At 71.2% G+C, this 114594-nt stretch carries 98 protein-coding genes and 2 pseudogenes (1 of these 100 only partly in view); 57 read left to right on the top strand and 43 right to left on the bottom strand.

Annotated features, from left to right (window positions below; translation table 11 throughout):
- The 24 genes from lysA to AB0F29_RS28155 form a co-directional block, all read left to right on the top strand.
- Positions 1-296, top strand: partial view of a diaminopimelate decarboxylase gene (gene lysA, locus AB0F29_RS28270; protein ID WP_361877529.1) — the end only. 1096 nt of this gene lie to the left of the window's left edge; 296 of the gene's 1392 nt are visible here — the last part of the coding sequence; its start codon lies off the left edge, out of view; the stop codon is at positions 294-296.
- A 148-nt stretch (positions 297-444) separates the two neighbouring features.
- Positions 445-1746: a homoserine dehydrogenase gene (locus AB0F29_RS28265; RefSeq protein WP_361877526.1), complete on the top strand. Its 1302-nt coding sequence runs from the start codon at positions 445-447 to the stop codon at positions 1744-1746.
- 6 nt (positions 1747-1752) lie between these two features.
- Positions 1753-2823 carry a threonine synthase gene (gene thrC, locus AB0F29_RS28260; protein WP_361877523.1) on the top strand — a complete coding sequence of 357 codons (1071 nt, stop codon included), beginning with the start codon at positions 1753-1755 and terminating at the stop codon, positions 2821-2823.
- A 437-nt stretch (positions 2824-3260) separates the two neighbouring features.
- The gene (thrB, locus tag AB0F29_RS28255) at positions 3261-4178 is read left to right on the top strand and encodes a homoserine kinase (RefSeq protein ID WP_361877520.1); all 918 of its coding nucleotides are present in this window, start codon (positions 3261-3263) and stop codon (positions 4176-4178) included.
- Positions 4179-4569: 391 nt separating this feature from the next.
- Positions 4570-6612, top strand: coding sequence for a transcription termination factor Rho (gene rho, locus AB0F29_RS28250; protein ID WP_361877517.1), 2043 nt, complete (start codon positions 4570-4572; stop codon positions 6610-6612).
- Positions 6613-6857: 245 nt separating this feature from the next.
- Complete coding sequence (locus AB0F29_RS28245) at positions 6858-8588, top strand: trypsin-like serine protease (protein ID WP_361877514.1); 1731 nt, start codon at positions 6858-6860, stop codon at positions 8586-8588.
- A gap of 272 nt (positions 8589-8860) precedes the next feature.
- Positions 8861-9964 (top strand): LCP family protein, encoded by a 1104-nt coding sequence (locus AB0F29_RS28240; protein ID WP_361877511.1) that lies wholly within the window; start codon positions 8861-8863, stop codon positions 9962-9964.
- 177 nt (positions 9965-10141) lie between these two features.
- Entirely contained in the window at positions 10142-10366 is a 225-nt protein-coding gene (rpmE, locus tag AB0F29_RS28235; protein ID WP_018958997.1) for a 50S ribosomal protein L31, read from the top strand.
- Positions 10367-10521: 155 nt separating this feature from the next.
- Complete coding sequence (gene prfA, locus AB0F29_RS28230) at positions 10522-11598, top strand: peptide chain release factor 1 (RefSeq protein ID WP_361877507.1); 1077 nt, start codon at positions 10522-10524, stop codon at positions 11596-11598.
- A 45-nt stretch (positions 11599-11643) separates the two neighbouring features.
- Positions 11644-12489: a peptide chain release factor N(5)-glutamine methyltransferase gene (gene prmC / locus AB0F29_RS28225; protein WP_361877504.1), complete on the top strand. Its 846-nt coding sequence runs from the start codon at positions 11644-11646 to the stop codon at positions 12487-12489.
- A 52-nt stretch (positions 12490-12541) separates the two neighbouring features.
- Positions 12542-13189 carry an L-threonylcarbamoyladenylate synthase gene (locus AB0F29_RS28220; protein WP_007447713.1) on the top strand — a complete coding sequence of 216 codons (648 nt, stop codon included), beginning with the start codon at positions 12542-12544 and terminating at the stop codon, positions 13187-13189.
- Positions 13186-13827, top strand: coding sequence for a low molecular weight phosphatase family protein (locus AB0F29_RS28215; RefSeq protein WP_018958994.1), 642 nt, complete (start codon positions 13186-13188; stop codon positions 13825-13827). The genes AB0F29_RS28220 and AB0F29_RS28215 overlap by 4 nt, the downstream gene beginning before the upstream one ends.
- Before the next feature lie 150 nt (positions 13828-13977).
- Positions 13978-15258 carry a serine hydroxymethyltransferase gene (gene glyA / locus AB0F29_RS28210; protein ID WP_361877501.1) on the top strand — a complete coding sequence of 427 codons (1281 nt, stop codon included), beginning with the start codon at positions 13978-13980 and terminating at the stop codon, positions 15256-15258.
- 132 nt (positions 15259-15390) lie between these two features.
- Positions 15391-16779 (top strand): MraY family glycosyltransferase, encoded by a 1389-nt coding sequence (locus AB0F29_RS28205; RefSeq protein ID WP_361877498.1) that lies wholly within the window; start codon positions 15391-15393, stop codon positions 16777-16779.
- A 267-nt stretch (positions 16780-17046) separates the two neighbouring features.
- Entirely contained in the window at positions 17047-17487 is a 441-nt protein-coding gene (locus AB0F29_RS28200) for a hypothetical protein (protein ID WP_361877495.1), read from the top strand.
- Between the two features lie 200 nt (positions 17488-17687).
- The gene (gene atpB, locus AB0F29_RS28195; RefSeq protein ID WP_073866240.1) at positions 17688-18515 is read left to right on the top strand and encodes a F0F1 ATP synthase subunit A; all 828 of its coding nucleotides are present in this window, start codon (positions 17688-17690) and stop codon (positions 18513-18515) included.
- 95 nt (positions 18516-18610) lie between these two features.
- Positions 18611-18844 carry an ATP synthase F0 subunit C gene (gene atpE / locus AB0F29_RS28190; protein ID WP_030626263.1) on the top strand — a complete coding sequence of 78 codons (234 nt, stop codon included), beginning with the start codon at positions 18611-18613 and terminating at the stop codon, positions 18842-18844.
- A gap of 36 nt (positions 18845-18880) precedes the next feature.
- On the top strand, positions 18881-19417 hold the full coding sequence (locus tag AB0F29_RS28185) for a F0F1 ATP synthase subunit B (protein ID WP_361877491.1): 537 nt from the start codon (positions 18881-18883) through the stop codon (positions 19415-19417).
- A complete protein-coding gene (locus AB0F29_RS28180; protein WP_361877488.1) occupies positions 19414-20229 on the top strand; it encodes a F0F1 ATP synthase subunit delta in 816 nt (271 codons plus the stop codon). The genes AB0F29_RS28185 and AB0F29_RS28180 overlap by 4 nt, the downstream gene beginning before the upstream one ends.
- Before the next feature lie 135 nt (positions 20230-20364).
- Positions 20365-21936, top strand: a complete 1572-nt coding sequence (gene atpA / locus AB0F29_RS28175) for a F0F1 ATP synthase subunit alpha (protein WP_361877485.1) — start codon at positions 20365-20367, stop codon at positions 21934-21936.
- A 3-nt stretch (positions 21937-21939) separates the two neighbouring features.
- The gene (locus AB0F29_RS28170) at positions 21940-22857 is read left to right on the top strand and encodes a F0F1 ATP synthase subunit gamma (protein ID WP_361877482.1); all 918 of its coding nucleotides are present in this window, start codon (positions 21940-21942) and stop codon (positions 22855-22857) included.
- Positions 22857-24299 carry a F0F1 ATP synthase subunit beta gene (gene atpD, locus AB0F29_RS28165; RefSeq protein WP_361877479.1) on the top strand — a complete coding sequence of 481 codons (1443 nt, stop codon included), beginning with the start codon at positions 22857-22859 and terminating at the stop codon, positions 24297-24299. Before AB0F29_RS28170 ends, atpD begins: the two co-directional genes overlap by 1 nt.
- A gap of 109 nt (positions 24300-24408) precedes the next feature.
- A complete protein-coding gene (locus AB0F29_RS28160; RefSeq protein ID WP_003966248.1) occupies positions 24409-24783 on the top strand; it encodes a F0F1 ATP synthase subunit epsilon in 375 nt (124 codons plus the stop codon).
- Positions 24784-24916: 133 nt separating this feature from the next.
- Complete coding sequence (locus AB0F29_RS28155; protein ID WP_026290719.1) at positions 24917-25363, top strand: DUF2550 domain-containing protein; 447 nt, start codon at positions 24917-24919, stop codon at positions 25361-25363.
- 203 nt (positions 25364-25566) lie between these two features.
- Here the strand turns inward: AB0F29_RS28155 and AB0F29_RS28150 are convergent, their stop codons facing one another.
- The 3 genes from AB0F29_RS28150 to AB0F29_RS28140 form a co-directional block, all read right to left on the bottom strand.
- Positions 25567-27438, bottom strand: coding sequence for a glycoside hydrolase family 18 chitinase (locus AB0F29_RS28150; protein WP_361877476.1), 1872 nt, complete (start codon positions 27436-27438; stop codon positions 25567-25569).
- 153 nt (positions 27439-27591) lie between these two features.
- Positions 27592-28254 carry a response regulator transcription factor gene (locus AB0F29_RS28145; protein ID WP_361877473.1) on the bottom strand — a complete coding sequence of 221 codons (663 nt, stop codon included), beginning with the start codon at positions 28252-28254 and terminating at the stop codon, positions 27592-27594.
- Positions 28251-29459 (bottom strand): histidine kinase, encoded by a 1209-nt coding sequence (locus AB0F29_RS28140; protein ID WP_361877470.1) that lies wholly within the window; start codon positions 29457-29459, stop codon positions 28251-28253. Before AB0F29_RS28140 ends, AB0F29_RS28145 begins: the two co-directional genes overlap by 4 nt.
- 150 nt (positions 29460-29609) lie before the next feature.
- Between AB0F29_RS28140 and AB0F29_RS28135 the strand changes: the two genes are divergently transcribed.
- The gene (locus tag AB0F29_RS28135; RefSeq protein WP_361877467.1) at positions 29610-30182 is read left to right on the top strand and encodes a hypothetical protein; all 573 of its coding nucleotides are present in this window, start codon (positions 29610-29612) and stop codon (positions 30180-30182) included.
- Between the two features lie 2 nt (positions 30183-30184).
- On the opposite strand, the gene AB0F29_RS28130 is transcribed toward AB0F29_RS28135, so the two are convergent.
- The 3 genes from AB0F29_RS28130 to AB0F29_RS28120 are packed head-to-tail and all read right to left on the bottom strand — an operon-like array spanning position 30185 to position 32313.
- Complete coding sequence (locus AB0F29_RS28130; RefSeq protein WP_361877464.1) at positions 30185-30757, bottom strand: cob(I)yrinic acid a,c-diamide adenosyltransferase; 573 nt, start codon at positions 30755-30757, stop codon at positions 30185-30187.
- A 13-nt stretch (positions 30758-30770) separates the two neighbouring features.
- Positions 30771-31520 carry an ABC transporter permease gene (locus tag AB0F29_RS28125; RefSeq protein ID WP_361877461.1) on the bottom strand — a complete coding sequence of 250 codons (750 nt, stop codon included), beginning with the start codon at positions 31518-31520 and terminating at the stop codon, positions 30771-30773.
- 10 nt (positions 31521-31530) lie between these two features.
- Positions 31531-32313: an ABC transporter ATP-binding protein gene (locus AB0F29_RS28120; RefSeq protein ID WP_361877458.1), complete on the bottom strand. Its 783-nt coding sequence runs from the start codon at positions 32311-32313 to the stop codon at positions 31531-31533.
- Positions 32314-32403: 90 nt separating this feature from the next.
- On the opposite strand from AB0F29_RS28120, the gene AB0F29_RS28115 reads away from it, so the two are divergent.
- The 4 genes from AB0F29_RS28115 (at position 32404) to AB0F29_RS28100 (ending at position 37442) form a co-directional block, all read left to right on the top strand.
- A complete protein-coding gene (locus AB0F29_RS28115) occupies positions 32404-33045 on the top strand; it encodes a TetR/AcrR family transcriptional regulator (protein ID WP_361877455.1) in 642 nt (213 codons plus the stop codon).
- A gap of 149 nt (positions 33046-33194) precedes the next feature.
- The gene (locus tag AB0F29_RS28110) at positions 33195-34043 is read left to right on the top strand and encodes a 3-hydroxyacyl-CoA dehydrogenase family protein (RefSeq protein WP_361877452.1); all 849 of its coding nucleotides are present in this window, start codon (positions 33195-33197) and stop codon (positions 34041-34043) included.
- A 293-nt stretch (positions 34044-34336) separates the two neighbouring features.
- A complete protein-coding gene (locus AB0F29_RS28105; RefSeq protein WP_003966237.1) occupies positions 34337-34660 on the top strand; it encodes an STAS domain-containing protein in 324 nt (107 codons plus the stop codon).
- Positions 34661-34946: 286 nt separating this feature from the next.
- Positions 34947-37442, top strand: a complete 2496-nt coding sequence (locus tag AB0F29_RS28100; RefSeq protein ID WP_361877449.1) for an ATP-binding protein — start codon at positions 34947-34949, stop codon at positions 37440-37442.
- A gap of 81 nt (positions 37443-37523) precedes the next feature.
- Here AB0F29_RS28100 and nucS read toward each other — a convergent pair whose 3' ends face one another.
- Complete coding sequence (gene nucS, locus AB0F29_RS28095) at positions 37524-38195, bottom strand: endonuclease NucS (protein WP_097870781.1); 672 nt, start codon at positions 38193-38195, stop codon at positions 37524-37526.
- A gap of 275 nt (positions 38196-38470) precedes the next feature.
- Here nucS and AB0F29_RS28090 point away from each other — a divergent pair, with 275 nt between their 5' ends.
- Complete coding sequence (locus AB0F29_RS28090; RefSeq protein ID WP_003966234.1) at positions 38471-38863, top strand: SCO5389 family protein; 393 nt, start codon at positions 38471-38473, stop codon at positions 38861-38863.
- Between the two features lie 131 nt (positions 38864-38994).
- On the opposite strand, the gene AB0F29_RS28085 is transcribed toward AB0F29_RS28090, so the two are convergent.
- Positions 38995-40059 (bottom strand): LLM class flavin-dependent oxidoreductase, encoded by a 1065-nt coding sequence (locus tag AB0F29_RS28085; protein ID WP_361877444.1) that lies wholly within the window; start codon positions 40057-40059, stop codon positions 38995-38997.
- A 212-nt stretch (positions 40060-40271) separates the two neighbouring features.
- Between AB0F29_RS28085 and AB0F29_RS28080 the strand changes: the two genes are divergently transcribed.
- Entirely contained in the window at positions 40272-40601 is a 330-nt protein-coding gene (locus AB0F29_RS28080; RefSeq protein ID WP_361877441.1) for an ATP/GTP-binding protein, read from the top strand.
- A 71-nt stretch (positions 40602-40672) separates the two neighbouring features.
- Here AB0F29_RS28080 and AB0F29_RS28075 read toward each other — a convergent pair whose 3' ends face one another.
- The 7 genes from AB0F29_RS28075 to mce form a co-directional block, all read right to left on the bottom strand.
- Positions 40673-41524, bottom strand: a complete 852-nt coding sequence (locus AB0F29_RS28075) for an ABC transporter permease subunit (protein ID WP_361877438.1) — start codon at positions 41522-41524, stop codon at positions 40673-40675.
- Positions 41521-42657 (bottom strand): ABC transporter ATP-binding protein, encoded by a 1137-nt coding sequence (locus tag AB0F29_RS28070; RefSeq protein ID WP_361877436.1) that lies wholly within the window; start codon positions 42655-42657, stop codon positions 41521-41523. The genes AB0F29_RS28075 and AB0F29_RS28070 overlap by 4 nt, the downstream gene beginning before the upstream one ends.
- A 130-nt stretch (positions 42658-42787) precedes the next feature.
- On the bottom strand, positions 42788-43567 hold the full coding sequence (locus AB0F29_RS28065) for an ABC transporter permease subunit (protein WP_361877432.1): 780 nt from the start codon (positions 43565-43567) through the stop codon (positions 42788-42790).
- 5 nt (positions 43568-43572) lie between these two features.
- Positions 43573-44577 carry an ABC transporter ATP-binding protein gene (locus tag AB0F29_RS28060; protein ID WP_361877429.1) on the bottom strand — a complete coding sequence of 335 codons (1005 nt, stop codon included), beginning with the start codon at positions 44575-44577 and terminating at the stop codon, positions 43573-43575.
- 84 nt (positions 44578-44661) lie between these two features.
- Positions 44662-45600 carry a cellulose-binding protein gene (locus tag AB0F29_RS28055; RefSeq protein ID WP_018958966.1) on the bottom strand — a complete coding sequence of 313 codons (939 nt, stop codon included), beginning with the start codon at positions 45598-45600 and terminating at the stop codon, positions 44662-44664.
- 186 nt (positions 45601-45786) lie between these two features.
- Positions 45787-49680, bottom strand: a complete 3894-nt coding sequence (gene scy / locus AB0F29_RS28050; RefSeq protein WP_361877425.1) for a polarized growth protein Scy — start codon at positions 49678-49680, stop codon at positions 45787-45789.
- Between the two features lie 199 nt (positions 49681-49879).
- Entirely contained in the window at positions 49880-50308 is a 429-nt protein-coding gene (gene mce / locus AB0F29_RS28045) for a methylmalonyl-CoA epimerase (protein ID WP_361877422.1), read from the bottom strand.
- Positions 50309-50472: 164 nt separating this feature from the next.
- Between mce and AB0F29_RS28040 the strand changes: the two genes are divergently transcribed.
- Complete coding sequence (locus tag AB0F29_RS28040) at positions 50473-51648, top strand: acetyl-CoA C-acetyltransferase (RefSeq protein ID WP_361877646.1); 1176 nt, start codon at positions 50473-50475, stop codon at positions 51646-51648.
- A gap of 40 nt (positions 51649-51688) precedes the next feature.
- On the top strand, positions 51689-52657 hold the full coding sequence (gene meaB, locus AB0F29_RS28035; RefSeq protein WP_361877419.1) for a methylmalonyl Co-A mutase-associated GTPase MeaB: 969 nt from the start codon (positions 51689-51691) through the stop codon (positions 52655-52657).
- Between the two features lie 82 nt (positions 52658-52739).
- Here meaB and AB0F29_RS28030 read toward each other — a convergent pair whose 3' ends face one another.
- Positions 52740-53483, bottom strand: a complete 744-nt coding sequence (locus AB0F29_RS28030) for a PepSY domain-containing protein (RefSeq protein ID WP_361877416.1) — start codon at positions 53481-53483, stop codon at positions 52740-52742.
- Positions 53484-53600: 117 nt separating this feature from the next.
- Here AB0F29_RS28030 and AB0F29_RS28025 point away from each other — a divergent pair, with 117 nt between their 5' ends.
- Together AB0F29_RS28025 and AB0F29_RS28020 are read left to right on the top strand one after the other, a co-directional pair.
- Complete coding sequence (locus AB0F29_RS28025; protein WP_361877413.1) at positions 53601-54263, top strand: response regulator transcription factor; 663 nt, start codon at positions 53601-53603, stop codon at positions 54261-54263.
- A complete protein-coding gene (locus AB0F29_RS28020) occupies positions 54260-55729 on the top strand; it encodes an ATP-binding protein (RefSeq protein ID WP_361877410.1) in 1470 nt (489 codons plus the stop codon). Before AB0F29_RS28025 ends, AB0F29_RS28020 begins: the two co-directional genes overlap by 4 nt.
- A 12-nt stretch (positions 55730-55741) precedes the next feature.
- Here AB0F29_RS28020 and AB0F29_RS28015 read toward each other — a convergent pair whose 3' ends face one another.
- The 4 genes from AB0F29_RS28015 to AB0F29_RS28000 all read right to left on the bottom strand — a co-directional run bounded on the left by AB0F29_RS28015 (position 55742) and on the right by AB0F29_RS28000 (position 58411).
- Positions 55742-56218 (bottom strand): MarR family transcriptional regulator, encoded by a 477-nt coding sequence (locus AB0F29_RS28015; RefSeq protein ID WP_361877407.1) that lies wholly within the window; start codon positions 56216-56218, stop codon positions 55742-55744.
- Between the two features lie 149 nt (positions 56219-56367).
- Positions 56368-57132: an AIM24 family protein gene (locus AB0F29_RS28010; RefSeq protein ID WP_361877404.1), complete on the bottom strand. Its 765-nt coding sequence runs from the start codon at positions 57130-57132 to the stop codon at positions 56368-56370.
- Positions 57129-57779, bottom strand: coding sequence for an AIM24 family protein (locus AB0F29_RS28005; protein ID WP_361877401.1), 651 nt, complete (start codon positions 57777-57779; stop codon positions 57129-57131). The genes AB0F29_RS28010 and AB0F29_RS28005 overlap by 4 nt, the downstream gene beginning before the upstream one ends.
- The gene (locus AB0F29_RS28000) at positions 57779-58411 is read right to left on the bottom strand and encodes an AIM24 family protein (RefSeq protein ID WP_361877643.1); all 633 of its coding nucleotides are present in this window, start codon (positions 58409-58411) and stop codon (positions 57779-57781) included. The genes AB0F29_RS28005 and AB0F29_RS28000 overlap by 1 nt, the downstream gene beginning before the upstream one ends.
- A 222-nt stretch (positions 58412-58633) precedes the next feature.
- Here AB0F29_RS28000 and AB0F29_RS27995 point away from each other — a divergent pair, with 222 nt between their 5' ends.
- The 4 genes from AB0F29_RS27995 to AB0F29_RS27980 all read left to right on the top strand — a co-directional run bounded on the left by AB0F29_RS27995 (position 58634) and on the right by AB0F29_RS27980 (position 63229).
- A complete protein-coding gene (locus AB0F29_RS27995) occupies positions 58634-58984 on the top strand; it encodes a DUF3817 domain-containing protein (RefSeq protein WP_359761930.1) in 351 nt (116 codons plus the stop codon).
- Positions 58981-59274, top strand: coding sequence for an MTH1187 family thiamine-binding protein (locus AB0F29_RS27990; RefSeq protein ID WP_018958954.1), 294 nt, complete (start codon positions 58981-58983; stop codon positions 59272-59274). The genes AB0F29_RS27995 and AB0F29_RS27990 overlap by 4 nt, the downstream gene beginning before the upstream one ends.
- Positions 59275-59455: 181 nt before the next feature.
- Positions 59456-61270 carry a cellulose synthase catalytic subunit gene (locus tag AB0F29_RS27985; protein ID WP_361877397.1) on the top strand — a complete coding sequence of 605 codons (1815 nt, stop codon included), beginning with the start codon at positions 59456-59458 and terminating at the stop codon, positions 61268-61270.
- 3 nt (positions 61271-61273) lie between these two features.
- Positions 61274-63229: a galactose oxidase-like domain-containing protein gene (locus AB0F29_RS27980; protein WP_361877394.1), complete on the top strand. Its 1956-nt coding sequence runs from the start codon at positions 61274-61276 to the stop codon at positions 63227-63229.
- Positions 63230-63253: 24 nt separating this feature from the next.
- Here AB0F29_RS27980 and AB0F29_RS27975 read toward each other — a convergent pair whose 3' ends face one another.
- A complete protein-coding gene (locus tag AB0F29_RS27975; protein WP_361877391.1) occupies positions 63254-64303 on the bottom strand; it encodes a glycoside hydrolase family 6 protein in 1050 nt (349 codons plus the stop codon).
- Positions 64304-64510: 207 nt separating this feature from the next.
- Complete coding sequence (locus AB0F29_RS27970) at positions 64511-65494, bottom strand: DUF5937 family protein (RefSeq protein WP_361877388.1); 984 nt, start codon at positions 65492-65494, stop codon at positions 64511-64513.
- An 83-nt stretch (positions 65495-65577) separates the two neighbouring features.
- On the opposite strand from AB0F29_RS27970, the gene AB0F29_RS27965 reads away from it, so the two are divergent.
- The 4 genes from AB0F29_RS27965 to AB0F29_RS27950 all read left to right on the top strand — a co-directional run bounded on the left by AB0F29_RS27965 (position 65578) and on the right by AB0F29_RS27950 (position 69718).
- On the top strand, positions 65578-67011 hold the full coding sequence (locus tag AB0F29_RS27965; RefSeq protein ID WP_361877385.1) for an MFS transporter: 1434 nt from the start codon (positions 65578-65580) through the stop codon (positions 67009-67011).
- 10 nt (positions 67012-67021) lie between these two features.
- Positions 67022-67531 carry a MarR family transcriptional regulator gene (locus AB0F29_RS27960; RefSeq protein ID WP_361877382.1) on the top strand — a complete coding sequence of 170 codons (510 nt, stop codon included), beginning with the start codon at positions 67022-67024 and terminating at the stop codon, positions 67529-67531.
- Between the two features lie 67 nt (positions 67532-67598).
- Positions 67599-67925 (top strand): DUF3817 domain-containing protein, encoded by a 327-nt coding sequence (locus AB0F29_RS27955; protein ID WP_361877379.1) that lies wholly within the window; start codon positions 67599-67601, stop codon positions 67923-67925.
- Positions 67926-68017: 92 nt separating this feature from the next.
- Positions 68018-69718 (top strand): methylmalonyl-CoA mutase family protein, encoded by a 1701-nt coding sequence (locus AB0F29_RS27950; RefSeq protein ID WP_361877376.1) that lies wholly within the window; start codon positions 68018-68020, stop codon positions 69716-69718.
- An 80-nt stretch (positions 69719-69798) separates the two neighbouring features.
- Here AB0F29_RS27950 and AB0F29_RS27945 read toward each other — a convergent pair whose 3' ends face one another.
- Positions 69799-70425 (bottom strand): TetR/AcrR family transcriptional regulator, encoded by a 627-nt coding sequence (locus tag AB0F29_RS27945; RefSeq protein ID WP_361877374.1) that lies wholly within the window; start codon positions 70423-70425, stop codon positions 69799-69801.
- Positions 70426-70879: 454 nt separating this feature from the next.
- Here AB0F29_RS27945 and AB0F29_RS27940 point away from each other — a divergent pair, with 454 nt between their 5' ends.
- From AB0F29_RS27940 to AB0F29_RS27925, 4 genes are all read left to right on the top strand, one after another.
- Entirely contained in the window at positions 70880-71851 is a 972-nt protein-coding gene (locus tag AB0F29_RS27940) for a tetratricopeptide repeat protein (protein ID WP_361877372.1), read from the top strand.
- A 665-nt stretch (positions 71852-72516) separates the two neighbouring features.
- Positions 72517-73170: a DUF6230 family protein gene (locus AB0F29_RS27935; RefSeq protein WP_361877369.1), complete on the top strand. Its 654-nt coding sequence runs from the start codon at positions 72517-72519 to the stop codon at positions 73168-73170.
- Between the two features lie 96 nt (positions 73171-73266).
- On the top strand, positions 73267-73812 hold the full coding sequence (locus AB0F29_RS27930) for a DUF6114 domain-containing protein (protein ID WP_361877366.1): 546 nt from the start codon (positions 73267-73269) through the stop codon (positions 73810-73812).
- Positions 73802-75139 carry a hypothetical protein gene (locus AB0F29_RS27925; protein ID WP_361877363.1) on the top strand — a complete coding sequence of 446 codons (1338 nt, stop codon included), beginning with the start codon at positions 73802-73804 and terminating at the stop codon, positions 75137-75139. Before AB0F29_RS27930 ends, AB0F29_RS27925 begins: the two co-directional genes overlap by 11 nt.
- A gap of 100 nt (positions 75140-75239) precedes the next feature.
- Here the strand turns inward: AB0F29_RS27925 and pyk are convergent, their stop codons facing one another.
- The 3 genes from pyk to pta form a co-directional block, all read right to left on the bottom strand.
- Positions 75240-76667, bottom strand: a complete 1428-nt coding sequence (gene pyk, locus AB0F29_RS27920) for a pyruvate kinase (protein ID WP_361877361.1) — start codon at positions 76665-76667, stop codon at positions 75240-75242.
- Between the two features lie 104 nt (positions 76668-76771).
- On the bottom strand, positions 76772-77983 hold the full coding sequence (locus tag AB0F29_RS27915; RefSeq protein ID WP_361877641.1) for an acetate kinase: 1212 nt from the start codon (positions 77981-77983) through the stop codon (positions 76772-76774).
- Positions 77984-78048: 65 nt separating this feature from the next.
- On the bottom strand, positions 78049-80130 hold the full coding sequence (pta, locus tag AB0F29_RS27910; protein WP_361877358.1) for a phosphate acetyltransferase: 2082 nt from the start codon (positions 80128-80130) through the stop codon (positions 78049-78051).
- 334 nt (positions 80131-80464) lie between these two features.
- Between pta and AB0F29_RS27905 the strand changes: the two genes are divergently transcribed.
- Positions 80465-81490 (top strand): ATP-dependent 6-phosphofructokinase, encoded by a 1026-nt coding sequence (locus AB0F29_RS27905; protein ID WP_265599278.1) that lies wholly within the window; start codon positions 80465-80467, stop codon positions 81488-81490.
- A 79-nt stretch (positions 81491-81569) separates the two neighbouring features.
- On the opposite strand, the gene AB0F29_RS27900 is transcribed toward AB0F29_RS27905, so the two are convergent.
- The 3 genes from AB0F29_RS27900 to AB0F29_RS27890 all read right to left on the bottom strand — a co-directional run bounded on the left by AB0F29_RS27900 (position 81570) and on the right by AB0F29_RS27890 (position 84899).
- Positions 81570-82274, bottom strand: a complete 705-nt coding sequence (locus AB0F29_RS27900) for a helix-turn-helix transcriptional regulator (protein WP_361877354.1) — start codon at positions 82272-82274, stop codon at positions 81570-81572.
- Between the two features lie 181 nt (positions 82275-82455).
- The gene (locus AB0F29_RS27895; RefSeq protein ID WP_361877347.1) at positions 82456-83130 is read right to left on the bottom strand and encodes a response regulator; all 675 of its coding nucleotides are present in this window, start codon (positions 83128-83130) and stop codon (positions 82456-82458) included.
- A complete protein-coding gene (locus AB0F29_RS27890; protein WP_361877344.1) occupies positions 83127-84899 on the bottom strand; it encodes a sensor histidine kinase in 1773 nt (590 codons plus the stop codon). The genes AB0F29_RS27895 and AB0F29_RS27890 overlap by 4 nt, the downstream gene beginning before the upstream one ends.
- 157 nt (positions 84900-85056) lie before the next feature.
- Between AB0F29_RS27890 and AB0F29_RS27885 the strand changes: the two genes are divergently transcribed.
- The 5 genes from AB0F29_RS27885 to AB0F29_RS27865 all read left to right on the top strand — a co-directional run bounded on the left by AB0F29_RS27885 (position 85057) and on the right by AB0F29_RS27865 (position 89847).
- Positions 85057-86421: a cation:dicarboxylase symporter family transporter gene (locus tag AB0F29_RS27885; RefSeq protein ID WP_361877341.1), complete on the top strand. Its 1365-nt coding sequence runs from the start codon at positions 85057-85059 to the stop codon at positions 86419-86421.
- Between the two features lie 235 nt (positions 86422-86656).
- Positions 86657-87946, top strand: a complete 1290-nt coding sequence (locus AB0F29_RS27880; RefSeq protein ID WP_361877338.1) for an LAETG motif-containing sortase-dependent surface protein — start codon at positions 86657-86659, stop codon at positions 87944-87946.
- Positions 87947-88015: 69 nt separating this feature from the next.
- Positions 88016-88426 carry a MerR family transcriptional regulator gene (locus tag AB0F29_RS27875; protein ID WP_361877335.1) on the top strand — a complete coding sequence of 137 codons (411 nt, stop codon included), beginning with the start codon at positions 88016-88018 and terminating at the stop codon, positions 88424-88426.
- On the top strand, positions 88423-88788 hold the full coding sequence (trxA, locus tag AB0F29_RS27870; protein WP_361877332.1) for a thioredoxin: 366 nt from the start codon (positions 88423-88425) through the stop codon (positions 88786-88788). The genes AB0F29_RS27875 and trxA overlap by 4 nt, the downstream gene beginning before the upstream one ends.
- A 138-nt stretch (positions 88789-88926) precedes the next feature.
- Entirely contained in the window at positions 88927-89847 is a 921-nt protein-coding gene (locus tag AB0F29_RS27865) for an NAD(P)-binding domain-containing protein (RefSeq protein WP_361877330.1), read from the top strand.
- Positions 89848-89940: 93 nt separating this feature from the next.
- On the opposite strand, the gene glgB is transcribed toward AB0F29_RS27865, so the two are convergent.
- From glgB to AB0F29_RS27845, 4 genes are all read right to left on the bottom strand, one after another.
- Complete coding sequence (gene glgB / locus AB0F29_RS27860; protein ID WP_361877327.1) at positions 89941-92364, bottom strand: 1,4-alpha-glucan branching enzyme; 2424 nt, start codon at positions 92362-92364, stop codon at positions 89941-89943.
- 105 nt (positions 92365-92469) lie between these two features.
- A complete protein-coding gene (locus AB0F29_RS27855) occupies positions 92470-93891 on the bottom strand; it encodes a maltokinase (protein WP_361877325.1) in 1422 nt (473 codons plus the stop codon).
- Positions 93892-94123: 232 nt separating this feature from the next.
- Positions 94124-95830 carry a maltose alpha-D-glucosyltransferase gene (gene treS / locus AB0F29_RS27850; RefSeq protein WP_361877322.1) on the bottom strand — a complete coding sequence of 569 codons (1707 nt, stop codon included), beginning with the start codon at positions 95828-95830 and terminating at the stop codon, positions 94124-94126.
- On the bottom strand, positions 95827-97845 hold the full coding sequence (locus AB0F29_RS27845; RefSeq protein WP_361877319.1) for an alpha-1,4-glucan--maltose-1-phosphate maltosyltransferase: 2019 nt from the start codon (positions 97843-97845) through the stop codon (positions 95827-95829). The genes treS and AB0F29_RS27845 overlap by 4 nt, the downstream gene beginning before the upstream one ends.
- Before the next feature lie 709 nt (positions 97846-98554).
- On the opposite strand from AB0F29_RS27845, the gene glgP reads away from it, so the two are divergent.
- Positions 98555-101224, top strand: coding sequence for an alpha-glucan family phosphorylase (glgP, locus tag AB0F29_RS27840; protein WP_361877316.1), 2670 nt, complete (start codon positions 98555-98557; stop codon positions 101222-101224).
- Between the two features lie 218 nt (positions 101225-101442).
- Here the strand turns inward: glgP and AB0F29_RS27835 are convergent, their stop codons facing one another.
- Both AB0F29_RS27835 and AB0F29_RS27830 read right to left on the bottom strand, forming a co-directional pair.
- On the bottom strand, positions 101443-103488 hold the full coding sequence (locus AB0F29_RS27835) for a M4 family metallopeptidase (RefSeq protein WP_361877313.1): 2046 nt from the start codon (positions 103486-103488) through the stop codon (positions 101443-101445).
- A gap of 383 nt (positions 103489-103871) precedes the next feature.
- The gene (locus AB0F29_RS27830; protein WP_361877309.1) at positions 103872-104462 is read right to left on the bottom strand and encodes a TetR/AcrR family transcriptional regulator; all 591 of its coding nucleotides are present in this window, start codon (positions 104460-104462) and stop codon (positions 103872-103874) included.
- A 169-nt stretch (positions 104463-104631) separates the two neighbouring features.
- Between AB0F29_RS27830 and AB0F29_RS27825 the strand changes: the two genes are divergently transcribed.
- Both AB0F29_RS27825 and AB0F29_RS27820 read left to right on the top strand, forming a co-directional pair.
- Positions 104632-105834: an NAD(P)/FAD-dependent oxidoreductase gene (locus tag AB0F29_RS27825; protein ID WP_361877306.1), complete on the top strand. Its 1203-nt coding sequence runs from the start codon at positions 104632-104634 to the stop codon at positions 105832-105834.
- Between the two features lie 384 nt (positions 105835-106218).
- On the top strand, positions 106219-107085 hold the full coding sequence (locus AB0F29_RS27820) for a TIGR03620 family F420-dependent LLM class oxidoreductase (RefSeq protein WP_361877303.1): 867 nt from the start codon (positions 106219-106221) through the stop codon (positions 107083-107085).
- Between the two features lie 474 nt (positions 107086-107559).
- Here AB0F29_RS27820 and AB0F29_RS27815 read toward each other — a convergent pair whose 3' ends face one another.
- From AB0F29_RS27815 to AB0F29_RS27785, 7 genes and pseudogenes are all read right to left on the bottom strand, one after another.
- The gene (locus tag AB0F29_RS27815) at positions 107560-108366 is read right to left on the bottom strand and encodes a hypothetical protein (protein WP_361877300.1); all 807 of its coding nucleotides are present in this window, start codon (positions 108364-108366) and stop codon (positions 107560-107562) included.
- Complete coding sequence (locus AB0F29_RS27810; RefSeq protein ID WP_361877297.1) at positions 108366-109448, bottom strand: TniB family NTP-binding protein; 1083 nt, start codon at positions 109446-109448, stop codon at positions 108366-108368. Before AB0F29_RS27810 ends, AB0F29_RS27815 begins: the two co-directional genes overlap by 1 nt.
- The gene (locus AB0F29_RS27805; protein ID WP_361877294.1) at positions 109445-111130 is read right to left on the bottom strand and encodes a Mu transposase C-terminal domain-containing protein; all 1686 of its coding nucleotides are present in this window, start codon (positions 111128-111130) and stop codon (positions 109445-109447) included. Before AB0F29_RS27805 ends, AB0F29_RS27810 begins: the two co-directional genes overlap by 4 nt.
- Before the next feature lie 48 nt (positions 111131-111178).
- Complete coding sequence (locus tag AB0F29_RS27800) at positions 111179-111484, bottom strand: hypothetical protein (protein ID WP_361877291.1); 306 nt, start codon at positions 111482-111484, stop codon at positions 111179-111181.
- Positions 111481-111852 (bottom strand): TnsA-like heteromeric transposase endonuclease subunit, encoded by a 372-nt coding sequence (locus tag AB0F29_RS27795; RefSeq protein WP_361877288.1) that lies wholly within the window; start codon positions 111850-111852, stop codon positions 111481-111483. Before AB0F29_RS27795 ends, AB0F29_RS27800 begins: the two co-directional genes overlap by 4 nt.
- A 388-nt stretch (positions 111853-112240) precedes the next feature.
- Positions 112241-112487: pseudogene (locus AB0F29_RS27790) on the bottom strand (IS256 family transposase); the annotation flags it as partial.
- Positions 112488-112506: 19 nt separating this feature from the next.
- A complete protein-coding gene (locus AB0F29_RS27785) occupies positions 112507-113397 on the bottom strand; it encodes an NAD(P)-binding domain-containing protein (RefSeq protein ID WP_361877285.1) in 891 nt (296 codons plus the stop codon).
- A gap of 48 nt (positions 113398-113445) precedes the next feature.
- Here AB0F29_RS27785 and AB0F29_RS27780 point away from each other — a divergent pair, with 48 nt between their 5' ends.
- On the top strand, positions 113446-113796 hold the full coding sequence (locus AB0F29_RS27780) for a helix-turn-helix domain-containing protein (RefSeq protein ID WP_331758666.1): 351 nt from the start codon (positions 113446-113448) through the stop codon (positions 113794-113796).
- A gap of 277 nt (positions 113797-114073) precedes the next feature.
- Here AB0F29_RS27780 and AB0F29_RS27775 read toward each other — a convergent pair.
- Positions 114074-114594, bottom strand: a pseudogene (locus AB0F29_RS27775) (hypothetical protein); the annotation flags it as partial.

The following is a 114594-nucleotide window of genomic DNA, read 5'->3' as shown; positions in this document are numbered from 1 at the left end:
CCGAGTACAGCGTCGCGCTCGTCTCCCGCACCTCGGACGCCGAACCGATGCTGGTCAGGGTCGTCGGCAAGCACTGCGAGAGCGGCGACATCGTGGTCAAGGACGCGTTCCTCCCCGCCGACCTGGCCCCCGGCGACCTGATCGCCGTCCCCGCCACCGGCGCGTACTGCCGTTCCATGGCGAGCAACTACAACCACGCGCTGCGCCCGCCGGTCGTCGCGGTCCGCGACGGAGAGGCACGCGTCATCGTCCGGCGCGAGACGGAGGAAGATCTCCTGCGCCTCGATGTCGGCTGATGAAATAGTCATCTCAGGATCCGGACGAGGGTCAGAAACTCCCGTCCGGTGAGTGAGACTGGTCCCCAATGAGCATGGCCCTCCGGCGGTCGGGGGTGCGACGCCGCCCCCCGTCTCCGGAGGGTCCAGGTATGAGAAACGAGGTCGGATGATGCGTACGCGTCCGCTGAAGGTGGCGCTGCTGGGCTGTGGTGTGGTCGGCTCAGAGGTGGCGCGCATCATGACGACGCACGCCGACGACCTCGCGGCGCGCATCGGCGCGCCCGTCGAGCTCGCCGGCGTGGCCGTCCGCCGGCCCTCGAAGGTGCGTGAGGGCATCGACCCCGCGCTGATCACCACCGACGCGACCGCGCTCGTGGGGCGCGGCGACATCGACGTCGTCATCGAGGTCATCGGGGGCATCGAGCCGGCCCGGGCGCTCATCACCGCCGCCTTCGAGAACGGCGCGAGCGTCGTCTCCGCCAACAAGGCGCTGCTCGCCGAGGACGGCGCGGCCCTGCACGCCGCCGCGGAGAAGTACGGCCGCGACCTGTACTACGAGGCCGCCGTCGCCGGGGCCATCCCGCTGGTGCGGCCGCTGCGCGAGTCGCTCGCCGGGGACAAGGTCAACCGGGTGCTCGGCATCGTGAACGGCACGACCAACTTCATCCTCGACAAGATGGACACCAGCGGGGCCGGCTACTCCGAGGCGCTCGACGAGGCCACCGCCCTCGGGTACGCCGAGGCCGACCCGACCGCCGACGTCGAGGGCTTCGACGCCGCGGCGAAGGCCGCGATCCTCGCCGGGATCGCCTTCCACACCCGCGTGCGGATCGGGGACGTGCACCGCGAGGGCATCACCGAGGTCACCGCCGCCGACATCGCCTCGGCCCGCCGGATGGGCTGCACGGTCAAACTGCTGGCCATCTGCGAGCGCGCCGCCGACGGGGCCTCCGTCACCGCCCGCGTCCACCCCGCGATGATCCCGCTCAGCCACCCGCTGGCCTCGGTCCGCGAGGCGTACAACGCGGTCTTCATCGAGGCCGACGCGGCCGGGCAGCTCATGTTCTACGGGCCCGGCGCCGGCGGCTCGCCGACCGCCTCCGCGGTCCTCGGCGACCTCGTCGCGGTCTGCCGCAACAAACTGGGCGAGGCCACCGGCCCCGGTGAGTCCGCCTACACGCGCCTGCCGGTCAGCCCCATGGGCGAGGTCGTGACGCGCTACCACATCAGCCTCGACGTGGCCGACAAGCCGGGCGTGCTCGCCCAGGTGGCAACGGTCTTCGCCGAGCAGGGCGTATCGATCGATACCGTCCGCCAGCAAGGACGTCCAGACGGAGGCGGCGAGGCGTCCCTCGTCGTCGTCACCCACCGCGCGCCCGACGCCGCCCTCTCCGGGACCGTCGAAGCGCTGCGCAAGCTCGACACCGTGCGCGGTGTCGCCAGCATCATGCGTGTTGAAGGGGAGTAAGGACCCATGACCAGCAAGGGCACCCACCAGTGGCGCGGCATCATCGAGGAGTACCGGGACCGGCTTCCGGTCACGGCGACGACTCCGGTCGTCACACTTCGTGAGGGCGGTACGCCGCTCGTTCCGGCGCAGGTCCTCTCCGAGCGCACGGGATGCGAGGTGCACCTCAAGGTCGAGGGCGCCAACCCCACGGGTTCGTTCAAGGACCGCGGCATGACCATGGCCATCACCCGGGCCAAGGAGGAGGGGGCGAAGGCCGTCATCTGCGCCTCCACCGGCAACACCTCGGCCTCCGCCGCGGCGTACGCCGTGCGCGCGGGGATGGTCTGCGCCGTCCTCGTACCGCAGGGCAAGATCGCGCTCGGCAAGATGGGCCAGGCGCTCGTGCACGGCGCCAAGATCCTCCAGGTCGACGGCAACTTCGACGACTGCCTGACCCTGGCCCGCTCGCTCTCGGACAACTACCCGGTGGCCCTGGTCAATTCGGTCAACCCGGTCCGTATCGAAGGCCAGAAGACCGCCGCGTTCGAGATCGTCGACGCGCTCGGGGACGCCCCCGACATCCACGTCCTGCCGGTCGGGAACGCGGGCAACATCACCGCGTACTGGAAGGGATACACCGAGTACGCCGGTGACGCCGTCTCGACCCGCTCCCCGCGCATGTGGGGCTTCCAGGCCTCCGGCTCCGCACCCATCGTGCGCGGCGAGGTCGTCAAGGACCCCCACACCATCGCCACCGCGATCCGCATCGGCAACCCGGCCTCCTGGGACTACGCACTGGCCGCACGCGACGAGTCGGGCGGCTTCATCGACGAGGTGACGGACCGGCAGATCCTGTCCGCGTACCGGCTGTTGGCCTCCCAGGAGGGTGTCTTCGTGGAGCCCGCGTCGGCCGCCTCCGTCGCCGGCCTGCTCAAGGCCGCGGAGGAGGGCAAGGTCGACCCCGGCCAGCGCATCGTCTGCACGGTCACCGGCAACGGCCTCAAGGACCCCGACTGGGCCGTCGCGGGCGCACCGCAGCCGGTCACCGTCCCGGTCGACGCGGCCACCGCCGCCGAGAAGCTCGGCCTCGTCTGATCCGGTCCCGGGCCGGGCGTCGGCACGCGCCGCGGCCGGTCCGGGAAACCGCGACAACCCGCTCAACCAGCCCCTTTCCGGGGCGAGAGCGCATGGGAGGCGGGCGACACGCATCGTGCGCCTCCTGTGCGCCCTATGTCGCCACAGAACCTTCCTTCGATAAGCTGTACCCCATCCGCCCGGCATCCGCCCGCAGGACCGCCACGCCTGCGGTCCTCGTCACGGCCGTCGGGCCGGTCGCCGGATTCCCGCATCGATTCGGAGCCCTCCGCACAGCCGCGACCCCCACCGCCATGACCCCCGCCGATCGCCCCCACCTCTGAACCGCCCCTGAACACCACCCCCTGAACACCACCCCTCAGCACCGCCCTCACGCCCCGCCGCCGCAGAGCCACCCGCACTGCATCCCCGCCGCCTTACAAGGAGTGGTCCGACCGATGGCCGGTCCCGCGTTCCGAGCCGCCGCCGTCAGGGTGCGCGTCCCCGCAACCAGCGCCAACCTGGGCCCGGGTTTCGACGCCCTGGGCCTCTCGCTGGGGCTGTACGACGACGTCGTCGTCCGGGTCGCCGACTCCGGGCTGCACATCGACATCGCAGGTGAGGGCAGTGACACGCTGCCCCGCGACGAGAGCCACCTGCTCGTGCGCTCCCTGCGCACCGCGTTCGACCTGCTCGGCGGCCAGCCCCGCGGGCTGGAGATCGTCTGTGCCAACCGCATCCCGCACGGCCGCGGTCTCGGCTCCTCCTCCGCCGCCATCTGTGCCGGAATCGTCGCGGCCCGCGCCGTGACGACGGGCGGCGACGCCCGCCTCGACGACGCGGCCCTGCTGGAGCTGGCGACCGAGATCGAGGGACACCCCGACAATGTCGCGGCCTGTCTGCTCGGCGGCTTCACGCTCGCCTGGATGGATGGCGGCGCGGCCCGGGCGATCCGGATGGACCCCGCCGGATCCGTCGTCCCGGTGGTCTTCGTACCCGGGCGCCCGGTGCTCACCGAGACGGCGCGCGGCCTGCTCCCGCGCACCGTCCCGCACGTCGACGCGGCCCTCAACGCCGGCCGGGCGGCCCTGCTCGTCGAGGCCCTCACCCGCCGCCCGGAGCTGCTGCTCGCCGCCACCGAGGACCGGATCCACCAGGAGTACCGGGGCCCCGCCATGCCGGAGAGCGTGGAACTGGTCAACCGCCTGCGCGCCGACGGCGTGCCCGCGGTCATCTCCGGCGCGGGACCCACGGTCCTCGCGCTGACGGAGGAAGGCTCGGCCGACAAGGTGGCCCGACTGGCGGGGGAGGGCTGGGCGGCGAACCGGCTGGCCCTCGACGCGACGGGCGCCAGTGTGCTGCCGCTGGCCGCGTAACCGCATGTGATTACCGGTGAGCGAGAGGGGGAATGTTTGTTGGAGCCGGTAGTGTTAACCTCAAGTCTGCAACCGACGTCTTTGAGGCGCGTTGCTTCGTGTCCCCCTCCGGGACCACCATTCTTCCGGGAGCCTCCCCAACTGCCTGAGCAGCCTGCCTGAGCAGTTTCGAGCACGCTCCGGAACCGGCACGACACCCCTCGCTCGTCCAGGAGTGGGCCGAGCAGGGGGATCTCGCGCCGGACCCCGCACGTTCATCTCTCCGCCGTACACCCGGCGGACCACCGCCCCGGCAAGGTCCGCGATCCAGCAAGATCAACAGACCGCAGTCGGACAGCACAACCGGTCGCCGAGCCAGAAGGCCGACGTCCGCTCCAGGGAAGGACCCTTCGTGAGCGACACCACCGATCTGATGGGCGTGACTGCCGACAAGAGCGTCGACAGCGCCGCGCCCGCCGAAGGTGCTGCCACTGGCACCACCGCACGGCGCCGCCGCTCCGGCACCGGCCTCGAGGGCATGGTCCTGGCCGAGCTGCAGCAGGTCGCGTCCGGCCTCGGCATCAGGGGCACCGCGCGGATGCGCAAGAGCCAGCTGATCGAGGTCATCAAGGAGGCGCAGGCGGGTGGCGGATCCGCCGCCCCCAAGGCCTCCTCCAAGGCCGCAGAGGCCCCCGCCGAGGCGGAGAGCAAGCCGAAGCGCCGCGCGACCTCGAAGGCGCGCACCGGGGACGAGGCCGCCGCTGCCGCCGCCGAGAAGGACACGGCCCAGCAGCAGATCGACATCCCCGGTCAGCCGGCCAGCGACGACCAGCCCGCGGGCGAGCGTCGTCGCCGTCGTGCGACCGCGCAGGCGGGCAGCCCCGACACCAAGACCGAGGCGAAGACCGAGGTCAAGGCCAAGGCGGAGCCCCAGGCCGAGCAGAAGACCGAGGAGCGGGGCGAGCCGAAGGGCGACGCCAAGGCCGAGGCCGCGGCCGACACGGCCGAGGGCCGTCGCGGCGACCGCCAGGGCCGCGGTGAGCGGGGTGAGCGCGGCGAGCGTCGTGAGCGTCAGCGCGACCGCCGCGGCAAGGGCGACGACCAGGGCCAGCAGGGCGGCGGCGGGCAGCGCCCGCAGCGCCAGGGTCAGGGGCAGAGCCAGGGCCAGGGCCAGCAGAACCGCGACAACGGTCCGCAGGACGACTTCGACGACGAGGCGGGCGGCCGTCGCGGGCGTCGCGGCCGCTACCGCGACCGCCGTGGCCGCCGCGGGCGCGACGACTTCGCCAGCGATGTGCAGGTGGCCGACGACGACGTCCTGATCCCCGTCGCGGGCATCCTGGACATCCTCGACAACTACGCGTTCATCCGGACCTCCGGCTACCTGCCGGGCCCGAACGACGTGTACGTCTCGCTCGCCCAGGTCCGCAAGAACGGCCTGCGCAAGGGCGACCACGTCACCGGCGCGGTGCGCCAGCCCAAGGACGGCGAGCGGCGCGAGAAGTTCAACGCGCTGGTCCGCCTCGACTCGGTCAACGGAATGGCCCCGGAGTCGGGCCGCGGCCGCCCCGAGTTCCAGAAGCTGACCCCGCTCTACCCGCAGGACCGGCTCCGTCTGGAGACCGACTCCAACATCCTGACGACGCGGATCATCGACCTGGTGGCCCCGATCGGCAAGGGGCAGCGCGGGCTCATCGTGGCCCCGCCGAAGACCGGCAAGACCATGATCCTTCAGGCCATCGCCAACGCGATCACGGTCAACAGCCCCGAGTGCCACCTGATGGTCGTCCTGGTCGACGAGCGTCCGGAAGAGGTCACCGACATGCAGCGGTCGGTGAAGGGCGAGGTCATCTCCTCGACCTTCGACCGCCCCGCCGAGGATCACACCACCGTCGCCGAGCTGGCCATCGAGCGCGCCAAGCGTCTCGTCGAGCTGGGTCACGACGTGGTCGTCCTGCTCGACTCGATCACCCGTCTGGGCCGCGCGTACAACCTCGCGGCGCCGGCCTCCGGCCGCATTCTGTCCGGTGGTGTCGACTCGACCGCGCTCTACCCCCCGAAGCGCTTCTTCGGTGCCGCGCGCAACATCGAGGACGGCGGCTCGCTGACCATCCTCGCCACCGCGCTCGTCGAGACCGGCTCGCGCATGGACGAGGTGATCTTCGAGGAGTTCAAGGGCACCGGCAACATGGAGCTCAAGCTCGACCGGAAGCTCTCGGACAAGCGCATCTTCCCGGCGGTGGACGTCGACGCGTCCTCCACCCGCAAGGAAGAGATCCTGCTCGGCACCGACGAGCTGGCGGTCGTCTGGAAGCTGCGCCGGGTGCTGCACGCGCTCGACCAGCAGCAGGCGATCGAGCTCCTCCTGGACCGGATGAAGAAGACCCAGTCCAACGCGGAGTTCCTGCTCCAGATCCAGAAGACGACGCCGGGCAGCGGAAACGGCAACGACTGACGTTCTTCCGCTGTTCCACTGTTCCGCTGTTCTGCGAAAGCGCCCCGTTACTCCGGTGACGAGGGCGTTTTCGCGTTATACGATCAGCGGCAGTAGGTGGGGGGGAACGTATTTTCTATACGCCCACTGTGATGTCTCCAGTGGGGAGAACTCTCTCCTTCGCACACACGTACACGGCGCCGTCACCGAGGTGCGCCGTGTTCATCGAGGGGAGTCCTGTGACATCTGGCAGACGGAGGGGTTTCATGACCCTCCCCGTGGCAACTGCCGTGCTCGCTCTGGGAGCGGGGGCACTTGCCGCCGTTCCCGCGCAGGCCGCGGACACGGTCCCGCTTCCGGGCAAGCAGAACAACACCCAGAAGCGGTCCGACGTACCGCAGGCCGAACTGCTCGACACCGTCAAGCGATCGGCCGCCAAGCTGGCGGAGGGCGAGTCGGGTGCGCCCTCGCCCGGCGGAGCCACGGAACCGGCGCCGGAGCGCACCGCCGATCCGAAGATCATCGGGGGGGCCGACGCCCTGATCTCCGAGGCGCCGTGGATGGTGCAGCTGCACTACTACGACGACAAGGGGACCTCCGGCACCGCGGACGACGAGAGCTACTTCTGCGGTGGCACCCTCGTCGCGCCCGCCAAGGTCCTGACCGCCGCGCACTGCGTGGACGGACTGGACTGGAACAAGAACGGTACCGTCGTGGGCGGCACCGCCAAGCTCCCGGTCGGCAGTGACCTGAACGGCGGCCAGGCCGTGGGCGTCTGGCGTCAGTGGGTCCACCCCGCTTACGACGACGTCGAGTTGAGCAGCGACGTCGCCGTGCTGACGCTGGGCGCGGCCCTCCCGTACAAGACGCTCCAGCCGGCCTCCGGCGCCGAGACAGCGCTGTACAAGCAGGGCACCCGCGCCACCGTCTACGGCTGGGGCCGCACCAGCTCCACCAGCGAGGCCATCTCGCCGACGCTGCGCAAGGCCACGGTGCCGATCAACGCCGACTCGACCTGCGCGTCCTTCTACGGCTCCGAGTTCATGGCCGGGAAGATGACGTGTGCCGGAGTGCCCGCGGCAGGCCAGGACGAGGGCACCGTATCGCCGTGCAACGGCGACTCCGGTGGTCCGCTCGTGGTCAACGGCCGTATCGCGGGCGTCGTTTCGTGGGGCGTCAAGGACTGCGTCGCCACCGGCGCGTACAGCGTCTACTCCAAGGTCAGCTCGTTCTTCGGGCAGATCAACCCCCGGATCGACGACGCCAACCTCAACTTCGACACCACGGCGGACCTGTTCGCCCGGCAGTCGAAGGGCGAGGCGTTCGAGTACTACTCGAACGGCAAGGCGTTCACCGCGCCGGCGGCCCTCGGCAACTGGGGCGCGGTCAACCTGGTGCGTCAGGTCGACTGGGACCGGGACTTCTACCAGGACTACATCTACCGCGTCGGCAACGACCTGTACTGGTTCTACTTCGACGGCACGGACTGGGCCGAGAAGAAGATCGGCACGGGCTGGTCCTCGTTCAAGAACATCCTCTTCCCCGGCGACATCACCGGTGACGGGAACCCCGACCTCCTCGGCATCGACAGCACGGGCACCCTCGTCACCTACCCGGGCCGCGGCGACGGCACCTTCGCGGCCAAGGTCAAGGCGGGCTCCGGATGGGGATCGCTGAAGCTGTTCGGCAAGGGCGACTACAGCGGTGACGGCATCGCGGACCTGCTGGCCCGTGACGGAAAGGGCCAGCTGTGGCTCTACGCCGGCCGGCACAACGTCGCCTCGCCGTTCGCCAACAAGGTCCTGGTCGGCACCGGCTGGAACTTCTCGGCCTACATCGCCACCGGGGACAACACCGGTGACGGCAAGGCGGACCTCACCGTCCGTGACAGCACGGGCGCGATGTGGTTCTACCCGACCAGTGGTTCGGCCACCAAGCCCTTCGGGCCGAAGCTGAAGGCCGGCACCGGCTGGAACGGATTCAACCTCTTCGGCTGATCCCGGCCGACGTCGGCCGGCCCGAGACCTTGGCCACACCGGCCCCGGTCCACTGACCGTCCGCCTTATCGCTGTACCGAGCACGAAACCCCAGGTGAACGCCGCCTCGCGGCCCGTTCGCCCGAACGTCCTGTGGCCCCCGTCCTCCGACGGGGGCCACAGGCGCGTATGCAACCCTTCTTGCTGCTTCGGCCGTCCCACCAGGAGAGGCCGACCGCGCGTGGCACACCACGGCAGGGGGCACACGGGCAACAGGAGTGACGAGGAGACGCGTGAGCGAGCAGAGCAGGAGCACCGGCCGCATACGCGGCACCGGCAGCCGACGGAGGAAGCCGTCCCGCCGGCACCGTGCCAAGGTCGTCGCGGCCTGGACGGCGGCGGGTGTCGTGGTCGTCGGCGGGGCCGGACTCGGATACGCCTACCTGGCGCTCGACGGCAACCTCTCCAGCATCGACATCGACGCCAAGCTCGGCACCGACCGTCCCGACGACGTGGACGACGGCTCGCAGGACATCCTGGTGCTGGGCTCCGACTCGCGCTCCGGCGACAACGGGAAGTACGGCGAGGACGAGGGCGCGGCCCGCTCCGACACGGCGATGGTCATGCACATCGACAAGGGCCACAAGTCCGCGAGCGTCGTCTCGATACCCCGCGACACCCTGATAGAGCGCCCCGCCTGCGAGAGCGACACCACCGGCGACGAGGTCCCCGCCGAGCACCGGACGATGTTCAACACCGCCTACGAGGTCGGCGGCCCCGCCTGCGCGGTGAAGACCGTCGAGTCGATGTCCGGCATCCGCATGGACCACTACCTGGAAGTCGACTTCACCGGCTTCAAGGAGCTCATCGACGAGCTCGGCGGCGTGGAGATCACCACGAAGACCGCGATCGACGACTCCAAGAGCCACCTGGACCTGGAGCCGGGCACCCACACGCTGAACGGCGAGGAGTCCCTCGGCCTCGTCCGTACGCGCAAGAGCGTCGGCGACGGCAGCGACCTCGGACGCATCCAGCTCCAGCAGGCGTTCATCAAGGCGCTCATGGAGCAGGCGAAGAGCGTCGGCGTATTCACCAGCCCCACCAAGCTCTACGGCCTCGCGGACGCCGCGACCAAGGCCGTCACCACCGACTCCGGGCTCGGCTCCGTCAAGAAGCTCACCGGCTTCGCGGGCGGCCTCAAGGGGCTGAACGCCGAGAACGTCCACATGGTGACCCTGCCCGTGGAGTACGACCCGGCCGACCCGAACCGGGTCCTGCCGCAGGAGAAGGCCGGCCGGCAGGTCTGGGCCGCCCTCAGACACGACCGGCCGATCCCCGCCTCCGCCACCGAGAAGTCGGCCGGCGACAAGGGCGACGCCGCCGAGGTCGTCGAGTAGCCACCCACCCGTCACGCTCCGCCGGGGAATACCGTCACGCTCCGTCGGGGAATACCTGCGCCCCGCCCCCGGTTTTGGGAGATACGGCCGGTCCTGGCAGACTGGTACGTCGGCCCCGGTTCACGGCCGCGCAATCCGCGCGGACGACCCGGCGCCCTCCCGAAACTAGGAGACACCTTGAAGCGCGACATCCACCCCGAGTACGTCGAGACGCAGGTCAGCTGCACCTGCGGTGCGTCGTTCACCACCCGGAGCACCATCGACAGCGGCAACATCCGCGCCGACGTCTGCTCCGAGTGCCACCCGTTCTACACGGGCAAGCAGAAGATCCTCGACACCGGCGGCCGCGTGGCCCGCTTCGAGGCCCGCTTCGGCAAGGCTGCCGGCTCCGCCAGCAAGTAGCGAGCCACTGCGCCGGTTCTCGGCGCCCTCTTCCCGGGGGCGTCGGAACCGGCGTTTTTCCGGTCGGGCGCCCGGGGGAACCCCCGCCGGACTCCCCACCGGGCAGTACGCCCTCCAGCAGGCCCGCAGACGCACAACCAACCAGGAGCCCCCGAATGTTCGAGGCGGTCGAGGAACTGATCGGTGAACACACCGGTCTTGAGAAGAAGCTCGCCGACCCGTCGGTCCACGCCGACCAGGCCAACGCGCGCAAGCTGAACAAGCGCTACGCGGAGCTGACCCCGATCGTCTCCACGTACCGGAGCTGGAAGCAGACCGGCGAGGACATCGAGACCGCGCGCGAGTACGCCGCGGACGACCCCGACTTCGCCGCCGAGGCCAAGGACCTGGAGAAGCAGCGCGAAGAGCTCACCGAGAAGCTCCGCCTCCTCCTCGTCCCGCGCGACCCCAGCGACGACAAGGACGTGCTCCTGGAGATCAAGGCGGGCGCCGGCGGCGACGAGTCCGCCCTGTTCGCGGGCGACCTGCTGCGCATGTACCTGCGCTACGCCGAGCGCGTCGGCTGGAAGACCGAGATCATCGACTCCACCGAGTCCGAGCTCGGCGGCTACAAGGACGTCCAGGTCGCCGTGAAGACCAAGGGCGGCAACGGCGCCACCGAGCCCGGCCAGGGCGTCTGGGCCCGGATGAAATACGAGGGCGGCGTGCACCGCGTGCAGCGCGTGCCCTCCACCGAGTCCCAGGGCCGCATCCACACCTCCGCCGCGGGCGTGCTCGTCACCCCCGAGGCCGAGGAGGTCGACGTCGAGATCCACGCCAACGACCTGCGCATCGACGTCTACCGCTCCTCGGGCCCCGGCGGCCAGTCCGTCAACACGACCGACTCCGCCGTCCGCATCACGCACCTGCCCACCGGCGTCGTCGCCTCCTGCCAGAACGAGAAGAGCCAGCTCCAGAACAAGGAGCAGGCCATGCGCATCCTGCGCTCCCGGCTGCTGGCCGCCGCCCAGGAGGCCGCCGAGCAGGAGGCCTCCGACGTACGCCGCAGCCAGGTCCGCACCGTCGACCGCTCCGAGAAGATCCGGACGTACAACTTCCCGGAAAACCGCATCTCGGACCACCGCGTCGGCTTCAAGGCGTACAACTTGGACCAGGTGCTCGACGGAGAGCTGGACGCCGTCATCCAGGCGTGCGTCGACGCCGACTCCGCCGCCAAGCTCGCCAACGCGTAAGCGCCCGCCCGCCCCGCACACCCGTAACCCGTACGGAGATCCGCGATGAACCTGCTGCTCGCCGAGGTGGCCCAGGCCACCCAGCGGCTGGCCGACGCCGGTGTCCCCTCACCGCGATTCGACGCCGAGGAACTCGCGGCCTTCGTCCACGGGGTGAAGCGGGGCGCGCTGCACACGGTGCCCGACACCGACTTCGACGCCCGGTACTGGGAGACGATCGCCCGCCGCGAGGCCCGCGAACCCCTCCAGCACATCACCGGCCGCGCCTTCTTCCGCTATCTGGAGCTCCAGGTCGGACCCGGTGTCTTCGTGCCCCGCCCGGAGACCGAGTCCGTCGTCGGCTGGGCCATAGACGCGGTGCGCGCGATGGACGTCGTCGAGCCCGTCGTCGTCGACCTCTGCACCGGATCGGGCGCCATCGCGCTCGCCATGGCCCAGGAGGTCCCCCGCTCCCGGGTGCACGCCGTGGAGCTGTCCGAGGACGCCCTCAGGTGGACGCGGAAGAACGCCGAGGGGTCCAGGGTCACCGTGCACAAGGGAGACGCCCTGAGCGCCCTTCCCGAGCTCGACGGCCAGGTCGACCTGGTCATCTCCAACCCGCCGTACATCCCGCTCACCGAGTGGGAGTACGTCGCCCCCGAGGCCCGCGACCACGACCCGGAGATGGCCCTGTTCTCCGGCGAGGACGGCCTCGACACCATCCGCGGCATCGAACGCACCGCCCACCGTCTGCTGCGCCCCGGCGGCCTCGTCGTCATCGAGCACGCCGACACCCAGGGCGGCCAGGTGCCGTGGATCTTCACCGAGGAGCGGGGCTGGGCGGATGCCGCCGACCACCCCGACCTGAACAGGCGGCCCCGGTTCGCCACCGCCCGCAAGGCCATGCCGTGACCGGCCCCCGGCACCACCACCCGTACCCGTACCCGCTCCAGGAGGCCGGCTGATGGCTCGGCGATACGACTGCAACGACGCCACCGACCGGACCACGGGCCTGCGCGAGGCCGCGTCGGCCGTCCGCCGGGGCGAACTGGTCGTGCTGCCCACCGACACCGTGTACGGGATCGGTGCGGACGCCTTCACCTCGGAGGCCGTCGCGGACCTGCTGGACGCCAAGGGCCGGGGCCGCAACATGCCCACCCCCGTTCTCATCGGCTCGCCGAACACGCTGCACGGCCTGGTCACCGACTTCTCCGAGGAGGCCTGGGAGCTCGTCGACGCCTTCTGGCCCGGCGCCCTCACCCTCGTCGCCAAGCACCAGCCCTCCCTCCAGTGGGACCTCGGCGACACCCGCGGCACCGTCGCCATCCGGATGCCCCTGCACCCGGTCGCCATCGAGCTGCTCACCGAGGTCGGCCCGATGGCCGTCTCCAGCGCCAACCTCACCGGACACCCCTCGCCCGAGGACTGCGACGCCGCCCAGGGGATGCTCGGGGACTCCGTCTCCGTCTACCTCGACGGCGGCCCGACGCCCGGCATCGTGCCGTCCTCGATCGTCGACGTCACCGGCGCCACCCCGGTCCTGCTGCGCGCCGGCGCCCTCTCCGCGGAGGAGCTGCGCAAGGTGGTCCCCGACCTCGAGGTGGCCAATTGACCGCCCCCGAGGGGCGTGGCATAGCGGGGCGGACCGACACCTTCCGCATCCTCCACGTCAGCACCGGCAACGTCTGCCGCTCACCGATCACCGAGCGGCTGACCCGCCATGCCCTGGTGGACCGCCTCGGCGACCCGCTCAGCGGCGGCCTCGTCGTGGAGAGCGCGGGCACCTGGGGCCACGAGGGCGCGCCCATGGAGGCCAACGCCGAGGTCGTCCTCGCCGACTTCGGCGCGGACGCCACCGGCTTCGTCGGCCGCGAACTGCTCGACGAGCACGTGATCCGCGCCGACCTGGTCCTCACCGCCACCCGCGACCACCGTGCCCAGGTCATCTCGATGGGCCACTCCGCGGGCCTGCGCACCTTCACGCTCAAGGAGTTCACCCGGCTGGTGCGGGCCATAGACCCGGCCACCCTGCCCGACCCGCGCGACGAGGGCGTCGTCGAGCGCGCCCGCGCCCTGGTGCGCGCCGCCGCCGCGCTGCGCGGCTGGCTGCTGGCCCCGACCGCCGAGGCGGACGAGGTCTACGACCCCTACGGCGCCCCCATCACCTTCTTCCGCTCCATCGGCGACGAGATCAACCAGGCGCTCGACCCCGTCGTCACCGCCCTCACCGGCGTACCCGCCCCGCACTGACGGGAAGCTGCCCGCGCCGCAGCGGGGCGGGTGCGCCGACCGGCGTACGGCACGCCGCGACACCGGGCACGGCGCCCGGTCCCGGCCTACATTGGAGCTGACACCGGCATCCCTCGCCGGCGTACCCACCTCCAGGCCCGGAGCCGTCCCATGCCGGTCACCTCTCCCGCCGCACCCGCGGCCGTGTCGCCCGCGCCCGACGCCCTGCCCCAGGACTTCGGCGCGCTGCTCCGCCAGGACCCGGAGCTCGCCGGGGTCCTGCTCGCCGAGAGCGGCCGGCAGGCCACCACCCTCCAGCTGATCGCCGCCGAGAACTTCGCCTCGCCCGCGGTCCTCGCCGCCCTCGGCTCCCCGCTGTCCAACAAATACGCCGAGGGGTACCCGGGCGCCCGCCACCACGGCGGCTGCGAGCACGCGGACGCCGCCGAACGCGTCGCGGTCCGCCGGGCCACCGCCCTCTTCGGCGCCGAACACGCCAACGTGCAGCCGCACTCCGGCTCCTCGGCCGTCCTCGCCGCCTACGCAGCGTTGCTGCGCCCGGGCGACACGGTGCTCGCGATGGGGCTCCCGTACGGGGGACACCTCACCCACGGGGCGCCGGGCAACTTCTCCGGCCGGTGGTTCGACTTCGTCGGCTACGGGGTCGACCCGGAGACCGGCCTGATCGACCACACCCGGCTCCGCGCCCTGGCCCGCGCCCGCCGCCCCAAGGCGATCGTCTGCGGCTCGACCACCTACCCCCGCCACCCCGACTACGAGCTGTTCCGGGAGATCGCCGACGAGGTGGGCGCGTACCTGATCGTGGACGCCGCCCACCCGATGGGGCTGATCGCCGGGGGAGCGGCGCCGAGCCCGGTCCCGTACGCCGACGTGGTCTGCGCCACCACGCACAAGGTGCTGCGCGGCCCGCGCGGCGGCATGATCCTGTGCGGCGCGGAGCTGGCCGAGCGGATCGACCGGGCGGTGTTCCCGTTCACCCAGGGTGGCGCGCAGATGCACACGGTGGCGGCGAAGGCCGTCGCGTTCGGGGAGGCGGCGACCCCCGCGTACACGCTCTACGCCCACCAGGTCGTCGCCCACGCCCGGGTGCTCGCCGCCGGCCTGGAGGCGGAGGGCTTCGAGGTCACCACGGGCGGCACGGACACCCACATCGTCGTCGCGGACCCGGCCCCGCTCGGCGTCGACGGCCGCACCGCCCGGGAGCGGCTGGCGGCGGCCGGTGTGGTCCTGGACACCTGCGCGCTGCCGTACGGGGACGCCCGGGGCATCCGCCTGGGCACGGCCGCCGTCACCACCCAGGGGATGGACGACGGGGACATGGCCCGGATCGCGGCCCTGTTCGGAGCGGCCGTACGGGAGCCGGGCGACGTGAGCCCGATCGCGGCGGAGGTCCGTGAACTGGCCGCGCGCCATCCGCCGTATCCGGGGTAGGGGAGCCCGAGGCGCCCGGAACGAATCGCTCCGCCGTATCCGGGGCACCCGAAGCCTGTGCAACCATCATCCGTAGCCTGGAGTCCTTGTTCCAGAGACTAGGGTGTGGTTTTTGGATGACCGGCGAGTTCTGTGGGGCAGCCCGTGCGTGATTACCTGCTGACGCTCTGTGTTACGGCAGCGGTGACCTATCTGCTGACCGGACCGGTGCGTAAGTTCGCCATCGCGGTCGGGGCGATGCCCGCGATCCGTGCGCGCGACGTCCACCGTGAGCCGACACCCCGGCTCGGTGGGATCGCCATGTTCGGCGGACTCTGCGCGGGGCTGATCGTCGCGGACCATCTCTTCAATCTGCAGGGTGTCTTCGAACTCTCCAACGAACCCAGGGCGTTGCTCTCAGGAGCCGCCCTGATCTGGCTGATCGGCGTCCTCGACGACAAATTCGAGATCGACGCCCTGATCAAACTCGGCGGCCAGATGATCGCCGCCGCTGTCATGGTCATCCAGGGGCTCACGATCCTGTGGCTGCCGATCCCCGGCGTCGGCACGGTGGCCCTCACCCAGTGGCAGGGCACGCTGCTCACGGTGGCGCTGGTCGTCATCACGATCAACGCGGTCAACTTCGTCGACGGCCTGGACGGGCTCGCGGCGGGCATGGTGTGCATCGCGTCGACGGCGTTCTTCCTGTACGCGTACCGCCTCTGGATGGGGTACGGCATCGAGGCGGCGGCCCCCGCGACCCTGTTCGCGGCGATCCTGATGGGGATGTGCCTCGGCTTCATGCCGCACAACATGCATCCGGCGCGGATCTTCATGGGCGATTCGGGCTCGATGCTGATCGGGCTGGTGCTGGCGGCGGGCGCGATCTCGATCACCGGCCAGGTCGACCCGGACCTCATGAAGATCTTCGAGGGCAGTGAGCGCGAGGCCACGCACGCGCTGCTCCCGGTCTTCATCCCCCTGGTGCTGCCGCTGACGATCATCGCGATCCCGGCCGCCGACCTGGTCCTCGCCATCGTCCGCCGCACCTGGAACGGCCAGTCGCCGTTCGCCGCCGACCGGGGCCATCTGCACCACCGGCTGCTGGAGATCGGTCACTCGCACAGCCGGGCCGTGCTGATCATGTACTTCTGGTCGGCCCTCATCGCCTTCGGCGCCGTCGGATACTCGGTGCACTCGGCGTCCTCGTGGATCGTGTTCGTCATCATCGCGGCGAGCGCGGTGGGCCTCGTCCTGCTGCTGATGCCGCGCTTCACCCCGCGCGCCCCGCACTGGGCCAACCGCTTCGTGCCGCCGCGCTACCGTCACCGCGTAGCGGAGGAGGATCCGGCCGTTCCGTACGAGGAGAAGCCGGCGCCCGCGGCCTCCGGGGCCCAACAGGGCTCGGCAGACGCGCCGATGGGCGAGGAGGCCGTCGAACGGGCTCCCGTGGCGGTCGGAGTGTCCGGCGTCAACGGCGCTACCGCGATCGGCCCGCGTTCTCGGTTCCTGGATCGCCGCTCGATCGACTCCTCGCGCTGACGATTCGGAAGTCACGGTGCATTACCAGACATTGAGCCTTTTTGTCGTGCACGCGCGCGCGGATTCACTCTCATGTGTGACAGTTGGCACACGTTTGAGGTAAAGACCTCCTCAAATAGTTTGTGATACCGTTCACGAGACCCGGTGATGGAGCCGAAGGACCCTTGCACAACGGTCCATTGGCCCAAGAATCCGCCTCGCGGACCGGGCATACGCTCGTCCATGACGACGCCCCATTCCTCCTCTCAGACCAGTGGAGCTGCCGCCATGCAGTCCGACATGCGCGAACTACTGCGCATCGCCACCCCCACCGCCGCGGTGGGAGCCGTCGCCACGCTTGTCGGCGGTCTGCTCGCCGGCGGCGAGGGGGCGATCGGTGCAGCGGTCGGCTGCGTGGTCGTGATCGTCTTCATGGCATTCGGAATGGTCGCGCTCCAATGGGCTGCCAAGACCATGCCCCATCTGCTCCAGGGCATGGGGCTGATGATTTACTCGGCTCAGCTCGTGCTCCTGCTCGTGTTCATCCTGAGCATCAGGAACACCTCTCTCTTCAACCTGCGGGCCTTCGCTCTCTCCCTCGTCGTCGCGGTGATCACGTGGATCACCGTGCAGACCGTGCGGCATGCCAGGAGCAAGACCCTTTACGTCGACCCCGACGCGGACACCCGGAACCGTCCGGGCGGAGCTGGGGGAGATCGTGACGAGTAGGGGCGGAATAAAGCCATGTTCGACGTGCTGCTATCGTCCGGTCTCGGTTGCGGTAGTGCGAGCGCGGGCAACAGGGCGGTCGCTTGATTCATCGCGAGGCTTCGGGCCCGGCCGCCGCCTCCTCACCGTAAGAACCAGTCCGGTGCCGACCTGCGGCCACCCGCCGCTCCGACACAACGAGGTAGCCGCATCCATGCGCCATGCAGAAGGAGCTCTTGGTGACTGACGCCCAGACGCTCGCCTTCGAGACGAACTGCCACCTGTTCAAGGACTGCGGGTTCCAAGCTCCCAGTGTGTGGTCGTTCATCTTCGAGCCGCTCTTCACCATTGGGCCTGTCGAGTTCAACAAGCCCATGTTGCTCGCGATCATCGGTACCTTCGCGATCCTGGCCTTCTTCTGGGTCGGCTTCTCGAAGTCGAAGGTCGTCCCCGGCAAGCTGCAGATGGTCGCCGAAGCCCTTTACGACTTCGTGCACCGGGGCATCGCCAAGGAGATCATCGGCAAGAAGGGCGAGCCGTTCGTCCCCCTGCTGGTCTCGCTGTTCTTCTTCGTGTGGATCCTGAACCTCTGGGCACTCATTCCTCTCGCCCAGTTCCCGGTCAGCTCGGTCATCGCCTACCCCATCGGCCTGGCACTGGTCGTCTGGGTCACGTACATGACCGTGACGTTCCGGACGAACGGGTTCGTCGGCGGCATCCGGAACCTCTGCGTTCCGAGCGGTCTGCCGAAGCCGATCTACGTCATGCTGACGCCGCTGGAGTTCATCTCCAACGTCATCGTGCGCCCGTTCACACTGGCGGTGCGACTCTTCGCGAACATGTTCGCGGGCCACATCCTGATCCTGATCTTCACGATCGCCACCTGGTACATGCTCGGCACGGTCCTGGGCACGGTCTACGCCGGCGCGTCCTTCGTCATGACGCTGGTCATCACCGTGTTCGAGATGTTCATCCAGGCCCTTCAGGCCTACGTGTTCACGGTGCTGACCGCCACGTACCTCTCCCAGGCGCTCGAAGAAGCCCACTGAGGACCCGATAGCCCCTCGGCTTCACCCCTCAGCTCCACAGACGCCCGGTGCGAAGACCATTTCCACCGGTCCCACCAAGAGAAGGAACCACAGACATGTCTGCTGCTTTCGAGACCCTCGCGGCCGTAGAGGGCAACGTCGGCACCATCGGTTACGGCCTCGCCGCGATCGGCCCCGGTATCGGCATCGGCATCATCTTCGGTAACGGTGTGCAGGCCATTGCCCGCCAGCCCGAGGCTGCCGGCCTCATCCGCCAGAACATGCTGCTCGGCTTCGCCGTCGTCGAGGCCCTGGCCCTCATCGGCTTCGTCGTTCCGTTCATCCTCTGACGACGGCACTAGCTCGATTCGACGGAAAGGTCCACCATGATGTACCTGGCAGCCGAGGAACCGCAGAGCCCTCTGCTCCCGGTGTGGCCCGAGATCGTCATCGGCCTGATCTGCTTCGGCATTATCTTCTTCGTCTTCTCGAAGAAGCTCCTTCCGGTGATCAACAAGACCCTGGAAGAGCGCCGCGAGGCGATCGAGGGTGGCATCGAGAAGGCCGAATCGGCTCAGATCGAGGCCCAGAGCGTTCTTGAGCAGTACAAGGCTCAGCTCGCCGAAGCCCGCCACGAGGCCGCCCGTCTGCGCCAGGAGGCGCAGGAGCAGGGTGCCGTCATCATCCAGGAGATGAAGGCGGAAGGTCAGCGGCAGCGCGAAGAGATCATCGCCGCCGGCCACACCCAGATCGAGGCCGACCGCAAGGCCGCTGCCTCGGCGCTGCGTCAGGACGTGGGCAAGCTCGCCACCGACCTGGCCGGCAAGCTCGTCGGCGAGTCCCTCCAGGACCACGCCCGGCAGAGCGGCACCGTCGACCGTTTCCTCGACGAGCTCGAGGCGAAGGCCGAGGCAGCCCGATGAACAGCGCGAGCCGCGAAGCACTGGCTGCCGCACGCGAGCGTCTCGACGCGCTGACCGACAACACGTCGGTCGACGCGGCGAAGCTCGCCGAGGAGCTGGCATCGGTCACCGCGCTGCTCCACCGCGAAGTATCCCTGCGCCGGGTCCTCACCGACCCGGCCCAGAGCGGCGAGAGCAAGGCCGAGCTGGCCACGCGTCTGCTCGGCGGACAGGTGGGCGGCGAGACCGTCGACCTGGTATCCGGACTGGTCCGGTCCCGCTGGTCGCAGTCGCGTGACCTGGTGGACTCGGTCGAGGAGCTGGCGAACACCGCAGACCTCACCGCGGCCCAGCGCGGCGGCAACCTCGACGACGTCGAGGACGAGCTGTTCCGGTTCGGCCGGATCGTCGGCTCCGACAAGGAGCTGCGCTCCGCGCTCACCAGCCGTACGGCCACGGCGTCCGCCAAGGGCGAGCTGCTGCGCAGCCTGCTCGGCGGCAAGGCGCAGCCGGTCACCGAGCGGATCATCGTCCGCCTGGTCACCCAGCCCCGTGGACGTAGCCTGGAAGCAGGGCTGGACTCACTGTCCAGGCTCGCCGCGGAGCGCCGGGACCGCATGGTCGCCGTCGTCACCTCGGCGGTGCCGCTCAGCGACCGGCAGAAGCAGCGCCTCGGCGACGCCCTGGCGAAGCTCTACGGCCGGCAGATGCACCTGAACCTGGACGTGGACCCCGCGGTCCTCGGCGGGATCTCGGTGCGCGTCGGTGACGAGATCATCAACGGCACCGTCGCGGAGCGCCTCGAAGAGGCGACCCGCCGCATGGCCGGCTGACACAGCGCAGCGCAGAAGAACAAGCAAGACCAGCGGCCCGGTTGGGCCGTGCAGAAATTGCAGAAGATTCCTGGGGGTCGGCCCCCAGACCCCCTTAAGAAACTTCGGGCCCAACAAGGAGAGCAGGGAACCCAGATGGCGGAGCTCACGATCCGGCCGGAGGAGATCCGGGACGCACTGGATAACTTTGTCCAGTCGTACCAGCCGGACGCGGCCTCGCGCGAGGAGGTCGGTACGGTCAGCGTTGCCGGCGACGGCATCGCGAAGGTGGAGGGTCTTCCCTCCGCCATGGCGAACGAGCTGCTGAAGTTCGAGGACGGCACCCTCGGTCTCGCCCTCAACCTCGAGGAGCGCGAGATCGGTGCGATCGTCCTCGGCGAGTTCAGCGGCATCGAGGAGGGCCAGCCGGTGCAGCGCACCGGTGAGGTGCTCTCCGTAGGCGTCGGCGAGGGTTACCTCGGCCGCGTCGTCGACCCGCTCGGCAACCCGATCGACGGTCTCGGCGAGATCGCGACCGACAGCCGCCGCGCCCTCGAGCTGCAGGCCCCTGGCGTCATGGTCCGCAAGTCGGTGCACGAGCCGATGCAGACCGGCTACAAGGCCGTCGACGCCATGGTGCCGATCGGCCGCGGCCAGCGTCAGCTGATCATCGGCGACCGTCAGACGGGTAAGACCGCTCTGGCCGTCGACACGATCATCAACCAGCGCGACAACTGGCGCTCGGGCGATGTGAACAAGCAGGTCCGCTGCATCTACGTCGCCATCGGTCAGAAGGGTTCCACCATCGCCTCCGTGCGTGGTGCGCTCGAAGAGGCCGGTGCGCTGGAGTACACGACCATCGTCGCCGCCCCGGCGTCCGACCCGGCCGGCTTCAAGTACCTGGCGCCGTACACCGGTTCGGCCATCGGCCAGCACTGGATGTACGACGGCAAGCACGTCCTGATCATTTTCGACGACCTCTCGAAGCAGGCCGACGCCTACCGCGCCGTGTCCCTGCTGCTGCGCCGCCCGCCGGGCCGCGAGGCCTACCCGGGTGACGTCTTCTACCTGCACTCGCGTCTGCTGGAGCGCTGCGCCAAGCTCTCCGACGCGATGGGCGCCGGTTCGATGACGGGCCTCCCGATCGTCGAGACCAAGGCGAACGACGTGTCGGCGTTCATTCCGACCAACGTCATCTCCATCACCGACGGCCAGTGCTTCCTGGAGTCCGACCTGTTCAACGCGGGTCAGCGTCCGGCGCTCAACGTCGGTATCTCGGTCTCCCGAGTCGGTGGCTCTGCCCAGCACAAGGCCATGAAGCAGGTCTCCGGCCGGCTTCGCGTGGACCTCGCCCAGTACCGCGAGCTGGAGGCGTTCGCCGCCTTCGGTTCCGACCTGGACGCGGCCTCGAAGGCCTCGCTGGAGCGCGGTAAGCGCATGGTCGAGCTGCTGAAGCAGCCGCAGTACGCCCCGTTCCCGATGGAGGAGCAGGTCGTCTCGGTCTGGGCCGGCACCACGGGCAAGATGGACGACGTCCCGGTCGAGGACATCCGTCGCTTCGAGGGCGAGCTGCTGGAGTACCTGCGCCGTGAGCGCAAGGACCTCCTGACCAGCATCGCCGAGGGCGGCAAGATGTCCGACGACACGCTGCAGTCGATCGCCGACGCGATCGCCGCCTTCAAGCAGCAGTTCGAGACCTCGGACGGCAAGCTCCTGGGCGAGGGCTGATCGATGGGCGCTCAGCTTCGCGTTTACAAGCGCCGCATCCAAGCCGTCACCGCGACCAAGAAGATCACCAAGGCGATGGAGATGATCGCCGCCTCGCGCATCGTCAAGGCGCAGCGCAAGGTGGCGGCGTCCCAGCCGTACGCGACCGAGCTCACCCGTGCGGTGACCGCGGTGGCGACCGGCTCCAACGCCAAGCACCCGCTCACCACCGAGGTCGACGCCCCGACCCGGGTCGCGGTCCTGCTCGTCACGAGCGACCGCGGTCTGGCCGGCGGCTACTCCTCCAACGCCATCAAGGCCGCGGAGCGACTGCGGGAGCGCCTTGCCTCCGAGGGCAAGGAGGTCGACGCCTACATCGTCGGCCGCAAGGGTGTCGCGTACTACGGCTTCCGCGAGCGCAAGGTCGAGGAATCCTGGACCGGCTTCACCGACAACCCGGCGTACGGAGATGCCAAGCGCGTCGCCGCCCCGTTGATCGAGGCCATCCAGAAGGACACGGCCGAGGGCGGCGTCGACGAGCTGCACATCGTCTTCACGGAATTCGTGTCGATGATGACGCAGAACGCGGTCGACGACCGGATGCTGCCGCTTTCGCTCGACGAGGTGGCGAAGGAGAGCACCCGCAAGGGGGAGATCCTTCCGCTGTTCGACTTCGAGCCGTCGGCCGAGGACGTCCTCGACGCCCTTCTGCCGCGCTACGTCGAGAGCCGCATCTACAACGCACTGCTGCAGGCAGCCGCTTCCGAGCACGCTGCCCGCCGCCGCGCGATGAAGTCGGCGACCGACAACGCCGGGGACCTCATCAAGAGCCTGTCCCGGCTTGCCAACGCGGCCCGACAGGCCGAAATCACCCAGGAAATCAGCGAGATCGTCGGCGGTGCCAGTGCTCTGGCCGACGCGACCGCGGGGAGTGACAAGTAATGACGACGACAGTTGAGACGGCCGCTGCCACGGGCCGCGTCGCCCGGGTCATCGGCCCGGTCGTCGACGTGGAGTTCCCCGTCGACGCGATGCCGGAGATCTACAACGCCCTCCACGTCGAGGTCGCGGACCCCGCCGAGGACGGCGCCCGCAAGACGCTGACCCTCGAAGTCGCCCAGCACCTGGGTGACGGCGTGGTCCGTGCGATCTCGATGCAGCCCACCGACGGCCTGGTCCGCCAGGCCCCGGTGACCAACACGGGCGAGGGCATCACCGTCCCCGTCGGTGACATCACCAAGGGCAAGGTGTTCAACACCCTCGGTCAGATCCTGAACGAGCCGGAGGCCGAGGCGCAGATCACCGAGCGCTGGCCGATCCACCGCAAGGCCCCGGCCTTCGACCAGCTCGAGTCGAAGACCGAGATGTTCGAGACCGGCCTGAAGGTCGTCGACCTGCTGACCCCGTACGTCAAGGGCGGCAAGATCGGTCTGTTCGGTGGTGCGGGCGTCGGCAAGACGGTCCTCATCCAGGAAATGATCATGCGTGTGGCGAAGCTGCACGACGGTGTGTCGGTGTTCGCCGGTGTCGGTGAGCGCACCCGTGAGGGCAACGACCTCATCGACGAGATGACCGAGTCGGGCGTTCTGGAGAAGACCGCGCTCGTCTTCGGCCAGATGGACGAGCCGCCGGGGACGCGTCTGCGCGTGGCCCTGTCCGCCCTGACCATGGCGGAGTACTTCCGCGATGTGCAGAAGCAGGACGTGCTGCTCTTCATCGACAACATCTTCCGCTTCACGCAGGCCGGCTCCGAGGTCTCCACGCTGCTCGGCCGCATGCCGTCCGCGGTGGGTTACCAGCCGACCCTGGCCGACGAGATGGGTGTGCTCCAGGAGCGCATCACCTCGACGCGTGGTCACTCGATCACCTCGATGCAGGCGATCTACGTCCCCGCGGACGACCTGACCGACCCGGCCCCGGCCACCACGTTCGCCCACCTCGACGCGACGACGGTTCTCTCCCGTCCGATCTCCGAGAAGGGCATCTACCCGGCCGTGGACCCGCTGGACTCCACGTCCCGCATCCTGGACCCGCGTTACATCTCGCAGGACCACTACGCCGCGGCCAGCCGCGTCAAGGGGATCCTCCAGAAGTACAAGGACCTCCAGGACATCATCGCGATCCTCGGTATCGACGAGCTGGGCGAGGAGGACAAGCTCGTTGTCCACCGTGCCCGTCGCGTCGAGCGCTTCCTGTCGCAGAACACCCACGCCGCCAAGCAGTTCACCGGCCTGGACGGTTCGGACGTTCCGCTCGACGAGTCGATCTCCGCGTTCAACGCGATCTGCGACGGGGACTACGACCACTTCCCCGAGCAGGCGTTCTTCATGTGCGGTGGCCTGGACGACCTCAAGTCCAAGGCCAAGGAGCTCGGCGTCTCCTGAGCCTCCGGCTCACCGAGGGGGGTGGGTGTGTCCCGCCCCCCTCACCACGCCCCGTAGAATTGAACCGACACCCGGCCGGGCGGCCGGGTGGTGACCCGAGGAGCCACCCTTGGCTGCTGAGCTGCATGTCGAGCTGGTCGCCGCCGACCGAAGCGTCTGGTCCGGCGAGGCCACCCTGGTCGTCGCGCGCACCACGTCCGGCGACATCGGCGTCATGCCCGGTCACCAGCCGCTTCTCGGTGTGCTGGAGTCGGGCCCGGTGACGATCCGCACGAGTGAGGGCGGCACCGTCATCGCCGCTGTGCACGGTGGATTCATCTCGTTCGCGGACGACAAGCTGTCGCTGCTGGCCGAGATCGCCGAGCTGGCCGACGAGATCGATGTCGAGCGCGCCGAGCGGGCGCTGGAACTCGCGAAGTCGGACGCGGACGCCGCTGCCCAGCGGCGCGCCGACGTACGACTGCGCGCGGTGGCGGTGCGCTAGCACCCCCACTGACAGATGTCTTTACTCAGCCGCGGCCCGAGCTGGAGCGATCCAGCCGTGTCGCGGCTGAGGCGATGCAGGTGCAATACGGTTTCGGTGTTCGTTACTCGACGATGCGAGGAGGTCGGTGGAGATGGTCCTCGCGTTGTGGGTGGGAGCGTCCGTCATCGTCACGGTTCTGTTGGGACTGTTCGTCTTCGGCCTGCGCCGGAGGCTGATCCAGCGGTCCGGAGGGACCTTCGACTGCAGCCTGCGCTGGGACGTGTCGGAGGAACCCGATGCGCTCGGCAAGGGCTGGGTCTACGGGGTCGCCCGCTACAGCGGTGACCGTGTCGACTGGTTCCGGGTCTTCTCCTACGCTCCTCGCCCCCGCCGGGGCCTGGAGCGTTCTGCGATCGAGGTGATCGCCCGCCGGCTTCCGGAGGGCGAGGAGGAGCTCGCGCTCCTGTCCGACTCCGTCGTGCTCGGCTGTCTCCACCACGGGACACGCCTGGAGCTGGCGATGAGCGAGGACGCCCTGACCGGCTTCCTCGCCTGGCTGGAGGCGGCCCCGCCCGGCCAGCGGGTCAATGTGGCTTAGTAGGCAGCCCCGCTGGAAGGGGGTCCCCTCGGACGAAGTCTGGGGGAGGGGCAATGTGGCCTGAGGGCGTGGGGTAAGGGCCTGAGAACGTCGGGTGGCCGCGCGTACACAGCGAAAAACCGGGGAGACGGGGGGCGGACCCGTCTCCCCGGTGCTTTTCCGGGGTGGTGCTTGCCGTTATGGCGTGGGGAGCACCGGCGTCGTTACTTCAGGCCGCTGGTGACCGCGGTCACCAGTTCGCCGTTGCTGGTGTCACCGGAGAGCTCCCAGATGAACGCTCCGCCCATGCCCTGGTTCTTCGTCCAGTTCATCTTCGAGCCGATGGTGGCCGGGGTGTCGTAGCTCCACCAGTTGGTGCCGCAGTGGGCGTACGCGGTGCCGCCGACGGTGCCGGTGGACGGGCAGGTGTTCTTGAGGACCTTGTAGTCCTCGAAGCCCGCCTCGTACGTGCCCGGGGCCGCGCCGGTCGCCGTGCCGCCAGGGGCGGACTGGGTGACGCCGGTCCAGCCGCGGCCGTAGAAGCCGATGCCGAGGAGCAGCTTCTTGGCGGGGACGCCCTTGGCCTTCAGCTTGGCGATGGCCTCGGAGGAGGTGAAGCCCTGCTGCGGGATGCCGGTGTAGGGGGTCAGCGGCGAGTGCGGAGCCGTCGGGCCCTTGGCCGCCCAGGCGCCGAAGAAGTCGTACGTCATCACGTTGTACCAGTCGAAGGACTGGGAGGCGCCGGCGTAGTCGGCCGCGTCGATCTTGCCGCCGTTGGAGCCGTCCGCGGTGATGGCGGCGGTGACCAGGTACTTCGGGCCGAACTTCGCCCGCATGGCGTCGGCCATGGTCTTGATCGAGGCCGGGCCGCTGGTGTCACAGGTCAGACCACAGGCGTTGGGGTACTCCCAGTCGAGGTCGATGCCGTCGAAGACATCGGCCCAGCGGGGGTCCTCGACCAGGTCGTGGCAGGACTGGGCGAAGGCGGCGGGGTTCTGCACGGCCTGGCCGAAGCCGCCGGACCAGGTCCAGCCGCCGAACGACCAGAGGATCTTGATGTGCGGGAACTTGGCCTTCAGCTTGCGCAGCTGGTTGAAGTTGCCGCGCACCGGCTGGTCCCAGGTGTCGGCGACGCCGTCGACGGACTGGTCGGCGGTGTACGCCTTCTCGTAGTCGGCGTACGCGTCACCGATGGTGCACTTGCCGTTCTGCACGTTGCCGAAGGCGTAGTTGATGTGCGTGATCTTCGCGGCCGTGCCGGACGTCACCAGGTTCTTGACGTGGTAGTTGCGCCCGTAGACGCCCCAGTTGGTGAAGTAGCCCATGGTGATCTTGTCGCCGCCGGGCTGCTCGCCACCGCCGCCGGTGGTCCGCACGGAGACGGCGCCGGAGGCCGGGCCGGTCTGGTCCGCGGTGTCCCGGGCCTGCACGGTGTAGGAGTAGTCGGTGCCCGCGGTCAGGCCGGTGTTGGTGTACGTCGTACCGGTGACCGTGGCGACCTTCGCGCCGTCGCGCAGCACGTCGTAGTTCTTGACGCCCTTGTCGTCGGTCGCCGCGCTCCAGCTGAGCTTGACCGAGGTGTCGGTGACGTCGCTGGTGGTCGGGGTGCCGGGCGCCGAGGGGGCGTTGTCGCCGGGGACGCTGCCGCCGTCACAGGAGGCGCCGTTCAGCTTGCAGCCCGTGGGGGAGCCGGAGCCGGTGCCGTTGAAGCCGAAGCTGATGCTGGCGCCGGGCGCCACGGACCCGTTCCAGGAGAGGTTCTTGGCGGTGTAGTGGTTACCGCTCTTGGTGAGGTTGGCGTCCCAGGCGGAGCCCGCCGTGGTGCCCGAGGGGAAGTCCCACTCGATGGTCCAGGAGGAGAGCGCGGTGGTGCCGGTGTTCTTCACCGTCCACTGGCCCTCGAAGCCGCTGCCCCAGTCCGACTTCTTGGTGTACGTGGCGGTGGCCGACGTGGCCGCCGATGCGGGGGCGGCGAGCCCCACCATCGCGGCCAGCGGCACGACCAGCGCGGTCAGGCCCGCGATGACCTTGGACCGGCCGCTGCGGGCCGGGACCCATCGAAATCTGGATCGGCGTTGGGGGGAATCTGTGCTCAACGGAGCTCCTCGGGTGAGGTCCAACAAACGGGGATGATTCGTGGACTGCAAACCCTGCGCCGCCCTGAGTACGGGTGCTCTCGTACTCACCGCAGTGTGTGACGGTGACAGTAGGAAGGTCTGGACCAATCGTCAAGAGGTCTGGACCAAAGATCAGGAAGTGGCCCGGACCCCCAACTCCTGTGCTAGAACTGCCGCCTGAACACGGCTGCGCAGCTCCAGCTTGCCCAGCACCCTGCTGACGTGGGTCTTCACCGTGGCCTCGGCCATCGAGAGGCGCAGCGCGATCTCCGCGTTCGACAGGCCCTCGCCCAGGCACCCCAGCACCTCGCGCTCGCGCCGGGTGAGCGTGTCCAGCACCGCCGGATCGGACGCCCCCCGGACGCGTACGGGGGACGCCCCGGCGAACTCCGCGATCAGCCGCCGGGTCACGGCCGGGGCGATCAGCCCCTCGCCGCGCGCCACCGTCCGTACCGCCTCCAGCAGATCGCGGGCGTCGGTGTTCTTCAGCAGAAAGCCGGAGGCCCCCGCGCGCAGCGCCCCGAAGACGTACTCGTCCAGATCGAACGTGGTCAGCACCAGGACGTCCGCGAGCTCCTCCTCGACCACCTGCCGCGTCGCCGCCACGCCGTCGAGGCGCGGCATCTGTACGTCCATCAGCACCAGGTCCGGGCGGAGTTCACGCGCCAGGTGCACCGCTGCCTCGCCGTCCCCCGCCTCTCCGACGACCTCGATGTCCGGCGCGCTGGAGAGGATCAGCACCAGCCCCGCGCGCACCGCCGACTGGTCCTCCGCGACCAGTACCCGAATCGTCATTCCCGCATCGCCCCTTCCGTCACGGGCAGTTGAGCCCGCACCCGCCAGATCTTGGTTCCGTCGTCGCCGTCGCCGCCCACCTCGGCCCCGGCCTCGAACGTCCCGCCGAGCAGCGTCACCCGCTCCCGCATGCCCACCAGGCCCGTCCCCGAACCGGGCGCCGTCGGTCCGGGGCGGCTGCCGGACACACTGGTCACCTCGATCGTCAGCACCCGGTCGCCGTGGGCGAGCCGCACCACGACCGGCCCCGGTGCCGCGTGCTTGAGGGCGTTGGTCAGGGACTCCTGCACGATCCTGTACGCGGCCAGCTCGACCGGCGTCGGCAGCGCCCCGGCCGCCGCCTCCCGAGTGTCCTCCAGGGTGCAGACCAGTCCGCCGGACGCCCCGTTGACGTTCGTCTGCTCGACGAGCACGTCCAGGGACGCGAGCGTCGGGGCCGCCGCCGGGGCGTCGTCCTCGCCGCCCTCCCGCAGCAGCCCGATCAGCCGGCGCATCTCCGCGAGCCCCTCGACGCTGTTCTCGCGGATCACCTTCAGGGCGCTCCGCGAGGTCTCCGGGTCGTCGATGGACAGGGCCGCGGTGGAGTGGATCGCCACGGCGGAGAGGTGGTTGGCCACCATGTCGTGCAGCTCCCGGGCCATCCGGGCCCGCTCGGCGATCACCGCCTGCGTCCGGTCCATCTCGGCCAGCCGCGCGGTCTGTGCGGCGGCCAGCCGGGCCGCGTCGGCGGCGGCGCGGTGGGTGCGCACGCTGACGCCGGTGATGGCGGGGACGAAGGAGACCAGCCCGATGACCAGGCCGATCAGCAGCGCCTCGGGCTTACGGAACCAGGCCAGGAAGCCGATCGTGGACGCGACGGTGATCAGGAGCGTGGCCACCGGGAGCCGGCGGGCGGCGGCCGGGGTGCCGTACAGCACGGCCGCGTACATGACGTCCGTGAACATCAGGACGGTGGCGAGGTTGCCCGGGGTGAACTGGTTCGCCACCAGCGCGAGCGTGCCGGCCGTCAGCGCCGTGCGCGGGGCGGTGCGGCGCAGCAGCTCGGCCGCGGCCATGACGGTCAGCGGTACGAGGGTGACCCAGGGGGCGGAGAGGGAGTGGCCGCCCTGGGTGTGGAGGCCCAGCAGCCACAGGAGCAGCCCGCCGAGCAGCCCGGAGACGCCGAGGGTCACGTCGTCGCGGTCGGGGCGGATCCGGGTGAGCACCTCTCCATCCAACACGCCCCGCCGCCCCCGGGCCTCCCTTCGTCGGCTGATCCGCTACTACATCGAAGGATGCAGTCCGGTTTCGTCACTGCCGACGACGTGTCCGCGCCCGTCGGCCGGGAGGCTGGAAGGGAACGGGAGGAGAGAGTCGTGATCGCCCTACTGATCGTGGCCTGCGAGGTCGCATTCTGGGTTCTGCTGGCCGCCGGACTCGCCCTGCGGTACGTCGCGAGGAAACCGAAGCTCGGCGCGGCCGTGCTGCTGTGCGAGCCGCTGCTGGAGGTCGTGCTGCTGGTGGTGACCGCCATCGACCTGAAGAACGGGGCCGAGCCCGACTGGAAGCACGGGCTGGCCGCCGTCTACATCGGCTTCACGGTGGGACTGGGCCACTCCACCATCAAGTGGGTGGACGCCCGCGTCGCCCACCGCTGGTTCGGCGGCCCGCCGCCGGTGAAGCCGCCGAAGTACGGCATGGCGCGCGCCGCCCACGAGTGGCGCACCGCCGCCCGCTGGATCCTGGCCGCAGTGGTCGCGCTGGGCCTGCTCCAGGCAGCCGTCTGGTACGTCGGCTCCGGCGGGGAGATCAGCTCGCTGCGGGGCTGGCAGCAGAAGATGGGCCTGGTGATCGGCATCAACCTGATCATCGCCGGGGGCTACACGCTGTTCCCGAAGCAGGCCCCGAAGGACGCGGTGACGGAGCGGGAGCCGGTCGACAGGTTGTAGGCCTACCGCTCGCCGCCCGGCACCCACAGCACGTCCCCGACCTCCTTGTTCGCGCTCCGCGCCAGGATGAACAGGAGGTCGGAGAGGCGGTTGAGGTAGGTGGCGGTCAGGGTGTTCATCACGTCCCCGTGCACCTCCAGCGCCGCCCAGGTGGACCGCTCGGCGCGCCGGACCACGGTGCACGCCTGGTGCAGCAGGGCCGCGCCGGGCGTACCGCCGGGGAGGATGAAGCTGCGCAGCTTCTCCAGCTCCTCCAGGAAGGTGTCGCAGTCCGCCTCCAGCTTGTCGATGTAGGACTGCTCGACCCGCAGCGGGGGATACTTCGGGTCCTCCACCACCGGGGTGCACAGGTCCGCGCCCACGTCGAAGAGGTCGTTCTGGACGCGTACGAGGACCTTCACCAGCTCCTCGGGCAGCTGCCCCAGCGCGATGGCCGCGCCGATCGCCGCGTTGGCCTCGTTGGCGTCCGCGTACGCCGAGATCCGCAGATCGGTCTTGGCGGTGCGGCTCATGTCGCCGAGGGCCGTGGTGCCCTGGTCACCGGTCCGGGTGTAGATGCGCGTGAGATTGACCATGGGCCCAGCGTAGTTACGCTCCGGCCCGCCGGAAGACCCGTGTGCCCACTGTCACGGCCGCGGCGGCGAAGCCCACGGCGACGAGGACCCCGTAGAGCATGTGCGCGGTGGCGTACGAGCCGGTGTAGGCGTCCCGTACCGCGTCCACCAGATAGCGGAACGGGGTGAAGCGGGAGAGGACGTCCAGCCAGCCGGGGCCGAGCGTGATGGGCAGCATCAGACCGGAGAGGAGCATGGCCGGCATCGTCACCGCGTTGATCACCGGGCCGAACTCCTGCGGGGTGGTGACGCGCATGGCCAGGGCGTACGAGAGTGAGGCGAGCGAGAGCGCCAGCACTCCGGTGAACGCGAAGCCGATGAGGATGCCCGCCAGCGGGGCCCGCAGCCCCATCAGCAGCGCGGCGAGCACCAGCAGGACGGCCTGGAAGGTGAACAGCAGGGCGTCGCGCAGCACCCGCCCCAGCAGCAGGGCCAGCCGGCTGACCGGGGTCACCCGCATCCGCTCCAGCACGCCCGTGGACTTCTCGACGATGATCGCGAAGCCGGCGAAGGACGCGCCGAACAGACTGAGTTGGAGGAGCAGGCCGGGCACCAGGATCTGCCAGGAGTCGGCGGGGGAGCCGAGCGGCAGGTCCCGCAGCAGCGGACCGAAGAAGAGGAGGTAGAGCAGCGGCATCAGCATCCCGAAGAAGATCTGGAAGCGGGAGCGCAGGGTCTGCCGGGCGTACCGCCCGAAGATGATCGCGGTGTCGTGGAAGAGCACGGGAGGGGTCCTATACGGCTGCGGGGGCGGGGTCGGCAGGGGTGACGGGGCGGCCGGTGGCGGCCAGGAACGCGTCCTGGAGGGAGGCGTCGGGGGAGCCGGCGTACCGGGCCTTCAGCTCGGCCGGGGTCCCCTCCGCGACCACCGTGCCGCCGTCGACGAGGATCAGCCGGTCCGCCAGCGCGTCGGCCTCGTCGAGGTAGTGCGTGGTCAGGACGACGGTGGTGCCGTGGTCGTCGCGCAGGCTCCGCACCAGGTCCCACAGGTCGGCCCGGCTGCCGGGGTCCAGGCCCGTGGTGGGCTCGTCGAGGAAGAGCACGGCCGGCCGGTGGGTGAGCCCCATCGCGATGTCGAGCCGGCGCCGCTGCCCTCCGGAGAGGGTTGCCGCCTTCCGGTCGAGCAGTCCGTCGAGGCCGAGCCGGTCGGCGAGCTCCCCGGCGCGCGCGGCCGCCTCCGCCCGGGTCAGCCGGTACAGCCTGCCCTGGGTGACGAGCTCCTCCCGGACGGTCAGATGCGGGTCGACGCCGCCGGACTGGGCGATGTACCCGCAGACCGCGCGGACGGCCGCGGGGTCGGTGAACAGGTCGTGGCCGGCCACGGTGGCCGCGCCGCCGGTCGGGGCGAGGAGCGTGGTGAGCATGCGCAGCGTGGTCGTCTTGCCCGCGCCGTTGGGGCCCAGGAGGCCGACGATCTCCCCAGAGTTGATGGTCAGGTCGATGGAACGGACGGCTTCCACCGGGCCGCTCGGCGTCGTGAAGGTCCGGGCCAGCCCGGAGGTGCTGATGACGGTCATGAGGCCAGAAAAACAGAGTGAACCTATATTTGCAATGACTCCAATAATTCATCGGCACCATGATCGTCTCGCGCGTCCTACGATGGAGGCATGGCTGAGGGACTCAGGGAACGCAAGAAGCGCCAGGCCAAGCAGCGCATCTCGGACATGGCGACCGGGCTGTTCCTCCAGCACGGCTTCGTCACGGTGACCGTCGCCGAGATCGCCGAACTGGCCGACGTCTCCGTGAATACCGTCTACAACTACTTCCCGGCCAAGGAGGACCTCTTCCTCGACCGGATGAAGCACGTCACCCAGCGCGTCGCCCGCTACGTCCGCGCCCGCGACCCGGGCGAGTCGGCCGCCGAGGCCGTCCTGCGCGAGGTGCGCGCCGCCGTCGTCGCCGTCTCCCCGGAGTTCGGGCTGATGGACGGCTTCGCCGACTTCATGCGCGTCATCGAGGACGCCCCCACCCTCAAGGCCCGCCTCTGGTACCTCCAGCAGGAGGTGCTCCAGGCCGTCGTCGCCACCCTGCGCGAGGACACCGGAGCGAGCGAGGAAGACCCGATGCCGCTCCTCGTCGGCGGCCAGATCGCCTGGATCGAGCACGCCCTCGTCGGTTACGTCAGCCAGGAGATGATGAAGGGCCGCAAGGCCGTCGAGGTCTCCCACGACGCCCTCGGCGTCCTCGACGACATCGAGGGGCTGCTCGGTGACCAGGTCCTCAACTACGCGCGACGCGGCGCCGAATGACGCGCCCCGGTGTGATGTCCGTCATCTGAGACGTGACGCGCATCTCTTCACCGCCCCAGCGCGCCCGACGGGTACTAACCTCCGCCGGAGAGCATGTGAACCGCCGTGAACAATCGGGCACGGGCGAACAGAAACCAAGGGGTGCGAACGTGGCCAGGAAGCTCGCCGTCATCGGGGCCGGACTCATGGGATCCGGGATCGCGCAGGTCTCCGCCCAGGCGGGCTGGGACGTCGTGCTGCGGGACGTCACCGACGCCGCGCTGACCCGGGGCCGTGACGGCATCAAGGCCTCGTACGACAGGTTCGTCTCCAAGGGCAAGCTGAACGCGGCCGACGCCGAGGCCGCGCTCGCCCGCATCACCACGACCACCGACCTCGACGCCGTCGCCGACGCGGACGTCGTCGTGGAAGCCGTCTTCGAGAAGCTGGAAGTCAAGCACGAGATCTTCCGGGCCCTGGACGAGGTCGTCGGCGAGAACACCGTCCTCGCGTCCAACACCTCCGCCATCCCGATCACCAAGATCGCGGCCGTGACGGAGCGTCCGGAACGCGTCGTCGGCGTGCACTTCTTCTCGCCGGTCCCGATGATGCAGCTCTGCGAGCTGGTGCGCGGCTACAAGACCAGCGACGAAACCCTCGCCACCGCCCGGGAGTTCGCCGAGTCGGTCGGCAAGACCTGCATCGTCGTCAACCGTGACGTGGCGGGCTTCGTCACCACCCGGCTGATCTCGGCGCTCGTCGTCGAGGCCGCCAAGCTGTACGAGTCGGGCGTCGCCTCGGCCGAGGACATCGACATCGCCTGCAAGCTGGGCTTCGGCCACGCCATGGGCCCGCTCGCCACCGCGGACCTGACCGGCGTCGACATCCTCCTGCACGCCACCGGCAACATCTACACCGAGTCGCAGGACGAGAAGTTCGCCGCCCCGGAGCTGATGCGCCGGATGGTCGACGCAGGTGACATCGGGCGCAAGAGCGGGCAGGGCTTCTACACGTACTGACCGGACCCGGCTCCCCGGCCCGCTCCGGCCCGCCACCGTCCGGGCCGGGGGAGCCGGGGATTCTACCCGGCGGGGACCGGTCCCCGCCGAACCGGAGTCACTCCACCGAGTGAATTCGATATCAGTTCGCTTACAGACGGCAACTTCCCCGTCGTCGCGACAGTCAGTGGTGGCAGAGACAGGGCGCCACGCGTGGCGGAGGCAGGGCCTACGACAGAGCCGTCGGCGGAACAGACGGCCGGCGGGCAGAGCAGACAGACGGACCTTCTACGGAGCATGACCGGGGAGCGCATATGCACATCAGGGGCGACCACGCCGAGCTGGTCGTCGGGGGCCGCCTCGACGTCCGAAGCGCGGCGGACGCCCGTACGGTCCTGCACTCGGCCGTGGACGACGGAGTCGGCGACCTCGTGCTGGACCTGACCGAGCTGGACTCCTGGGACGCCACGGGACTCGGCGTCATCATGGGAGCCCACCGCCGGGCGGGACGGGCCGGACGCCGCCTCGTGCTGCGTGGCGTGCCGCCACAGATGCAGCGCCTCCTGGTGGCCACCCGGCTGCACCGCATCCTGGCCATCGAGGGCGGCATCGCCGCCGAGTCGCTGCCGCGCGTCTGAGGACGTGCGCGCGGCCGCCCGCCCCGCCGGGATCCGGACGGTCGCGCGCCCTCGGGGAGCCGGACGGACCGTACCCGGCGGAAGAAGTCACGCAATCCTCACCGGAACGTGACGTCCTGGACGGCGTGCCACCCCGGCGGTTCATGAATACTGTGCCAAGGTCTAGGGTTCGGCCGTCCGCCGAATGACAACGAACCCATGGGCGGACACCGGACCGGAAGCGACAGCGGGGCGCGTGTGAGGCCGGGAGGGGCAACCGCGCACGACGCGTCTGGGGGACTTTGCGATGGACCCGACACACCGGGCACCCGATGAGTACGGGCAGGGCCACGACCGCTCCGGCGGCGATCCCGGCCACCGTCGGCCGTCCCGCGAATCAGGCGGCGCCGACTTCGGCCCGGGGACACCGCGACAGGTCCGCGTCGTCCAGCTGACCGTCGGCGACCTGCTGCTCACGGTCAACCCCGTCGACGGCAGCGAGGTCGAGTCCTGCCCGCCCGGCTCGGGCCCCGACGCCCCGCTCCGCCGCACCTCCGCCGAACGCGCCGACCACGAACGCGCCGGAGCGCCCCCGGTGCCCGCGGGACCGCCCGCCCAGCAGCTGCCGCTCCTGGAACGCGAGGAGGAGCGCGAACGCCTGGTCCGCCTGCTGGCGCGCGGTCGCAGCGTCCGCCTCACCGGTCAGGCCGGGTCCGGCCGCACCGCGCTGCTGGACGCCGTCGCCGCCGACTGCGCGGACCTGGCCCCCGACGGGGTCGTCCGGCTCAACGGCCGGGGCCGCACCGGCGCCGATCTGCTGCACGCCCTCTTCGACACCGTCCACAAGGCCCCGAACCACCGCCCCGACCGCGATGAACTGCTCGCGCTCGTCCGGTCCATCGGCGCCGTCGTCACCATCGACGACCTGGAGATCGGCGGAGCGGCCCTCGATGAACTGCTCGCCGCCACCCCCGAGTGCGCCTTCCTGCTCGCCGCCACCCCCGAGACCACCACCCCCGGCGTCGACGCCCACCTGGAGGAGGTGCTCCTGGCCGGCCTCGGCCGCGGCGCCTCGCTGGCCCTGTTGGAGAAGGTCGTCGAGCGCCCCCTCACGGAGGAGGAGCGGAACTGGGCGGGCGACCTCTGGTTCGAGTCCGAGGGCCTGCCGCTCCGCTTCGTCCAGGCCGGATCGCTCCTCGTGCAGCGCGACCGGCTGCGCGCCGGCCCCGAAGCATTCGACGAGTACGACTACTTCGAGCCACGCGCGGACGACGCGCCGCCGGCCCCCGCGGCGCCCGCCGCCGAAGCCCTCGACGTCCCGCTGCCGAGCCTCGGCGAGGGCGCCGCGCCCGCCGTGCTGCTCGCCTCCCGGCTCAGCGAGGCGGCCCGTGCCACCCTGCGCTTCGCCGTCGCCCTCGGCGGCGAGGTGCCCCACCAGGCCCATCTGCCGGCCCTCGTGGGCGACACCCACGCGGACGCCGCGCTCGGCGAGCTCGCCGGCTGCGGCCTGCTCTCCCCGGCCGGCCCCCGCTACCGCCTCGCCGCCGGAGTCCTCACCCAGCTCGCGGCGGCCGGTTACGAGGACGACGCCGCCGCCCACGCCCGTACCGCCGCCCAGCACTACGCCTGGTGGGCCTCGCACCCCTCGGTCACCCCGGAACGGGCCGTCGCCGAGGCGGACGCGATCGTCGCCTCCCTGGGCCGGCTGGTCCCGGGCGACGAGGCAGGGGCGGCCAGCGCGGCCGTCCTGCTGGCCCGCAGCGCCTCCCCGGCCTTCGCGGCGGGTCTGGGCTGGGGAGCCTGGGAGCGGGCCCTCAGGATCGGCCAGGAGGCCGCCAGGATCGCCGGCGAGGTCGCCGAGGAGGCCTACTTCCACCACGAGTTGGGCGTCCTCGCACTCTGCACCGGCAATCCGGACCGGGCCAGGACCGAGCTGGAGACCTCGATCGGGATGCGTGGCGCCCTCGCCGACAGGTCCGGGGCCGTGGCCGGACGCCGCGCGCTCGCCCTGGTCGCGGACCGCTCCGGCGACTTCGCCCCCCTCGGCCGCACGGCATCGGGCGACGAGGTGCCCACGGTGCGCCAGGACGGTCCGGGCACACCGCCCGGCGGGTTCCCGGGCGCACCGGTGTTCCAGCGGCAGCCGGCCGAGGAGCAGCCCACGATCGTCTCCTCGCTGCCTCCCGGCCCCGCCGCGCGCAAGGGGACCGGCCGGTCCGTCCTGGGCGGCGCCCGGCGCAACCTGGCCGCCGCGGGCGCGGGCGCCGTGCTGATCGCGGTGCTCGGCACCGTCGTCACGCTCGGGGTCACCGCGGGCGACGGCGACGAGCCGGGCAGCCGCAACGTCACCACCGAGCAGACGGCCACCGAGGACCCGACCGACGACGGCCTGCCCCCCAAGGAGTCGGAGGACGGCTCCGTCCCGGCCGGGGAGACCACCGGCGGCGAGACGCCCGCGACCCCGAGCGCCTCGGAGTCGGCGAGCCCGAGCACCTCCGGCTCCCCGTCCCCGAGCTCTTCCGCGACGGACGGTACGCCGCCGGGGACGGACGACCCGACGGACGACGGGAGCAACTCCCCGAGCGAGCCGACGCCGACGAGGACCTCGCCCCGGCCGACGGAGACCGACAGCGAGAGCCCGAGCCCCACGCCGTCCGAGTCGGAGAGCGAGTCGCCGGACCCGTCCCCGACGCCCACCGACGACACGGACCCGCCCCCGGCCCAGGGCTCCTCCTCCGCGGCCGGCCCCGCCGAGTCGGCGAGCGCCCCGGAGTCCGAAGCGGCCCCCGACCCGGCGGTCTGAGCACCCCGCACGCCTGAACGTACGGGGGCCGGGTGGCTCACGCTTCCGCGTGAGCCACCCGGCCCCCGTTGACGCCGTCGCTCAGAACAGCCGCAGCTTGTCGTCCTCGATGCCCCGCATCGCGTCGTAGTCCAGGACCAGGCAGCCGATGCCGCGGTCCGTCGCCAGCACCCGGGCCTGCGGCTTGATCTCCTGCGCGGCGAAGACGCCCCGGACCGGCGCGAGGTGCGGGTCGCGGTTCAGCAGTTCCAGATAGCGCGTCAGCTGCTCCACGCCATCGATGTCGCCACGTCGCTTCAACTCCACGGCCACCGTCTGCCCGTTCGCGTCCCGGCAGAGGATGTCCACCGGCCCGATGGCGGTGGGGTATTCGCGGCGGATCAGGGTGTGACCCTCGCCGAGGATCTCCATCCGGTCCGCGAGCAGTTCCTGGAGGTGCGCTTCCACGCCGTCCTTGATGAGCCCCGGGTCGACGCCCAGCTCGTACGACGAGTCGTGGAGGACTTCCTCCATCGTGATGATCAGTTTTTCGCCCGCCTTGTTCACCACGGTCCAGACGCCTTCCTCACCGTCGGCGCCCTCCTTCAGGGTGCACGGCGGAGACATCCAGTTGAGCGGTTTGTACGCCCGGTCGTCGGCGTGGATGGAGACGCTTCCGTCCGCCTTCACCAGGATCAGTCGGGGGGCGGAGGGCAGGTGGGCTGTGAGCCGGCCCGCGTAGTCCACGGAGCAACGGGCGATGACGAGACGCATGGTCGGCAACGCTACTCGACGACGGGGGCTCGACGCGATTTCCCCACCCGTCGCCCCCTGTCACTCGGTGCACACCGCGACGCGGCGATGCGGGCTTGCCCCTCTTTGCGCCCCTTCGTTATTGGCCGGTTGTGTTCCCAATCTCCTGGTGCGGCCCCGACTGCGCGCTTACCGTGGAAGCAGGAGGTCGCCGTCCGTGCACGCTGCGTCGTCGCCGCCCCCCTTCCCTGCCCGTAAGGCCCCGGCCATCGCCCGGGGTCGCGAGAGGAGAACCCATGTCGCTCGACGTCTCACCGGCGCTGTTGGAACAGGCCGAGCGAGGCGAGGTCGACGAAGCCGACTTCGTCGACTGCGTCCGGACCTCCCTGCCCTTCGCATGGGAGATGATCAGCTCGCTGGTGGCTCAGCTGAAGGTCGACGGCGGACAGTTCGCCGACAACCAGACGCCGCCGCCGGACGAGCAGGCACGTGGTCAGCTGCTGCGCGCGCTCGCGAGTGATGCGATACGCGGCGCGCTCCAGCGGCACTTCGGAGTGCGCATCGCATTCCAGAACTGCCACCGCGTCGCGGTGTTCCCGCTGGACGCCTCGGTCGACGACCGACTGGCCAAGTTCACTTCGGTGAGGGGCCAGTTGCTCAATCAGTCGCCCGAACTTCGGGACTGCTGAACGCTTCTGCTGCCGCCCCGGGCCGCGGGAGGTGCAACTGGCCCCGGGGCGGCAGCTCCCGCACCACCGCACCACTCGTCCCACATCCCTCAGCTGTCGGACGGCTCCGAGGAAACACCGGCATGCGCAGGTCAGGAGAGCAGCGGCAGCACGTCGGCGCCCAGCCGCCGGACGTTCTCCTCGGTCGCCGCGAGATCGCCCGATCCCTCCACCAGGAGGGCGAAGCGCGTGATCCCGGTCCGCTCGGCGGTGGCCGCCAGCCGGTCGGCCGCCAGCCGCGGCGGGCCCACCGGGTGCAGCCCGCACAGCAGTTCCGTGTACGCGACCGGGTCCCGCATCACGCGGTGCCTGCCGTCGACCGTGACATGGGCGTCGAGCCCCTGGCGCAGCCAGCCGGGCATCGACTTCACCAGCAGTTCCGTGGCCTCTCCGGCGCCGTCCTCGATCTGGGCCACCCCGGCGGACACATGCGCGGCCCCCTCCACGACCTCGGGCGGATGGCCGGCCTCCCGGGCGGCCGTACGCCACAGGGCGACCATCTCCGCCTTCTCCTCGTCCCCGCAGTGCATGCCCAGCAGCATCGGCAGCGCCTGCCGGGCCGCGAGCCGCACGCTCTTCGGCGACGTGCACGCCACGACGACCTCGGGCCCCGCTCCACCCGGCCCCGCTCCACCCTGCCCCGCGTCCGCCGGGCCCTCCAGCAGCTCGTCCGCGCGCGGCACCACCGCCACCTCGCGGAAGCCGAACCGCGCCCCGCGCCCCGCGACGCGCGGCTCCCGCAGCCAGTCGAGCACCAGGTCGAGCGCCTCGGGGAAGCCGTTCTCGTACGCGTCGAGACCGCCGCCGAACACTTCCAGGTCCACCCAGGGCCCACCCCGCCCCACCCCGAGCGAGAAGCGCCCGCCGCTGGTCAGATGCAGCAGCGCGGCCTGCTCGGCGAGCGCGACCGGGTGGTGGTTGGGCAGCACGCTGACCGCCGTGCCGACCCGGATTCTGCGGGTGCGGCCCAGCAGCAGCGCCGCCAGCGTGGTCGCGGACGGGCAGACCCCGTACGGCACGAAGTGGTGCTCGGCCAGCCAGACCGAGTCGAGACCGCTCTCCTCCGCCGCCTCGGTGGACCGGACGGCCCGGTGCAGGGCCTCACCGGGCCCCTGTCCCGGGAACTGGGCTGCCAGAACGAACGTTCCGATGCGCATCGCCTATTGCCTCCTTGCGGCCGACGCGTTTCTCCCCCACCGGCAACAACGTCTGACACGTGCCAAAGGCACGGTCCCGGCGGAAGTTGTTGCGATTTTCCGCTAACTCACCCCACTGCCGAACAGGGCCGCCGGACAGCCCGACCGCCACCCCCGACGCCAGGCTCTAGGCTTGGGCGGAACCGTGTCCGATCCGCCCCGTGAGGTGTCCTGTGTCCCCGCGCCGTAACCGCCCCCGTGGTGGCGAGAGTCCCGACGAACATCCCGGCTCGGCGCTCGGCAGGTACGGCGGGGGAGGGGCCACCGAGAGCTGGCAGGGCGAGGAGTGGTCGGTGCGCCCGGTCAGCGGCGCGAGCGCCCAGGGCAAGCGGTACCGCTGCCCCGGCTGCGACCAGGAGATCCCCTCCGGGGTCCCGCACCTCGTGACCTGGCCCCAGTTCGGCGGCATCGACGACCGCAGGCACTGGCACAAGGCGTGCTGGAACGCGAAGGACCGCCGCACCACCCGGGTGCAGCGGTCCCGGAACGCTCCGCGTTATTGAGGGCGACCGGCCCTCGGACTCCGCGCGATCCCCTTGGGCCCCGCTCGGTCCCGCCGGCCCCGCCCGGTCCCTCAGACGTCGCGCCGGTTCAGTATTGCGACGGCCCCGCCCAGAGCCGCGGCGGCCAGGCCCAGCATCAGCAGCAGCGGCTCCCAGCCGGTCGGACCGGTAGTGGTCATCGTCGTGCCGTATATCCCGCCGATCTGGTTGGGGATCGAGTAGTCGATCAGGAAGCGCTGGAGGCCCCGCAGGCTGTCGTCGAACATGAACAGCGCGAGGACCAGGGGCGCCAGCACCACGCCGATCATGATGGTGATCGCACCCGCCGAGTGCCGCACGATCGCGCCGACACCGAGCGACAGCAGGCCGAGGGCCGCGAGATAGAGCCCGACACCGGCCGTGGCGAGCGCCCAGTCGCCGCCCGACGCGGCGGGGCCGTCCAGGATCAGGGTCTGGAGCCCCGCCACGACCGCGGCGGTCACCGTCGTGACGGCGAAGGACAGCGCGGCGAAGACGATCGCCTTCGCCGCGAGCACCCGGCCCCGGCTCGGACAGGCCGTCAGCGTCGTACGGATCATGCCGGTGCTGTACTCGGACCCGATGGTCAGCACACCGAGCGTGATCACACAGATCGAGCCCAGCAGCACCCCGAAGAAGCCGAGGGCCAGGACCGGCTCGTCCGGCATACCGCCGCCGCTGTCCGCCGCCAGCAGCAGCGCGGTGCCCGGCCCGACCGTCACCATCAGCGCGATCATCACGCCGAGCGTCCAGATCGTGGCGCGCACGGAACGGATCTTGGTCCACTCCGAGGCGACCGCGTCGCCGAGGGTGGCGGGCCGGATCGGGATCGGCGACTCGTAGGAGGCCGGCGGGGCGGCGTCCGGCGCCTGCTGGTGGGCCCGCTGGGTGGCCGGCGTCGTCATCGGAGGTCCTCGCTCGTCTGCTCTCCGGCCGCGGCGGCGGAAGAGGGCTCGGCTTCGGGGGCGGGCGCCGCGGGTGCGGGGCCCCGGCCCGGAGCGGGCGGCGGCGGGGCGTACCAGCCCTCCTGCGGCACCGCCACCGGCTCGGGGTACACGAAGCTGTCGGCGCTCCCGTGGGCGTCCTGGGGGAGCGGCTCCACGAGCCCCGCCTTGGCGTCGTCCGTCGAGCGGTAGTCCACCAGGCCCTGCGTGAGGCGCATGTACGCCTCCTCCAGGGATGCCTGGTGCGGCGACAGCTCCCAGAGCCGTACGTCGCAGCCGTGGGCCAGGTCGCTGATCCGCGGCAGCGGCAGCCCGGTGACCCGCAGCGCGCCGCCCGGCTCCGTCATGACCCGGCCGCCCGCCTCGATGAGCGAGGCCGTCAGCTTCTGCCGCTCCTCGGGGCCGCCGTCCGGCACCCGGACCCGGGCGAAGTCGGCGGAGTTGGCGGAGATGAAGTCCGTGACGCTCATGTCGGAGAGCAGCCGGCCGCGCCCGATCACGATCAGATGGTCGGCGGTGAGGGCCATCTCGCTCATCAGGTGGGACGAGACGAAGACCGTACGGCCCTCGGAGGCCAGCATCTTCATCAGATTGCGGACCCAGTGGATGCCCTCCGGGTCGAGACCGTTGACCGGCTCGTCGAACAGCAGCACCTGCGGATCGCCGAGCAGCGCCGCCGCGATCCCGAGCCGCTGCCCCATCCCGAGCGAGAAGCCCCTGGAGCGCTGTTTGGCGACGTCCTGGAGGCCGACGACGCCCAGCACCTCGTCGACCCGGGCCGCCGGGATGCCGGCCAGCTGGGCCAGGGACAGCAGGTGGTTGCGGGCGGTGCGTCCGCCGTGCACGCCCTTGGCGTCCAGCAGGGCGCCCACCTGGCGCGGGGCGTTCGGCAGGTCGCGGTAGGGGTGGCCGCCGATCGTCACATGACCCGCGGTGGGGCGGTCCAGGCCGAGGATCATGCGCATGGTCGTGGACTTGCCCGACCCGTTCGGACCGAGGAACCCGGTGACAGCCCCCGGCCGCACCTGGAAGGAAAGGTCGTCCACGGCCGTCTTCGCGCCGTAGCGCTTGGTCAGGCCGACTGCCTCGATCATTCTCCAGCCCCATCGACTCACTCTGTCGTTCGGGGCTCGGGCCACCCGGCCGCGCACCCCCGTAAGAGTTAGGAGGATAACCAGGCGGTGACGGTTCCGGCCAAGTTGCGCACAGCGTGCGAGCGGACCGTTACGCGTCCCGCTTCTTCAGGACGAGGAAGCCGCCGAGCACCGCCGCCAGTACCCAGAGCACCATGATGCCAAGACCCGCCCAGGGGCCGTACGGGGCCGGGTCGCTGTTCAACGCGTCCGGAACGACCTGCATGATCTTCGACCCGGCCTGGTCGGGGAAGTACCGGGCGACGCTCTTGGCGCCCGGCACCGCCGCGAGGATCTGCGAGACCAGGAAGAAGAACGGCATCAGGATGCCGAGCGACAGCATGGAACTGCGCAGCATCGCCGCGACCCCCATGGAGAAGATCGCGATCAGCCCCATGTAGAGCCCGCCGCCGACGACCGCGCGCAGCACGTTCTCCGCGCCGATGTCGGTGCCCCGGTCGCCGAGCATGGCCTGGCTCAGGAAGAAGGAGACGAAGCTGGTGAGCAGCCCCACGACGAGGGCCAGCCCGCCGGCCACCGTGATCTTGCTGAGGAGGAAGGTCCCGCGCTGGGGCACCGCCGCCAGCGAGGTGCGGATCATGCCGGAGCTGTACTCGGTGCCGACCACGAGGACTCCGAACACCACCATCGCGAGCTGGCCGAGAACGGTCCCGGAGAAGCTGACGAAGGTCGGGTCGAACGTGGCCTGCTCAGCCTCCGAGAGGTCGTCGAACGTGGCGTTCAGCAGGGCGCTCAGCGCCGCGCCCATCACGACTGTGACGGCGAACGCGGCGATGAGGGTCCAGGTCGTCGACGCGACCGACCGGATCTTGGTCCATTCCGAGGTGAGAACCGCGGGTACCGATGCCATGGTCGTCACGCCCCCTTGCCGTCGGTGTCGTCGGTGCCCCCGGGCTTGTTCCAGCTCTCGCCCCAGCCGGCTCCCACCGCGGGCGGCTCGGCCGCCGGGTCCCGTTCGGAATGGGCGTGGTACTCCACCGAACCGGCGGTCATCTGCATGAACGCCTCCTCCAGGGAGGCCCGCTGGGAACTCAGCTCGTGCAGCACCAGCTGGTGCCGGGCGGCCAGCTCACCCAACTCCTCGGTGGTGGCGCCGTCGATCTCCAGGACGCCGCCCGCCGTCTCGACGGCGGTGAAGCCCTCCTGGTGCAGCACGTCGCGCAGCCGCTCCTGCTGCGGGGAGCGCAGCCGCGCGTAACTGCGGGAGTTCTCGTGGATGAAGTCCGCCATCGAGGTATCGGCGAGCAGCTTGCCCTGGCCGATCACGATCAAATGGTCGGCGGTCAGCGCCATTTCGCTCATCAGATGGGACGAGACGAAGATCGTCCGGCCCTCCGACGCGAGCGCCTTCATCAGATTGCGGATCCAGTGGATGCCCTCGGGGTCCAGTCCGTTGACCGGCTCGTCGAACATCAGGATCTCGGGATCGCCGAGCAGCGCGGACGCGATGCCGAGCCGCTGGCCCATGCCGAGGGAGAACCCCTTGGACTTCTTCCTCGCCACCGCGCTCAGGCCGACCATGTCGAGCACCTCGTCCACCCGGCTGCTCGGGATGCGGTTGCTCTGCGCGAGGCACAGCAGGTTGTTGTACGCGCTGCGGCCGCCGTGCATCGCCTTGGCGTCGAGGAGCGCCCCGATGTACTTCAGCGGCTCCTGGAGTTCGCGGTAGTGCTTGCCGTCGATGCGCACCGTACCGCTGGTCGGGTTGTCGAGATCGAGCATCATCCGCATCGTGGTGGACTTGCCCGCCCCGTTCGGGCCGAGGAAGCCGGTCACGATGCCCGGTCTTACCTGACACGACAGATGATCGACGGCGATCTTGCTGCCGAACCGTTTGGTGAGTCCCTCGAGCTCGATCATGCGTTCACGCTAGAACGCCCGAGCGCCCGGCGCCACCACAAGGGCGGAACCGGGCGCACACGGGGGTACTACACGCGCCGGGGGTCAGCGGGTCTGCTGGGCCGGGACACCGCGGGTGGCGGGCTCGTCCTCCACCGGGGAGCCGGCGGCGGCCACGGCGGCGCCGGTCAGCGTCGCCAGCATCTCACGGACGTTGGTCAGCTGCGCGTTGATCGAGTCGCGGCGGTTGGTGAGCGCCGCCAGCTCGCGCTCCGACTCGCTGCGGATCCGGTCGGCCTTGGCGTTGGCGTCGGCGACGATGTCCTCGGCCTGGCGCTGGGCGGTCTCCACCGTCTGGCGGGCCCGGCGCTCGGCGTCCGTGCGGAGCTTCTCGGCCTCCAGGCGGAGCTGCTCGGCGCGGTGCTCGATCTCGGCGAGACGCTTCTCGGCCTTGGCCTGGCGGGACGCGAGGTCGCGCTCCGACTGCTCGCGGCGCTTGGCGAGGTTGGTCTCGAAGTCGGCCGCGGCCTGGGCGGCCTTGGCGCGGGTCTCCTCGAAGAGGGCGTCGGCCTCCTCGCGCTTCTGCTGGGCGTCCTTCTGGGCGTCGGTGCGGAGCGTGTTCGCCTCGCCCTGGGCCTTCTCGACGATGCGGACGCCCTCGTCCTCGGCCTTCGCCTTGCGCTCGGCGGCGAACGACTCGGCGTCGTTGCGCACCTGCTGGGCCGCCGACTCGGCGAGCTCCCGGTGCTGCTCGGCCGCGCGGCGGGCCTCCTCGCGCAGGTCCTTGGCCTCCTCCTCGGCGAGGCGGAGAATCTTCTCGACACGGGCGCCGAGACCGGCGTACGACGGCTCGGCGTCGTTTACCTGGGCCTGGGCGTTCTGCGTCTCGAGGTGCAGCTCCTCGATGCGCTTTTCCAGAGAGGTGATTCGGGCCAGTGCACTATCACGGTCGGCGACGAGCTTGGTGATGCGGTCGTCCACCTGACCGCGGTCGTAGCCTCGTCGCACGAGCTCGAAGCCGAAGGGGGAGGAAGGGTCACTCATGAGGTTCCTGTCGAATGAGACCGGTGAGGTGATAGGGGGAATCCTAGGGGCCATGGCGGCGTGTCAGCGTGAAGATGCCGGTTTGATCTGGAGAATGACACCCCTTTTGAGTGGCTGACCCCAGGAGTGCTTGCCACTCAGAGGGTTGAATGTCCATGACGAAGCACGGCGCGCATCGCGGATCGACTACCGCTCGGACGACTTGCCCCCCGACCGAGTGCCCGCCGCCGCCGGAGCCTTGGCACCTCCCGCGGAACCGCCGCCCGGCTTCCCGCCCCCGGTCGGAGCCTCGAAAGACTCCAACGCCTCCAGCACGTCCTGGACACGGGAGATCTCCGCATTGATGTCCTCGCGCCTGCGCACCAGGACGTCCAGCTCGCGCTTGCCCTCGTCGACCGTCTGCTTGGCCTCGGCCTCGGCGTCGGCGCGCAGCTTCTCCGCCTCGCGGATCAGCAGGGCCTTCTTGGTCTCGGCCTCCTTCAGCAGCGACTCGGCCCGTTTCACCGCGGCGATACGGACCTTGCTCGCCTCCGAATTGGCCTGAGCCATCAGCTCCTTGGCCTTCGCCTCGGCCTCGTCGCGCTGCTCGGTCGCCGCCTTCATCAGGTTGTCGACACGCTCGCCGGCGGTCTTCATCTGCTCGGACGTCTCCCGGCGGGCCCGCTCGTGCAGCTCCTCGATCTCGCTCTCCAGCCGGGCCCGCAGCTCCTCGGCCCGCTCCCGGATCGCCGTCGCGTCGCGCCGTGCGCCGACCAGCAGTTCGTCGGCGTCGGTACGGGCGCGCTCGACCAGGGTGTTGCCCTCGACGGTCGCCTCCGAGGTGATGCGCACGGCCTCCTTGCGGGCCGCGCCGACCATCGTGTCGGCCTGCCCCTCGGCCTCGGTGGCCGTACGCAGAGCCTCTTCCCGCGCCTTGTTGATGAGCTGGTCCGCCTGCTCGGCCGCGTCCGCCCGGCGCTTGGCCGCCGCCTCGCGGGCCTCGTCCAGCAGCCGGTCCGCCTCCTGGCGGGCCTCCGAGCGCATCTCCTCGGCCGCCGACTCCGCCTCCGCGTGCAGCCGTGCCGCCTCCTCGCGGGTGCGGGCCGCGTGCTCCTGCGCGGAGCCGAGCCGCTCCGCCGCCTCCGCGCGCAGCCGCTCGGACTCGCTGGTCGCCTCGGCCAGCATCCGGTCCGCCTGCTCCGTGGACTCGGCCCGGCGGCGGTTGGCCTCCGTGGTGGCCTCGACGACGAGCTGCTCGGAGGCCTGGGCCGCCTCGTTGCGGACGCGTTCGCTCTCGTTGGCCGACTCGGCCATCAGCCGGTCCGACTGGGCCGCCGCCTCCGAACGGATCCGGTTGGCGTCCTGCCGGGCCTCGGCACGGGCCTTCGACGCGTCCTGCTCCGCCGACGCCAGCGCGTCGGACGCCTCGGTGCGCATCCGCTGGCTGTACTCGGAGGTGTCCGCGCGCAGCCGCTCCGACTCGCCGATCGCGTCGGAGACCGTCCGCTCGGCCAGCGCCTTCGCGGCGTCGGTCTCCTCCTCGGCCTCCCGCCGGAGACGGGCCGCCTCCTCGTTCGCCTCGCGGCGCAGCCGGGCCGCGTCCTCGGCGGCCCGTTCCCGCTCCGCGTGCGCGTCGGAGCGGACCCGGTCCGCCTCCTCCTGCGCCTCGCTCCTGGTGCGTTCCGCGACGTGCTCCGCAGTCGAGCGCAGCCCGGCGATCTCCTCCTCGGCCTGCTCCTGCAGGCCCGCGACGGAGTCCCGTACCTGCTGGGCCGTCTGCTCGGCCGCAGTGACCAGCTCGGTCGCCCGGGCGTCCGCCTCCTCGACCAGCCGATGCGCCTCGGCCTGGGCCTCCTCGACCCGCTTGCGGGCGGAGGCGAGCAGCTCCTCGCTCTGCTCGCGGGCCCGCTCGCGCTCCTGCTCCGCCTCGGTCCGGGCCGCGCCGAGGATCTCCTCGGCCTCCCGGCGGCGGCGCGTGGCCTCCTCCTGGGCGGCGCTCAGCGCCTCGGCGGCCTCGGCGGCGATCCGCTCGGCGGCGGCCGCGGCCTCCGCGCGCACCCGGTCGGCGCTCTCCTGTGCCTCGGACCTGAGCCGTTCCGCCTCGGCGGTGGCCTCACCGCGCAGCCGTACAGCGATGTTCTCGCCCTCGGCACGGGCCTTGGCGGCGTCGGCCGCCGCCTCGTCGCGCAGCCGCTCGGCCTCCGCCCCGGCCTGCTCGGTCAGCGCCCGTACGCGCTCGGCGGCCTCGGCGCGCTGCCGCTCCGCCTCCTCGTTCGTCTCGCGGCGGATCCGCTCGGCCTGGGTCCGGGCCTCGCCGAGCGCCTCCTCGGCCGCGGCGAGCCGGGAATCGGCCTCGGTGTGCAGCCGGGTCAGCTCGTCGGCGGCCTCGGCCTGCCGGGCGGCGACACCGCGCTCGGTCTCCTCGCGCAGCTCGGTCGCGGCCCGCTCGGCCTCCTCCGTGACGGCCGCCGCCTGCTCCTCGGCCTCGGCCCGCAGCCGGTCGGCCTCGGCCCGGGTGCGCTCCAGCGTCTCCTCGGCCTGCTTGCGCAGGGTCGCGGCCCGCTCGGCGGCCTCGGCGCGGATGCGCTCGCTCTCGCCGTTCGCCTTGGTGCGCAGCTCGTCCGAGTCGGAGCGTGCCTCGGTCAGCAGCTCCTCGGCGGTGCGGGCGCCCTCCTCCAGCTGCTGGACCGCCTCGCGGCGGGCCTCGCCCCGGATCCGCTCGCCCTCGGCGACCGCCTCTGAGCGCAGCGTCTCGGCCTCGCCGCGCAATCGGCGGGCCTCCTCCTGGAGCTCGACCGTCTTGGCCCGGTACTCCTTGGTGTCGTCCTTCGCCGCGCCCTTGAGCTCGTCGGCCTGCTCGGCGGCCTCGCCGCGCAGCCGGTCCGCCTCGGCCTCCGCCTCGCGGCGGATCCGCTCGGCCTCCTCGCCCGCCGCCCTCGTCGTCGACCTAGCGTCCTCGGAGGCCTTGGCGAGCACCTCCTCGGCGCTGCGGGCCGCCTTCGCCAGCTGGGCGGCGGCGTCCTCGGCGGCGACCGTACGGGCCTTCTCGCCCGCCTCGGCGAGCAGCCGCTCCGCTTCGGCGCGGGCGTCGACGAGCGCCTGTTCGGCCTCTTCCTTGAGCGCCTCGGTGTTCTTGGTGGCCTCGCCGACCAGCCGGGCGATCTCCGACCTGGCCGTACGGGTGCGCTGTTCGTTCTGCGACTCGGCGGCGGCCAACTGCTTGGCGGCGGCGTCCTTCGCCTCGGCGAGGAGCTTCTCCGCCTCCAGACGGGACTCGCGCAGCCGGGTCTCGGCCTCCGAGAGGCGCTGCTCGGCGGACCGGTTCAGCTCGGCGGTCTGCCGGCGGGTCTGGGAGGTCTCCGCGGTGGTGCTGGAGCGCAGCTGCTCCGCGTGGCTGGTGGCCTCCTGCGCCTGGGCGGAGGCGGCCCCGAGGAGCCGCTCGGCGTCCTTGCGGGCGCGCAGCAGGATCGCTTCGGCCTCGGCCCTGGCGGTCTCGGTCTCCGAGCCGGCCCGCCGACGGGTCTCCTCGGCCAGCCGGGCGGCCTCGTCGCGGGCGGCGGCCAGCGCCTGTTCGGCCTCGGCGCGGGACTCCTCCAGCAGCCGGCGGGCCTGCGACTCGGTGCGGGCGCGCAGCTGTTCGGCCCAGGCGACGTTCTCGTTGACGTGCGACTCGACGGTCTGGCGGCGCTCCGCCAGCTCCTGGTCGAGCCGCTGCCTGCGCTGGACGGCCTCGGTGTGCAACTCGGCCTGCAGGCGAGCCTGGTGCTCGGCGTGCTCCTGGAGGATCCGCTGCGTCTGCGCACGGGCCTCGCGCAGCTCGCGCTCGGCGTCGCCGCGCATCTGCTCGGCCTGGGCCTGCGCGTTTCGCAGCATCTGCTCGGTCTGGTAGCCGATGTCCGCGCTGTCGTAGGCGGGACGGGTCGCGAGATTGCGCCGGGCCTCGTGCAGCTTGGCACGCAAGACCTCGACCTGGTAGCCGAGGTCCTCGGCGTGCTGGACGGCCTTCTCCCGGTCGGTCTTCAGCCGGTCCATCTCGGCTTCGAACCGCGAGAGATGGTCGTCTTCAGCGAGGTGGCTCTCCTGGCGTTCGTAGCCCCGCACTGCGCGGTCCCATCCTTCCCCGAGCTCAACTTAGTTCGAGCGGGGGAGACCCCTACCCTGGTCGCGACTCTCCGCACGAGCTGCTCGCCGGCGTGAGTCCCCCGGGGAATGGTGACAGACGAACGACGAGGACGCGGCACGGCCCCGAACCCGGCCCCGGCCCGGAACCGCCCACTCTACCGGGCCGGGTATGCGGTGGTCAGTGCTCCGCCCGGCTCGTGACCAGTTCGGTCAGGACACCGTGGCAGTCCTTGGGGTGCAGGAACGTGATCCGGGACCCCATCGACCCCGTCCTGGGCTCGTCGTACAGCACCCGGACGCCCTTCTCACGGATGCTCGCGGCGTCCCCGTCCACATCCTCCGTACCGAAGGCGATGTGGTGCACGCCCTCCCCGTTCTTCGCCAGCCACTTGCCGACGGCCGAGTCCTCCCGGGTGGGCTCCAGCAGCTGGAGGTAGGAGGCCCCGCCGTCCGAGGTCCCGTTGATCCTGAGCATCGCCTCCCGGACGCCCTGCTCCTCGTTGATCTCGGAGTGGTACACCTCGAAGCCGTACGTGGCCCGGTAGAACTCGACCGTCCTGTCCAGGTCGAAACAGGCGATCCCGATGTGGTCGATTCGCGTCAGCATGGATCCAGTGCAGCGCCACCGCCATGGTTACGCAACGTGCGCGCCGTCACACCGGTTGCCGGATGACGGGCGCGGTACCTCTCAGTACATTCAGGTAAACCCTCGTTCACATCCGATCCCAAGGGGCCGTGCCCATGCCAGCAACGACCGGTACCACCACCTCAGTGATCGTCGCGGGCGCCCGGACGCCCATGGGCCGCCTCCTCGGCTCCCTCAAGAGCTTCTCCGGCGCCGACCTCGGCGGGTTCGCCATCAAGGCCGCCCTGGACCGGGCCGGCATCGGCGGTGACCAGGTCCAGTACGTGATCATGGGTCAGGTGCTCACGGCCGGCGCGGGCCAGATGCCCGCCCGGCAGGCCGCGGTCAAGGCCGGGATCCCGATGAACGTCCCCGCGCTCACCGTCAACAAGGTGTGTCTGTCCGGGCTCGACGCCATCGCGCTGGCCGACCAGCTCATCCGCGCCGGGGAGTTCGACGTGGTGGTCGCGGGCGGTCAGGAGTCCATGACCAACGCCCCGCACCTGCTCCCCAAGTCCCGTGAGGGCCACAAGTACGGCGCGATCGGGATGCTGGACTCGATGGCGCACGACGGGCTCACCGACGCGTACGAGAACATCCCGATGGGAGAGTCCACCGAGAAGCACAACGGCCGCCTCGGGCTCGACCGCGCCGCCCAGGACGCGATCGGCGCGCAGTCCCACCAGCGGGCCGCCGCCGCCCGGAAGAACGGCCTCTTCGAGGCGGAGATCACCCCGGTCGAGATCCCGCAGCGCAAGGGCGACCCGGTCCTGTTCTCGCAGGACGAGGGCATCCGCGCCGAGACGACCGCGGAGACCCTCGGCAAGCTGCGCCCGGCCTTCGCCAAGGACGGGACGATCACCGCAGGCACCTCCTCGCAGATCTCCGACGGCGCCGCCGCGGTCGTCGTGATGAGCAAGGCGAAGGCGGAGGAGCTGGGCCTCGACTGGATCGCTGAGATCGGCGCCCACGGAAACGTCGCGGGCCCCGACAACTCCCTCCAGTCGCAGCCCTCGAACGCCATCCGGCACGCCCTGAAGAAGGACGGCCTCGGCGTCGAGGACCTCGACCTGATCGAGATCAACGAGGCGTTCGCGGCCGTCGCCGTCCAGTCCATGAAGGACCTGGGCGTCACCTCGGACAAGGTCAACGTCAACGGCGGCGCCATCGCGCTCGGCCACCCCATCGGCATGTCCGGCGCCCGGATCGTCCTGCACCTGGCCCTGGAGCTGAAGCGGCGCGGCGGCGGCACCGGCGCGGCCGCGCTGTGCGGCGGCGGCGGTCAGGGCGACGCGCTGATCATCCGCGTTCCGGGCAAGTAGTACCCGTACGGATTCCGGGCAGGGCAAGGCGAACGGAGCGGTGAACGTGGACGTGGATGTCCCCACGCTGGTCGAGCAGGCGCGAGCAGGCAGGCCGCGTGCGGTGGCCCGGCTGATCTCGCTGGTGGAGGGGGCGTCCCCGCAGCTGCGGGAGGTGATGGCCGCGCTGGCGCCGCTGGCGGGCCACGCCTACGTCGTCGGGCTCACGGGCTCGCCGGGCGTCGGCAAGTCCACCTCCACCTCGGCCCTGGTCTCCGCCTACCGCCGGGCGGGCAAGCGGGTCGGCGTCCTCGCCGTCGACCCGTCCTCCCCGTTCTCCGGCGGGGCGCTGCTGGGCGACCGGATCCGGATGGCGGACCACGTCTCCGACCCGGGCGTCTACATCCGCTCGATGGCGACCCGGGGCCACCTGGGCGGCCTCGCCTGGTCCGCGCCGCAGGCCATCCGGGTGCTCGACGCGGCGGGCTGCGACGTGATCCTCGTCGAGACGGTCGGCGTCGGCCAGTCCGAGGTGGAGATCGCCTCCCAGGCCGACACCTCCGTCGTGCTGCTCGCCCCGGGCATGGGCGACGGCATCCAGGCGGCCAAGGCCGGGATTCTGGAGATCGGCGACGTCTACGTGGTCAACAAGGCGGACCGGGACGGCGCGGACGCCACCGCCCGCGAGCTGAACCACATGCTGGGCCTGGGGGAGGCCCGGGGCCCCGGCGACTGGCGCCCCCCGATCGTGAAGACGGTCGCCGCCCGGGGCCAGGGCACGGACGAGGTCGTCGAGGCCCTGGAGAAGCACCGGGCGTGGATGGAGGAGCACGGCGTGCTGGCCGAGCGCCGCACCGCCCGCGCCGCGCACGAGGTCGAGACGATCGCCGTCACCGCGCTCCGCGAGAAGATCGCCGACCTGCGCGGCGACCGCCGGCTGCACGCTCTGGCCGAGCGCATCGTGGCGGGGACCCTGGACCCGTACGCGGCGGCAGATGAGCTGGTGGCGGGGCTGACGGGAAGCTCCTGAGCGACACGACGAAGACCCTCGGAACGGCGTGTGCCGCTCCGAGGGCCTCCTCCTGGTTCACGTGTGCCCGCCAGGGCTCCCGTCAGCTGTCGTCGCCGTCCCGGTCATCCCGGTCGTCGCCGCGGTCGTCGTCCTTGTCGTCCGCGCGGTCGTCCCGGTCGTCGTCGCCGTCGTCGTCGTGGTCCACGGTGACCTTGCCGGTCTTCGCGTCGACGCTCAGCTCGTGCTGCTTGCCGTCCTTGCCCGTGATGTCGATGTCCCAGCGCAGGACGTTGCCCCGGTTGTTGTCGTCATCGTCATCGTCGTCGTCCAGGTCGATCGACGTGACGCTGCCCGGCGCGGTCTTCAGAGCCGCGTCCACCGCCTCGTTCAGGGTGACGGCGGAGGAGCGGGGCGCGTGGCGGTCGCGGTCGTCGTTGTCGTCGTCGCGCGTCTTCAGGACCTTGCCGTTGCCGGCGTCCACCGTCACGTCGTGCCACTTCTTGTCGGAACCGCGGACGTCCAGCTCCCAGACCGCGCGGTCGTTGTCGTCGTCGTCATCGTCCAGCTCGGCCTCGGTGACCGTGCCCGGGACGCTCTTCAGGGCGGCGGCGACGGCCTGGTCGAGGGTGACCCGGGTGCTCTTCGCGGCGGCCGGGGCCCGGTCGTCGGAAGCGTCGTCCGTGCGGTCGTCGGAGTCGTTGTCGTCGGCGAGGCTCACGGCGCTCACGCTCGCGGCGGGCGTACGGCCGCCGTCACCGTCGTCCGCGAAGGCGACGGTGGCGGCGGTGGTGCCGCCGATGAGCACGGCCGCGGTGATCGCCGCGATGGTGACGTTGCGCTTCATGAGGGTTCCTCCCGAGAGCTGCTGCTGTTCGACGTGACCCACACTGCCGGGAGGTAGCTGAACGCAACCTGAAGCCACCTGAAGGCGCCTTCAGGTTGAGTTTGCGAGGCTGTGCGCATGCGCCTGTTGATCGTGGAGGACGAGAAGCGCCTCGCGGTGTCCCTGGCCAGGGGACTGACAGCCGAGGGTTTCGCCGTGGATGTCGTGCACGACGGGCTCGAAGGGCTGCACCGGGCGAGCGAGGGCTCCTACGACCTGGTGATCCTCGACATCATGCTGCCCGGCATGAACGGCTACCGCGTCTGCTCGAACCTGCGCGCCGCAGGACACGAGGTGCCGATCCTCATGCTGACCGCCAAGGACGGCGAGTACGACGAGGCCGAGGGCCTGGACACCGGTGCCGACGACTATCTGACCAAGCCCTTCAGCTACGTCGTCCTCGTCGCCCGGGTCCGCGCCCTGCTGCGCCGCCGGGGAGGCGGCACCGCCGCGCCCGTCCTGACCGTCGGGTCCCTGCGCGTCGAGACCGCGGCCCGCCGGGTGATCCGCGGCGAGGACGAGATCACGCTCACCGCCAAGGAGTTCGCGGTGCTGGAGCAGCTCGCCCTGCGCGCGGGCCAGGTCGTCAGCAAGGCGGAGATCCTGGAGCACGTCTGGGACTTCGCCTACGACGGCGATCCGAACATCGTCGAGGTCTACATCTCCACCCTGCGCCGCAAGCTCGGCGCGAGTGCCATCCGTACCGTGCGCGGCGCGGGCTACCGGCTGGAGGCGAAGTGAGATCCGTACGGGCCAGGGCCGCCATCGGGGCCACCCTGGTCGTCGCCGTCGCCCTGGTGGCGGCCGGCCTCGCCGTGCTCCTGGTCCTGCGGGCCAACCTGATCGACCAGGCGGACCTCCAGGCCGAGGTGGCGGCCCGCGAGGTGGCCGGACAGCTGGCCACGGACATCCCGTACGACGAACTGGAACTGGACGACGAGGAGGACCACCCGGTCCAGGTGACCGACGAGGAGGGCCGGGTCGTCATCGTCTCCAAGGACCTGCGGGCCGTCACCGGCACCGGCACGAGCGGCGTCACCCCGGTGCCCTCGGCCTCGGCGGGGGCCTCCCCGTCGCCCGGCGAGGGGGACGGAGACGACGACAGCGCCGACGACGACAGCGCCGACGACGACGATGACGGCAGCCGCCCCGGCCGCGGTCAGGTCTCCTCCGACGACCCGGACTTCTCCGACGGCACCGCCACCGTCGACCGCACCACCGCCGACTACCGCTTCGCAGCCGTCGAGGCGACGACCCCCCGCGGCGTCACCCTGACCGTGCACGCCGGCGCACCGCTCGCCGCCGAGCAGGAGGCGGTGAACACGGTGCGCGGGGCGATGCTCACCGGGCTGCCGCTGCTCCTGGTGGTCGTCGCCGGGGTGACCTGGCTGGTGACCCGCCGGGCCCTGCGGCCGGTCGAGGGCATCCGCCGCGAGATGGCGGCGATCACCGCCTCCGAGGACCTGGCCCGCCGGGTTCCGGAGCCTGGCTCGCGGGACGAGATCGCGGCGCTGGCCCGGACGACGAACGAGACGCTCACCGTCCTGGAGGCGTCCGTGGAACGCCAGCGCCGGTTCGTCGCGGACGCCTCGCACGAGCTGCGTTCCCCGATCGCCTCGCTGCGCACCCAGCTGGAGGTGGCCGAGGCCCATCCGGAGCTGCTGGACCTCCCGGGCGCGGTCGCCGACACCGTACGGCTCCAGGTGCTGGCGGCGGATCTGCTGCTGCTGGCCCGGCTGGACGCGGGGGAGAAGCCCGGGAGCGCGACGGTGGAGCTGGGCGCGCTGGTCCGGGAGGAGGTGTCGCAGCGGACCGGGGACCGGATCGCGGTGGGCGTCGAGGCGCCGGAGGGCGGTGCGTTCGAGGTGAGCGGGTCGCGCGGGCAGCTGTCCCGGGTGATCGGCAATCTGCTGGACAACGCCCAGCGGCACGCCGAGGGGAGTGTCGCGGTGTCGGTGGCGGCCGACGGGCGCGGGGTGCGGGTGGAGGTCAGGGACGACGGGGCGGGCGTTCCCGAGGACGAGCGGGAGCGGATCTTCGAACGGTTCGTCCGGCTCGACGACGCCCGCAGCCGGGACGACGGCGGCGCGGGACTCGGGCTGGCCATCGCCCGGGACGTCGCGTCGCGCCACGGCGGGACGCTGACGGTGCACGCGGCGGCGGAGGGCGGTGCGGCCTTCCGGCTGTGGCTGCCCCGCCCCGCCTGACGGTCCCGGGCCCTACAGCTTGCCGCGCTTGCCGCGCAGGTGTTCCGCGATCGGGGTCAGCGCGGCGTGCAGGTCGGCCAGCGCCTCGGGGGAGAGCAGGTCCATGAAGTGCTGCCGCACCGAGGCGACGTGGTGCGGGGCGACCTTGCGCATGGTCTCCGCGCCGTCGTCGGTGAGGACCGCGAACAGTCCGCGCCGGTCCGATTCGCAGTGGGTGCGGCGGACCAGTCCGGCGGTCTCCATACGGGTGATCTGGTGCGAGAGCCGGCTCTTGGACTGGAGGGTGGCGGCGGCGAGGTCGCTCATCCGCATGCGCTGGTCGTCCGATTCGGAGAGGTTGACCAGGATCTCGTAGTCGTTCATGGTCAGGCCGAACGGCTGGAGGTCCTTCTCCAGTTGGTGCATCAGCAGCCTGCTGACGTCCAGGTGGGTGCGCCAGGCGCACTGCTCCGCGTCGCTCAGCCAGCGGGTGGCCGTCTCGGTCTCCATATATGGATTCTACCTAAGAAGTTGAAAGCCGGACGAAATTGGGGTGTGTGACGACGGGCACCCCCGGCCCGCGGGAGTGCCGAGGGGGCCGTCGGCAAGCACCGACGGCTGGGCGCAGGCGTTCGACGTCACACTCCGCAGACTACCGCTCACAAACCGAAGCGACGCTGGAGGTCCCCCAGCTGGCCGGGCATGCGCGGAGCGGATCCGGGTTGACCCCCGCCACCCGGAACGCCCGGCTCGTTCGGGACCATGCCCGCCGCCTGCTCCGGCATCAGCGCCTCGCTCGACTGGAGCAGCACCGTGCCCGCCCCGACGAACTCGAACTGGTGCTCCTCGCCCGACGTCCCGCCGATCCCCGTGAGCGACCGGATACCGCCCATCACGCCCGTCATGTAGCCGTGGTCGTAGTGGTGGCACGGGGAGGGGCAGTCGGCCCAGCCCACCAGCGCCTGCGGATCCACCCGCAGCGGCGGCTCCATGAACACCACCGGGCCGTTCGACGCGGCCACGAACTTCCCCGTGCCGATCAGCGTCACGAACCCCGGCACGATCGACTGCTTCAGCGCCATCGTCGGCTGGTACGCCAGCAGGTTCCCGGACCGGATGGTGAGGTTCCCGTCCTCCAGATCGAAGGAGTTCACATCGAACGCCCGGTCCGCCAGCAGCATCTTGCCGCTGCCCTCGGCCACCACCCAGTCGCTCGCGTGCAGCGGCGAGTGGAAGCTGGAGCGCACCAGCCGCTCGAACCGGCCGTGTCCGATGCCGTCGAACTGGATCTGCCCGTAATAGGCGATCATTTTGCCCTTCTGCAGGAACCACCGGCTCCCCTTGAGCTCCACGCAGAAGGTGTAGGAGTTGACGTTGTCGTCCGACGGCAGCGTCATCGGGTCGAGGACCACGGGCGTGCTCACAGCTTTGCCTCCGACGCCTGGACGTATACCGCGCCACTGCCGCTCAGCTCCAGCTGGAACGCCTCGCCGGAGCCCCGCCCCACCATGTCCCGCCAGCCGACCGCCGTGGACAGCTTGTTCCGGACCTCACCGTGGTGGGCGACGTAGGCCTGCGGGTCCACATGGACGTCCCGGCCCGGCGTGATCGGCAGTTCGATCACCCCGCCGTGCGCCATCACCGCGACCGCGCCGTGCCCCTTGAGCGTGGTGGTGAACAGGCCCTGGCCGGTCACCTGGCCGCGCACCATGCCCATCACCCCGCCCTGCGAGCCCATGAACATCGTGCCCTGCTGGAGCGTCCCGTCGAACGCGAGCAGCCGGTCCGCCTCTACGTACAGGGTGTCGCCCGCCAGCTCGATCACCTGGATGTGGTGGCCGCCGTGGCCGAACATCACCGTGCCCGAGCCCTCGACCGTCATCAGCGGCGTCGACTCGCCCGCCACCCGGCGGCCGATCATCGACGCGACGCCGCCCTGCCCGCCCTGGACGTTCGGGGTGAAGGACACCTCGCCCCGGTACGCCAGCATCGCGCCGCGCTGGCTGAACAGCTTCTGGCCCGGGGCCAGGGTGGCCTCGACCATCTTGGAGTTGATCTCCCGGAACGGCATCAGACATCGCCCCCGACGGTGTTGCGCTCGCTCGGCTGCACGTAGACGACGCCTTCGCCCTCGAAGCGGATCTGGAACGCCTCGCCGGAGCCCTCGCCCATCAGCGTCCGGAAGTTCACTCCCGCCTGGAAGCTCTGCTGGAGCCGGCCCTGGTGGGCGATGTACGCGCCGGGGTCGACCATCAGCGGATACCGCGCGGACACTCGCAGCAGGACCGCCGTGCCGTCCGACACGATCGCCGCCTGCCCGGTGCCCTCCACCGTGGTGGTGAACAGGCCGTTGCCGCTCGCCCCGCCGCGCAGCCCGGTGAACGTCGTGCCCGTGCGCAGCCCGGCGTCGGTGGCCAGCAGATTGCTCGCCTCCACGTACAGGGTTTCGCCGCGCAGCGAGACCAGGTTGATCTCGCTCGCCCGGTCGGCGAAGTAGCAGGTGCCCTGCCCGGACACCTCCATCACCGTCATCTGCTCGCCGGTCAGCCGGCGGGTCACCATGCCCCGGAGCCCCTCACCGCCGCCGGACATCTTCTTGAAGGACATCCGGCCGTCGTACGCGACCATCGAGCCGTTCTTCGCCTTGACGGCATCGCCCGTCAGATCGACGGCGAGCGTCTTGCTGCCTTGGAGCCGGAACATCGCCACGCAACGACGGTAGCCGTCCCCGCCGCACCCCGGCCAGAGGCTCCGGAACCGTTACGTCCCTGATGCGCACGCGGACCGGCCCTGCTATGCGGCGATACGCGCACCGGCGGACGGGGCGGCCCCCGCCGCCGGGGGCGCGCCGGAGCGATGCCACAATGGGGGCGGCTTGTGCCTGGGTTCACAAGCCCTCGCGACCCTCCCACCGAAGGTGCCCCTGTGGACATCAAGACCGCTTCCGCCCTGCACCGGCTGCGCCTCATCTCGATTCCCGAGGCGCTGTCCTTCCCCGCCCTGATCCTCTTCGGCTCGGTCCTCAGCCGCGTCTCGGACATCGACTTCCTGATGATGCCGCTCGGCATGATCCACGGCGTGCTCTTCGTGATCTACGCCGTGTTCCTGCTCGACGTCTGGATGAAGGCCAAGTGGCCGCTGGGGCGCGTCGCCCTCTTCTTCGTCCTGTCCCTGATCCCCTTCGGCGGGCTCTACGGCGACAAGCTCCTGAAGAAGTACGAGGCCGACGGCGTCATCGCCGCCCGCGCCCGCCGCGAGGGCACGGTCAGCGCATGATCGTCGCGTTCTCCGTCTCCCCGCTCGGTGTCGGCGAGGACGTCGGGGAGTACGTCGCCGACGCCGTGCGGGTCGTGCGTGAATCCGGGCTTCCCAACCGCACCGACGCCATGTTCACCTCCGTCGAGGGGGAGTGGGACGAGGTCATGGACGTCGTCAAGCGCGCCGTGGCCGCAGTCGAGGCCCGCGCCGGCCGCGTCTCCCTGGTACTGAAGGCCGACATCCGCCCCGGCGTCACCGACGGCCTGACCTCCAAGGTCGCGACCGTGGAGCGTCACCTCTCGTCCTGACGCACCGTCCGCGCGGACGTCCCGCCTCCGCCGACGTTCACCCGAAAAGCCCCCGCCGCCACACGGTCGGGGGCTTTTCCGGCTCCGGACCAAAAACCGCTCACTCGGACCCGCCAGGTCGACACACCGTTAGCCGTCCCCTTCTGTGGGGATATCAACCCGTTCGACAGTGGGAGGCACGGTGCGGTCGGAGGGCTACGACTACGACACCTACAGCCGGCTCGCGGGTCCGCTCACGGAGCCGGAACCGACGGGGTGCCGGGTGCGGTACAGGAGCCTGCTCTCGACGGAGAAGCACCGAATAAGAGCCGTCCTGCTGATGACCCTCGCCCCGGTGCTCACGGGCGTCCTGCTGCTGTACCTGGTCTGGCCCACGCACTGGACCGAGCGGGAGAACGGGGAGCGCTGGCTGGTCGTCGCCGACACCGTGATGCTGGTGTCGATCGCGCTGATCGAGCTGTTCATGCTGGTCAACGTGGTCTCCATCGCACACGCCACGCTCGTCGCGCGGGACCCGGTCCCGGTGACGCCCGAGCCCGGCACCAAGGTCGCCTTCCTGACCACGTACGTCCCCGGCAAGGAACCGCTCTCCATGGTCCGCGCCACCCTCAAGGGCGCCGTACGCCTGAAGCACCCCGGCCCGCTGGACGTCTGGCTGCTCGACGAGGGCGACGACCCCGGGGCCCGGATGCTCTGCGCCGAACTGGGCGTCCACCACTTCACCCGGCGCGGGGTTCCCGAGTGGAACCGTGACAAGGGCGTCCACAAGGCGAAGACGAAGCACGGCAACTACAACGCCTGGATCGCCCTGCACGGCGGTGACTACGACTTCTTCGCCTCCGTGGACACCGACCACGTGCCCATGCCCAACTTCCTGGAACGGATGATGGGCTACTTCCGCGACCCGGACGTCGCCTTCGTCGTCGGACCGCAGGTCTACGGGAACTACGACTCGGCCGTCACCAAGGCCGCCGAGTCGCAGCAGTTCCTCTTCCACGCCCTGATCCAGCGCGCGGGCAACCGCTACGGCGCCCCGATGTTCGTCGGCACCAACAACGTCGTGCGCATCGCCGCGCTGCGGCAGGTCGGCGGCCTGTACGACTCGATCACCGAGGACATGGCCACCGGCTTCGAGATCCACCGCCGCCGCAACCCGCACACCGGGCACTACTGGCGTTCCGTCTACACCCCCGACGTGCTCGCCGTGGGCGAGGGGCCCGCCTCCTGGACGGACTTCTTCACCCAGCAGCTGCGCTGGTCCCGGGGAACGTACGAGACGCTGTTCAAGCAGTACGGCAAGGCGCTGTTCCGGGTGCCCCCCGGCCGCCTCCTCAGCTACACGCTGATGCTCGTCTACTACCCGATGACCGCGGTCAACTGGCTGCTCGGCGTGGGCAGCTGCGTGCTGTTCCTCTGGTTCGGGGCGTCCGGCACCCAGGTCGCCGCCTCCATCTGGCTGATGCTCTACAGCGACGCCGCCGCCCTCCAGATCGGCCTCTACCTCTGGAACCGCCGGCACAACGTCTCCCCGCACGAGCCCGAGGGCTCCGGCGGTCTCGCCGGCATGGCCATGTCCGCGCTCTCCGCCCCGATCTACCTGAAGTCGCTGGGCTCGGCCGTGCTGCGCACCGACGGCCGGTTCGTCGTCACGCCCAAGGGCGGCCAGACCTCCCCGGACCGGCTGCTCACCTTCCGTATCCACCTCTGCTGGGCGGCGGTCCTGCTCTCCTCGCTCGCCGCGTCCGTGTACCTGGACCACACCCATGTGGCGATGCGGACCTGGGCGACGCTGGGTCTCGCGATATCGCTCTCCCCGGTCGCCGTCTGGGCCTGGACCGTCCGGCAGGACAGGCGCGCCGAGGCCGCGCGCGCCGTCCCCGTCCCGGCGCCCCCGCCGCCCGAACCGGCGTACGTCACCACCACCGCCCCCGCCCCGCCGGCGACCACCAAGGCGAGCGCCGGCACCACCGCCACCACCACCGCAGGAGGGAACTGACCCATGGCCTACCGGCCCTCGAAGCAGATGAGGAAGACGCTCCTGGGAGGCGGCGCGGTGGTGCTGCTCGCCGGGCTGAACGCTCCTGCGGCCCTGTCCTTCGCCGAGGACAGGTACCACGCGTACAAGATCGACCAGCCGGAGTACAAGGCGGAGTACGGCTCCTGGGAGCGGGTGGACATCCCCAAGGAGTACCGGACCAACGCGATCCACGCGGCGCTCCTGCACACCGGGAAGGTGCTGATCGTCGCGGGCTCCGGCAACGACGAGGCGCACTTCGACGCGGGCACCTTCGACACGGTGCTGTGGGACCCGGCCGAGAACACCTTCCAGAAGATTCCCACCCCCGAGGACTTCTTCTGCGGCGGCCACGCCCAGCTCCCCGACGGCCGTCTCCTGATCGCCGGCGGCACCGCCCGCTACGAGGTGCTCGACGACAAGGTGAAGCGGGCCGGCGGCGGCATGCGGGTCAAGAACGAGAACCCGGACAAGCCGCTGAAGCTCAAGAAGGGCACGGTCTTCCGCTCCCCCTCCGGCGTCGAGTACGCGGCCAAGTTCGACGTCACCGTCCCCAAGGCCAAGCGCGAGTTCGACGTCGACTACTTCGAGAGCGGCCAGATGAAGCCGTGGAAGACGAAGGTGACCGCCTCCGAGCAGCGGGTCTTCGTCGAGGCGGTGGACGAAGGACCCGAGGCGGTGGCGGCGGACGCCGCCCAGTACGAGATCGTCGGGCTGAAGGGCAAGGCCGCCGACAACTCCTACGGCCTCGCCGAGAAGATCACCATGGACAAGCAGGACTTCCAGGGGATCCGTGCCGCCTACGAGTTCGACCCGACGGCGGAGAAGTACATCAAGGTCGACCCGATGAAGGAGGCCCGCTGGTATCCGACGCTCGTCGGTCTCGAGGACGGCCGGGTGCTCTCCGTCTCCGGCCTCGACGACGTCGGCGCGATCCTCCCGGGCGACAACGAGGTCTACGACCCGAAGACGAAGAAGTGGTCCAAGGGCCCCTTCCACTACTTCCCGACCTACCCGGCGCTCTTCCTGACCAAGGGCGGCAAGCTCTTCTACCCGGGTGCCAACGCCGGTTACGGCCCGGCGGACAAGGGGCGCGAGCCCGGGATCTGGGACATCAAGAAGAACTCCTTCACCAAGGTGCCCGGACTGACCGACACCGACCAGCTGGAGACCGCGGCCTCGCTGCTGCTGCCGCCCGTGCAGGACCAGAAGGTGATGGTGCTCGGCGGCGGCGGGGTCGGCGAGTCGAAGAAGTCCACCGCCCGCACAGCGGTCATCGACCTCAAGCAGGAGAACCCGGCCTTCGAGCCGGGCCCCGACCTGCCGCAGGGCACGCGCTATCTGAACAGCGTGATCATGCCCGACGACACCGTCTTCACCAGCGGCGGATCCGAGGACTACCGGGGCCGCGGGGCGAGCAACATCCTGAAGGCGCAGTCCTACGACCCGAAGACCAACACCTTCAAGGAGGCGGCCGAGCCGACGGTGGGGCGCAACTACCACTCCGAGGCGCTGCTGCTGCCCGACGGGCGGGTGGCGACCTTCGGTTCCGACTCGCTCTACGGCGACAAGGACAACACCAAGCTCGGCAAGTTCGAGCAGCGCATGGAGGTCTACACCCCGCCCGCCCTGCACCGGGGCGGGGACGAGCGCCCGGTGATCGGCAACGGCCCCGAGAACGCCGAGCGCGGCGCGACGGTCACGTACGAGAGCGCCGACGCCGACCGGATCGCCACGGCCCGGCTGATGCGGCCGAGCGCCGTCACCCACACCACCGACGTGGAGCAGCGCTCCATCGAACTGGGCCTGAAGAAGGGCGACGGCAAGGTGAGCGTGACCGTGCCGGACGACCCCACGCTGGTGCCGCCCGGCTGGTACATGCTCTTCGTCACCGACACCGACGACGTTCCCTCCGAGGCGAAGTGGGTCAAGGTCGCCTGACCCCGGGGGCGCGCCGCGACCGGTTCAGGAGGCGGCGCGCCTCGCCAGGCCGAGCGCGTACTCCGGCCACCAGTCGCCGGCCGGCGGGCCGCCCCGGCAGGTGCCGTCGGAGTCGCCCGGCCGCTTGATCCACAGATAGGCGTCGAGCCGGTCGTCGCCGGTGTCGGTGGTCGGCGGCGTGCCGAGCCCCCGGCCCGGCGGATTGCACCAGGCCTCCTCACGGCCCCCGGACAGGGGGCCGTTGCCGTTGCGGCTGGTGTCGATCACGAAGTGCGAGCCGCCCACGGCGTCGGAGAGCCGCTTCGCGTACGTCTTCACGCTCCCGTTCGACTGGAAGTTGGAGACGTTCAGGGAGAAGCCGTCGGCCCGGTCGATGCCGGCCTGACGCAGCGGCTGCGCCATCTTGGACGGCTCGTCGATCCAGTCCGGGTTGCCCGCGTCCAGGTAGACCTGGGTGTTCGGCAGGGCCTTGAGCGTGTCCACCGCCTCGGAGAGGAGCTGGTAGCGCTCGGCGTGGTGCTCGGGCGGGGTGCAGCCGTCCGTGATGTGGGGGAGGGCGTCCGGCTCCAGGACCACGGTCGCGGGCGCGTTCCCGATGGCGTCGGCGAACTCCCCGATCCAGGAACGGTAGGAGTCCGCGTCCTTCGCGCCGCCCGCGGAGTAGAGCCCGCAGTCGCGGTGCGGGATGTTGTACGCCACCAGCAGGATGGTCTTCTTCCTGCGGGCGGCGGACTTCGCGGCGGCCCGGATGCCGGGGGCCGGGTCGTCCCAAGCGGGCCAGTCGGCCACCGGCCGGCCGGAGATCCGCCGCAGGATCTTCGCCTCCGCCTCGCGACCCTCCTTCTCCCAGGCGCGCACCTGGCGGGCCGCGTCGCTGTTCGGGTCGACCCAGTACGGGGAGGCCGCGCTCGGGGCGGGCTCTCCCCGGACGAGTTCGTCCGCCGCGTCGGCGGTTTTGGTGACGCGCGGTTCCGGTGTCGAGCAGCCCGCGGTGAGAACGGTCGCCAGGGTGAGGGCGGCCAGGACGGGGGCGGTACGAGGGAGAGCGCGGGGGACGATTCTGCGGCCGGACATCCAGACCCCTCGGACGGTGATGACTCACGGACACGGAACACAGGGAAGCGTGGGCCATCGTGACATATCGGTCACGGAGAGTGGCGGCGCGACACCGTCCGTGACCCGTACGCCGCCCGGGGCCTGTCCGGCCACTCCCGTGGTTGCCCGCAGGGCGGCCCTGCGGCCGGCGGGAATGGCCGGACAGGTCCTACGGTCCGGCGCGCGTCAGTCCGAGGCGGTCAGCGCGATCCCCAGCGGGGTGCGCTCGTACAGCACCTGGTGTCCGTAGCGCCGCGAGGTCAGCAGCCCCGCCCCGCGCAGCACGGACAGATGGGCCGACACGGACGAGGGGGCGAGGCCCATCCGGTGTGCCAGCGCGCTCGTCCCGGCCGGTTCGTCCAGGGCGCACAGCACGTCGGCCCGGACCCGGCCGAGCAGCCGGGCGAGGGTCTCCGGGGTCCGGTCGCCGGACTCGCTCCACAGCCCGCCGATGCCGCGCGCGGGGTAGATCAGCCCGGGCCGCCACGGCTCCTCGTGGCCGCCCACCACCTCCGGCCAGACGAAGACGCTCGGCATCAGCACCAGCCCCTGCCCGCCGAGCACCCGCTCGTGGTCGCCCTGGGTCCCGGTCACGGTGAGCGTCGAGCCGTTCCAGCTCAGCCGGGGGCTCAGCTCACCCAGCAGCTGTTCGAGGCCGCTCTCCGCGAGTCGCCGGGAGTGGTAGGCGATGTCGGCCTCCAGCAGCGCCCGCAGCCGGGGCCAGTACGGCTCGATCAGCGCCTGCCAGGCCCGCTCCAGCAGATCGGCGAGCTCGCGCACCGCCCGCGCCGGATCGGCCAGCAGCCGCCGGCCCGTCGCCGACGCGGTCCCGCCGGGCCGGTCCGCCAGGGCCAGCGCCATGTCGGCCCGCGCCACCTCCGGATCGATCGCCCGGACGGCCGCGATCTCCTCCTCGAACGTCGCGAGCGGCCCGATCGGCGGCGGGCAGATGAAGTCCGGGTTGTGGCCGATGGCGGGCATCAGCAGCCACAGCGGCTCCAGGTCCAGTGCCCCGGACGCCTCCCGGATCCGGCGGAGCCACGGCAGGTGGTAGCCGTGGCGGCCGGGGCGGTGCAGCGTACGCACCGCCTCCTGGGTCTCGAACAGCGGTGACAGCGCGAACCGGCAGCGCAGCAGATCGCTCTCGCCGAAGTGCAGCTGGAACGGCATCCCTCTCCCTCGCGCCACGGCCTGGACATTCGGCTCCAGCCGAAAGTCTAGGGCCGGCCGCCCCTCGGCCACAGGCTCGTCCCATGCCGACCGAAAGACCCGCCCCGGCGGACACACCCCGTACCCCGCCCGCCCCGGCGGCGCCGGTCCCGGCTCCGCCCCCGGAGCGTGCCGCCCGCCCTGACCCGGGCCCCGGGCCCACGCTCCGGGAGCCCACCGCACCCAAGGCCCCCGCCCCCAAGGCCCCGGCTTCCGCCGCCCCGCGCGGCTACCGGGCCGTCTTCGCCGTCACCGAATTCCGGGCCGTCTTCGCCGCGCACCTCCTCTCGCTGCTCGGCGTCGTCGTCAGCGAGCTGGCGCTCACCGTGCTCGTCTACGACCTCACCGGCTCCCCGTTGCTCAGCGCACTGACGTTCGCGCTGGGGCTGCTGCCGTACATGATCGGAGGGACGCTGTTCGCGGGGGTCGCCGACCGCTACCCGGCCCGCCGCGTCCTGGTCGTCTGCGACCTGCTCTGCGCGGCCTGCGTCGCCGTGATGCTGGTGCCCGCCACCCCGGTCGCCGGACTCCTCGCCCTGCGCTGCCTGGTCGCCGCCGTCGCGCCCGTCTTCACCGGGACGCGGATGGCGGCGCTCACCGACATCCTCGGCGAGGGCGACCTCTACGTGCTGGGCCGTTCGCTGCTGCGGATCGTCTCGCAGAGCGCGATGCTCATCGGGTTCGGCGCCGGAGGGGTGCTGCTCACCGTGCTGTCGCCGCGCGGCGCGATCACCGTCACCGTGGTGACCTTCCTCTGCTCGGCGGCCCTGCTCCGCTTCGGCACCCGCGACCGGCCCGCTCGTGCCGCCACCGGCGACGGCGGCGGCGGGACGCTGCTGAAGGAGTCGTTCGCCGGAGCCCGCCTGGTGCTGGGCGACCGCCGTATCCGGGCGCTGATGCTGCTGTTCTGGCTGCCCCCCATGTTCGTGGTGGCCCCGGAGGCGCTCGCCGCCCCGTACGCCGACGCGATCGGGGCCCCGCCCGCCGCGCTCGGGCTGCTGCTCTGCGCGATGGCCGTCGGGCACATCGGGGCCGAGCTGTTCGTGGGCGCCGCGCTCGGCCCCCGTAACCGCTCCCGGATCGTCCTGCCGGTCGCGGCCGTCGGCCTGCTCCCGCTCCTCGTGTACGCGGTCCGCCCCGGTCTGCTGCTCGCCCTGGCGGCCCTCGCCCTGGCCGGTGCGGGCGCCGCCTATGTGATCGGGCTCGACCAGTGGTTCGTCGACGCCGTGCCCCAGGAGCTGCGCGGCCGGGCCATGACGCTGCTCACCGCCGGGCTGATGACCGTCCAGGGGTTCGGGATGGCGCTGGCGGGGCTCGCGGCCGAGTTCTTCCCCGTGCACCAGGTGGTCGCCGGATCCGGAATCATCGGTACCGTCTGCACCCTCCTGCTGGTCGCCGAGGTCCGCAGGACAGCCCCCGGACGCATGTCCGATACCGAAGGACGAGACGGGGCTGACCGGCATGTGACCAATCGGTAAGGTCGATGCCGTGCCGAAGCCGCTCAGTCTTGCCTTCGATCCCATCGCCCGCGCCGACGAGCTCTGGCAGCAGCGCTGGGGACCCGTGCCCTCGATGGGGGCGATCACCTCGATCATGCGGGCCCAGCAGATCCTGCTCGCCGAGGTCGACGCCGTCGTCAAGCCGTACGGGCTGACCTTCGCCCGGTACGAGGCGCTGGTGCTGCTCGCCTTCTCCAAGGCCGGTGAGCTGCCGATGTCCAAGATCGGGGAGCGGCTGATGGTGCATCCCACCTCGGTCACCAACACCGTGGACCGGCTGGTCAGGTCCGGTCTCGTCGAGAAGCGGCCGAACCCCAACGACGGCCGCGGAACGCTGGCGTCCATCACCGACAAGGGCCGCGACGTCGTCGAGGCGGCCACCCGGGACCTGGTCGCGATCGACTTCGGGCTCGGGGTGTACGACTCCGAGGAGTGCGCCGAGATCTTCGCCATGCTGCGTCCGCTGCGGGTGGCGGCCCAGGACTTCGAGGAGAAGTGAACGCGGGCCTCCGGTGAGGCCGGGGTCGCGCGAAGATCGCGCCGGTCGTCCCGTTACGCTCGTAGTCATGAAACAGAACGTGCTCACCCGCTACCGGGTGATGGCCTACGTCACCGCCGTCTGGCTGCTCGTCTTCACCGCGGCGATCATCGCGAAGTACGGCTTCGAGACCGGCGACACCATGCTGATCTCGCAGATCCACGGCGTGCTGTTCATCGTCTACGTCGTCTTCGCGTTCGATCTCGGCTCCAAGGCGAAGTGGCCCTTCGGCAAGCTCCTGTGGGTGCTGGCCGCCGGCTGCATCCCCTTCGCCTCGTTCTTCGTCGAACCGAAGGTCAGCCGCGAGGCCCGCGCCCTGGTCACCGACCCCGCACCGGTGACCGCCGAGGCCTGAGAGGCTGTCGGACCACCCCGAACCGCCCCGCGCGAAAAGCGCCGGGCGGTTTGCCATCGACATTTACTAGGACGTCCTAGTAAATTCGAGGTATGGACGCTGACGCGATCGAGGAAGGCCGCCTCCGCTGGCAGGCCCGTTACGACAAGGCCCGCAAGCGTGACGCGGACTTCACCACGCTCTCCGGCGACCCGGTCGAGCCCGCGTACGGGCCACGCCCCGGCGACACGTACGAGGGATTCGAGCGGATCGGCTGGCCGGGGGAGTACCCCTTCACCCGCGGACTGCACGCCACCGGCTACCGGGGCCGTACGTGGACGATCCGCCAGTTCGCCGGCTTCGGCAACGCGCGGCAGACCAACGAGCGCTACAAGATGATCCTCGCTGCGGGCGGCGGCGGCCTCAGCGTCGCCTTCGACATGCCGACGCTCATGGGCCGGGACTCCGACGACCCGCGCTCGCTGGGCGAGGTCGGTCACTGCGGGGTCGCCATCGACTCCGCCGCCGACATGGAGGTCCTCTTCGGGGACATCCCCCTCGGCGACGTCACCACCTCGATGACGATCAGCGGCCCGGCCGTGCCCGTCTTCTGCATGTACCTGGTCGCCGCCGAGCGCCAGGGCGTCGATCCGGCCGTGCTCAACGGCACGCTCCAGACCGACATCTTCAAGGAGTACATCGCGCAGAAGGAGTGGCTCTTCCAGCCCGAGCCCCACCTGCGCCTCATCGGCGACCTGATGGAGCACTGCGCCCGCGACATCCCCGCCTACAAGCCGCTCTCCGTCTCCGGCTACCACATCCGCGAGGCCGGGGCGACGGCCGCGCAGGAGCTGGCGTACACCCTCGCGGACGGCTTCGGCTACGTGGAGCTTGGCCTCTCGCGCGGCCTGGACGTCGACACCTTCGCCCCCGGGCTCTCCTTCTTCTTCGACGCGCACCTGGACTTCTTCGAGGAGATCGCCAAGTTCCGCGCCGCCCGCCGCATCTGGGCCCGCTGGATGAAGGAGACGTACGGCGCCAGGACCGACAAGGCGCAGTGGCTCCGCTTCCACACCCAGACCGCCGGCGTCTCGCTCACCGCGCAGCAGCCGTACAACAACGTGGTGCGCACCGCCGTCGAGGCGCTCTCCGCCGTGCTCGGCGGCACCAACTCGCTCCACACCAACGCCCTCGACGAGACCCTCGCCCTCCCCTCCGAGCAGGCCGCCGAGATCGCCCTGCGCACCCAGCAGGTGCTGATGGAGGAGACCGGCGTCGCCAACGTGGCCGACCCGCTGGGCGGCTCCTGGTACGTGGAACAGCTCACCGACCGGATCGAGGCCGAGGCCGAGAAGATCTTCGACCAGATCAAGGAGCGCGGCACCCGGGCGCACCCCGACGGGCAGCACCCCATCGGGCCGATGACCTCCGGCATCCTGCGCGGCATCGAGGACGGCTGGTTCACCGGCGAGATCGCCGAGTCCGCGTTCCAGTACCAGCGGGCCCTGGAGAAGGGCGACAAGCGGGTCGTCGGCGTCAACGTCCACCACGGCTCGGTCACCGGCGACCTGGAGATCCTCCGGGTCAGCCACGAGGTCGAGCGCGACCAGGTCAGCCAGCTCGCCGACCGCAAGTCCCACCGCGACGACGCCAAGGTGACCGCCGCCCTCGACGCGATGCTCGCCTCCGCCCGCGACGGCTCGAACATGATCGCGCCGATGCTGGACGCGGTACGGGCCGAGGCCACGCTCGGCGAGATCTGCGGGGTGCTGCGCGAGGAGTGGGGCACCTACACGGAGCCGCCGGGCTTCTGAGGGCCCGTCACCCTCTCCGTGGCCCGGTGGCTTCCCGCCGGGCCACGGAGGCCGCCGCGTGCGCCCGGTTCCGGCCCCGGCTACCCGGCCTGCGCGCCCGCCAGCCCCAGCAGGAGCAGTGAGGTGAAGCCGCTCGCCCACGCGGAGTCCACCGGCTCCGCGCTCACCAGAGTGCGGTGCACCACGGCTCCGGCGATCACGTCGAAGATCAGGTCCGCGTTGCGGGCGGCGGTCGAGGAGTCGTCCTCGTACCGCAGCTCGCCGCGGGCCTGGGCGCGTTCCCGGCCCAGCAGCACCAGCCGCTTCTGCCGGTCCACGATCGCCGAGCGGATCCTCAGGCGCAACGATTCGTCGCGGGTGGACTCGGCGACCACCGCCATCAGCGCCGTACGGGCCTCCGGCCGCTCCAGCAGGGCGGCGAACTGGAGCACGACGCCCTGGACGTCGGCGGCCAGGCTGCCCCGGTCGGGCAGTTCCAGCTCGTCGAAGAGGACGGCGACCGCGTCCACGACCAGTTCGTTCTTGCCCGCCCAGCGCCGGTACAGGGTCGTCTTGGCGACACCGGCCCGGGTCGCCACATCGCCCATCGTCAGCTTCGACCAGCCGAGATCGACCAGGGACGCCCGCGTCGCTTCGAGGATCGCGGCATCGGCCGCGGTGCTCCGCGGACGTCCTGTTCGGGTGGCTCGGGGGTCGCTGTGGTTCATGATGCGGCGACCATACCGGCCGGTAGGGGAGACGGTTGTGCTCCGGTGCCCGTGAGACAGATCACCGGGAGCACCTGTCCGGGCGGGGTGATCGGCGGTTACGCTACGGGTCGTAGCGTAAGGAAGGCGGCCGGATCGCCCCCTGCGCCACGGAACGAACGAGTGACAACCATCGGGGTCCTTACGGGGATCCCGGGCGCCGGGTGGGGACCCGGAGCCGCACGGACCGGCCGGATGGGGATCCGGAAGGTCCACCCGGGCCTTTCGGGGTCCGGTCAGTTCCAGCCAGGGTCTTTCAGGGGCCCTACCGGTTCCTCCGGGCCCCACGGGCGCTCCGGGGAGCCGGGACCGCCTCGGCCCGTCCGCCCCCCGCACACCGGTTGGGGGCGCCCGGGCGGGTCCGGTTCTCGCACTCGCTTTCCGGAACGGTGTGCTCAGGGGGGAGGATGTACGCATGCAGCCTAGGAACATGTCCATGAGCGGCGTTGTCGACCTCGCCGCTGTCAAGGCGGCCGGTGAGGCCAAGGTCAAGGCGGAGCAGGCCCGCGCGGAGGCCGCCCGTACCGGCGGCGCCGGCGCCGTCGCGCCCACCGCCCTGGTGATCGACGTCGACGAAGCCGGATTCGAGCGCGATGTCCTCCAGCGCTCCGCCGAAGTCCCCGTCGTCATCGACTTCTGGGCCGAGTGGTGCGAGCCGTGCAAGCAGCTGGGCCCCCTGCTGGAGCGCCTGGCCGTCGAGTACAACGGCCGCTTCCTGCTGGCCAAGGTCGATGTCGACGCGAACCAGATGCTGATGCAGCAGTTCGGCATCCAGGGCATCCCGGCGGTCTTCGCCGTCGTCGCCGGGCAGGCCCTCCCGCTCTTCCAGGGCGCGGCCCCCGTGGGCCAGATCCGCGAGACGCTTGATCAGCTGATCCAGGTCGGCGAGGAGCGCTTCGGGCTGACCGGAATCGCCGTCGACCCGGACGCCGCTCCGGCGGACGCGGTCCCGGCCGAGGCGCCGGCCGGCCCGTACGACGCCGTGCTGGAGGCCGCCGCGTCCGCTCTCGACGCCAATGACTTCGGTGGCGCGGTCCAGGCGTACAAGAACGTCCTCGCGGATGATCCGGGCAATCCGGAGGCCAAGCTGGGTCTGGCCCAGGCGGAGTTGCTCGGCCGCGTCCAGGGCCTGGACCCGCAGGCGGTCCGCAAGGAAGCCGCGGACAGTCCGGGCGATGTGAACGCCCAGCTGGCCGCCGCCGATCTCGACCTGGTCGGCGGGCATGTCGAGGACGCCTTCGGCCGGCTCGTCGAAGCGGTCCGCCGTACCGCGGGCGACGACCGCGACGCCGCCCGGCTGCGACTCCTCGAACTGTTCGAGGTGATCGGTCCGGAGGACCCCAGGGTCACCGCCGCGCGCACCGCACTGGCCCGCGTCCTGTTCTGAGCCCGGGTCTTCCGTTACCTCAGGTCCGCTCCGGACGCGCCCGGTTGTTCCGATGTGACAAGACGGCCGCACCGCCCCCCGGGCGGCGCGGCCGTTTTGCCGTCCTGACGCCAAAGAGGAACGCGAGAAGGCCGCGCTTTACCAAATCTTGACAAAGATGCAAGCTGTTACTCGCAGTAAGGCGGGTCGGTGATTCTGTCCTGTTTCCAGGAAGTTTCCCGCCATTCGGATGTCCCTTTCGTGCCACCCTGTGTCGCCGCGTGACGCCACCCTGTCGTCCTGTGGTTATCGGGCCGTTACTAGCGAGTAATGATCCCCCTTGTGTCACGGCCGTGAATGCACCACGATCGGCCACGCTCGGTCCCATACCCTCGGCCCGGTCTCCAGCCGGTGCCCGAGGGTCTGTTGGGTCCCCACCGAGTGGTCGGCGGCAGTGGCGCCGGCCGCGGACAGGGGGGTTCCCGCCCACCGGGCGGGGCCTGTCCGACCGGCCGCGCGGACAGCGCGGCCAGTGGTTGTCGCTCGGGGGTGAACGCCGGTGGATCGGATGCGGGACACGTCTCCGAGTGCGGGCGCTCTCCTTCCCGAGGACGTAGCACTTCTCCCATCCCCGGACGGGCACGACGCCCGGACCGGAGATGTACGTCCGAGAAGAAGGAGCAAGTATGAGTTCCCAGGTTCGCGGTGGGACGAGATGGAAGCGGTTCGCCCTGGTCATGGTGCCGAGCGTCGTCGCCACGGCGGCGGTGGGCGTCGGCCTCGCACAGGGCGCGCTCGCCGCGTCGTTCAGTGTGTCCGGGCAGAGCTTCAAGGTCAGCACCGACAAGCTGGACGGCCACGACTTCGTCCAGTACGGCAGTGTCGCGGTCGGCAAGGACCTCAAGGGCAAGGAAGCCGCGCACCCGGTCGCGGTGTCGGGCTTCAGCAGCGCCACGATCACCAACATGTGCCAGTCGGTGGTCACGCCGGAGGTCCCCTTCATCGGCAAGAGCGTCAGTCTTGAGCTGAGGGCCGGCACCGACCCGGACCGGCCGGTCGAGGCCACCAACCTCTACCTGGACGTCGCACAGCTGGACGCCGACGCCGACTTCGAGAACATCGACATCGGTGTCGCGGCAGGTTCGCTGAAGAAGAAGAACCGGCCGAACGGGATAGGCATCCAGCCCGGTACCAAGGCCAACAAGGCGGGCTTCGCACAGCGTGCCGACCGGGCCGTCCTGACCAAGGTGAAGCAGACGGCGTGGGCGACCACCGCCGGCACCTTCAAGCTCAGCGACCTGAAGCTGAAGCTGCACACCGGCGTCAAGGAGTGCTTCTAGCACTCCGGCCAGGGTGACCGGAACGTCCTCTCCGGGCCTTCCGGTCACCCACCCTCCCCATCTCACGGCAGTACCGGTTCCAGGGAGCTGTTTTCCATGAGCCCCGAGTCCACAGGGCAGAACGAGCACTACATCCGCGTCATTCGGCGACGCTTCCGCGCCTGGCGGGGTCACCGGCCGTTCTGGGCCGGACTGTTCACCATGGCCGGTGGGATCCCCATCGCCTACTTCCCGTACGCCAGCATGACGCTCGGCAACATGACGCTGGCCATGTCCACCACGGCCGGCGCCGGATCCCTGATCATCGGGGTCCTGCTGATCACGCTCGGCCTGACGATGTGGTATCACAGCATCGTGCGGGTCTTCGCCGGTGTCGCGGCCATCCTGCTCGCGCTGATCTCCATCCCCGTCGCCAACATCGGCGGCTTCGTCGTCGGATTCGCCCTCGCCCTCGTCGGCGGAGCCATGTCCATTTCCTGGGCCCCGGGCAAGCCGGAGGACGCCGACGGGACACCGCTCGCCGAGCACCCCGACGAGGAGCGCTCCGCGGGCGGGTCGCGCGCCGCGGCCGTGCCGCAGCAGCAGGGCGCCGGGTACGACCTGGCAGCCGACGCCGACGGCGGGAGGCATCGTGCGGGGTGACGACGGACAGCAGATGAACGCCCACCCCGGCGACGACCTCCGCGAGCGCAGGGGCCCCCGTCACGCGGCCCCCAGGAAGTCGCTGCTGACCAAACTCCACCTGCCCAGCGGCAAGAAGGCCCTGGCGCTCGCCGCGATGCCGACGGCGGTCTTCGTGGGCATGGGGCTGACGCCCAAGCTGGCCCTGGCCGACGACCGTGCCGACATCCCGTTCGCGCCCGGACCGTGCGTCACCCGGTCCGACGAGCCGAGCGCGTCCGAGTCGCCGAACGCCACCCCGTCCCCGTCGGCCACGGCGAAGGACGAGTCCGACAAGGACGAGTCCGACAAGGACGCGAAGCCCGGCGACGACGCCACCGCCACGCCCACGACCTCGCCCTCGGCCGGCGGTTCCGCCGACGGGGCGAAGCCCGACGCGGACGCGGACAAGTCGGCGCGGACCGCCGGGGAGGCGCCCGCCGAGGCGCCCTCCGCGACCCCGACGCCCACGAAGTCGAAGAACCCGCTGGACCCGCTCGGGGTCGGCGACGCGCTCAAGGACCTCTTCGACGGGCCGGACGGCGAGGCCGGGACCGAGAAGCCGGCGAGTCCGTCCCCGAGCCGCACGACCGAGGCCCCGAAGCCCTCCGACGAGCCGTCCGACGCGGCGAAGGACCCGGCGAAGGACCTGGCCGGGAGCGCGGCGGACAAGGCGCAGGAGACGTCCGACAGGACGGCCGACGCCATCCGCGAAGCGGCCGGGAGGGCGGGCAAGGACGTCGAGGAACTCGACGAGGACGTCAAGGGACTCGACCCCAAGAAGGACGAGGACATCCCGGACGGTGCCAAACCCCGCTTCCCGTGCCCCGAGCCCGACCCGGACGCGCTCGCCGCGGCCGAACTGGAGCCCGGCATGCCGCTGCTCCCGTCCGACCCGTGGATCCTGGAGTCGACGCTGCTCACCCTCAACGGCCTGGACTACCACGGCATCGTCGAGGTGAGGAAGGCGGACGGCAGCATCAAGAAGGTGCTCAAGTTCACCGCCGCTTCCATCGACATCAAGGACCTGCACCAGCTGACGGTCGGCCCCGCGGGCACGACCGGCCATGTGAAGTCGCGGCCAGGATCCACCTCGACGATCCGCGACGGCGAGGTGACGATGTACACGGAGGAGCTGAAGGGCAACCTCTTCGGTCTCATCCCGATCACCTTCAGCCCCCAGACCCCGCCGCCGCTGAACGTCCCCTTCGCCTTCTTCACCAAGGTGACGGTGGTCCAGGCCGGCCAGTTCGGCGGCACGCTCACCGTTCCGGGACTGAAGAACTACCTCGACGGCGGCAACGGCTGACAGCCGCCCGCCCCCGGTCCCGTCCGGGAGCCGCACAGGGCCGTGGGCCGTACTCCTCACCAGGAGTACGGCCCACGGCCCTGTCGGTGCGGGGTGCGGGTCAGTCCCGCTCGCCGCCCAGGTGGTGCACCCGGACCATGTTGGTGGTGCCGGGGATGCCGGGGGGCGAGCCGGCGGTGATGATCATCGTGTCGCCGTCGTTGTAGCGGTTCAGCTTCAGCAGCTCCGCGTCGACCAGGTCGACCATCGCGTCGGTGTTGTCCGCGTGCGGGACGACGTGCGACTCGACGCCCCAGCTCAGCGCGAGCTGGTTGCGGGTGGCCTCGTCCGTGGTGAAGGCCAGGATCGGCTGGGCCGTGCGGTAGCGGGAGAGGCGGCGGGCGGTGTCGCCGGACTGGGTGAAGGCGACCAGGGCCTTGCCGTCCAGGAAGTCCGCGATCTCGCAGGCGGCGCGGGCCACCGAACCGCCCTGCGTACGGGGCTTCTTGCCGGGGACCAGCGGCTGGAGGCCCTTGGAGAGCAGCTCCTCCTCCGCCGCGACGACGATCTTCGCCATCGTCTTGACCGTCTCGATCGGGTAGGCGCCCACCGAGGACTCGGCGGAGAGCATGACCGCGTCCGCGCCGTCCAGGATCGCGTTGGCGACGTCGGACGCCTCGGCGCGGGTCGGCCGCGAGTTGGTGATCATCGACTCCATCATCTGGGTCGCCACGATCACCGGCTTGGCGTTGCGCCGGCACAGCTCCACCAGGCGCTTCTGCACCATCGGGACCTTCTCCAGCGGGTACTCGACGGCCAGGTCGCCGCGGGCCACCATCACACCGTCGAACGCCATGACGACGCCCTCCATGTGCTCGACCGCCTGCGGCTTCTCCACCTTGGCGATGACGGGGACCCGGCGGCCCTCCTCGTCCATCACCTTGTGGACGTCCTTGACGTCCTCGGCGTCCCGGACGAAGGAGAGCGCGACCAGGTCGCAGCCCATCCGCAGCGCGAAGCGCAGGTCCTCGACGTCCTTCCCGGACAGGGCGGGGACGTTGACCGCCGCGCCGGGCAGGTTGATGCCCTTGTGGTCGGAGATGACACCGCCCTCGATGACGATGGTCCTCACCCGGGGGCCCTCGACCGCGACGACCTTCAGCTCGACGTTGCCGTCGTTGATCAGGATCGGGTCGCCCTTGACGACGTCGCCGGGCAGCCCCTTGTAGGTCGTGCCGCAGATCGACTTGTCGCCGGGGACGTCCTCGGAGGTGATGGTGAACTCGTCCCCGCGGACCAGCTCGACCGGGCCCTCGGCGAACTTCGCCAGCCGGATCTTCGGGCCCTGGAGGTCGGCGAGCACGCCCACCGCGCGGCCGGTCTCGGCGGCCGCCTTGCGGACACGGTCGTAACGGCCCTGGTGTTCCTCGTGGGAACCGTGACTGAAGTTGAAACGGGCCACGCTCATGCCGGCCTCGATCAGAGCGACGAGCTGCTCATGGGAGTCGACGGCGGGACCGAGGGTGCAGACGATTTTGGAACGGCGCATGAGGCGGATCCTATCGGTTTGTTTCACTGCGGAATATTCCGTCTGGTGGAAGGTACAAAGGGGCGCGGGGGTGCTCAGTTGTCGACCCCTCCGAGCCTCGCGGGCTACGGACGGCCGACGAGCGCGAACGTCTGGTCGGCGATCTCCAGCTCCTCGTCCGTCGGTACCACGGCGACCGCCACCCGCGCGTACTCCGGCGAGATCAGCCGCGGCTCTCCGGACCGTACGGCGTTGAGCGAGGCGTCCACCGCCATGCCCAGCTCCTCCAGGCCCGCGATGGCAGCTTCCCGCACCGGGGCCGCGTTCTCCCCGACCCCCGCCGTGAACGCCACCGCGTCCACTCGGCCGAGCACCGCCGTATAGGCGCCGATGTACTTCTTCAGCCGGTGGATGTAGATGTCGAAGGCCAGCGCGGCCCGCTCGTCTCCCTCGTCGATCCGGCGGCGGATCACCCGCATGTCGTTGTCGCCGCAGAGGCCGACCAGCCCGCTCTTCTTGTTCAGCAGGACGTCGATGTCGTCGGCCGACATGCCCGCCACCCGCTTCAGGTGGAAGGTGACCGCCGGATCGATGTCCCCGGAGCGCGTACCCATCACGAGCCCTTCCAAGGGCGTCAGCCCCATGGAGGTGTCCACGCACCGTCCGCCCGCGACCGCCGACGCGGACGCCCCGTTGCCCAGGTGCAGCACGATGACGTTCACGTCCTCCGGCGCCCGGCCCAGCAGCTCGGCCGTCTTCCGGGAGACGTACGCGTGCGAGGTGCCGTGGAAGCCGTAGCGGCGGATGCGGTGCGCGTCGGCGGTCTCCACGTCGATCGCGTACCGCGCGGCCGCCTCCGGCATCGTCGTGTGGAACGCCGTGTCGAAGACCGCGACCTGCGGCAGGTCCGGCCGCAGCGCCCGCGCCGTGACGATGCCCGTGATGTTCGCCGGGTTGTGCAGCGGTGCGACCGGGACGAGGCGCTCGATCTCCTTCAGCACCTCGTCGGTGACCACGGTCGGCGCGCTGAACCGCAGCCCGCCGTGCACCACCCGGTGCCCGATCGCGGCGAGTTCGGCGGAGTCGAGGCCGAGGCCGTCCGCCGCCAGCTCATCGGCCGCCGCCTTGAGCGCCGCGTCGTGGTCCGCGATCCGGCCCGTACGCTCACGGGGCTCGGCATCGCCGCCGGTCAGCGGCGTGTGCACCAGGCGTGAGGTCTCCTCGCCGATCCGCTCGACCAGGCCCGAGGCGAGCCGGGAGCGGTCGCGCATGTCGAGGAGCTGGTACTTCACCGACGAGGAGCCGGAGTTGAGGACGAGGACGCGGTGCGGTTCCACAGGGGCTGCCGTGCTTTCGTTTCCGGAGTCGGTGGCCGGGGGAGTGGCCGGGGGAGTGGGTGTCGTCATGCGGGGCGCTCCTCGCCCTGCGCCTGGATCGCCGTGATCGCCACGGTGTTGACGATGTCCTGGACGAGCGCGCCGCGCGACAGGTCGTTGACCGGCTTGCGCAGCCCCTGGAGCACCGGGCCGACCGCCACCGCGCCCGCCGAGCGCTGCACGGCCTTGTAGGTGTTGTTGCCGGTGTTCAGGTCCGGGAAGATCAGCACGGTCGCCTGGCCCGCCACCTCGGAGCCGGGCAGCTTCGTCGCCGCGACGGACGGCTCGACCGCCGCGTCGTACTGGATCGGCCCCTCCACCCGCAGCTCGGGCCGCTCCGCCCGCACCCGCTCGGTGGCCTCGCGCACCTTGTCGACGTCCGCGCCGGAGCCGGAGGTCCCGGTGGAGTACGACAGCATCGCGATCCGGGGCTCCACGCCGAACCGGGCCGCCGTCACCGCCGACTGCACGGCGATGTCCGCGAGCTGCTCCGCGTCCGGGTCCGGGTTGACGGCGCAGTCGCCGTACACGAGGACCTTGTCGGCCAGGCACATGAAGAAGACGGACGACACGATCGACGCGTCCGGCTTCGTCTTGATGATCTCGAACGCCGGTCGGATCGTGGCCGCCGTGGAGTGCACCGACCCGGACACCATCCCGTCGGCGAGACCCTCCCGCACCATCAGCGTGCCGAAGTAGTTCACGTCCGCCACCACGTCGACGGCCAGCTCCACCGTCACCCCGCGGTGCGCGCGCAGTTCGGCGTACCGCTCGGCGAAGACGCCCCGCAGCTCCGAGGTCTGCGGGTCGATCAGCTGGGTGTCCGCGAGATCGATGCCGAGGTCGGCGGCCTTCTTCCGGATCACGTCCACGTCGCCGAGCAGCGTGAGGTCGCAGACGTCCCGGCGCAGCAGTACGTCGGCGGCGCGCAGCACCCGTTCCTCGGTTCCTTCCGGCAGCACCACGCGCTTGCGGTCGGAGCGGGCCTGTTCCAGCAGCTCGTGTTCGAACATCATCGGCGTGACGCGTCCGCTGCGGGCCACCGAGATCCGGTCGAGGAGGGCGCCGGTGTCGACATGTCGCTCGAACAGGCCGAGGGCGGTCTCCGCCTTGCGGGGGGTCGCCGCGTTCAACTTCCCTTCGAGGGCGAAGAGTTCACCGGCGGTGGGGAAGGAGCCGCCGGCCACCGACACGACCGGGGTCCCCGGTGCGAGCCGGGCGGCCAGCGTGAGTATCTCCTCGCCGGGGCGCTCGTTCAGGGTCAGCAGCACGCCCGCGATGGGCGGGGTGCCCGCGCTGTGCGCGGCCAGCGAACCCACCACCAGGTCCGCCCGGTCCCCGGGGGTGACCACCAGACAGCCGGGCGTCAGCGCGTTCAGCAGGTTCGGCAGCATGGCCCCGCCGAACACGAAGTCCAGCGCGTCGCGCGCGAGTCCCGAGTCGTCGCCGAGCAGCACCGTGCCGTCCAGCGCCGCGGTGATCTGGGCGACCGTGGGCGCCGAGAGCGCCGGGTCGTCCGGCAGGACGGAGACGGGCACCGGCAGCCGGGCCGCGAGCCGCTCCGCGATCGTCTCGCGGTCCTCGGCGGCGACCCGGTTCACCACCATGGCCAGCACATCGCAGCCGAGGCCCGCGTAGGCGCGGTACGCGTTACGGGTCTCGGCGCGCACGGACTCCGCGTTCTGCCCCTTGCCGCCGACCACAGCGATCACCGAGGCCCCGAACTCGTTGGCCAGCCGGGCGTTCAGCGCCAGCTCGTCGGGGAGCTGGGTGGCGGCGAAGTCGCTGCCCAGGACCAGGACCACCTCGTAGTCGCGAGCCACCTGGTGGAAGCGCTCGACGAGCCGGGAGACCAGCTCGTCCGTGCCCTTCTCCGCCTGCACGGCGGAGGCCTCGTGGTAGTCCAGACCGTAGACGGAGGCCGGGCTCTGGGAGAGCCGGTAGCGGGCCCGCAGCAGCTCGTAGAGCCGGTCGGGCCCGTCGTGGACCAGCGGACGGAAGACGCCGACCCGGTCCACCTGACGCGTCAGAAGCTCCATGACTCCCAGCTCGACGACCTGCCGGCCGTCCCCCCGGTCGATCCCGGTCACGTACACGCTGCGCGCCACGCGTGCTCTCCCGTCCTCGTGTTCGGTGCCGCGACCCGTAGGCCGTCCGGACCTGCGGTGACGCCCCCGTGCCCGCCCGGTGATCCGCCGGGTGCGGCATTGGTCTGCATTGCCTCTTGACGATACCTGCGGGGGCCGCTATGCCGCCCGCCGGAGGCCTCGCCCTGTCGGCCGGGCACAGCGGCCCCCGCCCGAGGGCCCTCCTACCCCCTGCGCCCGGCCGAAAGCGCGGGGCCCGTGCCGGGCGTGGGACAATCGTCCTGGTTCAGGGCACGGAGGCCGCCACGGTCGGTCTCCCGGAAAAGCGCGACTAACGAGCAGGAGACACACCTCGATGCGCATCGGAATTCTCACCGCGGGCGGCGACTGCCCCGGCCTGAACGCAGTGATCCGGTCGGTCGTCCACCGGGCCGTGGTCGGCCACGGCGACGAGGTCATCGGCTTCGAGGACGGCTTCAAGGGGCTGCTCGACGGCCACTTCCGCCCCCTCGACCTCAACGCGGTCAGCGGCATCCTCGCCCGCGGCGGCACCATCCTCGGCTCGGCCCGCCTGGAGCGCGACCGGCTGCGCGAGGCCGCCGAGAACTGCGAGGAGCTGTCCCGCCGCTACGGCATCGACGCGCTCATCCCGATCGGCGGCGAGGGCACGCTCACCGCGGCCCGCATGCTCTCCGACGCGGGCATGCCGGTCGTCGGCGTCCCGAAGACCATCGACAACGACATCTCCTCCACCGACCGGACCTTCGGGTTCGACACGGCGGTGGGCGTCGCGACCGAGGCCATAGACCGTCTCAAGACCACCGCCGAGTCCCATCAGCGTGTGATGGTCGTCGAGGTCATGGGCCGGCACGCGGGCTGGATCGCGCTGGAGTCCGGGATGGCCGGCGGCGCCCACGGCATCTGCCTGCCCGAGCGCCCCTTCCAGGTCGACGACCTGGTCAGGATGGTCGAGGAGCGGTTCGCGCGCGGCAAGAAGTTCGCCGTCATCTGCGTCGCCGAGGGCGCGCACCCGGCGGAGGGCTCCATGCCGTACGCCAAGGGCGCGATCGACCAGTACGGCCACGAGCGCTTCCAGGGCATCGGCAACCGCCTGGCCATCGAGCTGGAGACCCGGCTCGGCAAGGAGGCCCGGCCGGTCATTCTCGGCCATGTCCAGCGCGGCGGCACGCCGACCGCGTACGACCGGGTGCTCGCCACCCGCTTCGGCTGGAACGCCGTGGAGGCCGTGCACCGCGGCGACTTCGGCCGGATGACCGCCCTGCGCGGCAACGACATCGCCATGGTCCCGCTCGCCGACGCCGTCACCCAGCTGAAGAGGGTGCCCGCCGAGCGGATGTACGAGGCCGAGTCCGTCTTCTAGCCGCCCTTCCGGTGGTCGTGTTTCAGGCAGCGGCAGCCCCTCCGGAACCGCACGGGCCGCACGGGTGGCCCGTGCGGGGTCACACCCCGGCGGTCCGCCAGAACTGGTCCACCACCCGGGACAGGAACGCCCGGCCCGCGTCGCCCGTCGACCCGGCGCGTTCCTGGCCCGTGCTGCTCCAGCTCAGCGTGGAGACCATCAGGGCCTGGTAGTCGGCGTGCAGCTGTTCCAGCACCTCCTGGATCAGTGCCCGGTCCAGCGGGACGATCTTGGCGACCGGGCGGACGTACGCCTGCCAGCGCGTGGTGACCGCGCTGCTCAGCAGCTCCGCCAGCTCCGCGTCGCGGCCCGTCGCCGTCAGGAACTGCGCGGCCGTCAGCTCCAGCGCCCGGCACAGGGCCGCCGACTGCTTCTCGTTGCCCCGCCAGCGCCCCGACTCCTCCATCCGCAGGTACGAGGCGCCGGTCATCCCCAGCAGGCGGGCCAGATCGTCCACGGTCAGTTCCCGCGTCATCCGGTGCTCGCGCAGCGTGGCGGCGGCCGCCAGCAGCTCCCCGGGGGCGCACCAGAGGACGCCGGCGAGGGCGGTCAGCTCGCGCTCCCCGGGCGTCGCGAGGCCGCGCTCCCAGGCGATGACGGTCTCTGCGCTGATCCGGAGTCCGTACTGGGCGGCGAGCCCGTAGGCGACATGGCCGGGAGCCATCCCCAGAGCCTCGCGGAGACGGCGCGCGGCGGGGGCGTTGAATGGCGGGATGGGGTGCACGGGCCCACCGTAGAAGTCCATTTCCGCCCTGGCTACGGTACGTTCCCCACAGATCACGCTTCGTAGGAACCTCCAGTCGCGAACCGGGCGGGCGGTACGCGAATGCCGTCCCACCAGCGCTTTCTTTTGCTCCTCCGGAGGGGCGTGCCACGGCCGTGAAACCGACCGGCAAGCGCTTGTCGGCCATTCCCGTGGCGAACGGTCAGCGCCCCGAGGCCAGCCAGCGGTAGTGCAGTTCCGGTCGGCCGACCTGCCCATAATGCGGACGCCTCGTGGCGCTGCCGACGGTCACCAGGTGCTCCAGATACCGCCGGGCCGTGATCCGCGACATGCCCAGCCGCTCCCCGGCGGCGGCCGCCGTCACCCCTTCCGGCGACTCCTTCAGCACCCGGGTCACGGACTCCAGCGTCGGGCCGCTGAGCCCCTTGGGCAGCGTGGCCGGATGCGCGACCCGCAGCGCGCCCAGCGCCCGGTCCACCTCCTCCTGCCCGCTCGCCTCCCCCGCGGCGCCCCGGAACTCCGCGTACCGCACCAGCCGGTCCCGCAGCGTGGGGTACGTGAACGGCTTCAGCACGTACTGCACGACGCCGAGCGACACCCCCTCCCGCACCACCGCGAGATCCCGCGCCGAGGTCACCGCGATCACGTCCGCCCCGTGGCCGGAGGCGCGCAGCGAGCGCAGCAGCCCGAGTCCGTGTCCGTCCGGCAGATAGAGGTCGAGCAGCAGCAGATCCACCGGCGTCCGCTCCAGCGCCCGCACCGCCGCCGCCCGGGTGTGCGCCACCGCCGTGACCGTGAAGCCCTCCACCCGCTCGACGTACATCTGGTGGGCGTCGGCGGCCACCGGATCGTCCTCCACCACCAGGACCCGGATCATGCCGTGACCTCCTGGTGCGCGGACCCGGGCGTGGACCCGGACCCGGGCGCTGATCCGGACCCGGGGGTGGGCGCCGACCCGGATCCGGACGTGGGCCGCGAACCCGCCGACGCCCGGGCCGGAAGCGGCAGCCGTACGGTGAACCGCGCGCCGCCGTCCGGACCCGCGTCCAGCTCCACGGTGCCCCCGTTGCGGTACGCCGCCTGCCGCACCAGCGCCAGACCTAGCCCGCGCCCCGCCCCGTGCGTCGACCAGCCGCGCCGGAACACCTCGTCCGCCGCCTCCGGGCGGATGCCCGCTCCGGTGTCCGCGACCCGCAGCAGCAGCTCCCGCTCGTCCGCGAGTGCCGTCACGGTGACCCGGGCCCGCCCCACCGGGCCTCCGGGCGTCCGGGGCGCGGGCACCGCCGCGGCGCCGACGTCCGAGCCGGCGTCGGCGCCGTCCGAAGCCGCTTCCACCGCGTTGTCGATCAGGTTGCCCAGGATCGTCACCAGATCACGCTGGGCCAGCGAGGGCGGCAGCGCCCCGTCGTCGATCAGGCTGTCCTCCGCGAGCACCAGCTCCACGCCCCGCTCGTGTGCCTGGGCGGCCTTGCCCAGCAGCAGCGCCGCCAGGACCGGTTCCTCCACCGCCCCCACCACCCGGTCGGTCAGCACCTGCGCCAGCTCCAGCTCCGCCGTCGCGAAGTCCACCGCCTCCTCCACCCGGCCCAGCTCGATCAGCGACACCACGGTGTGCAGCCGGTTCGCCGCCTCGTGGGCCTGGGAGCGCAGCGCCTGCGTGAAACCGCGCTCCGAGTCCAGCTCCCCGGTCAGCGCCTGCAACTCGGTGTGGTCCCGCAGGGTCACCACCGTGCCGCGCCGCTCACCGCCCACCACCGGACGGGTGTTGACCACGATGACCCGCTCCGCCGTCAGGTGCAGCTCGTCCACCCGCGCCTCGGACGCCAGCAGTGCCCCGGTCAGCGGCGCGGGCAGGGCCAGCTCGTCGACCGTACGGCCGACCGCCTCCGCGTCCGGCTCCAGACCCAGCAGCTCCCGCCCGGCGTCGTTGATCAGCGCGACCCGCCGCCGCCCGTCGAGCATCAGCAGCCCCTCGCGCACCGCGTGCAGGGTGGCCTGGTGGTAGTCGTGCAGCCGGCTCAGCTCGGCCGCGTTCATCCCGTGGGTGTGCCGCCGCAGCCGGGCGTTGACCACGTACGTGCCGATCCCGCCGAGCGCCAGCGCCCCGCCCGCCGCCAGCGCGAGCGCGCCGAGCTGGTCCCGTACCTGCGAGGAGACCCGGTCCACGGTGATGCCCGCGCTGACCAGGCCGACGATCCGCCCGCTGTCGCGGATCGGGGTCACCACCCGTATCGAGGGGCCCAGTGTGCCGGTGTACGTCTCGGTGAAGGTCTGCCCGCGCAGGGCCTTCGCGGTGTTCCCGAGGAAGGTGTCCCCGATCTGATCGGTGTCCGGATGTGTCCAGCGGACCCGTTCGGTGTCCATGATCGTGATGAAGGCGATCCCGGTGTCCTCGCGCACCCGTTCCGCGTACGGCTGGAGCGCGGCGGACGGGTCCGGGGTGCGGATGGCCTCCCGTACGGAAGGGGAGTCGGCCACCGCCAGCGCCGCCACCCGCACCTGCCGGGCGGCCGTCTCCTCGGCCTGCGCGCTGCCCGAGACGTACGCGAAGACGGCGCACCCGGCCACCACCGCGGCGATCAGTACGACCTGCATGGCGAAGAGCTGGCCCGCCAGGGATCGGGGGCGAGTACGGGGGAGGCGCATACCCCACAGTCTGCCTCGCCCCGCCGGGGCTCCCCCGGGTGGCTGAAAAGTGACCGTGAACGATATGAACGCAAGGGTGACCGGGGTCACAGCTCAGTGGATAGTCACCGAAGCCCCCAGGGACGGGGGCGCTATGACTGAGCCGAGGAGCCCCACCATGGCTGTGGCAGCCAAACAACGGGACCGCACCCACTACCTGTACATCGCCGTGATCGCCGCCGTGGCGCTCGGCATCCTGGTGGGCTTCGCGGCCCCCGGGGTGGCCGTCGAGCTGAAGCCCATCGGCGCCGGCTTCGTGAACCTGATCAAGATGATGATCTCGCCGATCATCTTCTGCACGATCGTCCTGGGCGTCGGCTCGGTGCGCAAGGCCGCCAAGGTCGGCGCGGTCGGCGGTCTCGCGCTGGGCTACTTCCTGGTCATGTCGACCGTGGCCCTCGCCATCGGCCTGCTCGTCGGCAACGTCCTGGAGCCCGGCTCCACCCTCCACATCACCGAGCAGGCGCGGGCCGCCGGCGAGGCGCAGGCGTCGGGCGCGAGCGAGTCCACCGTGGACTTCCTGCTCGGCATCATCCCGACCACGATCGTCTCCGCCTTCACCGCGGGCGAGGTCCTCCAGACCCTGCTCGTCGCGCTGCTCGCGGGCTTCGCGCTCCAGGCGATGGGCTCGACCGGCGAGCCGATCATCCGCGGCATCACCCACATCCAGCGCCTCGTCTTCCGCATCCTCGCCATGATCATGTGGGCCGCCCCGGTCGGCGCGTTCGGCGCGATCGCCGCGGTGGTCGGCGAGACGGGCCTCGACGCCCTGAAGTCCCTGGCGATCATCATGATCGGGTTCTACGTCACCTGCGCGCTGTTCGTCTTCGTGGTGCTCGGCGCGATCCTGCGCCTGGTCGCCGGGGTGAACCTGTTCTCGCTGCTGAAGTACCTGGGACGCGAGTTCCTGCTCATCCTGTCCACCTCCTCCTCCGAGTCGGCCCTGCCGCGGCTGATCGCGAAGATGGAGCACCTCGGCGTCAGCAAGCCCGTCGTCGGCATCACCGTGCCGACCGGCTACTCCTTCAACCTCGACGGCACCGCGATCTACCTCACGATGTCCTCGCTGTTCATCGCCAACGCGATGGGCGACCCGCTGAGCGCGAGCGAGCAGATCTCGCTCCTGATCTTCATGATCATCGCCTCGAAGGGCGCGGCGGGCGTGACCGGCGCGGGTCTGGCGACCCTGGCCGGCGGACTCCAGTCGCACCGCCCCGAGCTCGTCGACGGCGTCGGCCTGATCGTCGGCATCGACCGCTTCATGAGCGAGGCCCGCGCGCTGACCAACTTCGCGGGCAACGCCGTCGCCACGGTGCTGGTCGGCCACTGGACCAAGGAGATCGACAAGGACCGGGTCGACGAGGTGCTGGCCGGCCGGGTCCCGTTCGACGAGAAGACCCTCGTCGACGACCACGCCCCGGCAGGCGGCTCGGGCGAGGTCCCCGAGCAGCGGGACACCGCGGAGCAGCCCGCGAAGGTCTGACCCGACGCCCCGCCCCCACCTCCCTCATCCTTCACAGCCACTGCGGCGCCCCCCCCACCCGAGGACACCCGTACCCCCGGTACGGGTGTCCTCGGTCTCCGTGTCCGGTACTGGTGCCTTGTGTCCGTGTTCTGTCACGACTGCTCCGGACCGCACAACCCTCCTCGTCCGGCACCGGTCTTGAGAGGTGCAGGACCGCAGTCCGCCCACGAGCCCCCACGACCGAAGGACTTCCATGCGTATCCCCCCTTCCCGCAGCCGTACCCTGCGCGGCGGGACCGCCGCCGTAGCCGCCGCAGCGATGGTGGCGCTGGGCGCCGTGCCGGCGCTCGCCGCCGAGCCGGAGCCGGACCTCGGCGTCGGAACGATCGCACCGATCAAGGGGGTTCAGGCCGGCAGCGCGTTCTCCACACCCCTGACCTTCCTCAACAAGGGGACGGAGGAGGTGCCCGTCTCCTACGTGACATACGCGGTGTCACCCGGTCTCCAGGCCGACGAGATGTACAAGAACTGCAGCTACTACACGATCCCCTCCCACGACGAGATGCCCGACTCCCACGTCGCCGCCTGCAAGATCGACCAGCCGCTGAAGCCGGGCGTCGTCTACGGGACGGAGAAGCCGCTCTCCCTCAAGGCGCTCGGCTCCGCGCTCAACGACGACCTGCGGGTGACGCTGGGCGTCACCGAGCCGGACCCGGACCAGGGCGACAGCGGCTCCACCGATCCGGTCCAGGGCACCGGTGACCCGCTCACCCTCGTGGAGAAGGGCCCCGCCACCGACGCCGACCGGAAGAACCACCCCGAACCGACCGCGGAGGCCGCCGTCACCGCGGCGAACACCGCCGACTTCGGCCTGACCGGCGCCGAGCTGAAGGGGAAGGTCGGCGACAAGGTCGACGCGACGGTGAAGTTCGCCAACAAGGGCCCCGCCCGGGTGCAGGGGAAGATCGACCAGAGCGTGACCACCGTCGACATCCGCATCCCGAAGGGCACCTCCGTCGTCAAGGCGCACGGATACTGCGACGCGGTCACCAAGACGCACTACAGCTGCGGGACCTCGCAGTCCTGGGTGGACGCGGACGGCGGCGAGAGCTACCCCTTCGTCCTGCGCATCGACAAGGCGGTCGGCCGCACCACCGGCGAGGTCTCCTTCAGCGGGCAGGAGCGACCCTTCGACCGGAACGCGGCCAATGACACCGCGCAGATCGTGATCGACACCGGCAAGGAATCGGACACCTCGGGCTCCACCGGCTCCACCGGTTCCACCGGCGGTACGGGGGGTACGGGCGGTTCCCCGGCCACCGGAGGCTCCGGCTCCGTCGGCGGGACCGGCACCACCGGCGGCTCCGCCGACACGGGCGGCTCGACGGCCGGCGGCGCGACCCCGCAGACGACCGGCGGCAACCTCGCCGCGACCGGCTCGGACTCCACCGCCCCGCTCGTCGGCATGGCGGCCGCGGCGGTCGCCGCGGGCGGCGGCATCATCTGGGCCGTACGCCGGCGGACGGCGGCCCGCGCCAACTGACGGCGCGGCGCCGACGCCCTTGCGTTGTGCCCTTGCGTTGACGTCGGCGTCAAGGAATACGTTCGTCCCATGCGAATCGGGGAGCTGGCGAGACGAGCCGGGACGACGACGCGGACGCTCCGCTACTACGAGTCGCGCGGACTGCTGCCCGCGCGGCGCGCGGAGAACGGCTACCGCAGCTACGACGAGGGCGACCTGCGCCTCCTCCTCCAGATCCGGACCTTGCAGGACTTCGGGTTCGACCTGGAGGAGACGAGGCCCTTCGTCGACTGCCTGCGCGCCGGTCACCCGGCCGGGGACTCCTGTCCCGCCTCGCTCGCCGGCTACCGGCGCAAGCTCGACGAGCTGGACGCGCTGATCGGCCAGCTCACGTCGGTGCGGGCCGAGGTCGGCGCACAGCTCGCCCGAGCCGAGCTGGAGGCGTCGGCCACCCTGGCCGGCGGACCGGAACCCCGTTGCGAACTGGGAGGACACCCATGATCCGGACCGAAGGCGTCACCGACGTCACCGAGGAGACCTTCGAGGCGGAGGTGCTGGAATCCGCGCTGCCCGTGCTGGTGAAGTTCACCGCCGACTGGTGCGGCCCCTGCCGCCAACTCGCCCCCGTGCTGGGGGAGATCGCCCGCCAGGAGGCCGACCGAATCAAGATCGTCCAGCTCGACGTCGACCGGGAACCCGGCATCCCCGTCCGGTACGGCGTGCTGGCGACACCCACCCTGATGGTCTTCCGGGCGGGCGAGCCGGTGAAGTCGATCGTCGGCGCCCGACCGAAGCGGAAGCTGTTCCAGGAGCTGGCGGACGTCCTCGCCCCGGCCACCCCCACCGACCTGAACCGCCCCTGACCGCACAGAGCCGCACCGCCCCTGACCTGAACCGCCCCTGACCTGAACCGCACTGACCTGGACGCTTTCCCGGAAGTGCGTATCTGACAGTCAAGTGGGTTCTGGTCAGGGGCGGTTCGCCCGCCCAGCATGATCCCCATGACGCAAGCGAACACGACCACCGACCCCGCCTCCGACCCCACCGCCGGCCGCCCCACCCCCGTCACCGTCCTCGGCCTCGGCGACATGGGCCGCTCCCTGGCCCGCGCCTTCGTGGCCGCCGGCCACCCCACCACCGTCTGGAACCGTTCTCCCGAGAAGGGCGAGGACGTCGTCTCCCTGGGCGCGGTGCGAGCCGCGTCCGCCGAGGAGGCCGTGCGGGCGAGCGGGCTCGTCGTGGTCTGCCTCGTCGACTACGACGCCTCCGACGCGGTCCTGCAGCCGCTGGCCGGGGCGCTGGAGGGGCGGGTCCTGGTCAACCTCTCCTCGGACACCCCGGCCCGGTCGCGGGAGACCGCCGCCTGGGCCGAGAAGCACTCCCTGGCGTACCTCGACGGGGCGATCATGGTGCCGGTCGACGTGGTCGGCTCGGCGGACGCGCTGGTGTTTCACTCCGGCGACCGGGCCGCGTTCGAGGCGCACGAGTCCACCCTCCAGGCGCTCGGCGCGCCCGCCACCTTCCTCGGCGAGGACCACGGGCTCGCCGCCGCCTACGACATGGCGATGCTGGACTTCTTCTACGGAGCCATGGGCGGCCTCGTCCACGCCTTCGCGCTGGCCCGTGCGGAGGGCATCGACGGCGCGTCGCTCGCCCCCTACCTCAACACGATCGCGGGCATCCTGCCGCCGATCGCCGCTGAGACGGCGAAGGACATCGACACGCGTTCGTACACGGGCGAGGGCGCCAACCTCGCCATGATGGCGGCCAGCGTCGACCACATCCTGCACACCGCGAAGGGCCGCGGCCTGGACGTCTCCCACCTCGCCGCCCTCAAGGGCGTCACCGACCGGGCGATCGCCAAGGGCCACGGCCCCGACTCCTGGTCGAGCATCGTCGAGGTGATGGCCGCCGATCACTGACCCGCCGTCAACGGGGGAGGGGCCCGTACCACGTCGTCACCGACGCGGTACGGGCCCCGGCCGTTCACCCCGGCCCCGTTCACCCCGGCCGGGCTACGCCGGGCGGAACCACACCGTGGCCAGCGGCGGCAGCGTCAGCGAGATGCTGCACGGGCGGCCGTGCGCGGGCACCGCCTCCGCCTTCAGCGGCTCCTCGTTGCGCACGTCGCCACCGCCGTACCGGGCGGCGTCGGTGTTCAGCACCTCCACCCAGCCCTCCGTACCGGTCTCCGGCACCCCGAGGCGGTAGTCGCTCCGGACCGCCGGGGAGAAGTGCGAGACCGCCAGCAGCGGGGAGCCGTCCGCGTCGTACCGCAGGAACGCGAACACGTTGTCCTCCGCCGCCCCGCCGTCCACCCAGCTGAACCCCTCCGGCACCGTGTCCCGCTGCCACAGCGCGGGCACCGCCCCGTACACCGCGTTCAGGTCGCCGACCAGAGTCCGAACCCCGCGGTGGTCGTCGGACGCCCCGTAGGAGGGGTCCAGCAGCCACCAGTCCGGCCCGTGCCCCTCGGACCACTCCGCTCCCTGGGCGAACTCCTGGCCCATGAAGAGGAGTTGCTTTCCGGGATGGGCCCACATGAAGCCCAGGTAGGCGCGGTGGTTGGCGCGCTGCTGCCACCAGTCGCCGGGCATCTTCGCCACCAGCGCCTGCTTGCCGTGCACCACCTCGTCGTGCGAGATCGGCAGCACGTAGTTCTCGCTGTACGCGTACACCATCGAGAACGTCATCTCGTCGTGGTGGTACTTGCGGTGGACCGGCTCCTTGGCGATGTACTGGAGCGAGTCGTGCATCCAGCCCATGTTCCACTTCAGCCCGAAGCCCAGGCCCCCGCCGTCGGTGGGCCGGGTGACGCCGTCCCAGGCGGTGGACTCCTCGGCGATGGTGACGACGCCCGGGTTGCGGCGGTAGACCGTCGCGTTCATCTCCTGGAGGAAGGCGACCGCGTCCAGGTTCTCCCGGCCGCCGAACTCGTTGGGCGACCACTGGCCTTCCTCGCGGGAGTAGTCGAGGTAGAGCATCGAGGCCACCGCGTCGACCCGCAGCCCGTCGATGTGGAACTCCTCGCACCAGTACGTGGCGTTGGCGACGAGGAAGTTGCGGACCTCGGTGCGGCCGTAGTCGAACTCCAGCGTCCCCCAGTCCGGGTGCGCCGCGCGCTGCGGGTCGGAGTGCTCGTACAGCGGCCGGCCGTCGAACTCGGCCAACGCCCAGTCGTCGCGCGGGAAGTGCGCCGGAACCCAGTCCATGAGCACGCCGATGCCCGCCCGGTGCAGGGCGTCCACCAGGAAGCGGAAGTCGTCCGGGGTGCCCATCCGCGAGGTCGGCGCGTAGAACCCGGTGACCTGATAGCCCCAGGAACCGCCGAAGGGATGCTCGGAGACCGGCATCATCTCGACATGCGTGAAGCCCAGGTCCTTGACGTAGGCCGGAAGCTGTTCGGCGAGTTGACGGTACGTCAAGCCCGGCCGCCAGGAGGCGAGATGCACCTCGTACACCGAGAACGGGGCCTCGTGGACCGGCCGGTCGCCCCGGTGGGCCATCCAGTCCGCGTCCTGCCACTGATGGTGCGACGCGGTGACGATCGAGGCGGTCGCGGGCGGCACCTCGGTGCGCCGGGCCATCGGGTCGGCCCGCACCGTGTGCGAACCGTCCGGGCGGCAGATGTCGTACTTGTACAGCGCGCCCTCGCCGACCCCGGGCAGGAACAGCTCCCACACCCCGGTCGAGCCGAGCGAACGCATCGGGAAGCCCGTGCCGTCCCAGTAGTTGAAGTCACCGGTGATCCGCACGCCGCGCGCGTTCGGCGCCCAGAGGGTGAACCGGGTGCCGGTCACCCCCTGGTGCTCCATCGGCTCCGCGCCGAGCGCCCGCCACAGCTCCTCGTGGCGGCCCTCGCCGATCAGGTGCAGATCGAGCTCGCCGATCGCGGGCCAGAAGCGGTACGCGTCCTCCACCTCGATGGTGTTGTCGTCGTACGCCACTTCGAGCCGGTACGCGGGGGCCTCCGGAACCGGCAGCACACCGGAGAAGAAGCCGTCGCCGTCGTCGTGCAGCTCGGCCCGCAGCCCGGTCGCCAGCACGGTGACCGACCGGGCGAACGGCCGCAGCGCCCGTACCAGCACTCCGCCGGGGACCGGGTGCGCGCCGAGCACGTCGTGCGGCGCGTGGTGGTCACCGGCCAGCAGCCGGCCGCGGTCCGCGCCGTCCAGGGCCGGTGCGGGGCGGGCGCCCTGGCCGTCCCCGGCCTGCCGGGGCCGCGGCGGGCCCGCGTCGGCGCGCCGGGGCCGGGCACGCCCGGCGGTCGCGGCCCTCGTGGTGGTCGTGGCGGGCGCGGGCGTCGGCGCCGCAGCCACGTCGGCGGCGGCTTCGACGGGTGCCTCGACCGGCGCTTCGGCAGGGATCTCGACGGGCAGTTCGGCGGGCACTTCGGCGGTCTTGCGGGATGCCTTGCGGGACGGCTTGCGGGCGGTCACAGGGACTGCCTCCTCGGAGGGTGAAGGGGGAGAGCGCGGGGTGAAGGGGAAACGCGGGGTGAAGGGGAAAAGCGCGGGGTGGAGGGAAGGAACGCGGGGTGCGGCTCAGGCCGCTGCGGACTGGGCCAGTCGCTGGATGGCCGCCATCGGGACCGGCAGCCAGTCGGGGCGGTGCCGGGCCTCGTACAGCACCTCGTACACGGCCTTGTCGGTCTCATGGGCCCGCAGCAGCTCCGGTTCGCCGCGCGGGTCGCTGCCCGACGCCTGCGCGTAGCCCTCGCAGTAGGCGGCACGGCAGCGGGCCGCCCACTCCGGGTTCCACGGGCGGTGCGAGCGGGCCGCGTAGTCGAAGGACCGCAGCATGCCCGCGACATCACGGACCGGGGGCGCGGGCATGCGGCGATCGGGGAGCGGGCGGGCCGGTTCGCCCTCGAAGTCGATCAGCGACCAGAACCCGTCGGCGGAGCGCAGCGTCTGTCCGAGGTGGAGATCGCCGTGCACCCGCTGCTGGGCCCAGCAGCTGCCCCGGACCCCGAGGTCCGTCACCGCCTCGAACGCGGCGCGCAGTCCGGGGACGTACGGCACGAGTGCGGGGACCGCCTGGGCGGCGGCATCGAGACGCTGGGTCATCCGGGAGACGAGCTGCCGCGTCTGGGTGCCGTGCAGCGCCGGGGTCGGCAGCGCGGCGGCGAGCGCGGTGTGGACCTCGGCGGTGGCCCGGCCCAGCGCCCGGGCCTCGGTGAGGAAGTCGCGCCCCGCGGCGAGCGCGCCCAGCGCGAGCTGCCAGCCGTCGCGCGCGCCGTGCAGGAAGGGCTGGAGGACGCCCAGGGTGAGCGGTTCGGGTCCTGGCGCCTCGAACCAGGCGACGGGGGCCGGTACCCGCTCGCACCCCTCGCCGTTGAGGGCGAGCGGCAGTTCCAGGTCCGGGTTGGTGCCCGGGAAGACCCGCCGGAAGATCTTGAGGATGAACGCGTCTCCGTAGATGAGCGAGGAGTTGGACTGTTCGGCGTCCAGCACCCGGGGCGCGAGACCGGCCGGGATCGCGGCGGTCCGCTCGAAGCGCAGCGAGCCGAGACTCCCGGGGCGGCGGAGGCGCTCCAGCAGCAGATCGGCCAGCCGCGGATCGTGCAGCGCGTCGTAGACGGCCCGTCCGGCGAGCGGGCCCCGCTCGACCCGGCCGATCAGGGCGCCCGCGAGGCGCGGTGGAAGTGACGTTCTTGCACCGAGGAGCAGTTGGTAGCAGTCCTCGGCCGGGCCGGTCTGCTGGGAGGGCTGCTCGACCCGCACCAGCAGGTGCAGCAGCCCCGGGCCCGCCGTGCCGTCCAGCGGCAGCATCTCGGTGGCGGAGACCAGGGAGAAGCCGGTGACCGGCCGGCCCTTGCCGGCGAACCACCGCTGCCGGGGCAGCCAGGCGTGGAGCAGCGGGGCGAGGGACGGCAGCAGATTCCCGTCCCTCGTCACTCCGGCCGTTGCGCTGTTCCTCGTGCTCTTCGCCAGGGCGACGTGAGTGGATGCAGCCTCCGACATGGCATCGCGTCCTTTCCCCGGGCACACCACAGGATGCGAAGAGTGTCCCGGATTGCGGCAATGGCTGTCCGGCTGTGCGGGACGTGTCGGGTCAGGAGCGTCTCTACGGACTCGAACGGCGGAACGGTGAGGGCCGAAGGCGCCGGAAGGGGCAAGGGCCAAGGCCTTTCCCTGGCGTCAGGGTGCCCCGTGCGGGACGGCGGAAACCGCCCCGCACGGGCCGGGACCGGCATCAGGCCGGCGGCGCGTCCTTACGCAGCCGGAACCAGTAGAAGCCGTGTCCCGCAAGGGTCAGCAGGTAGGGCCACTGGCCGATGGCCGGGAAGCGTACCCCGCCGATCAATTCCACCGGATGACGTCCGTTGAACGATCGCAGGTCCAGTTCCGTCGGCTGCGCGAACCGCGAGAAGTTGTGCACGCACAGGACGAGATCGTCCCCGTACTCGCGGGTGAACGCCAGCACCGCCGGGTTGGACGAGGGCAGTTCGGTGTACTCGCCGAGACCGAAGGCCGGATTCTGCTTACGGATCTCGATCATCCGGCGGGTCCAGTGCAGCAGCGAGGACGGCGAGGCCATCGACGCCTCGACGTTGGTGACCTGGTAGCCGTAGACCGGGTCCATGATGGTGGGGAGGTAGAGCCGCCCCGGATCGCTGGAGGAGAACCCGGCGTTGCGGTCGGGCGTCCACTGCATCGGGGTGCGCACCGCGTCCCGGTCGCCCAGCCAGATGTTGTCGCCCATCCCGATCTCGTCCCCGTAGTAGAGGATCGGGGAGCCGGGCAGCGACAGCAGCAGGGCGGTGAACAGCTCGATCTGGTTGCGGTCGTTGTCCAGCAGGGGGGCCAGCCGCCGCCGGATGCCGATGTTGGCGCGCATCCGCGGGTCCTTGGCGTACTCCGCGTACATGTAGTCGCGCTCTTCGTCCGTGACCATTTCGAGGGTCAGCTCGTCGTGGTTGCGCAGGAAGATGCCCCACTGGCAGTTCTTCGGGATCGCTGGGGTCTTGGCCAGGATTTCGGAGACCGGGTAGCGGCTCTCGCGGCGCACCGCCATGAAGATCCGCGGCATCACGGGGAAGTGGAACGCCATGTGGCACTCGTCCCCGCCCTGCCCGTAGTCGCCGAAGTAGTCGACGACGTCCTCCGGCCACTGGTTGGCCTCGGCTAGCAGCACGGTGTCGGGGTAGTTGGCGTCGATCTCCTTGCGGACCCGCTTGAGGAAGTGGTGGGTCTCGGGGAGGTTCTCGCAGTTGGTGCCCTCGCGCTGGTAGAGGTAGGGCACCGCGTCGACCCGGAAGCCGTCGATGCCCAGGTCCAGCCAGAAGCGCAGGGCCGCCAGGATCTCCTCCTGCACCGCCGGGTTCTCGTAGTTGAGGTCCGGCTGGTGCGAGAAGAAGCGGTGCCAGTAGTACTGCTTGCGCACCGGGTCGAAGGTCCAGTTGGACGTCTCGGTGTCGACGAAGATGATCCGGGCGTCCTGGAACTGCTTGTCGTCGTCCGCCCAGACGTAGTAGTCGCCGTACGGCCCGTCCGGGTCGGTGCGGGACTGCTGGAACCACTCGTGCTGATCGCTCGTGTGGTTCATGACGAAGTCGATGATGACGCGCATGCCCCGCTGGTGCGAGGCGTCCACGAACTCCACGAAGTCGGCGAGATCGCCGAACTCCGGCAGGACGGCGGTGTAGTCGGAGACGTCGTAGCCCCCGTCGCGCAGCGGCGACTTGAAGAACGGCGGCAGCCAGAGGCAGTCGACGCCGAGCCACTGGAGATAGTCCAGCTTGGCGGTGATGCCCTTGAGGTCGCCGATTCCGTCGCCGTTGGAGTCCTGGAAGGACCGGACGAGCACCTCGTAGAAGACGGCGCGCTTGAACCAGTCGGGATCGCGGTCCTTGGCGGGAGTGTCCTCGAACGTGTCGTGGACAGGCTCATTGACGATCATGGTGTGGGTGACCCTCCGGTCGGCGGGGACGGTCGCAGGACGGCGATGTGCGCGGGCGTGATGCCCGGCTCCAGACGCACATAGAAGGCCCTGCCCCAGTGGTAGGTATCGCCGGTGAGCTCGTCGCGCACCGGTACGCGCTCGTGCCATGAGAGGCCGAGCCGCTCCATGTCCAACGAGACCGTGGCCTCCTGGGTGTGGTGCGGGTCGAGGTTCACGACCACCAGAACGGTGTTCGCTCCGGAGCGCTTGCTGTAGGCGATCAGCGCTTCGTTGTCGGTGTGGTGGAAGTGGACGTCGCGCAGCTGCCGCAGAGCGGGGTTACGCCGGCGGATCCGGTTCAGCGAGGTGATCAGGGGCGTCAGCGTGCGGCCCTCGCGTTCCGCCGACTCCCAGTTCCTCGGGCGCAGTTCGTACTTCTCCGAGTGCAGGTACTCCTCGCTCCCCGGCGTGGCCGGAGTGTTCTCGCACAGCTCGAATCCCGCGTACACGCCCCAGGAGGGGGACAGCGTCGCGGCCAGGACCGCCCGTGCCTCAAAGGCCGGGCGGCCGCCCTCCTGGAGGTAACCGGGAAGGATGTCGGGGGTGTTCACGAAGAAGTTGGGCCGCATGTACGAGGCAGCCTCGCCGGCCAGCTCCGTGACGTACTCGGTCAGCTCCTGCTTCGTGTCGCGCCAGGTGAAGTACGTGTACGACTGCTGGAAACCGACCGCGCCCAGGGTGTGCATCATCGCCGGGCGGGTGAACGCCTCCGCCAGGAAGATGACGTCGGGGTCGGCGCCGTTGATCTCCTCGATGACCTTCTCCCAGAAGACCACCGGCTTGGTGTGCGGGTTGTCGACCCGGAAGACCCGTACCCCGCGGTTCATCCAGAAGCGCAGGACGCGTACCGTCTCCGCCACCAGACCGCGCATGTCCTTGTCGAAGGCGATCGGATAGATGTCCTGGTACTTCTTCGGCGGGTTCTCGGCGTACGCGATCGAACCGTCGGGGCGGTGGTGGAACCAGTCCGGGTGCTCCTTGACCCACGGGTGGTCCGGCGAGCACTGGAGCGCGAAGTCCAGCGCGATCTCCATCCGCAGATTGCGGGCCACCGACACGAAGTGGTCGAAGTCCTCCAGCGTCCCCAGCTCCGGGTGGACCGCGTCGTGCCCGCCGTCCGGCGAACCGATCGCCCACGGCACGCCCGGGTCGTGCTCCCCGGGCGTCAGACTGTTGTCCGGGCCCTTGCGGTGGGTCGTCCCGATCGGGTGGACCGGCGGCAGATACACGACGTCGAACCCCATCGCGGCGACCGCGGGCAGCCGCTCGGCAGCCGTCCGGAAGGTGCCGCTGACCAGCCGCGTCTCCGCGTCCGGCGAGGTGTCCGCCGGGTCCACCGGCACCCGCTTCGCGCCCTCCGAGCGCGGGAACAGCTCGTACCACGACCCGAACAGCGCCCGCTCGCGCTCCACCCGTACCGCCAGCGGCTTGGAGCGGGTGACCAGTTCGCGCAGCGGATACCGGGCCAGGACCGCGTCGGCGGCCGGGGTCAGGGCGGCGGCCAGCCGGGCGGCCGCCGGGTGGGCCGTGTCGCGCAGCGCGTCCACCGCGGCCAGCACCGCCTCGCGGCCGTGTTTCTTCGGGACGCCCGCGGCGGCCCGCTCCAGCAGCGCCGCGCCCTCCGCCAGCACGAGATCCGTGTCGATGCCCGCCGGGATCTTGATCGCGGCGTGGTGCCGCCAGGTGGTGACCGGATCGCTCCAGGCCTCCACCGTGTACGTCCAGCGGCCCTCGGAGGTCGGAGTGACATCGGCCCCCCACCGGTCCGTGCCCTGCGCCAGCTCCCACATCGGGGTCCACAGCCCGACCCGTCCGCTCGGATCGCGCAGCACGACATTGGCGGCCACCGCGTCATGGCCTTCGCGGAAGACGGTGGCGCTGACCTGGAAGGTCTCACCGGCGACGGCCTTCGCCGCCCGTCTGCCGCAGTCGACGAGAGGACGGACGTCCAGGACGGGAATACGACCGATCATGGAATCACCTGAGGGCTGGAGGAGCTCGGCGTGCACGGGGGACGGCACGGGCGCGGAGGACCGACCGCGTGTGCCGCGAAGACGGGGATCTGTCCTTTGTAGCTGCTCAGCTGTCTGCTGACGGGCTGTGGGCATGGCCGCTCCTGTCCGCGTTCACTCGAATGGCACTCGAATGGGTGGGTCGCGGGGGTTTCGCGCATGTTTCTGGACGCACGGAGAAGGTCTGCGGGCCGGGTCGTGCGGGGGCGTGCCGCGTACCGGGGGAGCCTTCCCCGCGTCCGCGGGTGGGAAAGCCGGCGCTGTGTTAACTACTCGGTCGTAGCGACCGCCCGGGCCCCGCCGCACGCGGCGCGTACGCCCCCGCCGGGAATTGCGGGACACCCTCAGGGGAGCCCGAAGCGCCTCCACGGGTTCCGGATACCCGCTCTGCGGCGCCACACGGCAGCCTTCCCTGTGGCAGGGAGGTCCACAAGGCTGCGTACGGGGTGAAATCGGCCAAACCCCCAGGTGAGCGGAGTGACGGGGGAGCACGGGCGGGGCACGAGGTGCCTCTGTGGGGAGGCGCGTGCCGGCCGCGCCGGGACCTCGCGCGCCGTCCGCGCGCCGTGGCAGGGCGCCACGGACGGCCGCTACCTTCAGGGGTGACGGAAGGGACGCACACCGTGGTGCGTCCGCCCGGATGCGCAAGTCCCCTGTAAAGGTGGAGTACGTGAAGGCCATTCGTCGATTCACCGTGCGTCCTGTCCTCCCCGAACCCCTCCGACCTCTCCACGACCTCGCGCACAACCTGCGCTGGTCGTGGCATACCGAGACCCGTGAGCTCTTCCGGTCCGCCGACCCCGAGGGCTGGCGGCCCGCGGACGCCGACCCCGTACGCCTGCTCGGCTCGCTGTCCGCCGGGCGGCTCACCGAACTGGCCGGGGACGAGGAGTACCTCGGCCGCCTCGCCGAGGCCTCCGCAGATCTGGCCGGATATCTGAACGGTCCCCGCTGGTACCAGGAGCAGGTGGCCGCCGGAGCGGAACTGCCCTCCGCCGTCGCCTACTTCTCACCCGAGTTCGGCGTCACCGCGGCGCTGCCCCAGTACAGCGGCGGCCTCGGCATTTTGGCCGGCGACCACCTCAAGGCCGCCAGCGACCTCGGCGTCCCGCTCATCGGCGTCGGCCTGCTCTACCGGCACGGCTACTTCCGCCAGACCCTCTCCCGCGAGGGCTGGCAGCAGGAGCACTATCCGGTCCTCGACCCCAACGAACTCCCGCTCGACCTGGTCCGCGAGGCCGACGGCGCCCCCGCCCGGGTGGTGCTCGCCCTGCCCGGCGGACGCTCGCTGCACGCCTGTATCTGGCTCGCACGGGTCGGCCGGGTGCCGCTGCTCCTCCTCGACTCCGACGTCGAGGAGAACGCCCCGGGCGAACGCGACGTCACCGACCGGCTGTACGGCGGCGGCAGCGACCACCGTCTGCTCCAGGAGATGCTGCTCGGCATCGGCGGAGTGCGTGCGGTGCGCACCTGGTGCCGGCTGACCGGCACCCCGGAGCCGGAGGTGTTCCACACCAACGAGGGCCACGCCGGCTTCCTCGGCCTGGAGCGCATCCGCGAACTGATCCCCACCGGCCTCGACTTCGACGCCGCGCTGGAGGTGGTCCGGGCCGGGACGGTCTTCACCACCCACACCCCGGTGCCCGCCGGGATAGACCGTTTCGACCGGGGGCTCGTCGCCCGCCACTTCGGCGACGACGGCGAGCTGCCCGGCGTCGGCGTCGAGAAGATCCTGCGGCTCGGCACCGAGACCTATCCCGGCGGAGAGCCGGAGCTGTTCAACATGGCGGTGATGGGCCTCCGCCTCGCCCAGCGCGCCAACGGCGTCTCCACCCTGCACGGTGCTGTCAGCCGGGAGATGTTCTCCGGGCTCTGGCCGGGCTTCGACCCCGCCGAGGTGCCGATCACCTCGGTCACCAACGGGGTCCACGCACCGACCTGGGTCGCCCCCGAGGTGTTCCGGCTCGGCGCGGGCCAGGTCGGCGAGGACCGCGCCCACCAGGTGCTGGCGGGCGGCCCGGTGGAGGGCGAGGACTCCTCGCGGGGCGGCGCCCCGCGCCGCTGGGACGCGGTGAGCGGCATCGGCGACCAGGAGATCTGGGACCTGCGCCGGGACCTGCGCGGCCGGCTGGTCACCGAGGTCCGCCGCAGGCTCTACGCATCCTGGCGCCGGCGCGGGGCCGGCACCGCCGAACTGGGCTGGATCGACGGCGTACTCGACCCGGACGTCCTGACGATCGGCTTCGCCCGGCGCGTCCCCTCGTACAAGCGGCTCACGCTGATGCTGCGCGACCGCGACCGGCTGCGGGCGCTCCTGCTGCACCCGACCCGCCCGGTCCAGATCGTCGTCGCGGGCAAGGCGCACCCCGCCGACGACGGCGGCAAGCGGCTGGTGCAGGAGCTGGTGCGGTTCGCGGACGACGCGGGGGTCCGCCACCGCATCGTCTTCCTCCCGGACTACGGGATGGGCATGGCCCAGAAGCTCTACCCGGGCTGCGACGTCTGGCTCAACAACCCGCTGCGCCCGCTGGAGGCGTGCGGCACGAGCGGGATGAAGGCGGCGCTGAACGGCTGCCTCAACCTGTCCGTGCGCGACGGCTGGTGGGACGAGTGGTTCGACCCGGACTTCGGCTGGGAGATCCCCACCGCCGACGGCTCGGCGACCGACGAGGACCGTCGCGACGAGCTGGAGGCGAACGCCCTGTACGCCCTGATCGAGGACCGCGTCGCCCCGCGCTTCTACGACCGGGGGGCCGGGGGCCTGCCCGGCCGCTGGATCGAGATGGTCCGCTCCACGCTGGTCACTCTGGGACCGCGGGTGCTCGCGGGGCGGATGGTGCGCGAGTACGTGGAGCGTCTGTACGCCCCCGCCGCGCGGTCGCGGCGGGCCCTGGATCCCGGGGCCGCGCGGGACCTCGCCCAGTGGAAGGCCAAGGTCCGGGCGGCCTGGCGCGGGGTCTCCGTCGACCACGTGGAGTCGGTGACCGACACCGCGGCGGGCGGCTCGGCGGAGCTCGGCGCCAGTCTGGCGCTGCGGGTGCGGATCGCGCTCGGCGGCCTGGACCCGGACGACGTGGAGGTCCAGGTGGTCGCGGGACGGGTCGACTCGGGCGATGCGATCGCGGACGCCCAGACCTTCCCGCTGAAGCCGGCGGGCGGTCAGGACCTGGAGGACCGCTGGCTGTACGAGGGGCCGCTCGCGCTGGACCGGACGGGACCGTACGGCTACACCGTGCGCGTCCTGCCCGCCCACCCGCTGCTGGCCACCAGCGCCGAACTGGGCCTGGTCGCGCTGCCGGCCGAGGCGGCGGGGGAGGGCGCGGGCGTGCTGCTGCGCTGAGCGCTCGCCCCGGCGGACTCCAGGGACCCGGCGCCCGTGCGGTGCCGGGTTCCCGCGCGCGGGAACCCCTCGTCCACACCACGGCGAACGGCCCGGGAGGGGGCGAACCCCTCCCGGGCCGTTCCGTCGGTGCTCCCCGCGGGCCGGTGGGCCCGGTGGGGTCAGAAGCGGGCCGGTGGGCCCGGTGGAGTCAGAAGCCGGCCGGTGGGCCGGTGGGGTCAGAAGGTGAGCTTGAAGCTGTTGATCCGCCCGGTGTCCTGGCGGGCGATGTCCTGGACCTTCAGCTTCCAGACCCCGTTGGCCACCTCGGACGAGGCGTTGACCGTGTAGGTCGCCACCACGTTGTCCGCGGAGTCGCCGGAGGAGGAGTTCTTCAGCCGGTAGGCGGTGCCGTCCGGGGCCACCAGGTCGACGACGAGGTCACCGCGCCAGGTGTGCGTGATGTTCACGTCCGCCTTGAGGGTGCTCGGCGCGTTGCCGGTCACACCGGAGACGGTGACCGCGCTGGTGACGGCGGCGCCGGCGTCCGGGATGGTCACCGCGGTGGTGTTCTCGAACACCTTGCCGCCCGGGTCGGGGTTGCCGCCGCCGGGGCGGGCGCCCACGTTGATGCCGGCCCAGGCGTGGGCCACGGCCGCGTACTCGGGGCTGGTGGTCCCGTACAGCTCACCGGCGACCGCGAGCGTGCCGGTGCGGGCCGCGGCGTAGTTGGTCGTGGAGGTGAACTTGGTGGTGAGCGCCTTGAACCAGATCTGTGCGGCCTTGTCCCGGCCGATGCCGGTCACCGGGAGCCCGTCGGAGGTCGGCGAGTCGTAGTTGACGCCGTTGACGGTCTTGGCGCCGCTGCCCTCGGAGAGCAGGTAGAACCAGTGGTTCGCCGGGCCCGAGGAGTAGTGGACGTCGACGTTGCCGATGCCCGAGTACCAGTAGTCCTTGGACGCGCCGTCCTTGGAGGGCTTGTCCATGTAGCGCAGCGGGGTGCCGTCGCCGTTGATGTCGATCTTCTCGCCGACCATGTAGTCGCCCGGGTCCTGGGCCGTGTCGGAGTAGAACTCCACGCCCGCGGCGAAGATGTCGGAGGTGGCCTCGTTGAGACCGCCGGACTCGCCGCTGTAGACCAGCTTGGCCGTGACCGAGGTCAGACCGTGCGTCATCTCGTGGGCGGCCACGTCCAGGGAGGTCAGCGGCTTGACGTTGCCGCTGCCGTCGCCGTACGTCATGCAGAAGCAGCTGTCCTGCCAGAACGCGTTGACGTAGTTGTTGCCGTAGTGGACGCGGGAGTACGCGCCGACGCCGTCACCGCGGATGCCGGATCGGCCGTGCACGTTCTTGTAGTAGTCCCACGTCTCGGCCGCGCCGTAGTGGGCGTCCGCGCCGGCCGTCTCGGCGTTCTGCGGAGTGCCGTCGCCCCAGATGTCGTCCGGGCCCGAGAACAGCGTGCCGGTGCCGGAGCTGCCCCGGTTCAGGTTGTACGTCTTGTGGTTGCCGCGCGTGGTGTCGGTCAGGGTGTACGAGGGCGCGGTGCCCAGGGTGACCTGGCCGTTGTACTGCGTGTTGCCCGTGCCGTTGTGGACGGCCTGCCACTCGTAGAGCTTCTCGCCGGAGGCGGCGTCGGTGACGACGTGCAGCTCGTTCGGGGTGCCGTCGTGCTGGAGTCCGCCGACCACGGTCTCGTACGCGAGCTGCGGCGCGCCGCTGCCCAGCCACACCACCTTGCGCGGGGCCTCGCTTGCCTTCTTCGCCTTCGAGCCCTCGGCCTTCGCCGCGCCGAGCGCCTGCTTCTCGGCCGCTGCCGGGGCCACGTCGGCGGTGAGGCCGACGGCCTTCAGCTGCGCGCTGGTCGCCTTCGACGCCTTGCTGACGCCCTCGGTCGCTCCGGCCGCGGACGCCTTGACCACGAGGTCGCCGCCGAGGACGGGAAGCCCGTTCAGGGTGCGCTCGTAGCGGGTGTGCGTCGTGCCGTCGCGGTCCTGGACGACGTCGCGGACCACGAGCTTCTCCGTGGACCCGAGGCCGAGCTCCTTGGCGGTGGCCGCCTTGGTGGCGTTCGCCTCGCTGAGCAGCTCGGCGCGCTGGGCGGGGGAGAGCTTGACGGGCAGGGCGCCCGGGTCGGCCTTCGTGCCGGCGGTGATGCCGCCGAGCGGGGCCGAGGAGGGAGCGGAGGTGGCGGTCGCGGCGCCGGACGGAATGGCGACGGCTATGAGGGCTGCTGCGGCGATCAGAGCGCCGGTCGCGGTGGCGCGGCGGCTGGGCGTGGATCTCACGCGGACTCCTTCTGCGAGGGGGGTACCGGCGGCGCTGGACGGGCCGTCCGGACGGTGCAGGCGGTGCGCAGAACGGGGTGAAGAGTGTCAGCAGATGACCGCACCTGTCAGGAGCGCGTCAATAAGTTGGCCGGTTTTCGTTCGTTGCCGGAAAGGTCATGTTCGTTAAGCGGACGTTTCGTCGATCATTGCCGCGGTGTTACCAAGGGTTGGGGAGCCCGGTATTCACAGGGTGGTCACAGGTTTCGTGCGCGAAGGACGCCAAGGCGCCGCGGGCGGGAAGGGGCGGGATGACCGCCTGGTGAGACGGCGTCGGGTTCTGGCCAGATTCACGCGCCGGAACACGCCGCCCCGTCAGGGCGGGGTGCGGGTGGCCGAGGCGCTCAGGCGGTGGCCCCTGGCGGGTACACCGCGTCCAGGAGGTCGCGCACGAAGCGGTCCACGTCGTCCAGCCCCGACGCCGCGAGCGTGGCCGGGCCGTTCGTCAGCAGGTGCGGGATCGCCGCGTGCAGCGCGAGGGTGACGACGGCGGCCCGCTGCGGGGTGACGGGCAGTCCGGCGGAGCGCTGGGCCAGCTCCATGCCCGCGAAATCCCCGCTCGCCATCGGGTCGAGGATGGCGGACAGCCAGGGCCGCCGGGTCGCCTCGGCCTGGAGCTCCAGCACCGCCAGCAGCCGGGAGCGGCCCGGCCCCGCGACGTTCTCCAGGAGCGAGCGGAAGAGGGCCGTCAGGCTCTCGCGGTCTGCCGGCCCCGGAGCCGCCGCCAGCCGCGCGGTGAGTGCGAGGTACTGCTCCAGGCACCGCTCGGCCGCCGCGCGGAGCACCGCGTCCCGGGTCGGGAAGTAGTTCTTGGCGGTCCCCGGCGGCACCTCGGCGGCCCGGTCCACGGCCCGGTGGGTCAGCCCGCGCCCGCCGTCCCCGGCCAGCACCTCGACGGCCGCGTCCCGCAGCCGGTCCCGGCGATCCGGATTCACGCGCGCTCCCTCACTCCCGTACCGCTGTCGCCCCTTGCGGGGTGTCTTGCCGATACTACCCCAGCCGTGGTACCACAGATGTGGTGGCTCTCCGTGCGGCTGTCCTCCGCGCGGCTGTCCTCCGTGCGGTTCCTCCTCCGTACGGTCCGAACGAGCTCGGGAGCGCGACATGACAGGAACGGCGACCGTGGTCGGCGCGGGCATCGGCGGTCTGGCGACCGCGCTCGGACTCCGCCGCGCGGGCTGGACGGTGACGGTGCTGGAGCGCCGCACCGAACTGGAGCGGTACGGCGGTGCCTTCGGCATCCACCCCACCGCACAGTCCGCGCTCGACCGGCTCGGCGTCGGTGACGCGCTGCGCGACCACGCCGTGCCCTACCGCGACGCGCACATCCGCACCCCGGACGGGACGTCGATCGGCCGTCTCCCGCTGGAGCGGATCGAACGCAAGGCGGGCCGCCCCGAACTCCTCATCTCCCGGCCCCGCTTGCTCGACGCCCTGCTCGCCGCCCTCGCAGCCTTCGGAGACGTCCCGCTCCAGCTCGGCGAGAGGGTCACCGGCCTGGACGCGCCGGCCGCCGGACAGGACCTGGTGGTCGGCGCCGACGGCATCCGCAGCGCCGTTCGCACCGCTCGCTTCGGCGACCGCAGCGGGCCCCGCCGGATCGGCACCGTCGCCTGGATCGGCGTCGCCGACCTCGAGAGCCCGGTGCACGGGGAGACCTGGGGCAGCGGGCGCTTCTTCGGGATGACCCCGGTCGAACCGGGCCGCACCAACTGGTACGCCACCGTGCCCGAGGCCACCACCGCCGAGGAGCTGCGCGCCTCCTTCGCCGGCTGGCACGACCCGGTCCCGCGCATCCTGGACGCCACCGACCCGGCCACCTGGATCCGCTACGAGATGCTCCACCTCTACCCGGCGCTGCCCACTTTCGTCTCCACCGGCACCCGGCCCGCCTCGTCTGCCTCCTTCGACGCCGGGCCTGACTCCCGTGTCTCCTCCGGCGTCGGGCCTGTCTCCTCCGGGTCCTGGCCCGTGTCGCGTGCCTCCTCCGGCACCCGGCCCGCCTTCCGTGTGTCCTCCGAGGACCGGCCCGTCCCCGTCGCCCTGGTCGGCGACGCGGCCCACGCCATGACGCCCAACCTCGGCCAGGGCGCCTGCACCGCGATTCTGGACGCGGAGGCCCTGAGCCGTGCGCTGGCCGCAGCGTCCCCGGGCCCCGCGGGCATCGAGGGCGCCCTGCGCGCCTACGACCGTGAACGCCGCCGCAGCGCTCAGCGGACCGCCTTCGGCTCGCGGACCCTGCACCGCTTCATGAGCACGGAGCGCACCCGGCTGCGGGACGCGGCGGTGCGGCTGCTGCCGGGCTGAGTTTCACGGGCGGCGCATCCGTTCGCCCGGGAGGCGGTCGCGCTCCTACGGTCGGCGGACCGGCACCGCGCGGTCCCGCAGGACACGCCCTACGGGTCCAAGGCGATCGGCGCGGGGGAGGGAGGCCCCCTCCGCGTCGACTGATGAGGCGGGGGCGGGCCTGTCCCGGCCCCGTCCGCGGGTTCGCATCCCGTCGGCGTCACGCCCGCCGTGCCCGCGTGACCGACCGGTCCGGGCCCGCCTTCGCCTTCCGTCGGGCGGCGCCGTCAAGGCGGAGTGGCCGGACGACGGCGGTCGGCTTCCGGACAGCGCAGGGCCTTCGGGGCGACAGGGCCCGCCCGCACGGCTACAACGGAGCTTCCACACTCGGGGGAAGGCTTCGTCATGCGTCTCGGGACGATCGGTATCTGGAGCCTGGCGTTCACGCACGGGGACCACGAGGAGGCGCGGGACGCCGCGTCCGAGCTGGAGGAGCTCGGGTACGGCGCCATCTGGCTCGGCGGCAACCCGGGCGGCAACCCCCGCGGGGACCTGCGCACGGCTTCGGTGGTCCTGTCCGCGACGAGCCGCATCACCGTCGCGACCGGCTGCGTGTCCATCTGGGACAGGCCGCCCGGCCAACTCGCCGCCGCCTACCACGCTCTGCCGGAGCGGCAGCGGAACCGGCTGCTGGTGGGCCTGGGCGTCAGCCATGCCGAAGTCTCCGGCCGGTACCGCGATCCGTACCACGCGCTGCGCTTTTATCTGGAGGCGCTGGACGCCGCGGTTCCTCCTCTGCCGTCGACCGCGCGCATCGTCGGCGCGCACGGGCCACAGATGACCCGGCTGGCAGCCGCCGGGTCCATAGGAGTTCACCCCTACCTCGTCAGCCCCGCCCACACCGCCTGGGCCAGGTCGATGCTGGGCGAAGGGCCTCTGCTGGCGCTGGAGCAGACCGTCATTCCGCACACCGACGCGGGGACCGCACGTGCCACGGCCAGGGGCATGCCCGCTCCCTACCTCGCACTGCGCAACTACCGGACGGCCTGGCTGCGCGGGGGGTTCACCGCCGGGGACCTGACCGGCGGCGGCAGCGACCGGCTGATCGATGAGCTGTTCGCCTGGGGAAAACCGGACGAGATCGCCGCCCGGCTCACCGCGCACCACGGGGCCGGGGCCGACCACATCGCCGTCCAGGTAGTCACCGACCGCCTCGACGTCTTCGCCCGCCAGGCCTGGCGTGACCTGGCCCCGGAACTGCTGGCGTCATAGGCGGTGCGGTGCGGATGTCCCTTCCCACTCGACGTTGCAGTGACGTCCGGCGGCTAGCTGGACGATGAAGGAATGAGGCAGGGTTGGCGGTTCCGAAGTGTGTCAGCTGATCTTGCATTTTCCGGCTGTCGGTGCGGCAGGCCGGAGTCGTTCTCGTCGGCGGCTCGGCGCATCTTCGCGACCGCTTCCTTCATCAGGTCGTCGGTCCGCTCGCTGTGCCAGACGGTGCCCTCCCACTTCACGTACTGGTCTTCGCGCTCGCGGAGAAGAGCGGGTTTGAGGTGCCCGTGGAAGAGGAGGTAACGACCCTGGTTGCGACGGCTGCGGCTGAACCACTTCGCGCTCCTCTCATGCCGGGCGAGGCGGTTGGCCGCGAGGCCGGGGAGGGTGCCGCGGACGCGGCCGGGCGTGTAGGTGATCAGGGGCCAGCTCGGCGGGCGCCAGGAGTCGGCGAGGGCCCAGTGCGCGACGGCATCACCTGCGGTCGGCCGGTTTGCAGGGGTAGGTGACGCGGCCCGCGACCTCCGAGAAGAACCGGTCCTGCTCGGCTTCGGTGCCGCCGGCCAGCCGACGCCAGGAGGCCGAGGCGACCAGCGGCGCGAGGGAGACCGCCTCGGGATAGACCGCGGCGAACAGGCGCGAGGTGCTGAAGTCGACGTAGTCCTGCTTCTCCCGGTCGAAGGGGATCAGGATGTCCAGGCGGTCGTCCCAGGTGTCCCAGGTGCCGAAGGCGACCGGGCGCCCGTCCGGAGACCAAATGTGCGCGCAGAGCATGAGGCCGGTCAGCACCGCGTCGTAGGTGGCGGCCCAGCCGTAGCGCCGTAGCAGGAGCAGGTGGCGCCGCTGCGCGTTGACGATGTCCGGGAGCCGGGCGAGGTCGACGGCGGGGTGGTCGATGTCGGGCGGGCCGATCCAGGTGTGGTGCCGCAGGCAGACGTAGGTGTGGTGGGGCAGGAGCCGGATCACCCGGCCGCCGGGTTGGCGGGCGTCGCAGAGGTGGCAGCCGGTCTGCGGCTGGTGGCGGAACATCTCCCAGTTCGGAGGCGGGTCGCGCAGTTCCGGCGTGGCCCCGGCCAGGGCGTGGACGCTGCGGCCCGTCAGCGCGGCGAGTCGTTCCGGGACGACGACGCGGCGACCGGCCCCGGGATGGGCGGGGCGGGTGACCTGCGACCACAGGCCGTTGACGTCCAGTCCGTGCAGGGTGGCCAGGCGGCTGATGTAGGACGGGGGGATCTCGTGCCGGGCGGGAGGAACGGGGTCGGGCAGCGTGCGCAGGAGCATCAGGCTGCGCGCCTCCGCCGCCCTGTCGCCTTGGCCGGGGCGGTGACCTTTTCGGACTGCTCGGCCGCGTAGTCGACGGGAACGAGTTCGAGCAGTTCCTCGGTGACGGCCTCGCTGCCGTCCTCGATGGCCAGCACGGCGGCTCCGCGGATGAGCTGGGACAGGCTGCCGATCATGCCGCCGGTGCGGTGGAAGAGGTAGGCGCTCATCGCCGTGAGCGTGCCCGGGTTGTGCTCGTGGAGGCGGAGCATCGTCTCCAGGGCGCTGACCAGGCCCCGCCAGGCGTCCTTGTCGGCGTTGGTGGCGTAGGAGAACGGGGCGGCGGGGATGACGACGAAGCGCCCGGCGATCTGCCGGCCCCGGGTGACGGCGAACAGACCCTGGCTTTCGACGTCGATGCCCGCGTAGGCGAACGTGGCCGGCAGGCGCTCGGCGAAGTACTTCAACTGGTCGGAGGCTTCCGCCCCGGCCCGGGAGCCGAGGTTCAGATTGTGCAGCTCGTCCACCAGGACCAGGTCGACGTGGACGTGTGCGGCGGTGGCGCAGACCGCGTCCACGATGTCGGTGTGGGTGGCGCGGGCGGGGAACGTCAGCCCGAAGAAGCGGGCGAACTCCGTCGCGAGCATCTTCGGTGTGGCGGCCGGCGGGACGGTGACGTAGAGGACCGGAAGCCGGGAGCGGTCGCGCGGGTGCCGTCTGCGCGTGGCCAGCTCGTGCGCGCGGCCCAACTGCGTGAGCGCGGTCGTCTTCCCGGTGCCGGAGGCACCGGAGAGGATCACGCCGCGGCGGGCGGAGACCTGGTGGCGGTTGAGCTGGACCAGCAGGCGGGAGGTGGATATGACCTTGCGGATTGTTGGCGTGTTCACCAGCGGGAGGTCCGCGTGATACTCCCGCCGCCGATCATCCTGGCGTCCCCGTTCCCGCGCGGTCAGGGCGGAGCGCTGGGCGGCGCTCAGCAGCGTTGGCGGATGGACCTCGTGCTCGACGTAGCGGCGCCAGCCCTCCTTGGTGGTCAGCGGGGAGTCCGGCGGGGCCAGGTCCTCGATGTCCGGCTTCGGCGTCCTGGTCGCGGGCGTGCTCATAGCCACCTTTCGGCTTCGGCGTGGGGGTCGAAGACCCCGAAGGGCACCACCTCCGCGGACGGCGACGCCGTAGCCGCGGAGTCCGGCTCGGGGCCGGAGGGATTGTCGATCTCGGACGCCGCAGTGGGGCCGGGGAGGGCGACGGCGGCGCGGGTGCGCGCGATGATGCGGGCGGAGCGGGTGTCCGGTCCGTGCTCGGCGCGGGTCAGCAGGGCGTCCAGGACGCGGGCGACGGCGGCCTCGTTGGAGTCGTCCAGACCCGCCGCGGCGGCCAGGCGCCGGGCGTGGTCCCAGGTGAAGTCCGCGAAAGGGCCGTTCACCAGTGGCAGGTGCACCCACGGTGCGGTGATCCAGCCGCCGTTGGTGCGGACGAAGACGCGGGAGAGGTCGTAGGGGTCGTAGTGCACCTCCCAGAGCCCGCGTTCGGCCGAGTGCCCGGAGTGCTGGCGCCGCCACGGCCCCAGCTCGGGCGCATCGTAGGTGCGGTGGCCGATGCGGATGCCGTAGTCGTTGATCGCCCGCCAGGCCACCGGCAGCAGCTCCAGGTAGTCCTCCCCGCGCAGCACCAGCGACAGGTAGCCGGCCGCCGCGACCAGGGAGACGTACTTGTCGTTCGGCGACACCGCTTTCCCCGGCCGGAACGGATCGCGCAAGGCGTCGTGCGGCCTGGCCTGCCATCCGGCCAGCAACCACTTCTCCAGCAGTTCCTGGAGTTCGGGAATCGTCCAGACCGCGGCCTGCTCGATGCGATCACCGCGACGGGTGACGTCCCGGCCCGTGTAGCCGGCCAGGTGCTGGCAGAACAGCGTGTTGATCGCGGAGAACGTCGCCTCCACCACCCCTTTGTCCGTCGGCGTGCGCGGACGAGCCCGTTGGACGGAGATGCCCAGGCGTTCGCAGGCCCGCACGAAGGTGTCGGAGATGAACACCTTCCCGCCATCGATGACCACGGTGTCCGGCACGATCACCGGCTTCGCGGCTGCCTGGTCCATTCGCGCGTCGACGTCGAGGAGCTCGCGGTGTGGCAACCGTGAGGATGCCATCGCCAGACTCGCCGACCAGCCCGGCCGCATCGGCTCGGGGACCAGCATCCGCGCCAGCAGCAGGGATGCGTCCACCGCCTTGGTGCCCACCGGTCGCAGCACTGCGGCGCAGATAGTGCGGGTGGCGACATCGACCGCGATCGTCAGGTCCGCCCGCGCGGTCACCCCGGAGTCCAGGACCACCATGACGTCCAGCGGGGTGGAGTCGATCTGCACCTGTTCCCCGGGCCGGTCCGCGAACGTCGGCGTGAACGGCCCTTCCGGCCGGTTCGCCGTCTGCCGCCGGGTGACCGCCGAACCGAAGGAGTGCCGACCCGAGGAGAGCGCGTCGATCAGACGGTAGAAGGTGTTCCGACTCGGCAGGGGTACGACCCCCTCCCCGTGGGTGGCCTCCACCAGCTTCACCGCCCTCCGGATCACGCGTGCCCGCGTCCCGGTCGAGACCTGCGTCTGGTCCTCTAGCACCTGGCGGACCGCCGCCACCACCCGCGCATCCGCCCGCCCGGTCGCCTCCTTCACCCGGACCAACCGCCGATCGACCAGCCCCCACAACCCCTGCCGGGCATAACGCGACCGCTTGTCCATCACCGTGCGCAGGCTCACCCCCAGCTCGTCGGCCTTCGCTTGGGCCCGCTCCACCACGCTCCGTGCGACGGGGTCGTACTCACTGCGCGGAGTCGTGCCCGGCTAGGCGCTGGGCGGCAGGCCGGTTTCCACCTCCACCACGTGCCGCTGCCACTTCACCGCCGCCGCCCGCGCCGGTTCCGGCAGCGTCTCCAGCAGACCGACCGGTTCCATCTCAGGCAACGGCTCGACACCGGTAACAGCGAAGTCGGGCGCCGCCATCAAGTACGAGGCCAGCACCACCGACTCTGCCCCGCCGGCCGACCGCCGTCGCACCGCCGTCCCGGCCAGGCCCACCACCTGATGGTCGTCACCGTCGAAGCTCACCCAGTCGCCCGGCCGCAGCACCGAGCCCCCGCCCGCGGTCACCGGATCACCCCCGACGAGACGAGCGTGCCGGCGCTCAGCGGTTGCGACATCTCCGCCGTCAGCTCGTGCGACCACAGCAGGTGAAACAGCACCGGCAACACCGCCAACGGCTCACCCGCCGACGCGGCGCCGTCCATCAGCGCCAGCGGCTCGGCGAACACTTCCCGCAACCGCGTGGCAGCCGGCTCCACCCGGTGACGGGGGTGCCGGTAACCCGCCAGCCACCGGACGTTGCGGACCACCACCGGGTCCGGGGCCCCCACCAGCCGGAACTCCCACCCCACCTCGGCGCAGGCCGCCTCGGTCGCGTCGAACTTCGCCACGTCCCGAGGCCGGCGCCGCTCGGCCGGGCGGCAGTCGACGACCACCGCCGCCCCGTCGTCGCGGCGCGCGAATTAGTCAGGCGCGTGTGACACCGGCCGCCCGCCCGAGGCCGCCCAGAACAGCCAGAACGGCTGGGAGGAGATCCCCACCACCGCCGGATCGAAGTCCAGCAGCATCACTTGGTCTCGCTCCAGCCACGACTCGTATCCCACGTGACCGCCGGTCGTCGCCGACCACCACCGGCCCGGCAGGTTGCGCTGTCGGCGGTACGAGGTGAGGCGCGTACGGGAAGAGCGTGCTCGAACGGAACAGCCCAGACATCCGCCAGCGGCCGGCGCAACTCCGTACCGTCCGGGGCGACGTACGCGACCTCGAACCCGGTCTTAGGGGCTGTCCGGCGGATCACGCTTCGGGGTCGAGGGACCGGAGGTCGTAGACGTAGTCGGTGCCGAACAGGTCGCGGTCCTGGAACGCCGCGTGGCCACTGGGCGGTCAGCCGGGTGACTGTGGCCGGGGACAGCCCGGCGTCGCCAAGCCGAGGAACTGCTCCAGCGCGGGTACGAAGTCACCGGAGGACAGGCCGTGCATGTGGAGCAGCGGCAGCACACCTCGGCGATCATCGGGACTTCCGGCACCACGGCGGCAGGACCGTCGAGGAGAACCGTCTGCGCTCGCTGGTGGCCTCATCTTGAATCAGGTCACGAGCGACGCCCGAGCAGTTCGGTGACCCGTGTGAACCCGTCTGCGCCGTGGCCGCGTCCGATGGCTCGGCGGGCCAGGCCTTCTGCCGCGCGCATCACGCCGGCTTCGATGCCGTGGGCTTCTGAAGTGTGAACGATGTGGGCCATGGACGACGCTGCCGAGGTGAGAGGGTTGCCTTCACCGGAGAAGATCCCGCTGTCCACGTCGTCCGCGAGCCCTTCGAAGATGGGCGGGAGGATGTCCCCGATCCCCTTGGCGAACGGGGCGAGCTCTCGCGCGGTGATCCCTTCCGCTCGCGCCACCGCCAAGGCGTGGACGTAGCCCGCCATGGCGGTCCAGAAGATGTCGAGCAGCGCGATGTCGTAGGCCGCCGCCCGCCCGATGTCCTCACCGAGGTGGGTATGAGTGCCGCCCAACGTCTGCAGGACGGGCTGGTGCTCGTGGTAGAGGTCCTGCGGGCCGCTGTGGATGAACACCGCGGCCGGAGTGCCGATGGTCACGGTGGGCGTCATGATGGCGCCGTCCAGGTAGCGAACGCCGTGTTCGGATGCCCATGCCGCAGTGTCCCGGGCCCTGTCCGGCGTGTCCGCGGTCAGGTTGACCACTGTGCGCCCCTTGATCGCCTCGGTGACCGTCTCGCGCCGCAGAATGGTGTTCACCGCGTCGTAATTCACCACGCAGGCAACTGTGAGCCCGCTCGCGGCAACTGCTTCCTCGGCCGACCGGGCGCTGACCGCGCCCTGCGCGACCAACTCCCGGTCCCGGCCCGGTGTTCGGTTCCAGACCGTGGTGCGCAGGCCGGCATTCAGGAAGGCAGCCGCGAGGGCTCGGCCCATCGGTCCCAGACCGAGGACGGTGACGGCAGACTGTTCAGCGTGTACGGGCATGACTCAACTCCGTGGATGTATCTCGAGTTTGTAGTGGATGGGGTAGAAATGACACGCAGTCGCGCTCAGGACCTGGACGTCTGCGGAGTGACCGCCGCGATCGCGGTGATTGACGGGAAGTGGAAGACCACTCTGCTGTGGCTGCTGGAATCCGGTCCGCACCGACCTGGCGAACTGCGCCGACGGCTGCCCGGCCTCAGTGAGAAGGTGCTGACCCAGGCGCTGCGCGAGATGGAGGCCGACGGTCTGGTACTCCGGCAGGTGCACGACACGCTTCCGCTGAAGACTTTCTACTCCTTGACCGAGTTCGGACGGGAACTGTCCGAGGCGCTGGCTCCTGTCTCGGACTGGGGCCATCGGCGCCTGCAGAGGCTCAGCGACGCCCGTTCCGCTTCCTGACACATCGCAAATCACCCCCGTCCCGGCCGGATCCGGTGGCCGTCCGGCCGCCCTCCATCAGGATCACCCGGTCGGCGGTCGACGCCTAGTACCCACAAAAAGGTGGGTACTAGTGACCTACTCGACCCTTGATCGTTGGCATGTTCATGGGGCGGGGAGATCTCACGAATGCGGAATGGGTCCGGCTGAAGCCGCATCTTCCGAAGTCCAGTTGCCGGGCTAGTACTCCAGCCGGACTTCGGTGTATGTCCTGGTCAACGGCTTGAGCGTGGGGATTTTAGCGGGATGGTGCCGGGTGTGGGGCGGGTTCGCCCGGCCTGTCCCGCGAAGGAGTGACCGCGCCGTGTGTAGTGACAGCGGCGGGCCCGGGCCTGGTGTCGGCGGCGCCATCTCGACCACTGCATTGCATGGTTGCCCTGTCGAGCAGGACGTCGGCGGGTAGTTGCCAGTAGACGGCGGATCTCGGCCGGGGTGAGGTCCACGAGGTCGGGTGTGTCGTGACCGGCTCCCTCTTTTGGCGCTCTTGGGCGGCGGTGACGGCGAGAAACGCGTGGGCGAGCATGGCGAGGGTGATGTGCCGGTGCCAGCCGACGTAGCGGCGGACTTCGTACTGGTCCAGGCCGCATTCGTTCTTCGCGCTCTGGAAGCACTCCTCGATCTTCCAGCGGCACCCGGCGACCTGAACGAGATCGGCGACGGTGGTGTCCAAGGGGGCTGATGCGAGGAAGTAGGCGAGCTCGTCGGGCTTGGCGATGCTGCGGCGGGCGAGCATCCAGCGTTGTCGGGTGGTCTCGTCGC

This window comes from Streptomyces sp. NPDC026589 (assembly GCF_040638385.1).
Lineage (GTDB): Bacteria > Actinomycetota > Actinomycetes > Streptomycetales > Streptomycetaceae > Streptomyces.
Note: the sequence above shows the minus strand (reverse complement) of the source record. Positions and strands in the feature narration are given on the sequence as shown.

What these genes read in the sequence shown, in the direction of transcription:
- AB0F29_RS28265 (WP_361877526.1), top strand. Translation starts at nt 445, where the DNA reads ATGATGCGTACGCGTCCGCTGAAGGTGGCGCTGCTGGGCTGTGGTGTG.
- thrC (WP_361877523.1), top strand. Translation starts at nt 1,753, where the DNA reads ATGACCAGCAAGGGCACCCACCAGTGGCGCGGCATCATCGAGGAGTAC.
- thrB (WP_361877520.1), top strand. Translation starts at nt 3,261, where the DNA reads ATGGCCGGTCCCGCGTTCCGAGCCGCCGCCGTCAGGGTGCGCGTCCCC.
- AB0F29_RS28245 (WP_361877514.1), top strand. Translation starts at nt 6,858, where the DNA reads ATGACCCTCCCCGTGGCAACTGCCGTGCTCGCTCTGGGAGCGGGGGCA.
- prfA (WP_361877507.1), top strand. Translation starts at nt 10,522, where the DNA reads ATGTTCGAGGCGGTCGAGGAACTGATCGGTGAACACACCGGTCTTGAG.
- prmC (WP_361877504.1), top strand. Translation starts at nt 11,644, where the DNA reads ATGAACCTGCTGCTCGCCGAGGTGGCCCAGGCCACCCAGCGGCTGGCC.
- AB0F29_RS28220 (WP_007447713.1), top strand. Translation starts at nt 12,542, where the DNA reads ATGGCTCGGCGATACGACTGCAACGACGCCACCGACCGGACCACGGGC.
- glyA (WP_361877501.1), top strand. Translation starts at nt 13,978, where the DNA reads ATGCCGGTCACCTCTCCCGCCGCACCCGCGGCCGTGTCGCCCGCGCCC.
- AB0F29_RS28200 (WP_361877495.1), top strand. Translation starts at nt 17,047, where the DNA reads ATGCAGTCCGACATGCGCGAACTACTGCGCATCGCCACCCCCACCGCC.
- atpB (WP_073866240.1), top strand. Translation starts at nt 17,688, where the DNA reads ATGCAGAAGGAGCTCTTGGTGACTGACGCCCAGACGCTCGCCTTCGAG.
- atpE (WP_030626263.1), top strand. Translation starts at nt 18,611, where the DNA reads ATGTCTGCTGCTTTCGAGACCCTCGCGGCCGTAGAGGGCAACGTCGGC.
- AB0F29_RS28185 (WP_361877491.1), top strand. Translation starts at nt 18,881, where the DNA reads ATGATGTACCTGGCAGCCGAGGAACCGCAGAGCCCTCTGCTCCCGGTG.
- AB0F29_RS28180 (WP_361877488.1), top strand. Translation starts at nt 19,414, where the DNA reads ATGAACAGCGCGAGCCGCGAAGCACTGGCTGCCGCACGCGAGCGTCTC.
- atpA (WP_361877485.1), top strand. Translation starts at nt 20,365, where the DNA reads ATGGCGGAGCTCACGATCCGGCCGGAGGAGATCCGGGACGCACTGGAT.
- AB0F29_RS28170 (WP_361877482.1), top strand. Translation starts at nt 21,940, where the DNA reads ATGGGCGCTCAGCTTCGCGTTTACAAGCGCCGCATCCAAGCCGTCACC.
- atpD (WP_361877479.1), top strand. Translation starts at nt 22,857, where the DNA reads ATGACGACGACAGTTGAGACGGCCGCTGCCACGGGCCGCGTCGCCCGG.
- AB0F29_RS28155 (WP_026290719.1), top strand. Translation starts at nt 24,917, where the DNA reads ATGGTCCTCGCGTTGTGGGTGGGAGCGTCCGTCATCGTCACGGTTCTG.
- AB0F29_RS28145 (WP_361877473.1), bottom strand. Translation starts at nt 28,254, where the DNA reads ATGACGATTCGGGTACTGGTCGCGGAGGACCAGTCGGCGGTGCGCGCG.
- AB0F29_RS28130 (WP_361877464.1), bottom strand. Translation starts at nt 30,757, where the DNA reads ATGGTCAATCTCACGCGCATCTACACCCGGACCGGTGACCAGGGCACC.
- AB0F29_RS28120 (WP_361877458.1), bottom strand. Translation starts at nt 32,313, where the DNA reads ATGACCGTCATCAGCACCTCCGGGCTGGCCCGGACCTTCACGACGCCG.
- AB0F29_RS28115 (WP_361877455.1), top strand. Translation starts at nt 32,404, where the DNA reads ATGGCTGAGGGACTCAGGGAACGCAAGAAGCGCCAGGCCAAGCAGCGC.
- AB0F29_RS28105 (WP_003966237.1), top strand. Translation starts at nt 34,337, where the DNA reads ATGCACATCAGGGGCGACCACGCCGAGCTGGTCGTCGGGGGCCGCCTC.
- AB0F29_RS28100 (WP_361877449.1), top strand. Translation starts at nt 34,947, where the DNA reads ATGGACCCGACACACCGGGCACCCGATGAGTACGGGCAGGGCCACGAC.
- nucS (WP_097870781.1), bottom strand. Translation starts at nt 38,195, where the DNA reads ATGCGTCTCGTCATCGCCCGTTGCTCCGTGGACTACGCGGGCCGGCTC.
- AB0F29_RS28090 (WP_003966234.1), top strand. Translation starts at nt 38,471, where the DNA reads ATGTCGCTCGACGTCTCACCGGCGCTGTTGGAACAGGCCGAGCGAGGC.
- AB0F29_RS28085 (WP_361877444.1), bottom strand. Translation starts at nt 40,059, where the DNA reads ATGCGCATCGGAACGTTCGTTCTGGCAGCCCAGTTCCCGGGACAGGGG.
- AB0F29_RS28075 (WP_361877438.1), bottom strand. Translation starts at nt 41,524, where the DNA reads ATGACGACGCCGGCCACCCAGCGGGCCCACCAGCAGGCGCCGGACGCC.
- AB0F29_RS28070 (WP_361877436.1), bottom strand. Translation starts at nt 42,657, where the DNA reads ATGATCGAGGCAGTCGGCCTGACCAAGCGCTACGGCGCGAAGACGGCC.
- AB0F29_RS28065 (WP_361877432.1), bottom strand. Translation starts at nt 43,567, where the DNA reads ATGGCATCGGTACCCGCGGTTCTCACCTCGGAATGGACCAAGATCCGG.
- AB0F29_RS28060 (WP_361877429.1), bottom strand. Translation starts at nt 44,577, where the DNA reads ATGATCGAGCTCGAGGGACTCACCAAACGGTTCGGCAGCAAGATCGCC.
- AB0F29_RS28055 (WP_018958966.1), bottom strand. Translation starts at nt 45,600, where the DNA reads ATGAGTGACCCTTCCTCCCCCTTCGGCTTCGAGCTCGTGCGACGAGGC.
- mce (WP_361877422.1), bottom strand. Translation starts at nt 50,308, where the DNA reads ATGCTGACGCGAATCGACCACATCGGGATCGCCTGTTTCGACCTGGAC.
- AB0F29_RS28030 (WP_361877416.1), bottom strand. Translation starts at nt 53,483, where the DNA reads ATGAAGCGCAACGTCACCATCGCGGCGATCACCGCGGCCGTGCTCATC.
- AB0F29_RS28025 (WP_361877413.1), top strand. Translation starts at nt 53,601, where the DNA reads ATGCGCCTGTTGATCGTGGAGGACGAGAAGCGCCTCGCGGTGTCCCTG.
- AB0F29_RS28015 (WP_361877407.1), bottom strand. Translation starts at nt 56,218, where the DNA reads ATGGAGACCGAGACGGCCACCCGCTGGCTGAGCGACGCGGAGCAGTGC.
- AB0F29_RS28005 (WP_361877401.1), bottom strand. Translation starts at nt 57,779, where the DNA reads ATGCCGTTCCGGGAGATCAACTCCAAGATGGTCGAGGCCACCCTGGCC.
- AB0F29_RS28000 (WP_361877643.1), bottom strand. Translation starts at nt 58,411, where the DNA reads ATGTTCCGGCTCCAAGGCAGCAAGACGCTCGCCGTCGATCTGACGGGC.
- AB0F29_RS27990 (WP_018958954.1), top strand. Translation starts at nt 58,981, where the DNA reads ATGATCGTCGCGTTCTCCGTCTCCCCGCTCGGTGTCGGCGAGGACGTC.
- AB0F29_RS27980 (WP_361877394.1), top strand. Translation starts at nt 61,274, where the DNA reads ATGGCCTACCGGCCCTCGAAGCAGATGAGGAAGACGCTCCTGGGAGGC.
- AB0F29_RS27975 (WP_361877391.1), bottom strand. Translation starts at nt 64,303, where the DNA reads ATGTCCGGCCGCAGAATCGTCCCCCGCGCTCTCCCTCGTACCGCCCCC.
- AB0F29_RS27970 (WP_361877388.1), bottom strand. Translation starts at nt 65,494, where the DNA reads ATGCCGTTCCAGCTGCACTTCGGCGAGAGCGATCTGCTGCGCTGCCGG.
- AB0F29_RS27965 (WP_361877385.1), top strand. Translation starts at nt 65,578, where the DNA reads ATGCCGACCGAAAGACCCGCCCCGGCGGACACACCCCGTACCCCGCCC.
- AB0F29_RS27955 (WP_361877379.1), top strand. Translation starts at nt 67,599, where the DNA reads ATGAAACAGAACGTGCTCACCCGCTACCGGGTGATGGCCTACGTCACC.
- AB0F29_RS27950 (WP_361877376.1), top strand. Translation starts at nt 68,018, where the DNA reads ATGGACGCTGACGCGATCGAGGAAGGCCGCCTCCGCTGGCAGGCCCGT.
- AB0F29_RS27945 (WP_361877374.1), bottom strand. Translation starts at nt 70,425, where the DNA reads ATGAACCACAGCGACCCCCGAGCCACCCGAACAGGACGTCCGCGGAGC.
- AB0F29_RS27940 (WP_361877372.1), top strand. Translation starts at nt 70,880, where the DNA reads ATGCAGCCTAGGAACATGTCCATGAGCGGCGTTGTCGACCTCGCCGCT.
- AB0F29_RS27935 (WP_361877369.1), top strand. Translation starts at nt 72,517, where the DNA reads ATGAGTTCCCAGGTTCGCGGTGGGACGAGATGGAAGCGGTTCGCCCTG.
- AB0F29_RS27930 (WP_361877366.1), top strand. Translation starts at nt 73,267, where the DNA reads ATGAGCCCCGAGTCCACAGGGCAGAACGAGCACTACATCCGCGTCATT.
- pyk (WP_361877361.1), bottom strand. Translation starts at nt 76,667, where the DNA reads ATGCGCCGTTCCAAAATCGTCTGCACCCTCGGTCCCGCCGTCGACTCC.
- AB0F29_RS27905 (WP_265599278.1), top strand. Translation starts at nt 80,465, where the DNA reads ATGCGCATCGGAATTCTCACCGCGGGCGGCGACTGCCCCGGCCTGAAC.
- AB0F29_RS27900 (WP_361877354.1), bottom strand. Translation starts at nt 82,274, where the DNA reads ATGGACTTCTACGGTGGGCCCGTGCACCCCATCCCGCCATTCAACGCC.
- AB0F29_RS27895 (WP_361877347.1), bottom strand. Translation starts at nt 83,130, where the DNA reads ATGATCCGGGTCCTGGTGGTGGAGGACGATCCGGTGGCCGCCGACGCC.
- AB0F29_RS27890 (WP_361877344.1), bottom strand. Translation starts at nt 84,899, where the DNA reads ATGCGCCTCCCCCGTACTCGCCCCCGATCCCTGGCGGGCCAGCTCTTC.
- AB0F29_RS27885 (WP_361877341.1), top strand. Translation starts at nt 85,057, where the DNA reads ATGGCTGTGGCAGCCAAACAACGGGACCGCACCCACTACCTGTACATC.
- AB0F29_RS27880 (WP_361877338.1), top strand. Translation starts at nt 86,657, where the DNA reads ATGCGTATCCCCCCTTCCCGCAGCCGTACCCTGCGCGGCGGGACCGCC.
- AB0F29_RS27875 (WP_361877335.1), top strand. Translation starts at nt 88,016, where the DNA reads ATGCGAATCGGGGAGCTGGCGAGACGAGCCGGGACGACGACGCGGACG.
- trxA (WP_361877332.1), top strand. Translation starts at nt 88,423, where the DNA reads ATGATCCGGACCGAAGGCGTCACCGACGTCACCGAGGAGACCTTCGAG.
- AB0F29_RS27865 (WP_361877330.1), top strand. Translation starts at nt 88,927, where the DNA reads ATGACGCAAGCGAACACGACCACCGACCCCGCCTCCGACCCCACCGCC.
- AB0F29_RS27855 (WP_361877325.1), bottom strand. Translation starts at nt 93,891, where the DNA reads ATGTCGGAGGCTGCATCCACTCACGTCGCCCTGGCGAAGAGCACGAGG.
- treS (WP_361877322.1), bottom strand. Translation starts at nt 95,830, where the DNA reads ATGATCGTCAATGAGCCTGTCCACGACACGTTCGAGGACACTCCCGCC.
- AB0F29_RS27845 (WP_361877319.1), bottom strand. Translation starts at nt 97,845, where the DNA reads ATGATCGGTCGTATTCCCGTCCTGGACGTCCGTCCTCTCGTCGACTGC.
- AB0F29_RS27825 (WP_361877306.1), top strand. Translation starts at nt 104,632, where the DNA reads ATGACAGGAACGGCGACCGTGGTCGGCGCGGGCATCGGCGGTCTGGCG.
- AB0F29_RS27820 (WP_361877303.1), top strand. Translation starts at nt 106,219, where the DNA reads ATGCGTCTCGGGACGATCGGTATCTGGAGCCTGGCGTTCACGCACGGG.
- AB0F29_RS27815 (WP_361877300.1), bottom strand. Translation starts at nt 108,366, where the DNA reads ATGCTCCTGCGCACGCTGCCCGACCCCGTTCCTCCCGCCCGGCACGAG.
- AB0F29_RS27810 (WP_361877297.1), bottom strand. Translation starts at nt 109,448, where the DNA reads ATGAGCACGCCCGCGACCAGGACGCCGAAGCCGGACATCGAGGACCTG.
- AB0F29_RS27785 (WP_361877285.1), bottom strand. Translation starts at nt 113,397, where the DNA reads ATGCCCGTACACGCTGAACAGTCTGCCGTCACCGTCCTCGGTCTGGGA.
- AB0F29_RS27780 (WP_331758666.1), top strand. Translation starts at nt 113,446, where the DNA reads ATGACACGCAGTCGCGCTCAGGACCTGGACGTCTGCGGAGTGACCGCC.